Below are 114,847 nucleotides of genomic sequence, written 5' to 3' on the forward strand. Positions count from 1 at the left end.
GGCGAGCGTTGTCTGCTGGCTCAAGGCTAATTTCACGCGTATCTATATTCAAACTGTTCCTCTTTAATTGGTTAACTGACCCATTGCGATAGGACGTAATAAAACGGTCATTACCGAAATTATTCACGCCACAGAATAAAGGCGCAAGCGTTGCGGAAGATATTGGGGACGATGAGAGGAAATACAAGGCCTGCCGGAAAGGCAGGCCAGGAGGATTAAGGCTGGTAAATCCCCACGCCAGAATCGTTTTCTTTACGGGTACGAGAGATCACGGATTCCGGTGACTCGGCAATACGCAGGCCCATTTCGTCCTCGGTGCGTACCAGCTTCGCGCGCAGCGAGTTGGTCAGCACTTCGACAATCTCGACGTCCACGAATTTACCGATCATATCCGGGGTGCCCTCAAAGTTCACCACGCGGTTGTTTTCGGTACGACCGGAGAGTTCCATAATGCTCTTGCGGGAGGTGCCTTCCACCAGAATGCGCTGAACGGTGCCGAGCATACGGCGACTCCACGCGTTGGCCTGCTGGTTAATACGCTCCTGCAGAATATACAGACGCTGCTTTTTCTCTTCTTCCGGCACATCGTCAACCATATCGGCCGCAGGTGTTCCAGGACGCGCAGAGAAGATGAAGCTGTAGCTGACGTCAAAATTCACTTCACCGATGAGCTTCATGGTGCGCTCGAAGTCATCAGCGGTTTCGCCAGGGAAGCCGACGATAAAGTCGGAGCTGATCTGGATATCCGGACGGGCTTCACGCAGCTTGCGAATGGTGGACTTGTACTCCAGCACCGTATGCGGGCGGCCCATCAGGTTCAACACGCGGTCAGATCCACACTGAATCGGCAGGTGCAGGAAGCTCACCAGCTCTGGCGTATCGCGATACACGTCAATGATGTCGTCGGTAAACTCCATCGGATGGCTGGTGGTAAAGCGAATGCGGTCGATACCGTCAATCGCGGCCACCAGACGCAGCAGTTCGGCAAAGCTGCCGGTGGTGCCGTCGTAGTTTTCCCCGCGCCAGGCGTTCACGTTCTGGCCCAGCAGGTTCACTTCGCGAACGCCCTGTGCGGCAAGCTGCGCAATTTCAAACAGAATATCATCTGCCGGACGGCTGACTTCTTCACCACGGGTGTAAGGCACCACGCAGTAAGTGCAATATTTGTTGCAGCCTTCCATGATGGAGACGAAGGCGGTCGGGCCATCGGCGCGCGGCTCTGGCAGACGGTCAAACTTTTCGATTTCCGGGAAGCTGACGTCAACGACCGGGCTGCGGTTGCCGCGAACCTGATTGATCATCTCCGGCAGGCGGTGCAGGGTCTGAGGGCCAAAGACAATATCCACATACGGGGCTCTCTGGCGGATCAGCTTACCTTCCTGCGACGCGACGCAGCCACCCACCCCGATGATCAGGTCCGGATTTTTTCGCTTGAGAAGCTTCCAGCGGCCTAACACGTGAAAGACTTTTTCCTGCGCTTTTTCACGAATCGAACAGGTGTTCAGCAGCAGCACGTCCGCTTCTTTCGCATTTTCTGTCAGCTGGTATCCGTGGGTTGAATCCAGCAGATCGGCCATCTTGGATGAATCGTATTCGTTCATCTGACAGCCCCAGGTTTTTATATGGAGTTTTTTAGTCATCGACTTGCTCAGCTCAGGATTGCAAGCCGCGTATTGTAATGCTTTGGTGGGGTTGTGACCAGTATGAAGGTTATGTGTCTCAGGACCGCAAAAATCCGGTAAACTTAAGGGATTCTCCAATAAGGAAAATTGACCATGACACTCCTACACACCGAAGTTGCCGTTGTCGGCGGCGGTATGGTCGGCGGCGCGCTGGCGCTGGGGCTGGCGCAGCAGGGATTTGAGGTAACGGTAATTGAACAGGCTGCTCCGCCGGCCTTCGATCCCGCCAGCAAACCGGATGTGCGCATTTCCGCGATCAGCGCGGCGTCCGTCGATCTGCTGCGTGGGCTGGGCGTCTGGGAGGCGGTGCTGGCGATGCGCGCCCATCCTTACAGCCGTCTTGAAACCTGGGAGTGGGAAAATGCCCACGTCGCGTTTGATGCCGCTGAGCTGAAGCTGCCGCGCCTGGGTTATATGGTGGAAAACAACGTGCTCCAGCAGGCGCTCTGGCTGGCGCTGGAGGCGCATCCGAAGGTGACGCTGCGCGTTCCGGCGTCGATTAAGGCACTGCATCCTCACGAGAGCGGGTATTTGCTGACGCTCGACAGCGGCGATGAACTGGCCGTTAAGCTCGTCGTCGGAGCGGACGGCGCTAACTCGCAGGTCAGACAGATGGCGGGAATTGGCGTTCATGCCTGGCAGTATGAGCAGTCCTGCATGCTGATTACCGTCGAGTGCGAGAATGCGCCGGGAGAAAGCACGTGGCAGCACTTTACGCCGAATGGCCCGCATGCCTTTTTACCGCTGTTTGATAACTGGGCATCGCTGGTCTGGTACGACAAACCGGCACGCATTCGCCAGCTGCAGGGGCTTACAATGGAACAATTGCAGCGGGAAATCCGCCTGCATTTCCCGAGCCGTCTGGGCAACGTGACGCCGGTCGCTGCAGGTGCATTTCCGCTCACGCGCCGCCATGCTTTGCAGTATGCCCGTGAAGGGCTGGCGCTGGTGGGCGATGCGGCACACACCATTCATCCGCTGGCCGGGCAGGGCGTGAATCTGGGGTACCGTGATGTCGATGCGTTACTGGATGTGCTGGGCAGCGCCCGCGGGCACGCGGAAAACTGGGCCAGCCATCAGATTCTGAAGCGTTACCAGACGCGACGCATGGCGGATAACTTTATTATGCAGTCGGGGATGGATCTGTTTTATGCCGGGTTCAGCAATGACTTAGCCCCGGTGCGCATTCTGCGTAATATTGGATTGATGGCAGCGGAACGTGCCGGTGGTCTGAAGCGACAGGCGCTGAAATACGCGCTGGGACTCTAATCTTTTTCCCCTCTCCCAGTGGGAGAGGGGCAGGGTGAGGGCATCAGGCCGCACCATCCTGAACAACAAAAACAAAAAAGCCCGCAGAGCGGGCTTTTTTGTTACTTAAGTGGCTGGGGTGCAGGGATTCGAACCCCGGAATGCTGGTATCAGAAACCAGAGCCTTACCGCTTGGCGACACCCCAATTGCGTTAAACAAACTGCTTAACGACTTTTTAAATTGGCTGGGGTACGAGGATTCGAACCTCGGAATGCCGGAATCAGAATCCGGTGCCTTACCGCTTGGCGATACCCCAACAATTTGTCTTGATTACCGAAAAATCGACAATCTGAATTTGGTGGCTACGACGGGATTCGAACCTGTGACCCCATCATTATGAGTGATGTGCTCTAACCAACTGAGCTACGTAGCCAGTACTGCAATCTTCGATGGCTGGGGTACCTGGATTCGAACCAGGGAATGCCGGTATCAAAAACCGGTGCCTTACCGCTTGGCGATACCCCAATACCGCGGAGAACCGCAAAATCGAAGAAATATGGCTGGGGTACCTGGATTCGAACCAGGGAATGCCGGTATCAAAAACCGGTGCCTTACCGCTTGGCGATACCCCATCCGTGCAACGCTTACCCGGGAATGGTGCGGGAGGCGAGACTTGAACTCGCACACCTTGCGGCGCCAGAACCTAAATCTGGTGCGTCTACCAATTTCGCCACTCCCGCAAAAAAGATGGTGGCTACGACGGGATTCGAACCTGTGACCCCATCATTATGAGTGATGTGCTCTAACCAACTGAGCTACGTAGCCATCTTTTTTCGCGTTACCTTATCGGCGTTGCGGGGCGCATTATGCGTATAGACCCTTGCAGCGTCAACACCTTTTTCAACGAAAATAGCCGGAATGTGACTGTTTGGTTAGGTTGCGAACAGCGTGGCCGAATATTCGGCAATTATTGGTTATTAATCAGATTTAGACGGTGAAATGTGAGGCAAAAAAATCAGGCCCCTGAGGGGCCTGATTGCGATCTGAGTGATTATTTGTAGGCTGACTGGTGAACGCCTACCGCGCGTCCTGACGGATCGTTCATGGATTTGAAAGATTCATCCCATTCAATCGCTTTGGCAGAAGAGCAGGCGACGGACGGGCCACCCGGTACGCACTCCGCGGCACTCGGTACCGGGAACAGCTCTTCAAAAATTTCACGATACAGATAGGCTTCTTTCGAGCCCGGCGTGTTGTACGGGAAGCGGAAGCTCGCGGTTTCCAGCTGTTGGTCGGAAACCTGTTTCGCCGCGACCTCTTTCAGGGTGTCGATCCAGCTATAACCAACGCCATCAGAGAACTGCTCTTTCTGACGCCATGCCACGCTCGCCGGCAGGTAGGATTCAAAACACTCACGCAGGATATGTTTTTCCATTTTGCCGTTGCCGCACATCTTGTCCTGCGGGTTGATGCGCATCGCCACGTCGAGGAATTTCTTATCCAGGAACGGCACGCGCGCTTCCACGCCCCAGGCCGACATCGCTTTGTTGGCACGCGCACAGTCGAACATGTGCAGCGCCTGCAGCTTACGCACGGTCTCTTCGTGCAGCTCTTTGGCGTTCGGCGCTTTGTGGAAGTACAGGTAGCCGCCAAACACTTCGTCAGAACCTTCACCGGAGAGCACCATCTTGATGCCCATCGCTTTGATCTTGCGCGACATCAGGTACATCGGCGTTGAGGCGCGGATGGTGGTCACGTCATAGGTTTCAATGTGATAGATCACATCGCGGATCGCATCCAGACCTTCCTGCACGGTGAAGTGAATCTCATGGTGCACGGTGCCGAGGTGGTTCGCCACTTCCTGCGCGGCTTTCAGGTCAGGTGCGCCTTCCAGGCCAACGGCAAAAGAGTGCAGCTGTGGCCACCAGGCTTCTGAGCGCTCCTGATCTTCCACACGACGGGCCGCGAATTTCTTGGTGATCGCGGAGATCACGGAGGAGTCCAGACCGCCGGAGAGCAGCACGCCGTAGGGCACATCAGACATCAGGTGGCTTTTGACGGAATCTTCCAGGGCCTGACGCAGCTCGGCTTTGTCCGTGACGTTGTCTTTTACCGCATCATAGTCGAACCAGTCACGCTGGTAATAGGAACGGATCTCGCCGTCTTTGCTCCACAGATAGCTACCCGCCGGGAACTCTTTAATGGTGCGGCATACCGGCACCAGGGCTTTCATTTCAGAGGCGACGTAGAAGTTGCCGTGCTCATCGTGGCCCATATACAGCGGGATAATGCCGATATGGTCACGGCCAATCAGGTAAGCGTCTTTTTCGCTGTCGTACAGGGCGAAGGCGAACATGCCCTGCAGGTCGTCCAGGAACTCGGGCCCTTTCTCCTGATACAGCGCCAGGATCACTTCACAGTCAGAACCGGTCTGGAAAGCGTAGCGGTCGCCGTATTCGGCGCGCAGTGCCTGGTGGTTGTAGATTTCACCGTTGACAGCCAGCGCGTGCGTTTTTTTCTCGTTATACAGCGGCTGTGCACCGGCGTTGACGTCAACAATGGACAGACGTTCGTGAGCCAGAATCGCTTTATCACTGGCGTAAACGCCTGACCAGTCCGGACCGCGGTGGCGCATCAGGCGGGACAGTTCGAGTGCCTTTTTACGCAGTTCGCCCGCGTCAGTTTTAATATCCAGTACGCCAAAAATTGAACACATAACCTTCTCCGTTAACCCTGTTGCTTTGTAATGTTGCTTGCTTATGAAAATGCCGCAAAGGGGCAGGGCGCGCAAGCGTTTTACGGGTGAAAACGGAAATAGTGCAATGGTGATTGCGGAATAGTGAAAAAAGAGTACGCCATGAATTCTTTCATTGATTATTATGCAATAAAAAGTGCTTTTTATTAGATGGGGTTTTATTTGTGCAGGCCATAAATGAAAAACCACGCCCTGAGGCGTGGTTCGTTATCAGATGATGTCGATTTCATCGACGGAGGGGTAAATCCAGCTTGGCCGGAACGGCATCGAATCAATGTCATCAAGTTGAGAGACGCCGGAGAGGACCAGAATCGTCTCCAGACCCGCCTGGAATCCGGCCAGAATATCGGTGCGCAGGTTGTCGCCGACAATAACGGTTTCTTCAGAGTGGGCCTGCATCTTGTTGAGCGCGGCACGAATGATCCACGGGCTCGGTTTACCGACCACAAACGGCTGACGACCTGAGATTTTTTCGATACCGGCGCACAGCGCGCCGCAGGCCGGATAAAAACCACGGCCGTGCGTATCCGGGTTGGTCGCGATAAAGCGTGCGCCGCTGGCGACAAAGTATGCTGCCTTATGCATCATCTCCCAGTTAAAGGAGCGCGTTTCGCCGACAATCACAAAGTCCGGGTTCACGTCAGTGATGGTAAAGCCAGCTTTGTACAGCTCGTGTATCAGCGCACCTTCACCCACTACGTAGGCTTTTTTCCCTTCCTGACGCTTCAGAAAATCTGCCGTGGCCATTGCCGAGGTATAAAACACGCTGTCCGGAACGTCGACGCCCGCCGTGGCAAAGCGGTTAGCCAGATCCTGACCGGTTTGGGAAGGGTAGTTCGTGAGCAGAACCAGAGGCATTCCTTTGTCGATGATGCGGTGAAGAAACTCCGCAGCACCCGGCACGGCAACGTTGTCGTGCATCAGCACGCCGTCGATATCACAAATTACATTCTTAATGGTCATGGACAGTCCGACATCAAAAAAAGAAGGCGTTACTATAAGGTCCGATCAACTTTCCAGCAAATGCTGCAGCAGAATTCCGTTGAGCATGGCGCGTTTGACCAGCGCGAACGCGCCAATCGCCGAGCGATGATCAAGCTTTGAACGAACCACCGGGAGGTTCTGGCGGAATGCTTTCAGCGCCTGGGTGTTAATACAGCCTTCAATGGCGGGGAGCAGCACCTTTTCCGCTTCCACAATTTCACCGGCGATCACCACTTTCTGGGGGTTAAACAGGTTAATGGCGATGGCGATGGTTTTCCCCAGATGGCGGCCTACCTGCTCAATCACTTCACAGGCCAGCGCGTCGCCTTTATTGGCGGCTTTGCAGATGGTGCCTATCTTGCAATCGTCCAGCGTGACGCGGCTTTGATATCCCTGTTCAAGAAGATGGCGAACGCGCTGCTCGATGGCCGTGTTGGCGGCAATCGTTTCAAGGCAGCCGAAGTTGCCGCAGTGGCAGCGCTCCCCGAGGGGTTCAACCTGAATGTGGCCGATCTCGCCAACGTTACCGTTGCGACCAATAAAAATACGGCCGTTAGAGATAATACCGGCGCCCGTTCCGCGGTGAACGCGCACCAGAATAGAGTCTTCACAGTCCTGGCTCGCACCAAAGTAGTGCTCTGCCAGCGCCAGAGAGCGAATGTCGTGACCCACAAAGCAGGTCACCTTAAAACGCTTTTCCAGCGCGTCGACCAGCCCCCAGTTTTCAACCTGAATATGCGGCATATAGCGGATCACGCCGCTTTCCGGGTCGACCAGTCCGGGCAAAATCACGGAGATGGCAATGAGTTCACGGATCTTGCGCTGACAGCTTTCAATAAACTGCGCGATGGTATTCAGCAGCGCATGCTCCAGCGTCTCCTGGGTGCGCTCCGGAAGAGGGTAGTGCTCTTCCGCAATCGCTTTACTGCTCAGATCGTACAGCGTGAGCGTGGTGTCATGGCGGCCCAGACGGACGCCAATGGCCTGAAAATTGCGGGTTTCGGTAATAATGGAGATCGCGCGGCGGCCCCCGGTGGAGGCCTGCTGATCGACTTCTTTGATCAGACCGCGCTCAATGAGCTGGCGGGTAATTTTTGTCACGCTGGCGGGAGCAAGCTGGCTTTGTTCGGCTATCTGAATTCGCGAGATTGGTCCGTGCTGGTCAATCAGGCGGTATACCGCCGCACTGTTAAGTTGTTTAACGAGATCGACATTACCGATTTGAGCTTGTCCGCCAGGTGTCATACTTTTACTTACTCAGTGACGACCTCGTTACCATTAACGATGGTCTTAATAATTTTATAATCGTGTGTGAATGCCGTCAGGTTTGCAACCATACCTGGTGCAATTTCGCCGAGCTGTTTATCCACGCCCATTGCGCGCGCCGGATAAAGGGTGGCCATACGCAGGACTTCATCAAGCGCAATCCCGCAATGTTCAACCAGGTTACGCACCCCTTCAATCATGGTTAAAGAGGAACCGCTCAGCGTACCGTTTTCATCCACACACAGTCCATTGCGGTAGTATATTGTTTTACCGGCAAAAATGAACTGCTCAATATTTGCACCTGCCGGTGCGGTGGCATCCGTCACCAGACAAAGCTTGTCACCTTTCAGCCGCTTAGCGTTGCGGATGTTGGTGTAATCGACGTGTAAGCCGTCGGCAATAATGCCGCAGTAGACGTCTGGCTCATCCAGAATCGCCCCGACCAGACCCGGTTCACGGCCTGTGATATACGGCATGGCGTTGTAAAGGTGCGTTGCGAAGGTAATGCCCGCGCGGAAACCGGCTTTCGCTTCTTTCAGCGTCGCGTTTGAGTGGCCAGCTGAAACGATAATCCCGGCACCAGCCAGTTTGCTGATGACATCCGTACCCGTCATTTCAGGCGCCAGCGTCACTTTGGTGATCACATCGGCGTTCGCACACATGTAGTCAACCAGCTCCGCATCCGGTTTACGCACGAAATTCGGGTTATGCGTTCCTTTCTTGACCATATTGAGCCATGGCCCTTCAAGGTGCAGACCCAGCGCCTGGTTAGGGTGTTTGGCCAGGTATTCGCGCATCACGCGGATACCCTGCTTCATGAGGTCATCACTGCTGGTGATGAGCGTTGGCAGATAGCTGGTGCAGCCCGATTTCTCGTTGGCTTTCTGCATGATCTCCAGCGTTTCGACCGTCACCGCATCCGCGGTGTCATTGAATTGCACACCGCCGCAGCCGTTGAGCTGTACGTCGATGAAACCGGGGGAGATTACTGCTCCATTGAGTGAGCGCTGTTCAATCTCCGGCGGCAGTTCTGCCAGCGGACAAACACGTTCAATCAGGCCATCAGCGATAACAATCGCATGGTCATCCAGAATTTCATGGCCGGTATAAATCCGACCGTGGGTTAAAGCGTACATAACGACCCCCGGTTAAAAAAAGCGGCCGCCTCTTGATGAAGAGGCGGTTATTCAATTACAGACCTTTGATGTTCTCAGCTTCTAACTCGTTGAAGTATTTCAGCGTTTTTACCTTCAGCTCCATCGTGGACGGTTCGTCGCAGACGATGACGGATTTAGGATGCAGCTGCAGGCAGCTGATGGTCCACATATGGTTAACGTTGCCTTCAACGGCAGCCTGGAGCGCCTGCGCTTTCACGCCGCCCAGCACCAGAATCATCACTTCTTCGGCATCCAGCAGGGTGCCTACGCCTACGGTCAGGGCGTATTTTGGAACCTGGTTAACATCGCCGTCAAAGAAGCGGGAGTTTGCCACGCGCGTGTCATGGGTCAGCGTTTTAATACGGGTGCGGGAAGCCAGAGATGACGCCGGTTCGTTAAACGCGATATGACCATCATTACCTACACCACCCATGAACAGGTGGATCTTACCGTAAGAACGGATTTTTTCTTCATACTGACGGCATTCTGCGTCAATATCAGGCGCGTTTCCATTCAGCAGGTTAATATTTTCAGATGGAATATCAACGTGATCAAAGAAATTACGGTGCATAAAGCTATGGTAGCTTTCCGGGTGGTCTTTCGGTAAGCCAACGTATTCATCCATATTGAAGGTCACAACATGTTTGAAGCTAACCTGGCCTGCTTTATGCATCTCAACCAGCGCCTTATAGGCGGTCAGCGGCGTGCCGCCTGTCGGAAGTCCAAGAACGAAAGGACGATCGGCGGTCGGTTTAAAGGCGTTAATACGGTTAACGATATGGCGAGCGGCCCATTTACCGACTTGTTCAGCAGTTGCCAGGGGAATCAGTCTCATTGTTCACCTCAAGAGTTTAAGTAGAAGAGTGGGCGGATGGCTATCGGGACCTGATACTTAAGCGTAACCTGGAAACTTTCAGGCCGGATCAATCCGTCTTGATTTTTTGAATGATAAAATAAGTTTTCGCTATTAGCCAGTGTAAGGGAGGGTGAATAACGATATTTGGTGACAAAAATCACAAAAAGTACGCGTTTAATTTGCGATACGAATTAATTTTTCACACACTCACAATGCCAGTGAAGCATCAACTGTATCTATAGTTCGTGACACAATAAAAAACAGAGCTGAGAACATGCCTTAAACGGGGTCTCATAGGGGGAAGAAAGTGAGTATTCTAGGTTATTTACAAAAGGTTGGCCGCGCGCTTATGGTGCCGGTCGCCACGCTGCCTGCCGCAGCCATCCTGATGGGTGTCGGCTACTGGATCGACCCCAACGGCTGGGGTAATACCAGCGCGCTGGCGGCGTTCTTTATCAAGTCAGGTTCCGCCATTATCGACAACATGTCCGTGTTGTTCGCGATTGGTGTGGCTTACGGTATGTCCAAAGACAAAGACGGCGCCGCTGCGCTGACCGGTTTTGTCGGTTTCCTCGTGTTAACCACCCTCTGCTCGCCTGCAGCGGTGGCCATGATCCAAAAAATTCCGGCGGACCAGGTTCCGGCGGCGTTCGGTAAGATCAGCAACCAGTTTGTCGGTATCCTTGTGGGTATTATTTCCGCCGAACTGTATAACCGCTTCAGCAGCGTAGAGCTGCCAAAAGCGCTCTCCTTCTTTAGCGGTCGCCGCCTGGTTCCTATCCTGACCTCGTTTGTGATGATCGTTGTTGCGTTCATCATGATGTACGTCTGGCCGATGATCTTCGACGGTCTGGTGAACTTCGGTGAGCACATCCAGAAACTGGGTTCTGTCGGTGCGGGCGTGTATGCGTTCTTCAACCGTCTGCTGATCCCGGTCGGTCTGCACCACGCGCTGAACTCCGTATTCTGGTTCGACGTTGCCGGTATTAACGATATCCCTAACTTCCTGGGTGGCGCACAGTCCATCGAAGCAGGTAAAGCGGTTGTCGGTATCACCGGTCGTTACCAGGCGGGCTTCTTCCCGATCATGATGTTTGGTCTGCCGGGTGCTGCGCTGGCTATCTACCACTGCGCGCGTCCAGAGAACAAAGCGAAAGTGCTGGGTATCATGATGGCGGGGGCGTTCGCGGCCTTCTTCACCGGTATCACCGAGCCGCTGGAGTTCTCCTTCATGTTCGTGGCGCCGGTTCTGTATGTGATCCACGCCGTGCTGACCGGTATCTCCGTGTTCATCGCTGCCAGCATGCACTGGATTGCCGGTTTCGGCTTCAGCGCCGGTCTGGTGGATATGGTGCTGTCGTCCCGTAACCCGCTGGCGACCCACTGGTGGATGCTGATCCCGCAAGGTCTGGTGTTCTTCGCGATCTACTACATGGTGTTCCGTTTCACTATCACCAAATTCAACCTGATGACCCCGGGTCGTGAACTGGCCGTGGCCGGTAGCGAAGCGGATGGTCAGGATGTGAACGTGAGCGGTGCTCAGGATCAGGACGTTTCAGGCCTGGCGCGTCAGTACATCGCCGCTGTCGGCGGCTCTGACAACCTGACCGGTATCGACGCCTGTATCACTCGTCTGCGTCTGAACGTCAAAGACTCTTCCCTGGTGAACGAAGCGCTGGCCAAACGTCTGGGTGCTTCCGGTGTTATTCGCCTGAACAAAACCAGCGTGCAGATTATCGTTGGCTTCGTGGCTGAGAAAATTGCTAACGCCATGAAAACCACCGGTCCGGTAGCCGCAGCAGAAGCTTCTGCCGCACCTGCCGCTGCGCCAGCGGCCGCAAAACCGCAGGCGGTACCGAACGCCAAAACGGTAGCCGCGCTGGTTTCACCGGTAACCGGTGAAGTCGTTGCTATTGAGCAGGTGCCTGACGAAGCCTTCGCCAGCAAAGCGGTTGGTGACGGTGTGGCGGTGAAACCAACGGAAAAAACCGTTGTGTCTCCGGCGGCCGGTACCATCGTGAAAATCTTCAACACCAACCACGCGTTCTGCCTCGAAACCGAAAATGGCGCGGAGATCGTTGTCCATATGGGTATCGATACCGTTGCGCTGAACGGTCAGGGCTTTACTCGCCTGGTGGAAGAGGGCGCTGAAGTGGTGGCCGGGCAGCCGATTCTGGAAATGGATCTGGACTTCCTGAACGCCAACGCGCGCTCCATGATAAGCCCGGTCGTTTGCAGCAACATCGACGACTTCAGTGGCCTGGTCATTCAGGCGAAAGGTCAGGTTGTTGCGGGTCAAACACCGCTGTATGAGATTAAAGGCAAGTAATCGCTCCTGAGTAGAGTCATGCCTTAAGCGGCGGGGGATATCCTCCGCCGCTTTTTTTTGCAGCAAACGCCCCCATTATTTTCATCAGATACGTATTTTCCGTAACTAAGGGTTGTCACTACGTCCGGCTTATAAGATCATACGCCGTTATACGTTGTTTACGCTTTGAGGAATCCACGATGAGTGAGGCAGAAGCCCGCCCGAGTAACTTTATTCGTCAGATCATCGATGAAGATCTGGCCAGTGGTAAGCACACCACAGTTCATACCCGTTTCCCGCCGGAGCCGAACGGCTACCTGCATATCGGGCATGCGAAGTCCATCTGCCTGAACTTTGGCATTGCGCAAGACTACCAGGGACAGTGCAACCTGCGTTTCGATGACACCAACCCAGTAAAAGAAGACATCGAATACGTTGAGTCCATCAAGAATGACGTGCAATGGCTGGGCTTCAACTGGTCTGGCGATATCTGCTACTCCTCTGACTATTTCGATCAGCTGTACGCCTACGCGGTTGAACTGATCAACAAGGGTCTGGCGTACGTTGACGAACTGTCTGCTGATGAAATCCGTGAATATCGCGGTACGCTGACCGCGCCGGGCAAAAACAGCCCGTTCCGCGATCGCAGCGTGGAAGAGAACCTGGCGCTGTTTGAAAAAATGCGTGCCGGCGGCTTCGAAGAAGGCAAAGCGTGCCTGCGTGCCAAAATCGACATGGCGTCTCCGTTCATCGTGATGCGCGATCCGGTGCTGTACCGCATTAAGTTTGCGGAACACCACCAGACCGGCAACAAGTGGTGCATCTACCCGATGTACGACTTTACCCACTGCATCAGCGATGCGCTGGAAGGCATTACGCACTCCCTGTGTACGCTGGAGTTCCAGGACAACCGTCGTCTGTACGACTGGGTTCTGGATAACATCACCATTCCTGTGCATCCACGCCAGTACGAGTTCTCTCGTCTGAATCTGGAATACACCGTGATGTCCAAGCGTAAGCTGAACCTGCTGGTGACCGACAAGCACGTTGAGGGCTGGGATGACCCGCGTATGCCAACCATCTCTGGTCTGCGCCGTCGTGGTTACACTGCAGCCTCTATTCGTGAGTTCTGCAAACGCATCGGCGTGACCAAGCAGGACAACACCATCGAGATGGCCTCCCTGGAATCCTGCATTCGCGAAGATCTCAACGAAAACGCTCCGCGCGCGATGGCCGTTATCGACCCGGTGAAGCTGGTTATCGAAAACTATCCGCAGGGTGAAAGCGAGCTGGTCTCCATGCCTAACCATCCGAACAAACCGGAAATGGGTAGCCGTGACGTGCCGTTCAGCGGTGACATCTGGATTGACCGCGCTGACTTCCGCGAAGAAGCCAACAAGCAGTACAAGCGTCTGGTGCTGGGTAAAGAAGTGCGTCTGCGTAATGCCTACGTCATCAAAGCCGAACGCGTAGAGAAAGATGCGGAAGGGAATATCACCACCATCTTCTGTTCTTATGATGCTGAAACGCTGAGCAAAGATCCGGCGGATGGCCGCAAGGTGAAAGGCGTTATTCACTGGGTAAGCGCTTCCCACGCGCTGCCAGTAGAAATTCGTCTGTACGATCGTCTGTTCAGCGTGCCTAACCCAGGTGCAGCGGAAGACTTCCTGGCGACCATCAACCCGGAATCTCTGGTGATCAAGCAGGGTTATGCGGAGCCTTCTCTGAAAGCCGCCGAAGCGGGCAAAGCGTTCCAGTTCGAACGTGAAGGTTACTTCTGCCTGGACAGCCGTTACAGCACGGCGGAAAAACCGGTATTCAACCGTACCGTAGGCCTGCGTGATACCTGGACGAAGATCGGCGAATAATATTGCTGGTCTGGTCAATGAGAGACAAACGCCGCACTATGCGGCGTTTTTTTATTTAACGATCAGGGTATTAAGACAGGGCCTAAAAAGGCGTCATAAAAATATCAGGTCAATGAGGTGCTACTTATTTTTCAAAAAAAAGTTTGTATCATTGCGGAAATTAAAAAGGTGATAAAAAAGGAAAGACTTCTCAAGTCTAGCCACTGAAATACCTGATAATTCCCCGCCATTCCTCGCCTCCTCACAAATGTTACAAAGCGCTACCAATTATGTGCACTTCGTCATAGTCCTGACTTTTGTCCGCTAAAAAGCATTGATAATTCGCGTCGCGAAAAATAACCTAAAGACGGTAGTTAATTCGAGGGTATTTAAAGCTACCCCTGACCATTTGGTCTTTTTATTTACGCCGCTTCAGGCGTTTTAATTCGTCAAAGAGGAATAATCTATGCGTACGTTCAGTGGCAAACGTAGTGCGCTGGCGCTGGCTATTGCCGGTGTGACAGCAATGTCGGGTCTGGTGGTGACACCAGAGGCGAAAGCGGCGGGCTTCATCGATGATTCTACCCTCACGGGCGGTATTTATTACTGGCAGCGTGAACGTGACCGTAAAGACATCACCGAAGACAAATACAAAACCAACCTTTCGCACTCCACCTGGAACGCCAACCTGGACTTCCAGTCAGGCTATGCCGCCGATATGTTCGGTCTGGATATTGCTGCGTTTACCGCGATTGAAATGGCGGAAAACGGCGACAGCGCCCACCCGAACGAAATTGCCTTCTCCTCCAGCAACAAAGCCTATAAAGAAGACTGGTCCGGGGATAAGAGCGGTATTAGCCTTTACAAAGCCGCTGCAAAATTTAAATACGGTCCGGTTTGGGCGCGCGGTGGTTATATTCAGCCAACCGGTCAGACCCTGTTAGCACCGCACTGGAGCTTTATGCCGGGTACCTATCAGGGTGCAGAAGCCGGGGCGAACTTTGACTACGGTGATGCGGGTGCGTTGAGCTTCTCCTATATGTGGACCAACGAGTACAAAGCGCCGTGGCACATCGAAATGGACAAGTTCTACCAGAACGATAAAAAAACCAAAGTCGATTACCTGCACTCGCTGGGCGCGAAGTACGACTTCAAAAACGATCTGGTGCTGGAAGCGGCATTTGGTCAGGCACAGGGCTATGTCGATCAGTACTTTGCTAAGGCCAGCTATAAATTCGATGTCGCGGGTAGCCCGCTGAGCACCAGCTACCAGTTCTACGGTACGCGCGATAAAGTCAGCAACGGTGGCGTCAACGACATTTATGACGGCACCGCGTGGCTGCAGGCGTTAACCTTCGGCTACAAGGTCGGTCAGGTTGATTTGCGTCTGGAAGGCACATGGGTGAAGGCGGAAGGGCAGCAGGGCTATTTCCTGCAGCGTATGACCCCGACCTACGCCTCCTCCAACGGTCGTCTTGATATCTGGTGGGATAACCGCTCAGACTTCAACGCCGACGGCGAGAAAGCGGTCTTCTTCGGCGCAATGTATGACCTGAAAAACTGGAACCTGCCTGGCTGGGCGGTGGGCGCTTCTTACGCTTACGCCTGGGACGCAAAACCTGCCGATATGGCCACGCCGGACGCATACTACGATCCCAACTATCGCCTGAAAGAGTCTTCCTACAGCCTCGATGCTATCTATACCCTGCAGGATGGCCGTGCGAAAGGCACGATGTTCAAACTGCACTTCACCCAGTATGACAACCACTCCGATATCCCGAGCTATGCGGGCGGTTACGGCAACATCTTCCAGGATGAGCGTGACGTGAAATTCATGGTTATTGCCCCATTCACCATCTTCTGATGAACGCACCGGCGGGCTGAGTCCCGCCGGCATGGAGACTGCACATGATGAAAAAAATCGTAATCGTCGCGTTGCTGGCATCAGGACTGGTGGCGTGTGCTCAGACTCAGGCGCCGAAAGAGGACTCCCGTCTGAAGGAGGCGTATAGCGCCTGCATAAATACTGCGGACGGATCGCCGGAGAAAATTCAAGCCTGTCAGAGCGTGCTGAACGTGCTGAAGAAAGAGAAAGCGCATGAGCAGTTCGCGACGCAGGAAAACGTCCGCGTGATGGATTATCAGGCCTGCATCCAGGCGCGTAAAACCGGTAACGATCAGGAAGTGGCGAAGCGTTGCGACCAGATTTGGAAAGAAATACGAAGCAATAACAGTAACTAATTCGCTGTTATTATGCCCGGTGGCTGTGCGCCACCGGGCTTTTTTTAGGCAAAAAAAAGCCAACCTTGCGGCTGGCTCAGAGTATGAATACTGATTATTTCGCGTCGTGCGCGTGGTCGTCTTCGCGGCAGTCGCCTTCAGCGCAGTGACCGTAAAGGTACAGGCTGTGGTTCGTCAGGCGGATGCCATGACGCGCCGCGATTTCACGCTGGCGCGCTTCGATGGAATCATCGCTGAATTCAATGACCTTGCCACAATCGAGGCAGATCAGGTGATCGTGGTGCTGCTGCTGGGTCAGTTCGAAAACAGATTTACCGCCTTCGAAATTATGACGGGTAACAATGCCCGCGTCATCAAACTGGTTCAGCACGCGATAGACGGTAGCCAGCCCAATCTCTTCACCCATGTCGATAAGACGTTTATAAAGGTCTTCCGCACTGACATGGTGATTGTCTGGACCCTGAAGCACTTCAAGGATTTTTAACCGAGGAAGCGTAACTTTCAGGCCAGCCTTCTTTAATGCGGTATTGTTGTCAGTCATGCGGAATCTGTCCTGTTGCTAAACGATTCACTTCTGTAGGAAGTGACAGAAAATGCACCCGGGATAATGCGTCTCATTATAGAACTGCCATGGCTAAATGAAAACTGCAAGTCTCAGGCAAAATATGCTTATAAAAACGTGGTATCACCAACAAACTTGCTCAATGGAAAACCACGTTTTATCAGGGAGACATTGTACAGGTCTGGGCGAAAAAGTTAAAAGATTGTAGCGATTAATTTAATCGGTTTGACCTGGAGCATGGGCGCAACCGCAGTTGCGCCGCGATAAAATCAGGCGTTCAGAATATCATCCAGGTGCAGTTCCTCACGGATCTGCTTCACCCATTTCTCAACGCGCTCTGCGGTCAGTTCTGGCTGACGATCTTCGTCGATGGCCAGGCCTACGAAATGATCGTCATCGGCCAGGCCTTTAGACGCTTCGAAGTGGTAACCGGCGGTCGGCCAGTGGCCTACGATAACCGCGCCGTTCGGCTCAATGATATCGCGGATGGTGCCCAGTGCGTCACAGAAGTATTCGGCGTAGTCTTCCTGATCGCCACAGCCAAACAGGGCGACCAGCTTACCGTTGAAGTCCACTTCTTCCAGCGTCGGGAAGAAATCATCCCAGTCGCATTGGGCTTCACCGTAGTACCAGGTTGGGATACCCAGCAGCAGAATGTCATAGCCTTCCAGATCTTCTTTGCTGCTCTTGGCGATGTCATGCACATCAGCAACGTCTTTACCGAGCTGTTTTTGAATGTTTTTTGCGATATTTTCGGTATTGCCGGTATCACTGCCAAAGAAAATGCCGATGATTGCCATGAGTAAAATAACCTCTTGAAACTTAATAGTATGGTGGCGCAATTCGGCCACGGATAAGGGCAATAATAGCAGAACTGGCAACCCTGCGGAAACAGCTATCGCGCAGGACTGCACTCTGTGCTACATGAAAAGGGTGAGAAAGGGGATTTTCAGACTTATGCCTGGCTGCGTAACGTCTCAAGCTGGACGAGCAACATCTCTTCAATGAGCTCGCTGCGGCTGATATTTCGCGCGTCAGCCAGCTCGTTCAGCGCGTCAACGGCGTCGGCGTTAAGCTTCAGTTCGACACGCTTAAGCCCACGATTTTTATCGCGTTTAAGCTGGTTGCGTTTATTGATACGCAGCTGTTCATCGCGCGAAAGCGGATTCGTCTTGGGTCGTCCCGGGCGACGCTCATTCGCGAACAGATCTAGTGTCGTACGGTCCGTTTGTTCTTTGGCCATGATTCTGAGACTTCGGGGGAAACACGCCGCCCTGCTAATGCCCGGGCGATAAGCGCGCCATCATACATCACCAAAAACGGCACGCCAACGACTGGAAGCCCGCAGCCTTCCAGTCGCTTTCTTTTTAATCAATTTGCAGTATCAGCAAGATAGCGGCGAATGGCGCGCAGCACAGCATCCGGTTTTTCCGCATGCACCCAGTGCCCGGCACCGGCAATCACGTGGGCGCGAGCCTGGGGGAATTGGGCCAGCAGCGTGTCGCGGTACGCGTCGGTAACGTAAGGTGAGTTTCCGCCGCGAATAAAGAGAGTAGGGTATGGCCAGGCGGGGACGGTTTCCCAGCCCACGATGTTATTGTACTGCTCCCAGAGTACCGGCACGTTAAAACGCCATTGCCCGTCAACAAACGACTTCAGCAGGAACTGCACGACGCCTTCTTCATCAAGATGCTCACGCATGACGGCAGCCGCCTGCTGGCGCGTCGCGACACCCGCTTCTGTGACCGCATTGATGGCGGCAAAAATCTCGTCGTGACGGCGGACGTCATAATCCACGGGCGCGACGTCAATTACCACCAGGCCGCTAATACGGTCCGGGGCCAGTGCCGTCAGGGCCATCACCGCTTTGCCACCCATTGAATGCCCGATGAGGGTCACCTTTTGCAGATCGTTGGCATCCAGCGTATCCAGCAGATCCTGCGCCATCGCCGCGTAGGTCATCTCGTCGGAACGCCCGGAAAGACCATGATTGCGCATATCGACCTGTAAAATATCGTGGTCGGTAACCAGATCGCGCGCCAGCACGCCCAGGTTATCCAGACTGCCAAAAAGCCCGTGAACCAGTACGATGGGAGAATTATTGTTCGGCGATTGTGCAGTTTGCGCTCGGGTATTCAATTTCATGGCAAAGTTCTTTTTTTACGTATGTCAGGTTAGGGTATCATGTTGACCATTCTGCCGCCCGGCTGCAAGGTTCCAGTTTAATCTGACTTTTGCTGCCAACCTGGTTTGACGCTATCCGCTGTTGGGATTTGACCTTATAATCCCAATGACTTGTATTCAGATAAGATATCGCACTGGATTAAGATGAAAACAATCGAAGTTGATGACGAACTCTATCAGTATATTGCCAGCCAGACGCGGCATATCGGGGAGAGCGCGTCCGACATTTTACGGCGCATGCTTAAAATTTCCGCCGCTTCACAGCCTGCTACCCCAGTCACCAAAGATGTCGTGTCTCAGCCGAGCGTTGTTGCACAAGTAAAACCTGTCGTGACGCCGGCAAAAGATAAAGTGCGCGCGATGCGCGAGCTGCTGCTCTCCGATGAATACGCGGAGCAGAAAAAGGCGGTTAACCGCTTTATGCTGGTGCTGTCTACACTTTACTCACTGGATAACAAAGCGTTTGCTGAAGCGACCGAGTCGCTTCACGGCCGTACTCGCGTCTACTTCGCGGGCGACGAGCAGACGCTGCTGCAAAATGGCAATCAAACCAAACCCAAACATGTTCCTGGCACCCCGTACTGGGTGATCACCAATACCAATACGGGCCGCAAGTGCAGCATGATTGAACACATCATGCAGTCCATGCAGTTCCCGGCGGAATTGATTGAAAAGGTTTGCGGTACAATTTAACCCTTGCATCAGAAGGACCCGGTAATGGCAAATCACAGCCGTGCAGGCCAACCTGCACAACAAAGCGATTTGATTAACGTCGCTCAGCTGACCGCGCAGTATTACGTGCTGAAACCGGTCGTGGGCAACGCAGAACACGCAGTGAAGTTTGGTACATCTGGTCACCGCGGCAGCGCGGCGCGCCACAGCTTTAACGAACCGCACATTCTGGCCATTGCTCAGGCCATTGCGGAAGAGCGCGCTAAAAACGGCGTTACCGGTCCGTGCTACGTGGGGAAAGATACTCATGCCCTGTCTGAACCGGCGTTCATCTCTGTTGTGGAAGTGCTGGCGGCAAACGGCGTCGATGTGATTGTTCAGGAGAACAATGGCTTCACCCCAACGCCTGCGGTCTCTAATGCCATCCTGGTGCACAACAAAAAAGGTGGCGCGCTGGCGGACGGTATCGTTATCACGCCATCCCACAACCCGCCGGAAGACGGTGGTATCAAATACAACCCGCCTAACGGTGGCCCGGCCGACACTAACGTCACCAAAGTGGTGGAAGATCGTGCGAACGCGCTGCTGGCTGACGGTCTGAAAGGCGTGAAGCGCATTTCTCTGGATGCTGCCATGGCGTCCGGTCACGTGAAGGAGCAGGATCTGGTTCAGCCGTTCGTGGAAGGGCTGGCGGATATCGTCGATATGGCGGCCATCCAGAAAGCCGGCCTGAAGCTGGGCGTGGATCCGCTGGGCGGCTCCGGTATCGAATACTGGAAACGTATCGCCGAGCACTACAAGCTGGATCTGACCATCGTGAACGATCACGTCGATCAGACCTTCCGCTTTATGCACCTGGACAAAGACGGCGCGATCCGCATGGACTGCTCCTCCGAGTGCGCTATGGCGGGCCTGCTGGCGCTGCGTGATAAATTCGATCTGGCGTTTGCTAACGACCCGGATTATGACCGTCACGGTATCGTCACCCCTACCGGGCTGATGAACCCGAACCACTATCTGGCAGTTGCAATTAACTATCTGTTCCAGCACCGCCCGCAGTGGGGCAAAGAGGTGGCTGTCGGTAAAACGCTGGTTTCCTCCGCGATGATCGACCGCGTGGTCGAGGCGCTGGGCCGCAAGCTGGTGGAAGTGCCAGTGGGCTTCAAATGGTTCGTTGACGGTCTGCACGACGGCAGCTTCGGCTTCGGCGGTGAAGAGAGCGCGGGCGCATCTTTCCTGCGTTTCGACGGCACGCCATGGTCAACCGATAAAGACGGCATCATCATGTGCCTGCTGGCGGCGGAGATCACTGCGGTCACCGGTAAGAACCCGCAGGAACACTACAACGACCTGGCGGCACGCTTTGGTGCACCAAGCTATAACCGTATTCAGGCGAGCGCGACGTCAGCTCAGAAAGCGGCCCTGTCCAAACTCTCTCCGGAGATGGTCAGCGCAAGCACTCTGGCGGGCGATCCGATCACCGCGCGTCTGACGGCGGCACCGGGCAACGGCGCATCCATTGGTGGTCTGAAAGTGATGACCGAGAACGGCTGGTTCGCCGCGCGTCCGTCCGGTACGGAAGATGCGTACAAAATCTATTGCGAAAGCTTCCTCGGCGCTGAGCACCGTCAGCAGATTGAGAAAGAAGCGGTAGAGATTGTCAGCGAAGTGCTGAAAAACGCGTAAGTGATGTTCGGGGGCGGGCTGATGCCCTCACCCAGCCCTATCCCACAGGGAGAGGGAGAAAACACAAAAAACGGCAACCCCTGGGTTGCCGTTTTGCTTTTACTTAACTGTGCTTGTTCTTCAATTCAAACCGTGGTGACACCAGACCGTACAGCGTCCAGCCCATAAAGGTCACCATCGCTCCATAAAGCATCGCTTCCTGGCCGGATGAGTAGAGCGCATAGAAGCTGTAGATTGCCCCGATCAGCGCCACGATATTGGCCGCACGCGCTTTGCGTGGATCCACCTTCGCCACCTTCTGAATGATCACCAGCGCTGCCATCGACAGGATATACGGAATGATGTTCGTCACCACCGCCAGATTGACCAGCACGTTGAACTGGCTGTTCAGCGACGGGCTAATGGTCATCAGCGACAATCCGCTCTGGAAGATAACAATCGCCAGCATGCCCTGCACCGGCGCATCCGCTTTGGTCACGCGGGAGAAGATTTTTGGGAAGTAACCTTCATCAGCCGAGGATTTAAACACCTGTGCGATGGTGAACTGCCAGCCGAGGAGTGAACCGCAGCAGGACATCACCATCAGCCCCATGATCACTTTCCCGACCTCAGGCGTGAACATCTGCGCGAAGGCCAGCCCAAACGGCGCCGTAGAGTTTGCCAGATCCATGTTTGGCACAATACCCGCAATCACGTTAGTCGAGACGATATAGATCACCGCCGCGCCCAGCGTGCCGCCGAGGACCGCAATCGGCACGTTCTTTTCCGGATTCTCTACCACTTCCGCGTTCGCACAGGCGGATTCCAGACCCAGGAAGGCCCAGAGCGTCATGGCGATAGAAGAGCCTACCGCGGTAAAGAACGGCACATGGTGCGGGTTCCAGGAGTTGGCGTAGAGTGTCGGGCTGAACCAGAACCAGCCGATGATGCACAGGCCGACAACCGGGATAATCACGCCCCAGACGGTGATGCTGGAGAGCTGTCCGGTGATACGCGCGCCGCCAAAGTTAGCCACGGTACAGATCCACAGCACCCCGATGGTCGCCAGCCCAATTTGCACCGGGCTGAGCGTCGCGCCAAACAGCTCCGTACCGTAACCCACGGCGGAGATGGCGATCGCCACGTTGGCGATCAGCAGCGACACCCCGTAGGTATAGTTGGCCATAAAGTTGCCCGACTTGCCAAAGGCGTATTCGGCATAGCCGCCCATGCCGCCTGACTTACGGCTGAACATCCCGCACTTGGCAAACGCCCACGCCAGCGCCATGGAGCCGACTGCCGTCACCAGCCAGGAGATGATAGAGATGGTGCCCACCTCTGCCAGTTTGGTGGGCAGCATGATAATCCCGGAGCCCATCATGTTCACCATGGTGAGGATGGTCAGCTGCACCACGCCCATCTTGTTGGACTTACTCATAATTTCTCTCCTTTCAGCAGCGCGGGCTGAGCGGCGGGTTGTTTGATGACGTTACAGCGAACCTGTTTGCGACCCTCACACTCCTCGACGTACACACCCTGCAGCTCCGGCGCGAAGCCCGGCAGCAGGTTGATGCCTTCTTCCAGCGCGGCAAAGTAGCGCAGCACGGAACCGCCCCAGACTTCCCCTGGAACTACGCACAGTACCCCCGGTGGATAAGGAAGGGCGCCTTCGGCGGCGATGCGGCCTTCCGCGTCGCGCAGGGAGACCAGTTCAACTTCACCGCGCAGATAGGCGTAGTTCGCGTCCTGCGGGTTCATCATCACGCGTGGGAAGTGTGACTTGCGGAACATCTCTTTCTGCAACTGCTTCACGTTGTGGCGGGCGTACAGGTCATGCATTTCCTGGCAGATCTGGCGCAGGGTGTAATCCGCGTAACGTTCCGGATGCTGTTTGTAGAGAGATGGCAGGACGTCTTTCAGCGGAACATCGCTCTCGAGCAGTTTTTCGAAGCGCACCAGCTGCGCCACCAGCTGCTGCAGTTTTCCCATATCTTCCGCAGGCGTGAGCAGGAACAGGATCGAGTTGAGATCGCATTTTTCCGGCACGATGCCGTTTTCACGCAGGAAGTTGGCGAGGATAGTGGCGGGCACGCCGAAGTCGTCATACTCCCCGGTGCGGGCGTTAATACCCGGCGTGGTCAGCAGGAGCTTGCACGGGTCGATAAAATACTGATGCTCAGCGTAGCCTTCAAAAGCGTGCCAGTTTTCACCCGGTACGAAGTGGAAGAAGCGCAGATCGGTCGCAATTTCCGCCGTATCCCAGCTTTCCCACGGACGGCCATCCACCGTTTCCGGCACGAAGGGGCGCAGATACCGGCAGTTCTCCAGGATCAGCTTGCGCGCTTCGATACCGTTCACCACGCAATCCATCCACATGTTGCGGCCACTCTGGCCTTCGTGCATACGGGCGTTAATGTCCAGCGCAGCGAACAGCGGATAAAACGGGCTGGTGGAGGCGTGCATCATAAAGGCATTATTCAGGCGCTTGTGCGGGACATAGCGCTGTTGCCCTTTGATATGGCTGTCTTTCTTATGGATTTGTGAGGTCTGCGAGAAGCCGGCCTGCTGTTTATGCACGGACTGGGTGACCAGGATCCCCGGATCGTTTTCGTTCAGCTCCAGCAGCAGCGGAGAGCAGTCGGCCATCATCGGAATAAACTGCTCGTAACCCACCCAGGCCGAGTCAAACAGGATGTAATCACACAGGTGCCCAATCTTATCAACCACCTGACGGGCGTTATAGATGGTGCCATCGTAGGTACCCAGCTGGATCACCGCCAGACGGAACGGACGCGCATCGCGTGCACGGCCAGGCGCCACCTCTGCCACCAGCTCGCGCAGATAACTTTCTTCAAAACAGTGGGCGTCAATGCCGCCAATAAAGCCGTACGGGTTGCGCGCGGTTTCCAGATAGACCGGCGTTGCACCCGCCTGGAGGAGGGCACCGTGATGGTTAGATTTGTGGTTGTTACGGTCAAACAGCACCAGGTCACCCGGGGTGAGCAGGGCGTTAAGCACCACTTTGTTGGATGACGAGGTGCCATTCAGCACGAAGTAGGTCTTATCGGCATTAAAGACTTTTGCCGCATGCTGCTGGGCGATGCACGGTGCGCCTTCGTGGATCAGCAGATCGCCCATCGCCACGTCGGCGTTACACAGGTCGGAGCGGAAAAGCGTCTCACCAAAGAAGTCGACAAACTGATTACCGGCAGGATGGCGGCGGAAGAACTGGCCACCCTGATGCCCCGGGCAGTCAAACGCGCTGTTGCCCTGCTTCACATAGTCGACAAGGGCGCGGAAAAACGGCGGGCGCAGCTGGGTTTCATACTTCTGGGCTGCCGCTTCCAGCTGGCGTCCATAAAAGTCGTTGCTGGTGTCTGAATACTCAAATACGCCATGAATGCGCGATAAATAGTCTGCCGGGATGAACTCTTCTTTGTGCGTCGCGACAAATACAGGAATGCCAAAACCGGTGGCTTCTATTTCGTCCAGGATACCGCTGGCAATATCCGTGACCGCCAGAACAATGGCGGCAACATCAATATAATCAGAGGTGCGGACATCTACCAGTTCACGCTGGGTAGTAAAGCAATCCGGACATGCACGGCTGGCTGCGATTTTTAAACTTTTCATCTTTCTCTCTTTATTTTAGGTAATAAGCGTCCCTCGATTTCTTGCGAGAAAGAAATCGATAATTTTCCGGAAAAAAAGCAAAGGGTGGCCGCTGATTAAAATCAGTGAATTGCTTTTTTGATGATTGAAATTCAGTCCGCCCGGTGCGGATGAGTCTGAATTAAAATGAATGAGCGCACGAGTTCACAGGCAATGGCCTGTAAAATAAGGTGTTTCAGGATAACCTGTAAGCGAGTGCGCCAGAAGTCGAAGGACTACCGGGCATTAAAGAGATGAAAGTCAAAGCAGTTTCGGTGGGCAAACATCATGATATGTGTTGTCCGCCTTATATGGGGCATTAAGCGATTGTTGTTTTCCATGTTTCATTTTCCTTTCAGTAATTGAAAGCATGGTCATTTTATCCAGGGAAAGGCGATTAACCGTGAGGTAGATCACCGTTAACCGATCAAATCAGAAATAAATATTCGTTTTAGATGAATATCGCAGATCAAAATTCTGATTTGTTGATGATGCGTTAACAGGTTGTGTTGTCAATGTTTTAAATGAGCGAAAATAGCCCGTAAAAATAATTTGTGGGTTATTTGTGAAATATTGCCTGAGGGATTTCGTTTTTATTTAAAAATAAAATGAATAGTTATTCAAAGCATAAACCGATAACCGATACCGGTTTCAGTTAATAAATGGCGAGGGCGAGCGGGGTCAACTTCGAGTTTCTGACGAAGGTGTCCCATATATATGCGTAAATAATGACTATGTTCCACCGCGTTGGGCCCCCACACCTGACTTAACAGCTGGCGCTGGGTGAGTACCTTGCCGTGATTGTTGAGCAGTACGGCGAGCAGGCGAAATTCTATTGGCGTCAGATGGATTTCTTCTTCACCGCGCACAATACGCCGCGCGGCCAGGTCAACCCGGATATCCCCAAACGTGTAGGTTGGATCAGCAGGCGTGGTTGCGCTGTGGCGACGCAGCGCCACGCGAAGGCGAGCCTGAAGCTCGCCGATACCAAAAGGTTTAATTAGATAGTCATCCGCCCCGGCATCCAGCGCCGCGATTTTATCCGTCTCTTCCGTACGCGCGGAGAGCACGAGGATCGGCATCTGGCTCCACTGACGCACTTCCCGGATAAAATCGATGCCGTCGCCGTCCGGCAAGCCAAGATCGAGGATCACCAGGTCCGGCTTGCGGGTGGCGGCTTCAATTAAACCCCGTTGAAGCGTGCCCGCATCATGAACGCGCAGACCGTCCCCTTCCAGCGCAGCGCGCAGAAAACGGCTAATGGCGATCTCATCTTCAACAATCAGAACGTTGATCACAAATCCTCTGGTAATTCATTAAGTTCTGGCGGGGTTTCCAGAGGAAGTGTAACACAAAACCGCGCGCCGCCTTCGGGGCGATTTTCAGCGGAGATGGACCCGCCATGGACGTCAATGATCGCCTGGCAAATCGCCAGCCCCAGCCCCACGCCCGGAATGGCAGACTCCTTATTGCCGCGCGCGAATTTTTCGAAAATAGCCAACTCCTGCCCGGCTGGAATGCCGGGTCCGGTATCCCAGACGTCAAGGTGAAGCGTGCCGTCGTCCACCGTCGCATCTACGCCAATTTGCGCGCTGGCGCCCGCATATTTGCCGGCATTTTCCAGCAAGTTGATCAGCACCCGTTCAAACAGCGGACCATCAACGTGAATTAAGGTCAGGGGCTCGGGCATGTTCAGCGCAATATGCCGCCCGCCCAGGCCGGGTTCGAGCATTTTCAGGGCGCTGCCCACTACCTCTTCAAGCGTGAGCCACTCTTTTTTGAGGTTAAAACCGCCTGACTGGATACGCGCCATATCGAGCAGGTTATTCACCAGGCGCGTGGTATTCAGCACATGCTGGCGGATCTCGCTGGCCTGAAGCGCGTGTTTAGAGCCTTCGGCCGCCAGGTCCAGCGTCAGGATTTCTGACTGACCAAACAGGACGGTGAGCGGGGTTCGCAGATCGTGAGAGAGCGCCGCCAGCAGCGAGTTACGAATGCTTTCACGCTCGCTCGCCAGCCGGGCCTGCTCTTCGCTGGCGGTGAGGGCCAGCCGCTCCAGCGCGCTGGCAACCAGCAGCGTAAAGGTCTCCAGCAGCCGCTGCTGTTCGGGGATCATCAGCTGGCGCAGGTTTGAGGGCTCAACAATCACCAGCCCCTGATTTTTATCGGCGCTGCGCAGCGGCAGAATTTGGTAGGGCACGCCGGGCAGGGTGTCGGTCCCTGCGCCCGCAGGTAACCCTTTATCAAAGCTCCAGCGCGCGATGGCTTCGTCCCAGGGCGTCATGCCTGAGGCCGACGTCAGCGGGCGCAGCTTGCCGTGTTCGTCAGGGAGTAAAATCAGGTTGCTGGCATGAAACGTCGAGCGAATGAACTGCTCGCTGGTCTGCACGATATCCAGCGGCGTGCGGCCCACCGCCAGCGATTTCGACATCTCATAGAGATGGCGCGTGCGCTGCTCGCGATAGCGGGCGATACGCGCCTGGTAGCGCACGCCCGCCGTCAGATTCCCGATCACCAGCCCGACGGTGAGCATCACCGCGAAGGTGAGAATGTACTGCACGTCCGACACCGCGAGCGTGCCGCGCGGGGCAATAAAGAACAGATCGAAGCTGATGACGTTAATTACCGTCGCCAGTACCGACGGCCAGCGCCCGTAAAAGAGCGCCACCACCACTACGCCAAGCAGGTAGATCATCACCAGGTTGGCGGCATCAAATGCGATCAGCCACTGGCTGGCAATCACGGTAATCAGGGCGCAGAGCACGACGGCGACAAGACAGCCGCGCAGCTGAATGCGCCATTTATCGCTGAAGGCACGGCTGTCCGGCGCGCGGCTGGGTAACGGCGTGGGCTTATCATCCAGCGCCACGATCACCAGGTCCAGATCCGGTGCGCGGCGGGCCAGCTTGTCGGCAAATGATTCGCGGCTAAACCAGCGGCGATGCTGGCGACGGCCAATCACGATTTTCCCCAGATTGTGCTCACGGGCGTAGCGCAGGATGGCTTTATCTTCCTGAGGGTCGGAAAGGGTGGCGGTTTCGGCACCCAGCTCCTGCGCCAGGCGAAGCGAACTCAATATCGCGCGGCGCTGGTTCTCGGGCAGCGCGTGCAGCTGCGGCGTTTCGACATACACCGCATGCCAGACGCTGCCAAATTTGGCCGCCAGGCGCGCGGCGGTGCGGACAAGCTTTTCATTGCCGCTGCCGTGGCCTACGCACAGCAGGATGGCATCTCGCGTATGCCAGACGCGCTCCTGGCCCTGCAGGTCGCGCCAGGCGCGCATCTGATCGTCGACGCGATCGGCAGTACGACGCAGGGCCAGCTCGCGCAGGGCAATCAGGTTGCCTTTACGGAAGAAATGTTCGATGGCGCGCTCGGCCTGGCCGGCAATATAAACCTTGCCTTCGTGCAGGCGCTGGCGCAAATCGTCAGGGGGCAGGTCAACCAGCACCACTTCATCGGCGGAATCAAAGAAGGGGTCGGGCACCGTCTCGCGCACCTGAATGCCGGTCACGCCGCTGACCACGTCGTTCAGGCTTTCGAGATGCTGAACGTTAACCGTCGTGAAAACATCGATGCCGGCTTCGAGCAGCTCTTCTACATCCTGCCAGCGTTTTGGATGGCGTGAGCCTGGCGCATTGCTGTGCGCCAGTTCGTCCATCAGGATAAGGGCGGGACGGCGGGCGAGGGCGGCATCGAGATCGAATTCGGTGACTAGCCGACCGCGGTGGCTGATACGGCGGGGCGGCTGGGTGGCCAGCCCCTTCAGCAGCGATGCGGTCTCTTTGCGTCCGTGGGTTTCTACCACGCCTATCAATATATCGAGCCCCTGCGCCCGAAGCCGCTGGGCTTCCGTCAGCATGGCGAAGGTTTTCCCGACGCCTGCGCAGGCGCCAAAGAAAATTTTCAGTTTGCCGCGATGGGCTTCGGCCGTCTGTTCAAGCAGCCTGTCCGGATCCGGGCGCATGGGCTCGTCGGTCATTTAGTTTTTCCTTAGCGCGTCCAGCGCCAGATTCAGCTCAACAATATTCACCACGGGCATGCCGATAAAGCTGACCAGCGGCTTTTGCGTGTGCTCTGCAACCAGCTGGCTAACCTGTTCGACGGTCATCTGACGGGCCGCGGCGACGCGCGGGATTTGCCATGCCGCGGCTGCCGGCGTCAGGCTGTAGTCCAGCCCGCTGGCCGAGGCGGTAACCAGCTCTACGGGCACCTCACGGCTTGCCTGCGGATTTGCGGCGCGCAGGGCTGCCACGCGCTCAGCAACGGCTTTGTCCAGCTCGGGGTTGCTGCCCGCCAGGTTACTGCCGCCGGATGCCATCGGATTATACGGGCTTTCGGCAGTGGCGGAAGGGCGCCCCTGGAAGTAACGGGCATCGGTAAAGTTCTGACCAATCAGGCGTGAACCGCGGCTTTCACCGTTTTGCATAATCAGCGAGCCGTTGGCCCGATCCTTAAACCACCACTGGCCCAGCGCGGTGGTCACCAGCGGGTACAGCCCGCCGGTAATGAGAGACAGCAGAATAAACAGAAGTATAGCGGGGCGTAACATCGTCATTTGATTCACCTTTTAAACCAGGCCGAACAGCGTCAACAGCAGGTCGATAACCTTGATACCGATGAAGGGCACCACCAGCCCGCCCAGGCCGTAAATCCACAGGTTGCGGCGCAGCATGGCGGCGGCGGTGAGCGGCTTATAGCTCACGCCTTTCAGCGCCAGCGGGATCAGGAAGACAATAATCAGGGCGTTAAAGATCACTGCGCTCAGAATGGCCGATGCCGGAGAGTGCAGGTGCATCACGTTCAACGCGTTTAATTGCGGGTAGGTCGCAGCAAACGCCGCCGGAATGATGGCGAAATATTTCGCCACGTCGTTGGCGATACTGAACGTAGTCAGCGACCCGCGCGTCATCAGCATCTGCTTGCCGATGTGCACCACTTCAATCAGCTTGGTCGGGTTAGAGTCGAGGTCGACCATGTTGCCCGCCTCTTTTGCCGCCTGGGTACCGGAGTTCATCGCCACCGCCACGTCGGCCTGCGCCAGGGCAGGGGCATCGTTGGTACCGTCGCCCGTCATCGCCACCAGACGGCCTTCCGCCTGATACTGACGAATCAGCGCCAGTTTTGCTTCCGGTGTGGCTTCAGAAAGAAAATCATCCACGCCCGCTTCGGCGGCAATCGCCGCGGCGGTAAGACGGTTATCCCCGGTGATCATCACCGTTTTGATCCCCATTTTACGCAGCTGGGCAAAGCGCTCCTTGATGCCGCCTTTGACGATATCCTTCAGGGCAATCACCCCCAGCACGTGTGCCCCTTCGGCCACCACCAGCGGCGTTGCCCCCTGACGGGCCACGCTTTCGACCAGGCTGTCCACTTCCGGCGGGAAGTGGCCATTGTTGGCCTCAATGTGGCGACGGATGGCGTCAACAGAGCCTTTACGGATCATGCGATCCTGAATGTTAATGCCGCTCATGCGGGTTTGCGCCGTGAAGGGCACGAAAGTAGCGTGAAGGCTCTGAACGTCGCGCTGGCGCAGGTTAAAGCGCTGCTTGGCGAGGATCACGATACTGCGGCCTTCCGGGGTTTCATCTGCAAGCGAAGAGAGCTGCGCGGCATCCGCCAGCGTTTTTTCATCCACGCCCGGGGCGGGCAGGAAATCTGACGCCTGGCGGTTACCGAGGGTAATGGTCCCGGTTTTATCCAGCAGTAAGACGTCCACGTCACCGGCGGCTTCAACCGCACGCCCGCTGGTGGCGATGACGTTGGCACCGAGCATACGGCTCATGCCGGCTACGCCGATGGCTGACAGCAGGCCACCAATGGTGGTGGGGATCAGGCAGACCAGCAGCGCCACCAGCACCGTGATGGTGACCGCGGTGCCGCCATAGGCGGAGAACGGCCACAGGGTCGCGGTTGCCAGCAGGAAGACGATGGTCAGGGCCACCAGCAGGATGGTCAGGGCGATCTCGTTCGGTGTTTTACGGCGCTGGGCGCCTTCCACCATGGCGATCATCCGGTCGAGGAAGGTTTCCCCCGGGTTAACGCTACACTGGATCACCAGCCAGTCGGAGAGAATGCGCGTCCCGCCCGTCACGGAGGCGAAATCGCCGCCGGACTCACGGATAACCGGCGCGGACTCCCCGGTAATGGCGCTTTCATCCACCGAGGCGCCCCCTTCGATGACTTCACCGTCGCAAGGGATAATGTCACCGGCTTCCACCAGCACCACATCGCCTTTGCGCAGTTCATCCGCCGGAACGTGGTCCATCTGCGCGCCGTATTTCGGTTCACGCAGCTTGCGCGCGAAGGCGGTTTTCTTCACCCCTTTCAGGCTGTTGGCCTGGGCTTTACTCCGGCCTTCCGCCAGCGCTTCCGCAAAGTTGGCGAACAGCACGGTAAACCACAGCCACAGGCTGATGGCGCCGGTAAACGTTGCATTTCCCGGCATGTGGCCCGTTCCCATGGCAATCGCCAGGGCGGTGGTCAGCACGCTTCCCGCCCAGACAATAAACATCACCGGGTTGTGCCACTGCACGCGCGGACTCAGCTTTTTCACCGCATCCATGAGCGCCTGGCGAACTAATGACGGTTCGAACAGGGCCAGTTGTTTACGACTCATGACAATTTCTCCGCAAAATCAGCGTAAAGAGAGGTATTCCGCGACCGGGCCTAACGCGAGGGCGGGGATAAAGGTCAGGGCGCCGACCAGTAACACGGTACCCGTCAGCAGGCCGATAAACAGCGCGCCGTGGGTTGGTAATGTCCCGGTGGTGGTCGGCTGGATTTTTTTATTCACCAGCGATCCGGCAATCGCCATGACCGGCACAATGATCCCGAAGCGACCCACAAACATGCAGAACGCCAGCAGGCAGTTCCAGAACGGTGAGTTGGCGCTTAAGCCCGCAAAGGCGCTGCCGTTGTTGTTGGCGGCAGAGGAGACGGCATACAGCACTTCGCTAAAACCGTGAATGCCGGGGTTAAAGATGCCGCTGCGTCCGGCCTCGGTCATCAGCGCCAGCGCGGTGCCGAGCAGCACAAGCGCAGGGGTGACCAGAATCGCCAGCGCGGTTAATTTCATCTCGCGAACGTCGATTTTTTTACCGAGATATTCCGGAGTGCGGCCAATCATCAAACCGGCAATAAATACCGCCAGCAGCACGAACAGCAGCATGCCGTAAAGACCCGAGCCCACGCCGCCAAAGACGACTTCGCCAATCTGCATCAGCCACATCGGGATCATGCCACCCAGCGCCGTAAAGGAATCATGCATGGCGTTGACTGCCCCGCACGAGGCCGCCGTGGTGACTACCGCATACAGGCTGCTGGCAAGAATGCCAAAGCGGCTCTCTTTACCTTCCATATTGATATTGCTGTTGGCCCCAAGCTGCATGAAATGGCCGTTGCCGCTCCATTCAGCCCACATCACCAGCGCCACGCAGACCACAAAGATAAGTGACATCGTCCAGAGCAGGGTGCGGCCCTGACGTCGATCGTTAACCACGTCACCAAAGGCGAAGCAGAGCGCGGCGGGGATCAGGAAAATCGCCAGCATCTGCACAAAATTGGTTAGTGCGGTAGGGTTTTCAAACGGATGCGACGAGTTGGCGTTGAAGAAGCCACCCCCGTTCGTCCCGAGCATTTTGATGGCTTCCTGTGACGCTACTGGCCCCATCGGCAGGAGCTGTTTTGCACCTTCCAGCGAGGTATAGGGCGCGTAAGGCATCAGGTTTTGCAGGGTGCCCTGCTGGATGAAGAACAGCGCGATCAGCAGCGCAATTGGCAGCAGGATCCACAGCGTAATTCGGGTTAAATCCACCCACGCGTTACCCAGGGTATTGATTTTCTGACGCGCAAACGCACGCGTCAGCGCGAAGATCACGGCGATACCGCTGGCGGCCGAGAGGAAGTTTTGCACGGTTAACCCGACCATCTGGCTGAAATAGCTCAGCGTGGTTTCACCGGCGTAGGACTGCCAGTTGGTGTTAGTGACAAAGCTCACCGCCGTGTTCAGCGCAAGATGCCAGGACAGGCCCGGTAACTGTTGCGGATTCAGCGGCAGGATGCCCTGCAACATCAGCATGGCAAAAAGCGCAATGAGCCCAACGATATTCAGCAGCAGAATGGCGATCAGATACTGACGCCAGTTCATCTCCCGATCGTCTATTCCCAGCACGCGCCAGATCCCTTTTTCAACGCTTCCCGTGCCGGGCAAAGGAACGTTGTTGATCAATCGTGCCAGTCCCGATCCCAGTGGCCTTGCCAGAATGAACAGTACCACTAAGAAGCTGGCAATAAGCAGAAACGCCTGAGCAGCCATCAGAAGGCCTCCGCATTTATCAGGGCATAGACCAGATAACCCAATAACAGGAACACCAGCACGATGCCGGCAATAAGACCTGCACTCACAATCCACCTCCAGGTGACTTTCGTTGTTGTACTAACGGTAGGATTTCCGGCGCAAAGATTTCGCAAAAATGGGGAGGGCGGGTGTAAAAAAAGTATAAAAATGGCAAAGCCCACAATTTAACTATTGATAAGTAAACTGTTAACTTTTTTGTAACTTAATTACGGCGTGAATGTAAATATTCACTAAATGGGCAAAAATAAGTGGTCGGATGAGTAGTAAAATTACAAACAAAGCGATATTATTTTAGCCAGGTCACAGATTTTGAATTTTCCGGATGACGTTTCCGGCCAACTATAGGGGAGAAAATATGGATCTTTATAAAGAGTATCCGGCTCATATCGTGTTCTTGCGCCGCGCTTTCGCCGTAGTGGCTGGCGTGCTGGCTCTGCCGGTGATGCTGTTCTGGAAAGATCGTGCACGTTTTTACAGCTATCTGCACCGCGTCTGGGCGAAAACCAGCGAGAAGCCGGTGTGGATGGATCAGGCCGAGAAAGCGACCTGCGATTTCTACTGATACTAAGACTACACATAGCAATAAAAAAAACCGCCACATTACTGTTGGCGGTTTTTTTGTCCCTCGGGATTCGCGGTCCGTTGGGTGGTCTTGCAGCCCCTACCCGGGGTTTTTATCATACCTTCCTGTAAGCAGATGGCAATCCCTCGAAGCCTTTATAAATTCCTAATTTTATTCGAGTATCTTACCTTCGCAGCGGATGTTAATTATGATGCTGCGTCCCTTTCCGCCATCTCGCAAATGGGCATCGGTCCTGGGAAAGGTGTACTTACAGCCGTAAAGCAGCCCGCCTACCCGGGCTTGTGTCCACCGCCTTATCACCGGTGGTGAACGGTGGAGCGGTTAGCAGCAGGGACCGCATAATGAAACGCTATTTTTGCATCGCGTTCATTGTCGCCAGCGTACTCGTTGTAAAGAGCGATGAACCTAATGGGTTTGTCGCGTTAACCACGATAGCGCAGGACAAGTAGCGCTAAGGCCGCCTCGGGCGGCCTTTTTTATTTCATCCCGTCTACACTTCATGGCAAAGTAGTTCAATGCATGCTTTTTCCTTTTACGGCATGCCCTTACGGACATAATGGATAATTGCCTGGAGTTTTATGCCCACCCATCTGGTTTGGTTTCGCGCGGACCTGCGCGTACATGACAACATCGCCCTTGCGGCAGCCTGCCGCGCCAAAGACGCTAACGTACTGGCCCTGTTTATGGCCACGCCCGAGCAGTGGCGGCAGCACGATATGGCCCCCCGGCAGGCGGCTTTGCTCCGGGCGTATCTGAACGATCTGCAGCACTCGCTTGCCGGGAAAGGCATACCGCTTCTCTATAAAGAAGTGGGTGATTTTGCCGCACAGCTTCAGACGGTGCAGGAGACATGTAAGCAGCACAACGTCACGCATCTTTTTTACAACTATCAGTACGAATTCAACGAACAGCAGCGCGACCGCCAGCTGGAGAAGATGCTGGAAGGGGTGGTCTGTCAAGGGTTTGATGACAGCGTGATGCTGGCGCCGGGCAGCGTGGTGACCGGCAACCACGAGATGTATAAAGTTTTTACGCCGTTTAAAAATGCCTTTATCAAACGTCTGAAAGAGGCGCTGCCGGAGTGCGTTGCCGCGCCTGCCGTACGAGGCGAAGCCATAAAGGTTCTGCCTGAGCTGACGTTTGATTACCCTCAGCAGCCGTTTGATAAAACGCTGTTCCCCGCCGATGAGAAATCGGCCATCGCCCAACTGCGCCAGTTCTGCAAGCAGGACGCGGGATATTACGACGCGCGTCGGGATTTTCCCGCCATCGAGGGCACCAGCCGCCTGTCGGCCTGTCTGGCGCTGGGCGCGATCTCACCGCGCCAGTGTTTGCATCGCCTGCTGGCGGAGCAGCCGCAGGCGCTGGAGGGGGGCGCAGGGTCTGTCTGGCTGAATGAACTTATCTGGCGCGAGTTTTATCGTCATCTGATGACCTTTCATCCAGGTTTATGTAAGCATCGGCCCTTCATTGGCTGGACCGATAATGTAAAGTGGCAATCGAATGATAAGCAGCTTAAAGCCTGGCAAAGCGGGCAGACGGGTTACCCGATAGTCGATGCCGCCATGCGTCAGCTTAACGAGACGGGGTGGATGCATAACCGCCTGCGGATGATTACCGCCAGCTTTCTGGTGAAGGATCTGCTTATCGACTGGCGTATCGGAGAGCGCTATTTTATCTCTCAGCTGATCGATGGCGATCTCGCCGCGAATAACGGCGGCTGGCAGTGGGCAGCCTCTACCGGCACCGATGCCGCGCCCTATTTCCGGATTTTTAATCCGACCACGCAGGGGCAAAAATTTGATGCGGACGGCGAGTTTATCCGCCGCTGGGTTCCTGAACTTAACGCTATACCTGCTAAAGCGATCCACGAACCGTGGGCATGGGCGGATAAACAGCGTGTAAAGCTGGATTACCCTCGTCCGATTGTCGACCATAAACAGGCGCGTGTCGCCACGCTGGCGGCGTACGAAGCTGCCCGCAAAGCATAAGAGAGTGATGATGAAAAACAGCGAACTGGAAAGCCTGATTAACGAAAAACTGAACAGTACCTCTTTCAGCGATTACGGCCCGAACGGGCTCCAGGTTGAAGGTCGTGAGACGGTGCAAAAAATTATCACCGGCGTGACGGCAAGCCAGGCGCTGCTGGACGAGGCCGTTCGTCAGAACGCCGACGCGGTGATTGTTCATCACGGTTACTTCTGGAAAAACGAATCGCCGATTATTCGCGGGATGAAGCGCAATCGTCTGAAAACGCTGCTGGCTAATGACATCAACCTGTACGGCTATCATCTGCCGCTGGATGCGCACCCGGAGCTCGGCAACAACGTCCAGCTGGCGCAGCTACTGGGGATTACCGTGATGGGGGAAATTGAGCCGCTGGTGCCGTGGGGCGAGCTGGCGATGCCGGTTCCTGGACTGGAGCTGGCCTCGTGGATTGAAGCGCGCCTGGGCCGTCGTCCGCTGTGGAGCGGTGATACCGGTCCGGATACGGTGAAGCGTGTCGCATGGTGTACCGGTGGCGGTCAGGGCTTTATCGACAGCGCCGCGCGTTTCGGCGTCGATGCTTTTATCACCGGCGAAGTTTCCGAGCAGACCATTCATTCGGCGCGTGAACAGGGGCTGCATTTTTACGCGGCTGGCCATCATGCCACCGAGCGCGGCGGCATTCGCGCCCTCAGTGAGTGGCTGACGGAAAATACCGATCTGGATGTGACCTTTATTGATATCCCTAACCCAGCCTGACGAGAGGTAGTTAAGTGCAGCGAGCGCGTTGTTATCTTCTGGGTGAAACCGCCGTGGTTCTGGAGCTTGAACCACCGGTGACGCTTGCCACGCAAAAGCGTATCTGGCGGCTGACCCAGCGTCTGGCCGAACTACCGGAGGTGGTTGAAGCCATTCCGGGGATGAATAACATCACCGTGGTGCTGCGTAGCCCGCATACCCTGGCGCTGGATGCCATTGAGCGTTTGCAGCGCTGGTGGGAAGAGAGCGAGGCGCTGGAGCCGGAATCGCGCGCCATTGAGATCCCGGTCGTTTATGGCGGTACGGGTGGGCCGGATCTTGGCGTGGTGGCAGACCACTGCGGATTAACCGAAAAGCAGGTTGTTGAGCTGCACAGCTCGGTTGACTACGTGGTCTGGTTCCTGGGGTTTCAGCCCGGATTCCCGTATCTGGGCGGGTTATCTCCCCGGCTGCATACGCCACGCCGTGCCGAGCCGCGCGTGAGCGTGCCGGCGGGAACGGTGGCTATCGGCGGCGAGCAGACCGGCGTTTATCCCCTGACATCGCCCGGCGGCTGGCAGCTTATTGGGCATACCGCTACACCGTTATTTGAACCCGGGCTGGAGACGCCAATACTCCTGCGTCCCGGCGATACCCTTCGCTTTATCCCGCAGAAGGAGGGGGTATGTTAACGCTTATTCGCGCCGGGCTTTACACCTCCGTACAGGATGCCGGGCGCTTTGGTCTTCGCCAGTCGGGCGTGAGCTACTGCGGTGCGCTTGACCGTCCTTCGCTGGAGATTGCTAACCTGCTTGTGGGCAACCCAGGCAGCACGGCGGCGCTAGAAATTACGCTGGGTCAGTGTGTGATTGAGTTTGGTCAGGAGACCTGGTTTGCCTTAACCGGCGCAGGGTGTGATGCGACGCTGGATGGCAAAGCGGTGTGGACCGGCTGGCGGCTGCGGGCGAAAGCCGGGCAGCGCCTGACGCTCAAACGTCCGCTGCACGGCGTGCGTAGCTATCTCGCGGTGGCTGGCGGCATCGACGTGCCGGAGGTATTAGGTTCATCGAGTACCGATCAAAAAGCCGGGATCGGCGGTCACGAAGGACGTTTGTTGCGCGACGGCGATCGGCTGGCAATCAAAGCCTCCGCGCGCCATTTCTCGACCACGCAGGGCGTAAAACAGCTGCTGTGGGGAAACCAGATCCGCGCCTTACCGGGGCCGGAATATCATGAGTTCGACGAGGCTTCTAAAGAGTCCTTCTGGCGCGCGCCGTGGAAGATCAGCCCGCAGAGTAACCGCATGGGCTACCGCCTGCAGGGTCAGCCGCTGACCCGCACGACGGACCGGGAACTGCTCTCCCACGGTTTATTGCCGGGGGTTATTCAGGTGCCGGGGAACGGTCAGCCCATCGTGTTAATGAACGATGCGCAAACTACCGGCGGTTATCCGCGCATTGCCTGCATCATTGAAGCGGATCGCTACCATCTGGCGCAAATTCCCCTCGGTCAGCCGATTCACTTCGTGCAGTGTTCGCTGGAGGAGGCGCTAAAAGCGCGGCAGGATCAGCAGCGTTATCTCGAGCAGCTGGCGTGGAGGCTTGATGGTAAAGATTGATTTGAACGCCGATCTGGGGGAGGGAAGCAGCGCTGATGCGGAACTGATGACCCTGGTCACCTCGGTCAATATCGCCTGCGGCTTTCACGCGGGGGATGCCCAAACCATGCTGGAGAGCGTGCGTAATGCTATTAAAAACGGCGTCGCGATTGGGGCTCACCCCAGCTTTCCCGATCGGGAAAACTTTGGCCGCACGGCGATGGATCTTCCCCCTGAGACGGTCTACGCGCAGGTGCTCTACCAGATCGGCGCGCTGGAGGCGATGGTGCGCGCCCAGAACGGCGTGATGCGCCACGTGAAGCCGCACGGCATGCTTTACAACCAGGCGGCGAAAGATGCGGATCTGGCGGACGCCATTGCCCGCGCGGTGTGGGACTGCAGCCCGCAGCTGATCCTTGTGGGTCTGGCGGGAAGCGAGCTGATTCGCGCCGGACAGCGGCTGGGGCTGACCACGCGTCAGGAAGTGTTTGCCGATCGGGGATACCAGCCGGACGGCAGCCTGGTGCCGAGGACGCAGGCCGGGGCGCTGATTACCGATGAAGGCAAAGCGCTGGCGCAGACGCTGGAGATGGTGCGCGCCGGGCGGGTGACCGCCGTGGATGGAACAGCGGCAAACGTTCAGGCCGATACGGTATGTTTACACGGCGACGGCGAGCATGCGCTCCAGTTCGCGCGCCGCTTGCGGGCAGCGTTTTCTGAAGAGGGTATCCTCGTCAGCGCCGAATAATGACGATAAGGACACAAAAATGCCTGAAGGTCCGGAGATCCGCCGCGCGGCGGATAGCCTGGAGGCGGCGATAAAGGGCAAACCCCTGACGGATGTCTGGTTTGCTTTTCCTCAACTGAAACCGTTTGAATCACAGCTGGTGGGCCAGACGGTGACCCATATTGAAACGCGCGGCAAGGCCTTGCTCACGCACTTTTCACATAACCTGACGTTATATAGCCATAACCAGCTTTACGGCGTCTGGCGCGTGGTGGAGGCGGACGAGCTGCCGCAAACCACCCGCGTGCTGCGCGTCAGGCTGCAAACGGCGGATAAAGCGATCCTGCTCTATAGCGCGTCGGATATCGAAATGTTAACGCCGGAGCAGCTGCTGACGCACCCGTTCCTGCATCGGGTCGGGCCGGACGTGCTGGACATGCGCCTGACGGCAAGCGACGTGAAGGCCCGGCTGCTATCCCCTAAATTCCGCAACCGGCAGTTTTCCGGGTTATTGCTCGATCAGGCTTTCCTGGCTGGCTTAGGCAACTATTTGCGGGTCGAAATCTTATGGGAAGTCGGGCTGGCGCCGCAGCATAAAGCGTCTCAGCTGAGCGATGAACAGCTGGAGGCGTTATCCCACGCGCTGCTGGATATTCCGCGGCTGTCGTACAACACGCGCGGCGTGGTGGATGAGAACACGCATCACGGGGCGCTGTTCCGGTTCAAGGTGTTTCATCGGGCGGGGAAAAAGTGCGAGCGATGCGGCGGGATTATTGACAGGATTATGCTTTCTTCGAGACCCTTTTACTGGTGCCCGCACTGCCAGAAATAAAAGTAAAACGGTAACTCAGGGGTTACCGTTTTTAAGGTGTTCACCCTCTCCCTGTGGGAGAGGGCTGGGGTGAGGGCATCAGGCCGCACCCAACTTCTGTTAGCGCTTGATATCAGACTTAAAATCACGCTGCTCGTAGCCGGTATACAGCTGACGAGGACGGGCGATTTTCATGCCTTCGCTGTGCATTTCGTTCCAGTGCGCAATCCAGCCTACGGTACGGGCCATGGCGAAGATCACGGTGAACATGGAAGACGGAATGCCCATCGCTTTCAGAATAATGCCAGAGTAGAAATCGACGTTCGGGTAGAGTTTCTTCTCGATGAAGTACGGGTCGTTCAGCGCGATGTGTTCCAGCTCCATCGCCACTTCCAGCAGGTCATCTTTGGTACCCAGCTCTTTCAGCACTTCGTGGCAGGTCTCACGCATGACGGTAGCGCGCGGGTCGTAGTTTTTGTAAACACGGTGACCGAAGCCCATCAGGCGGAAGGAGTCATTCTTGTCTTTCGCACGACGCACGAACTCAGGAATGTGCTCAACGGTGCTGATCTCTTCCAGCATCTTCAGTGCCGCTTCGTTCGCGCCGCCGTGCGCCGGTCCCCACAGGGAGGCGATGCCCGCAGCGATACAGGCGAACGGGTTCGCGCCTGAAGAGCCCGCGGTACGGACGGTAGAGGTAGAGGCGTTCTGTTCGTGGTCAGCGTGCAGGATCAGAATACGGTCCATCGCGCGTTCCAGCACCGGGTTCACTTCGTACTCTTCGCACGGCGTGGAGAACATCATGCGCAGGAAGTTGCCCGCGTAGGAGAGGTCGTTGCGCGGATACACAAACGGCTGGCCGATGGAGTATTTGTAACACATCGCCGCCATGGTAGGCATTTTGGACAGCAGGCGGAACGCCGCGATATCGCGGTGACGCGGGTTATTCACGTCAAGGGAGTCGTGGTAGAACGCCGCCAGCGCACCGGTAATCCCGCACATCACCGCCATCGGGTGAGAGTCACGACGGAACGCATGGAACAGACGGGTAATCTGCTCATGGATCATGGTGTGACGGGTCACGGTGGTTTTGAATTCATCGTACTGCGCCTGCGTCGGTTTTTCGCCGTTCAGCAGGATGTAGCACACTTCCAGATAGTTGGATTCGGTGGCTAACTGATCGATGGGGAAGCCGCGATGGAGCAGGATACCTTCGTCACCGTCAATGTAGGTGATTTTGGATTCGCAAGATGCGGTAGAGGTAAATCCAGGGTCAAAGGTGAATACACCTTTAGAGCCCAGCGTACGGATATCAATAACATCCTGACCGAGCGTGCCTTTTAGCACATCCAGTTCAATAGCAGTGTCACCATTTAGGGTGAGCGTTGCCTTTGTATCAGCCATTTACGGTCTCCTTAGCGCCTTATGCTTAAGACTGCGCTTTACCGGATTTGCTTTCAGCTGTTAATCACCGTTACCAGATTGTTATTTGGCTTACCGCTCAGCTCACGAGGACAAACCAGGGTACAGAGCTATGGCGCCTTGCAGGTAAACGAATGAAATATCAGTGAAACAACAGCAAATCAGCGTTTTTGCAGTCCGAATTATTCAAACCTGTATATCACTAATAACTGTCCTGATAACTTCGGTCAATACCATCACACTGTTACATAACTATTTGTCAGGTGAAAGAGAGACCTCATAACTTTTGCGCATTATATGCCTTTTCTGATGACGTTTGTAACAATATTGTTTAACATTTGTCAAATCAGATGATTAAAAATTAAAAAGATGTTGTTATCGTGACCCTGATCACTGTTCCAGAGAAAACCCGACAAACTGTATGTAGGTTAATTGTAATGATTTTGTGAACGGCCTATACTGCCGCCAGGTCTCCGGAACACCCTGCAATCCCGAGCCACCCAGCGTTGTAACGTGTCGTTTAAGCATCTGGAAGCAGTGTTTTGCATGACGCGCAGTTATAGAAAAGGAACGCTGCTTGACCCGCATCGCAGTCCGGAGGAAGGAAACAATAAGAACAGCATGTGGGCGTTATTCATGATAAGAAATGTGAAAAAACAAAGACCTGTCAATCTGGATCTCAAAACGATCCGGTTCCCTGTAACAGCAATAGCGTCCATTCTGCACCGTGTTTCTGGTGTGATTACGTTTGTGGCGGTCGGTATTTTGCTGTGGTTACTGGGCACCAGCCTCTCTTCCCCTGAAGGATTCCTCCAGGCCTCCGCCATCATGAACAGCTTCTTCGTGAAATTTATCATGTGGGGCATTCTGACCGCGCTGGCGTACCACGTCGTCGTGGGTGTTCGCCATATGCTGATGGACTTTGGCTACCTGGAAGAGACTTTCGAAGCCGGGAAACGCTCCGCTAACATTTCATTTGTGATTACTGTCGTGCTTTCACTTCTCGCAGGAGTTCTCGTATGGTAAGCAACGCCTCCGCATTAGGACGCAACGGCGTACATGACTTCATTCTGGTCCGTGCTACCGCCATCGTTCTCACTCTTTACATCATCTATATGATCGGTTTCTTCGCGACCAGCGGCACGCTGACGTGGGAAATCTGGAGTGGGTTCTTCGGATCCGCCTTCACCAAAGTGTTCACCCTGCTGGCTCTGTTCTCCATCCTTATTCATGCCTGGATTGGCATGTGGCAGGTGTTGACCGATTACGTTAAACCGCTGGCGATTCGCCTCCCACTGCAGCTGGCCATTGTTGTTGCACTGGTGGTTTACGTTATTTATGGATTCGTTGTGGTGTGGGGTGTGTAATGAAACTGCCAGTCAGAGAATTTGATGCTGTTGTAATTGGTGCCGGTGGCGCAGGTATGCGTGCCGCACTGCAAATTTCCCAGAGCGGCCAGACCTGTGCGCTGCTCTCTAAAGTTTTCCCGACCCGTTCCCACACTGTGTCTGCGCAGGGCGGTATCACCGTTGCGCTGGGCAACTCCCATGAAGATAACTGGGAATGGCACATGTACGACACGGTAAAAGGTTCCGACTACATCGGCGACCAGGATGCCATCGAATATATGTGTAAAACCGGCCCGGAAGCGATTCTGGAGCTGGACCACATGGGTCTGCCGTTCTCCCGTCTGGAAAATGGCACCATCTATCAGCGTCCGTTTGGCGGCCAGTCGAAAAACTTCGGCGGCGAGCAGGCGGCACGTACCGCGGCGGCGGCTGACCGTACCGGTCACGCACTGCTGCACACCCTGTATCAGCAGAACCTGAAAAACCATACCACCATCTTCTCCGAGTGGTACGCGCTGGATCTGGTGAAAAACGCCGATGGCGCAATCGTCGGCTGTACCGCGCTGTGCATCGAAACCGGTGAAGTGGTTTACTTCAAAGCCCGCGCTACCGTGCTGGCTACCGGCGGCGCAGGCCGTATCTATCAGTCCACCACCAACGCCCACATCAACACCGGTGACGGTGTCGGTATGGCTATCCGCGCGGGCGTGCCGGTGCAGGATATGGAGATGTGGCAGTTCCACCCAACCGGTATCGCCGGTGCGGGCGTTCTGGTAACAGAAGGCTGCCGCGGTGAAGGTGGTTACCTGCTGAACAAGCACGGCGAGCGCTTCATGGAGCGTTATGCCCCGAATGCGAAAGACCTGGCGGGTCGTGACGTGGTGGCGCGTTCCATCATGATCGAAATCCGTGAAGGCCGCGGCTGTGACGGCCCATGGGGTCCACACGCGAAGCTGAAGCTCGACCACCTGGGTAAAGAAGTTCTGGAGTCCCGTCTGCCGGGCATCCTGGAGCTGTCCCGCACCTTCGCACACGTCGACCCGGTGAAAGAGCCGATTCCGGTTATCCCAACCTGCCACTACATGATGGGCGGTATTCCGACCAAAGTGACCGGTCAGGCGCTGACCGTAAACGAGCAGGGCGAAGACGTGGTTATTCCTGGCCTGTTCGCGGTAGGCGAAATTGCCTGCGTATCCGTACACGGTGCAAACCGTCTGGGCGGCAACTCCCTGCTGGATCTGGTGGTGTTTGGTCGTGCAGTCGGTCTGCATCTGCAGGAATCCATTGCCGAGCAGGGCGCGCTGCGTGACGCAACCGACGACGAAATTGATGCCTCTCTTGAGCGCCTCAACCGCTGGAACGGTAACCGTAACGGCGAAGATCCGGTGGAAATCCGTAAAGCGCTGCAGGAATGCATGCAGCACAACTTCTCGGTATTCCGCGAAGGCGACGCGATGGCCAAAGGTCTTGAGCAGCTGAAAGCGATCCGCGAGCGTCTGAAAAATGCCCGTCTGGACGACACCTCCAGCGAATTCAACACCCAGCGCGTTGAGTGCCTGGAGCTGGATAACCTGATGGAAACCGCGTTCGCGACGGCGATGTCGGCAAACTTCCGTACCGAAAGCCGTGGCGCGCATAGCCGCTTCGACTTCCCGGATCGTGATGACGAAAACTGGCTGTGCCATTCCCTGTATCTGCCAGAGTCGGAATCCATGACGCGTCGTAGCGTCAATATGGAACCGAAACTGCGTCCGGCGTTCCCGCCGAAGATTCGTACTTACTAATGCGGAGACAGGATAATGAAACTCGAATTCTCAGTTTATCGTTATAACCCGGATGTTGATGATGCTCCGCGTATGCAGGACTACACCCTGGAAGCGGAAGAAGGTCGCGACATGATGCTGCTGGATGCGTTAATCCAGCTGAAAGAAAAAGATCCTACGCTGTCGTTCCGCCGCTCCTGCCGTGAAGGGGTTTGTGGCTCTGACGGTGTGAACATGAACGGCAAAAATGGCCTGGCCTGCATCACGCCAATTTCAGCGCTGCAGCGTCCTGGTCAGAAAATTGTTATCCGTCCTCTGCCAGGCCTGCCGGTCGTGCGTGATTTGGTGGTAGACATGGGGCAATTCTATGCACAATATGAGAAGATTAAGCCTTACTTATTGAATAATGGGCAAAATCCACCCGCTCGCGAGCACTTACAGTCTCCTGAGCAGCGTGAAAAACTCGATGGGTTGTACGAGTGTATTCTCTGCGCATGCTGTTCAACGTCCTGCCCGTCGTTCTGGTGGAACCCGGACAAGTTTATCGGCCCGGCCGGTCTGCTGGCTGCCTATCGCTTCCTGATCGATAGCCGCGACACCGAAACCGACAGCCGTCTGGAAGGGCTGAGTGACGCTTTCAGCGTATTCCGCTGCCATAGCATCATGAACTGCGTCAGTGTGTGTCCGAAGGGGCTGAACCCGACGCGCGCCATCGGCCATATTAAGTCGATGCTGCTGCAGCGCAGTGCGTAAGTAGCGAGAGGGGAGCGCTGTTCCCCTCACCCTAACCCTCTCCCTAAGGGAGAGGGGACAGATTGCAGGAAATCTTTAAAAACTGCCGACGGCATTCCCCCTCTCCCTTAGGGAGAGGGTAGGGGTGAGGGTAAAGACCCTTAGACAGTTTCTAAAGGTTCCTTCGCGGGCCACAAAGAGCTCGCAGGTGAACCCCGGCACGTACACGTGGTGTGCGTGGTAGTTTCTACGGCGAAAGTAAGCATAAAAATGCTTAAGGGATCACGATGCAGAACGGCGCAATGAAAGCCTGGCTGGACTCTTCTTTCCTTTCTGGTGCGAACCAGAGCTGGATTGAACAGCTCTATGAAGACTTCTTAACCGATCCTGACTCAGTGGACGCAAACTGGCGTTCCATGTTCCAGCAGTTGCCTGGCACAGGGGTCAAACCGGATCAATTCCATTCCAAAACACGTGATTATTTCCGTCGTCTGGCGAAGGATGCCTCACGTTACTCTTCTGCGATTTCCGACCCTGACACTAATGCGAAGCAGGTTAAAGTCCTGCAGCTTATCAACGCTTATCGCTTCCGCGGTCACCAGCATGCGAATCTCGATCCGCTGGGACTGTGGCAGCAAGACCGTGTGGCCGATCTCGATCCGGCGTATCACGATCTGACCGAGGCCGATTTCCAGGAAAGCTTTAACGTAGGTTCCTTTGCCATCGGCAAAGACACGATGAAGCTGGGCGATCTGATTGACGCGCTCAAGCAAACCTACTGCGGCTCCATCGGCGCGGAATACATGCACATTACCTCTACCGAAGAGAAACGCTGGATCCAGCAGCGCATCGAATCCGTAGCGGGCCACGCGACCTTCTCGGCTGACGAGAAAAAACGCTTCCTGAACGAACTGACCGCAGCGGAAGGGCTTGAGCGCTATCTGGGCGCGAAATTCCCGGGCGCAAAACGCTTCTCGCTGGAAGGCGGCGACGCGCTGGTGCCGATGCTGAAAGAGCTGATTCGTCACGCAGGCAAGAGCGGCACCCGTGAAGTGGTACTGGGCATGGCGCACCGTGGTCGTCTGAACGTGCTGGTCAACGTGCTGGGTAAAAAACCGCAGGACCTGTTCGACGAATTCGCGGGCAAACATAAAGAACACCTTGGCACCGGCGACGTGAAGTACCACATGGGCTTCTCGTCGGATATCGAAACCGAAGGCGGTCTGGTTCACCTGGCGCTGGCGTTTAACCCGTCACACCTGGAAATCGTTAGCCCGGTGGTTATCGGTTCCGTGCGTGCGCGTCTGGATCGTCTGGACGAGCCGAGCAGCAATAAAGTTCTGCCAATTACCATCCACGGCGATGCGGCGGTAACAGGGCAGGGCGTGGTTCAGGAAACCCTGAACATGTCGAAAGCGCGTGGTTATGAAGTGGGCGGTACCGTTCGCATCGTGATCAACAACCAGGTGGGCTTCACCACCTCTAACCCGCTGGACGCGCGTTCTACCCCGTACTGCACCGACATCGGTAAGATGGTGCAGGCGCCAATCTTCCACGTTAACGCGGATGACCCGGAAGCCGTTGCTTTCGTTACCCGTCTGGCGCTGGACTTCCGTAATACCTTTAAACGCGATGTGTTCATTGACCTCTTCTGCTACCGCCGTCACGGCCACAACGAAGCGGACGAGCCAAGTGCAACCCAGCCGTTGATGTATCAGAAAATCAAAAAACACCCGACCCCGCGCAAAATCTATGCTGACAAGCTGGAGAGCGACAAAGTGACGACGCTGGAAGATGCGACCGAAATGGTCAACCTCTACCGCGACGCGCTGGATGCGGGTGAATGCGTGGTGAAAGAACTGCGCCCGATGAACATGCACTCCTTTACCTGGTCGCCGTACCTCAACCACGAGTGGGATGAGAGCTACCCGAACAAGGTTGAGATGAAGCGCCTGCAGGAGCTGGCTAAACGCATCAGCACCGTACCGGACGCTATCGAGATGCAGTCTCGCGTGGCGAAAATTTACGCTGACCGTCAGTCCATGGCGGCAGGCGAGAAGCTGTTCGACTGGGGCGGCGCTGAAACGCTGGCTTACGCAACGCTGGTTGACGAAGGCATTCCTGTTCGTCTGTCCGGTGAAGATGCGGGCCGTGGGACCTTCTTCCACCGTCACGCGGTTGTTCACAACCAGTCCAACGGTTCAACCTACACCCCGCTGCAGCACGTGCACAACGGTCAGGGCCAGTTCAAGGTCTGGGACTCCGTGCTGTCTGAAGAAGCGGTTCTGGCCTTCGAATACGGTTATGCCACCGCTGAACCACGCACCCTGACCATCTGGGAAGCGCAGTTCGGTGACTTCGCCAACGGTGCGCAGGTGGTTATCGACCAGTTCATCTCCTCCGGCGAGCAGAAGTGGGGCCGTATGTGTGGCCTGGTAATGCTGCTGCCGCACGGTTATGAAGGTCAGGGTCCGGAGCACTCCTCCGCGCGTCTGGAACGTTATCTGCAGCTCTGCGCCGAGCAGAATATGCAGGTCTGCGTGCCGTCCACCCCGGCTCAGGTCTACCACATGCTGCGTCGTCAGGCGCTGCGCGGTATGCGCCGTCCGCTGGTGGTGATGTCGCCGAAATCCCTGCTGCGTCACCCGCTGGCGGTGTCGAGCCTGGAAGAACTGGCGAACGGAACCTTCCTGCCAGCCATCGGTGAAATTGACGAGCTGGATCCGCAGGGCGTGAAGCGCGTGGTGATGTGTTCTGGTAAGGTTTATTACGACCTGCTGGAACAGCGCCGCAAGAACGATCAGAAAGATGTCGCCATCGTGCGTATCGAACAGCTTTATCCGTTCCCGCATCAGGCGATGCAGGAAGTGCTGAAACAATATGCTCACGTACATGATTTTGTCTGGTGCCAGGAAGAGCCGCTCAACCAGGGCGCATGGTACTGCAGCCAGCATCATTTCCGTGAAGTGATTCCATTTGGGTCAGCCCTGCGTTATGCAGGTCGCCCGGCCTCCGCCTCTCCGGCGGTAGGGTATATGTCCGTTCACCAGAAGCAGCAACAAGATCTGGTCAATGACGCGCTGAACGTCGATTAATAAAAGGATACAAAATGAGTAGCGTAGATATTCTTGTTCCCGACCTGCCTGAATCCGTAGCAGATGCGACCGTCGCTACCTGGCACAAAAAACCAGGCGATGCCGTTAAGCGCGATGAAGTGCTGGTAGAAATCGAAACTGACAAAGTGGTACTGGAAGTACCGGCTTCGGCGGATGGCGTTCTGGACGCGGTGCTGGAAGATGAAGGTACTACCGTAACCTCTCGTCAGATCCTGGGTCGCCTGCGTGAAGGCAACAGCGCGGGCAAAGAGTCCAGCGCGAAATCTGAAGAGAAAGCCTCTACGCCGGCTCAGCGCCAGCAGGCTTCTCTGGAAGAACAGTCTAACGACGCTCTCAGCCCGGCGATCCGTCGCCTGCTGGCTGAACACAGCCTTGACCCGGCAGCCATCAAAGGCACCGGTGTGGGCGGTCGTCTGACCCGCGAAGACATCGACAAACACCTGGCGAAAGCGCCAGCTCAGGCAGAAGCGAAAGCCCCTGCGGCAGCACCAGCAGCACAGCCTGCTCTGGGTGCCCGCAGCGAAAAACGCGTGCCAATGACTCGCCTGCGCAAGCGCGTGGCCGAGCGTCTGCTGGAAGCGAAAAACTCCACCGCGATGCTGACCACCTTCAACGAAGTGAACATGAAGCCAATCATGGACCTGCGCAAGCAGTACGGTGACGCGTTTGAAAAACGTCACGGTATCCGTCTGGGCTTTATGTCCTTCTACGTTAAGGCGGTAGTTGAAGCACTGAAACGCTACCCGGAAGTGAACGCGTCTATCGATGGCGATGACGTGGTTTACCACAACTATTTCGACGTCAGCATGGCGGTTTCTACTCCACGCGGCCTGGTCACCCCGGTTCTGCGTGATGTAGATACCCTGGGTATGGCTGACATCGAGAAAAACATTAAAGAGCTGGCTGTAAAAGGCCGCGACGGCAAGCTGACCGTAGACGATCTGACCGGCGGTAACTTCACCATTACCAACGGCGGCGTATTCGGCTCGCTGATGTCTACCCCGATCATTAACCCGCCGCAGAGCGCGATCCTGGGTATGCATGCCATTAAAGATCGCCCGATGGCGGTTGACGGTAAAGTTGAGATCCTGCCAATGATGTACCTGGCGCTCTCTTACGACCACCGCCTGATCGACGGCCGCGAGTCCGTGGGCTTCCTGGTCGCGATTAAAGAGCTGCTGGAAGATCCAACCCGTCTGCTGCTGGACGTCTAGTTTTGCAGTCTTGCCCGGCGGCGTATGGCTGCCGGGCCAATAAAAGCACGACCTAACGATTACCTGAAGGATGGATAGAACACATGAACTTACATGAATATCAGGCCAAACAGCTGTTTGCCCGGTATGGCTTACCGGCTCCGGTGGGTTATGCCTGTACTACCCCGCGTGAAGCAGAAGAAGCCGCATCTAAAATCGGTTCCGGCCCTTGGGTAGTTAAGTGTCAGGTTCACGCTGGTGGCCGTGGTAAAGCGGGCGGTGTGAAGGTTGTTAAGAGCAAAGAAGAGATTCGTGCGTTTGCTGAACATTGGCTCGGCAAGCGTCTGGTAACGTACCAGACAGATGCGAACGGCCAGCCGGTTAACCAGATCCTGGTTGAAGCGGCGACCGACATCGCGAAAGAACTGTACCTGGGCGCGGTTGTTGACCGTAGCTCCCGTCGCGTGGTGTTCATGGCGTCTACCGAAGGCGGCGTGGAAATCGAAAAAGTGGCGGAAGAAACCCCGCACCTGATCCACAAAGTGGCAATCGATCCGCTGGCGGGCCCAATGCCTTACCAGGGTCGCGAGCTGGCGTTCAAACTGGGCCTGGAAGGCAAGCTGGTTCAGCAGTTCACCAAGATCTTCATGGGTCTGGCGAACATCTTCCTGGAGCGCGATTTGGCGCTGATCGAGATCAACCCGCTGGTGATCACCACCCAGGGCGACCTGATCTGCCTCGACGGCAAGCTGGGCGCTGACGGCAACGCGCTGTTCCGCCAGTCCGATCTGCGCGAAATGCGCGACCAGTCTCAGGAAGATCCGCGTGAAGCGCAGGCTGCACAGTGGGAGCTGAACTACGTAGCGCTGGACGGCAACATCGGCTGCATGGTTAACGGCGCGGGCCTGGCAATGGGCACCATGGACATCGTTAAGCTGCACGGCGGTGAGCCAGCAAACTTCCTCGACGTAGGCGGTGGCGCAACCAAAGAGCGCGTAACCGAAGCGTTCAAAATCATCCTCTCTGACGACAACGTTAAAGCGGTTCTGGTGAACATCTTCGGCGGCATCGTTCGTTGCGACCTGATCGCCGACGGTATCATCGGTGCGGTAGAAGAAGTGGGCGTGAACGTTCCGGTGGTTGTGCGTCTGGAAGGTAACAACGCTGAACTCGGCGCGAAAAAACTGGCTGACAGCGGCCTGAATATTATTGCAGCGAAAAGTCTGACGGATGCAGCTCAGCAGGTTGTTGCCGCAGTGGAGGGGAAATAATGTCAGTTTTAATTAATAAAGATACCAAGGTTATCTGCCAGGGCTTCACCGGTAGCCAGGGGACTTTCCACTCCGAACAGGCGATTGCCTACGGCACGCAGATGGTTGGCGGCGTAACGCCAGGTAAAGGCGGCACCACGCACCTGGGCCTGCCGGTATTCAACACCGTGCGTGAAGCCGTCGAAGCGACGGGCGCAACCGCGACCGTGATCTACGTTCCGGCACCGTTCTGCAAAGACTCCATTCTGGAAGCGATTGACGCAGGCATCAAACTGATCATCACTATTACTGAAGGCATCCCGACGCTGGATATGCTGACCGTGAAGGTGAAGCTGGATGAAGCAGGCGTGCGCATGATCGGCCCGAACTGCCCTGGCGTTATCACCCCGGGCGAATGCAAAATCGGCATCATGCCGGGCCACATTCACAAGCCGGGTAAAGTGGGCATCGTGTCCCGTTCCGGTACGCTGACCTATGAAGCCGTTAAGCAGACTACCGATTACGGCTTCGGCCAGTCCACCTGCGTGGGCATCGGCGGTGACCCAATTCCGGGCTCTAACTTCATCGACATCCTGAAGCTGTTCCAGGAAGATCCACAGACCGAAGCGATCGTGATGATCGGTGAGATCGGTGGTAGCGCGGAAGAAGAAGCCGCTGCTTACATCAAAGAACACGTGACCAAGCCAGTTGTCGGTTACATCGCGGGTGTGACCGCGCCGAAAGGCAAACGTATGGGTCACGCAGGCGCGATCATCGCCGGTGGTAAGGGTACGGCTGATGAGAAATTCGCAGCGCTGGAAGCCGCAGGCGTGAAAACCGTTCGCAGCCTGGCGGATATCGGCGAAGCACTGAAATCCATCATTAAGTAAGTCCTCTCTGCTGCTCCCCGAAAGGGGGGCGTTGAAGTATAAAAATGTCCGTTTCGACATGGTTGGCCGCTGTAAAGCGGCCTTTTTTATTGCCTGCCGGGCGTCATGCAATAGTCACTAAATGGTGTTAATTAGAGAGGTGGATAAAAGTAAAATAATTGTTATTTATTTACCTTAAAGAGAGCGGATGGAAAAAAACGAAAAACGCACTAAAATTTATGTCCTGAATAAATTAGGCATTCGGGCTTCTGAGTTAATAAAAATCACTTCTGTTTATATTCATCAATCGACTTGATAACCTTAATTGTATTTTATATACATATCTTTAACATGGTTTTTACTATGTTCACTGCATCAAAACACATTTAACACAACGGATTGTTTTTGATTTAAATCAATGTTTAATCCTTGGAAAAACCCATCAAAAGGCGGTAAATTGTCCCCGATCAAAATGGCCGAAAAGTGGTAATTTTGCTATAAATTGATCGCCGTCGAAAAACGTAAATGTGATTCAATAAAAACCTGTTTATTGTAAGGGTTTTGCAGCGTATTATATTTGCGGGATCAATTTGAGTTTTTTATTAACGTATTTGTAACCTCACGTCATCGTTTTTATCCTCCTTCAGGGTAATAACGACGACAAGGATGCGAATAATTTGTATTGGGGCATGCGTGTGGATCTCTCTCTGACGGGGTCCACTCTCGGAGTCTTCATGCGATGAGCAAGGAGTCATGATGTTAGATATAGTCGAACTGTCGCGCTTACAGTTTGCCTTGACCGCGATGTACCACTTCCTGTTTGTGCCACTGACGCTCGGTATGGCGTTCCTGCTGGCCATTATGGAAACGGTATACGTTCTCTCCGGCAAACAGATTTATAAAGATATGACCAAGTTCTGGGGCAAGTTGTTTGGTATCAACTTTGCGCTGGGCGTGGCAACCGGTTTGACCATGGAGTTCCAGTTCGGGACTAACTGGTCTTACTATTCCCACTATGTAGGGGATATCTTCGGTGCGCCGCTGGCCATTGAAGGTCTGATGGCATTCTTCCTCGAATCCACCTTTGTAGGTCTGTTCTTCTTCGGCTGGGACCGTCTGGGTAAAGTCCAGCATATGGCGGTGACCTGGCTGGTGGCATTAGGTTCGAACCTGTCCGCGCTGTGGATTCTGGTGGCGAACGGCTGGATGCAGAACCCTATCGCGTCTGATTTCAACTTCGAAACCATGCGTATGGAGATGGTCAGCTTTGCCGAGCTGGTCCTGAACCCGGTTGCGCAGGTTAAATTCGTTCACACCGTCGCTTCTGGCTACGTGTGCGGCGCGATGTTTGTCCTGGGCATCAGCTCTTACTACATGCTGCGCGGTCGTGACTTCGCGTTTGCTAAGCGCTCCTTTGCTATCGCTGCAAGCTTCGGTATGGCTGCAATCCTCTCTGTTATCGTTCTGGGTGATGAATCCGGTTACGAAATGGGTGACGTGCAGAAAACCAAACTGGCCGCCATCGAAGCCGAATGGGAAACCCAACCGGCGCCTGCTGCCTTTACGCTGTTCGGTATTCCGGATCAGGACGCGCAGGAAAACCGCTTCGCCATTCAGATCCCTTATGCGCTGGGTATCATCGCCACCCGTTCTGTTGATAAGCAGGTGACCGGTCTGAAAGAGCTGATGGTTCAGCACGAAGAGCGTATCCGTAACGGTATGAAAGCCTACTCTCTGCTGGAACAGCTGCGTGCCGGTTCTACCGACCAGGCCGTTCGCGACCAGTTCAACAACGTGAAGAAAGATCTGGGTTACGGTTTGCTGCTGAAGCGTTATACCCCGAACGTTTCTGATGCGACAGAAGCGCAGATCCAGATGGCAACCAAAGACTCGATTCCACGCGTTGCGCCACTGTACTTCGCATTCCGTATCATGGTGGGTTGCGGCATCATTATGCTGCTGATCATTGCGGCGTCCTTCTGGTCCGTGATTCGCAACCGCATCGGCGAGAAAAAATGGCTGTTGCGCACCGCGCTGTACGGTATTCCACTGCCGTGGATCGCGATCGAATCCGGCTGGTTTGTTGCGGAGTACGGCCGTCAGCCATGGGCGATTGGTGAGGTACTGCCAACGGCGGTAGCGAACTCGTCCCTGACAGCGGGCGACCTGATCTTCTCCATGCTGCTGATTTGTGGTCTGTACACCCTGTTCCTGGTGGCTGAACTGTTCCTGATGTTCAAGTTCGCGCGCCTTGGCCCAAGCAGCCTGAAAACCGGTCGCTATCACTACGAGCAGTCCACTGCGACTACTCAGCCGGCACGCTAAGACAGGAGTCATCAAATGATCGATTATGAAGTATTGCGTTTTATCTGGTGGCTGCTGGTTGGCGTTCTGCTGATCGGTTTTGCCGTCACGGATGGTTTCGACATGGGGGTGGGGATGCTCACCCGTTTCCTCGGTCGTAATGACACCGAGCGTCGAATCATGATCAACTCCATCGCCCCTCACTGGGACGGTAACCAGGTGTGGCTGATCACCGCTGGCGGCGCGCTGTTCGCTGCCTGGCCGATGGTCTACGCGGCTGCGTTCTCCGGCTTCTACGTGGCGATGATTCTGGTGCTGGCCTCTTTATTCTTCCGTCCGGTCGGTTTCGACTACCGTTCCAAGATTGAAGACACCCGCTGGCGCAACATGTGGGACTGGGGCATCTTTATCGGTAGCTTCGTTCCACCGCTGGTGATCGGCGTGGCGTTCGGTAACCTGCTGCAGGGCGTACCGTTCCACCTGGACGAATACATGCGACTTTACTACACCGGTAACTTCTTCCAGCTGCTGAATCCGTTTGGCCTGCTGGCCGGCGTGGTGAGCGTGGCGATGATCATCACTCAGGGCGCAACCTATCTGCAGATGCGTACGGTTGGTGAACTGCACCTGCGTTCTCGCGCGACGGCTCAGGTCGCTGCGCTGGTCACGCTGGTCTGCTTCGCGCTGGCCGGTGTGTGGGTGGTGTACGGCATCGATGGCTACGTGGTGACGTCTGCAATCAACCATACTGCGCCGTCTAATCCGCTGACCAAAGAAGTGGCGCGTCAGGCTGGCGCATGGCTGGTGAACTTTAACAATACCCCTGCGCTGTGGGCTATCCCGGCTCTGGGCGTATTGCTGCCGCTGCTGACCGTGTTGACGTCTCGTCTGGAGAAAGGCGCGCTGGCGTTCGTGTTCTCTTCGCTGACCCTGGCGTGCATCATCCTGACGGCGGGTATTGCGATGTTCCCATTCGTCATGCCATCCAGCACCATGCTGAATGCTAGCCTGACCATGTGGGACGCAACGTCCAGCCAGCTGACGCTGAACCTGATGACGTATGTTGCTTGCGTGTTCGTACCGATTATCCTGCTCTACACCACCTGGTGTTACTGGAAAATGTTCGGTCGCATCACTAAAGAACATATCGAAAGCAACACCCACTCTATGTACTAAGTAAGGAGCTGAATATGTGGTATTTCGCATGGATTTTAGGGACGCTTCTTGCCTGTGCATTTGGTGTCATCACTGCCCTGGCGCTTGAGCACGTCGAAGCGACCAAAGCGGGTGAAGAAAAACACTGATGAATATTATCGCGACGCTTTACGCGGTAATGGACAAGCGCCCGTTACGGGCGCTTTCTTTAGTGATGGCATTACTGCTGGCAGGTTGTATCTTCTGGGACCCTTCGCGCTTTGCAGCGAAAACCAGCGAGCTTGAAATCTGGCACGGCTTTCTTATTATGTGGGCGGTGTGCGCAGGTGTGATCCACGGCGTCGGCTTTCGTCCGAAAGCCATTCACTGGCAGGGAATTTTTTGCCCGCTGATTGCCGATCTGGTGCTTCTCGCCGGTTTGATTTTCTTCTTCTTCTGAATAAGAAATGTCCGTTAACGTTATGGGCTTACCCGAGCCCATAAAAATTTACTCTCCGTTTACTTTCTCCCATTCCCAACCCTCTTTCCCGCGCGTATAGTAGCGAAGTTTAAAAGCATTAACTTTTGTTGCATTACCGGGATGTAAAGTGAATACAACGCTGTTTCGATGGCCGGTTCGTGTCTATTACGAAGATACCGATGCCGGTGGTGTGGTTTACCATGCCAGCTACGTTGCTTTTTATGAACGGGCACGCACAGAGATGCTGCGCCATCATCACTTTAGTCAACAGGTGCTGTTGGCTGAGCGAGTTGCCTTCGTGGTACGCAAGATGACGCTTGAGTATTTTGCGCCTGCCAGACTCGACGATATGCTCGAAGTCCAAACTGAAATTACATCAATGCGCGGGACCTCACTGGTTTTCACGCAGCGGATAGTCAACGCAGAGAATACCGTACTGAACTCAGCTGAAGTGCTGATTGTTTGTGTTGATCCAACCATAATGAAGCCTCGTGCGCTTCCTAAGTCTATTGTCGCGGAGTTTAAGCAGTGACTGACATGAATATCCTTGATTTGTTCCTGAAGGCAAGCCTTCTGGTTAAACTTATCATGTTGATTTTGATTGGTTTTTCAATCGCATCCTGGGCCATCATCATCCAGAGAACGCGTATCCTCAATGCCGCTGGCCGTGAAGCTGAAGCGTTTGAAGATAAGTTCTGGTCGGGTATTGAGCTTTCTCGTCTTTATCAGGAAAGCCAGGGACGCCGTGAAAACCTTACAGGCTCCGAGCAAATTTTTTATAGCGGTTTCAAAGAGTTTGCTCGTCTGCATCGTGCAAACAATCATGCGCCGGAAGCGGTTGTAGAAGGTGCCTCGCGTGCGATGCGTATCTCCATGAACCGTGAGCTGGAAAATCTCGAAACGCATATTCCATTCCTCGGCACTGTCGGTTCCATCAGCCCGTATATCGGCCTGTTTGGTACCGTGTGGGGGATCATGCACGCCTTTATCGCGCTGGGCGCGGTGAAGCAGGCGACGTTGCAGATGGTTGCACCGGGTATCGCTGAAGCACTGATTGCGACCGCTATCGGTCTGTTTGCGGCAATTCCTGCGGTTATGGCTTACAACCGTCTGAACCAGCGCGTGAACAAACTGGAACTGAACTACGACAACTTTATGGAAGAGTTCACTGCGATTCTGCACCGTCAGGCGTTTACCAGCACCGAGAGCAACAAGGGGTAAACCATGGCCAGATCGCGTGGACGAGGTCGTCGCGAGCTCAAGTCCGAAATCAATATCGTTCCACTGCTGGACGTCCTGCTGGTACTGCTGCTGATCTTCATGGCGACAGCGCCAATCATTACCCAGAGCGTGGAAGTGGATCTGCCGGATGCGACAGAATCACAGGCGGTGAGCACCAATGACGATCCTCCGGTTATCATTGAGGTTTCCGGCGTAGGGCAATACAGCGTCGTGGTTGAGAAAGATCGTATGGATCAGCTGCCGCCTGAGCAGGTTATTGCTGAAGCGCAGCGTCGTCTGGAGTCAAATCCGAAAACGGTCTTCTTAATCGGTGGCGCGAAAGACGTACCCTACGATGAAATTATTAAAGCGCTGAACTTGCTACATAGTGCGGGTGTTAAGTCAGTTGGCTTAATGACCCAACCTATTTGATCATCCGCGTAGTTTTTGGGAACCGATAGTGTCAAAGGCAACCGAACAGAACGACAAGCTTAAGCGAGCGATAATCGTCTCCGCAGTGCTGCACGTGATTCTCTTTGCAGCGCTGATCTGGAGTTCGTTCGACGAGCATATTGATGCATCAGCCGGTGGCGGTGGAGGGTCTTCCATTGACGCCGTGATGGTGGATCCCGGTGCGGTAGTACAGAACTATAATCGCGAACAGCAGCAGAAGGCGAGTGCCAAACGGGCTGAAGAGCAGCGTGAAAAACAGTCGCAACAGCAGGCGGAAGAACTGCGTGAAAAGCAGGCCGCAGAGCAGGAGCGTCTGAAGCAGCTTGAGAAAGAGCGTTTGCAGGCGCAGGAAGCTGCGAAAGAGCAGGCGGAACAGCAGAAGCAAGCCGAAGAGGCCGCGAAGAAAGCACAGGAACAGCAAAAGCAGGCGGAAGAGGCGGCAGCAAAAGCCGCAGCGGACGCGAAAGCACAGGCTGATGCCCAGGCAAAATTAGCGGCAGAAGCGGCGAAGAAAGCCGCTGCTGATGCTCAGAAGAAAGCTGAAGCGGAAGCCGCGAAGAAAGCCGCTGCCGATGCTCAGAAGAAAGCTGAAGCGGAAGCCGCGAAAAAAGCCGCTGCCGATGCTCAGAAGAAAGCTGAAGCGGAAGCCGCGAAAAAAGCCGCTCAGGAAGCAGAGAAGAAAGCTGCTGCCGAGGCCGCGAAGAAAGCGGCTGCTGCTGAGAAAGCGGCTGCAGAAAAAGCTGCCGCCGCTGAAAAAGCCGCTGCCGATAAAAAAGCTGCAGCTGAGAAGGCTGCCGCCGATAAGAAAGCTGCAGCTGAGAAGGCCGCTGCCGATAAGAAAGCTGCTGCTGATAAAGCGGCAGCCAAAAAGGCCGCTGCTGCTGAAAAAGCTGCTGCTGCCGCAGGGGTTGACGATCTGCTGGGCGATTTGAGCTCCGGTAAGAATGCACCGAAAACGGGCGGTGGGGCGAAAGGAAACAACGCAGCGCCGACGGGAAGTGGTAACACTAAGAGTAACGGTGCGACAGGGGCTGAAATCAACGGTTATGCCGCGCAGATTAAATCCGCTATTGAAAGCCGATTCTATGATGCGTCTTCCTATACCGGTAAAACGTGTACGTTGCGTATAAAACTGGCTCCGGACGGCATGCTGCTGGATATCAAGTCTGAAGGTGGCGACCCGGCTTTATGTACTGCGGCCCTGGCTGCAGCGCGTCAGGCGAAGATGCCTAAACCGCCGTCTCAGGCAGTTTACGAAGTCTTCAAAAATGCGCCGCTGGACTTCAAACCTTAAGTTACATTTTCCCCGTGCAAACGGGGAAAAATAGACCAGGTTTAGTCACAGGGTTCTGGTAGTTTTGTCTATTTGAGTTTGTTAACATTCTGCTAAATTATCGTGGGTAAGGTTACCCGGATAAGGGAGATATGATGAAGCAGGCATTACGTGTAGCATTTAGTTTTTTAATGCTGTGGGCAGCAGTACTGCACGCAGAAGTACGTATCGAGATCACCCAGGGGGTGGACTCGGCACGCCCAATCGGTGTTGTTCCGTTCCAGTGGGCCGGTCCTGGCGCTGCACCTGAAGATGCCGGTGGCATCGTGGCGGCTGACCTGCGTAACAGCGGTAAATTCAACCCGTTAGATCGTTCTCGTCTGCCGCAGCAGCCGGGCAGCGCGCAGGAAGTACAGCCTGCAGCATGGTCTGCACTGGGTATTGATGCCGTGGTTGTGGGTCAGGTTACGCCTAACCCGGACGGCTCTTACAACGTGGCCTGGCAGCTGGTGGATACCGGCGGTGCACCGGGTACCGTTCTGGCACAGAACTCTTACAAGGTTACGAAGCAGTACCTGCGCTACGCGGCACACGCTGCCAGCGATGCGGTATTTGAAAAACTGACCGGCATTAAAGGGGCGTTCCGTACCCGTATTGCTTATGTGGTGCAGACCAACGGTGGTCAGTTCCCGTATGAGCTGCGCGTATCTGACTACGACGGCTACAACCAGTTCCTGGTGAAACGTTCTTCTCAGCCGCTGATGTCTCCAGCCTGGTCTCCGGACGGTTCTAAACTGGCCTATGTAACCTTCGAAAGTGGCCGTTCAGCGCTGGTTATCCAGACGCTGGCAAACGGTGCTGTTCGTCAGGTGGCGTCTTTCCCACGTCACAACGGTGCGCCTTCCTTCTCTCCGGACGGGTCTAAACTGGCGTTTGCGCTGTCAAAAACCGGTAGCCTGAACCTGTACGTGATGGACATTGGCTCTGGCCAGATTCGTCAGGTGACCGACGGTCGCAGCAACAACACTGAACCTTCATGGTTCCCGGATAGTCAAAACCTGGCGTTTACTTCTGACCAGGCTGGCCGTCCACAAATCTATAAAGTCAACATCAACGGCGGTGCTCCGCAGCGTATTACCTGGGAAGGTTCGCAGAACCAGAACTCAGACGTGAGCAGCGACGGTAAATTTATGGTAATGGTGAGCTCCAACGGTGGGCAGCAGCACATTGCCAAACAGGATCTGGTAGCGGGTGGCGTTCAAGTTCTGTCGTCAACGTTCCTGGATGAAACGCCAAGTCTGGCACCTAACGGCACGATGGTAATCTACAGCTCTTCTCAGGGGATGGGATCTGTGCTGAATCTGGTTTCTACAGATGGGCGTTTCAAAGCGCGTATTCCGGCAACTGATGGACAGGTAAAATCACCTGCCTGGTCGCCGTATCTGTAAATAATAATTAATTGATTACTAAAGGAATCATAGAAATGCAACTGAACAAAGTGCTGAAGGGGCTGATGATCGCTCTGCCTGTAATGGCAATCGCAGCGTGTTCTTCTAACAAGAACGCCAGCAATGACCAGAGCGGCGAAGGCATGATGGGTGCCGGCACCGGTATGGACGCGAACGGCAATGGCAACATGTCTTCTGAAGAGCAAGCGCGTCTTCAGATGCAGCAGCTGCAGCAGAACAACATCGTTTACTTCGATCTGGATAAATACGACATCCGTTCTGACTTCGCTGCGATGCTGGATGCTCACGCTAACTTCCTGCGTAGCAACCCATCTTACAAAGTCACCGTAGAAGGTCACGCGGACGAACGTGGTACTCCAGAGTACAACATCTCCCTGGGTGAACGTCGTGCTAACGCTGTTAAAATGTACCTGCAGGGTAAAGGCGTTTCTGCTGACCAGATCTCCATCGTTTCTTACGGTAAAGAAAAACCTGCAGTACTGGGTCACGACGAAGCGGCTTACTCCAAAAACCGTCGTGCCGTACTGGTTTACTAAGAGAATTGCATGAGCAGTAACTTCAGACATCATCTGTTGAGTCTGTCGTTACTGGTTGGAATAGCGGCCCCCTGGGCCGCTTTTGCTCAGGCACCAATCAGTAGTGTCGGCTCAGGCTCGGTAGAAGACCGGGTCACTCAACTCGAGCGTATTTCTAACGCTCACAGCCAGCTTTTAACCCAACTCCAGCAACAACTTTCTGATAACCAAAACGATATTGACTCTCTCCGCGGCCAGATTCAGGAAAGCCAGTATCAGTTGAACCAGGTTGTGGAACGTCAGAAGCAGATTTTGCTGCAGATGGATAGTCTGAGCAGCGGTGGTGCAGCAGCACAAGCACAGCCAGCCGCGGGCGATCAGACCGGTGCGGCGACATCAGCTCCGGCTGCGGATGCTTCTGCTTCAACAGGTGCGCCTGTACAGAGCGGTGACGCGAATACGGACTACAACGCGGCCATTGCCCTGGTGCAGGATCAATCTCGTCAGGATGACGCGCTTGCTGCGTTTCAGAACTTTGTTAAGAAATACCCTGATTCCACTTATCAGCCAAATGCGAATTACTGGCTCGGTCAGCTGAATTACAACAAGGGTAAAAAGGACGATGCGGCGTTTTATTTTGCCTCAGTGGTGAAAAATTACCCGAAATCGCCAAAAGCGCCTGATGCGATGTATAAAGTGGGCGTCATCATGCAGGACAAAGGCGACACTGCGAAAGCCAAAGCGGTTTATCAGCAGGTGGTCTCTAAATTCCCGGGTACCGAAGGTGCTAAGCAGGCGCAAAAACGTCTGAATTCGATGGGATGATTATCGCATGACCAGAAATCGCGTTATTTCTGGTCGTGCAGCATGATTCGTAAGCAGTTAAGTGATCTTCATCGAAATTTTTGTTGCGCTGAATTCTTAAATCAGTAATATATGCCGCCGTTGCCACGGGATATCAAACAACGTGAAAACAGCGTAAAAGTGGGTCGTTAGCTCAGTTGGTAGAGCAGTTGACTTTTAATCAATTGGTCGCAGGTTCGAATCCTGCACGACCCACCACTAAGTCAGGTGGAAGTAGTAAAACGTGAAGGATAACGTTGCGTCAGCAACGGCCCGTAGGGCGAGGCGAAGCCGAGTCATCCTGCACGACCCACCACTTAACGCACACCAGCAGTACAGAGTGGGTGATTAGCTCAGTTGGTAGAGCATCTCCTTTACACGGAGGGGGTCGGCGGTTCGAGCCCGTCATCACCCACCACTCGGGTCGTTAGCTCAGTTGGTAGAGCAGTTGACTTTTAATCAATTGGTCGCAGGTTCGAATCCTGCACGACCCACCAATTTTAATGTCTTACTCAGATATTAAACGTGAAGGATAACGTTGCTTTAGCAACGGCCCGAAGGGCAAGGCGAAGCCGAGTCATCCTGCACGACCCACCACTCTCCGGTGGTACCGAGTAAAAATCTTCGAAGTCAGCACCCGAATGGGTCGTTAGCTCAGTTGGTAGAGCAGTTGACTTTTAATCAATTGGTCGCAGGTTCGAATCCTGCACGACCCACCACTTCGAAGAAAAAATCCCGCAAGGGGTCGTTAGCTCAGTTGGTAGAGCAGTTGACTTTTAATCAATTGGTCGCAGGTTCGAATCCTGCACGACCCACCAGTGTAGAAAGGCGCCCTAAAGGCGCCTTTTTGCTATCTGCCGTCTGTGCAGGTCGGGCAAGGCGAATCCGCCAGCCGACAAATGCTATCCGCACCTATTTCCGGTGACTTTTCCTCTCATATTCGCTATCTTGTTTAGTATACAAAACACAATTGCCATGCGTTTTGCTATGTCATGCAAAAGAAAGGCAATATTGTTAAGCCCGTAAAACGAGAAGCCATAATGAGTGTGATGTTTGATCCTGAAGCCGCAATCTATCCGTTTCCGCCAAAGCCTGTCCCGCTGAGCCAGGACGAAAAGCAATTCTACCGTGAGAAGATCAAACGTCTTCTCAAAGAACGAGATGCGGTGATGGTGGCCCATTACTACACCGACCCGGAAATTCAGCAGCTGGCGGAAGAGACCGGCGGCTGTATTTCCGACTCACTGGAGATGGCACGCTTCGGTGCAAAACATCCTGCTTCCACGCTGCTGGTTGCTGGCGTGCGTTTTATGGGCGAAACGGCAAAGATCCTGAGCCCTGAAAAAACCATTCTGATGCCGACGCTTAATGCGGAGTGTTCACTGGATCTCGGCTGTCCGATTGACGAATTCACGGCCTTCTGTGACGCCCACCCTGACCGCACCGTGGTGGTTTACGCCAACACCTCTGCGGCGGTAAAAGCGCGGGCAGACTGGGTTGTCACCTCCAGCATCGCCGTTGAGCTGATTGAACATCTGGATAGCCTTGGCGAGAAAATTATCTGGGCGCCTGACCGCCATCTTGGAAATTATGTCCAGAAGCAGACGGGGGCTGACGTTCTCTGCTGGCAGGGGGCCTGCATTGTGCACGACGAATTCAAAACCCAGGCGCTGGCGCGCATGAAGGCACTTTATCCTGACGCCGCGATTCTTGTTCACCCTGAATCACCGCAGTCTATTGTCGACATGGCGGACGCCGTGGGCTCAACCAGCCAGCTTATCAACGCGGCCAGAACGCTGCCTAACAGGCAGCTCATCGTGGCAACCGATCGCGGTATCTTCTACAAGATGCAGCAGGCCGTGCCGGAGAAAGAGCTCCTTGAAGCGCCAACGGCGGGTGAGGGCGCAACGTGCCGCAGCTGTGCGCATTGCCCGTGGATGGCGATGAACGGCCTGAAGGCCATTGCCGAAGGGCTCGAGACGGGCGGGGCAGCACATGAAATCCATGTGGATGCCGCCCTGCGTGAAGGTGCGTTAATTCCGCTTAACCGCATGCTGGATTTTGCGGCTACACTACGTACTTAATTCAAAACGCCCCGGGGAAAAGATGGATTTTTTTAGCACGCAGAACATTCTGGTTCATATACCGATTGGTGCAGGTGGCTATGACCTGTCATGGATTGAGGCCGTTGGCACGCTGGCGGGATTACTCTGTATCTGGCTGGCAAGCCTGGAGAAGATCAGCAACTACGCGTTCGGGCTGATTAACGTTACGCTGTTTGCGATTATCTTCTTCCAGATCCAGCTGTACGCCAGTCTGCTTTTGCAGCTGTTTTTCTTTGCGGCCAATATTTACGGCTGGTACGCGTGGTCGCGTCAGAACAGCCAGCAGGAGGCAGAGCTGCAGATCCGCTGGTTGCCCTTGCCGAAAGCCATCGCCTGGTTTGTCGCCTGTCTGGTCGCCATTGGTTTAATGACCGTCTATATCAACCCGGTGTTTGCGTTCCTGACCCGCGTTGCCGTTTCGGTCATGTCCGGTTTCGGCCTGAACGTGACGATGCCCGAGCTCCAGCCGGATGCTTTCCCGTTCTGGGATTCCTGCATGATGGTGCTGTCGATTGCGGCGATGATCCTGATGACCCGTAAATACGTTGAGAACTGGCTGCTGTGGGTGATCATCAACGTGATCAGCGTGGCGATCTTCGCCCTGCAGGGCGTCTATGCGATGTCGCTGGAATATCTGCTGCTGACCTTCATCGCGCTGAACGGCAGCCGGATGTGGATTAAGAGCGCGCGTGAGCGAGGTTCTCACGCGCTTTCCAGCTAGTGGTGATGCTGATGTGAATGTCCGGACTGCGCCTCGTTAAGGTGGCAGTCCGGCCCGTTACAGGGCTGATACTCCATCTGGATGGTGGCGTGGCCAATTTCGTAGTGATGTTCAAGAAAATGCTGGATGCGTTCAAGCAGCGCATCGTGGTCGTGAGGCGGGATCACCTGGATGTGCAGCGTCATGACCGGTTTTTCCCCTACCAGCCAGACGTGCACGTGATGAACATTGCGGACTTCCGGGACTGAACGGCGCAGGTTGCGCTTCAGCTCGTCAATATCCATCGATGCCGGTGCCCCTTCAAGCAGTTCATTCACGCTCTCCTTCAGCAGCCGCCAGGCGCTGCGCAAGACCAGACACGACACCAGCACGGACAGAATCGGATCGACAGGCGTCCAGCCGGTGTAGAGGATCACCAGCGCGGCGACAATCGCCCCGACTGAGCCGAGCAAATCACCCAGAACATGCAGAGCCGCAGCGCGTACGTTGAGGTTCTTTTCCCCGCTGCCGCGGTGCAAAATCCAGAAAGCCAGGATATTTGCCAGCAGCCCCGCCACGGCAATGACCATCATGGTTGCCCCGGCGATAGGCTGCGGGTGTCTGAAGCGCTGGACGGCCTCCCAGACGATAAGAACGGTAATGACCACCAGCGCAATGGCGTTAACAAACGCGGCGAGGGTTGTCAGCCTCAGCCAGCCGAAGGTATGGCGCGCATTGGGAGGACGACGCGCAAACTGCACCGCCAGCAGGGCGAAGAGCAGCGCTGCGGCATCGGTCAGCATATGTCCGGCATCAGCCAGTAGCGCCAGAGAGCCGGAAATGAGGCCGCCAATGACCTCGATAATCATAAACGTTGCGGTAACGCCAAAGGCCAGCATCAGTCGTTTAGCGTTGTCGTTGCCGGGAGAGGGTGAGTGGGAATGGGAGTGCGCCATGTCTGCTTTCCTGATGTGTTATTGTTTTTAGTGTAGCGTTTTTAATAGGTTACTCCAAAAAGAAAGGAGAGCCAGAGCTCTCCTTTTTCTTCCCGAACACCCCCGTTACTGGGTGGTGCCATCGGTTTTGGTATTCGCATCGTTCCCTACTTTGTCATTAGGGTCAGGGCATTTGCCGTCCTTGCACATTGAGTTCTTATGAACCTCGTCCGAACTCATATTGTCATGATTCATGGTGCCGGAACCGCTGCCGTTGGGATGCAGCATGGTGCCGCCGGTGTTGGTATTACCGGTATTGATCTGGCTGTTGTCGACATTATTCGGGGCGATATTCTGTTTCGCATCAGGTGCGGGCTGGCCTGCTGCTGCCGCGGCATTCGCATCACCGTTGCTGTCTGATGTGCCCGTTTCCGCGGCCAGGACGCTGCCGCTTGCCAGAGTAAGTGTGGCGGTCAGGAAGAGGGTTGCCAGTTTTGTCATTTTCATCATGGTGCTCCTGTTCTTGTCGTTACGCTGGATAACATTCTCCAACAGTGCATCTTTTTCTGAGGCGAAAGATTCCGCCTTACGGACTTACGTCAGTAGGGAATCGCGTTTAAGCGTGTAAAATTGGTTGTTACAGTTAAAAAGCTTAGGTTAGATCTCATATTTCGCTATTTTGTGGCGATTTTTAGGCGAATTCCAGGAATTATCTGCGTGAAGTGTAAAACCGTGTTTACACTTCCTGGTCGACAAGATAGATTGAAAGGATTGCTTTCATTACTAAAGATATGGCAGAGCTGGAAAGAAAATGAATTATCAGAACGACGATTTACGCATTAAAGAGATCAATGAGTTATTACCTCCTGTAGCGCTCCTTGAGAAATTCCCCGCCACTGAAAATGCCGCAAATACGGTTTCTCATGCTCGTAAAGCGATCCATAAGATCCTGAAAGGTAATGACGATCGTCTTCTGGTGGTGATTGGCCCGTGCTCCATTCACGATCCTGCAGCTGCGAAAGAGTACGCTGCCCGTCTGCTCACCCTCCGTGAAGAGCTGAAGGACGAGCTGGAAATCGTGATGCGCGTCTATTTTGAAAAACCGCGCACCACCGTGGGCTGGAAAGGGCTGATTAACGATCCGCATATGGATAACAGCTTCCAGATCAACGACGGTCTGCGCATTGCGCGCAAGCTGCTGCTGGAGATCAACGACAGCGGCCTGCCTGCGGCCGGTGAATTCCTGGACATGATTACGCCACAATACCTGGCAGACCTGATGAGCTGGGGCGCAATTGGTGCCCGCACAACCGAATCTCAGGTGCACCGCGAGCTGGCGTCCGGTCTCTCTTGCCCGGTAGGTTTCAAAAACGGCACTGACGGCACCATTAAGGTGGCTATCGACGCTATCAACGCAGCGGGCGCGCCGCACTGCTTCCTGTCCGTGACCAAATGGGGCCATTCCGCCATCGTTAACACCAGCGGTAACGGTGACTGCCATATCATTCTGCGCGGCGGCAAAGAGCCGAACTACAGCGCGAAACACGTGGCAGAAGTGAAGGTCGGGCTGGAAAAAGCCGGGCTGCCACCGCAGGTGATGATCGATTTCAGCCATGCCAACTCCAGCAAGCAGTTTAAAAAGCAGATGGAAGTGGGTGCAGACGTCTGCCAGCAGATTGCCGGCGGTGAGAAGGCGGTGATTGGGGTAATGATCGAAAGCCATCTGGTTGAAGGTAACCAGAACCTGGAAGGCAGCGAACCGCTGGTGTATGGCAAAAGCGTCACCGATGCCTGCATTGGCTGGGACGATACCGACACCATCCTGCGTCAGCTGGCGAATGCGGTAAAAGCGCGCCGCGGCTGAATTCTCAGGCACAAATAAAAAAGCGCGGAAGGCTCCGCGCTTTTTTTATGCCTTGCGAAAATTACTTCGCTTTACCCTGGTTCGCGACAGCCGCTGCTTTCGCCGCGATCTCTTCTGCGTTACCCAGATAGTAGTGTTTGATTGGCTTGAAGTTTTCGTCGAACTCATACACCAGCGGTACGCCGGTTGGGATGTTCAGTTCGAGGATTTCGTCTTCACCCATGTTGTCCAGATATTTCACCAGCGCGCGCAGGGAGTTACCGTGAGCCGCAATGATCACGCGCTCGCCGCTTTTCAGGCGTGGCAGAATGGTTTCGTTCCAGTAAGGCACAACGCGGTCGATGGTCAGCGCCAGGCTTTCAGTGGTTGGCAGCTCAGCGTCGGTCAGCTTCGCGTAACGCGGGTCGTGGCCCGGGTAGCGCTCGTCATCTTTGGTCAGCTCTGGTGGGGTGATTGCAAAGCCGCGACGCCACTGTTTAACCTGCTCGTCGCCATATTTCTCAGCGGTTTCCGCTTTGTTCAGGCCCTGCAGCGCACCGTAGTGACGTTCGTTCAGTTTCCAGGACTTCTCAACCGGCAGCCAGGCCTGATCCAGTTCGTCCAGCACGTTCCACAGGGTGTGGATGGCACGTTTCAGCACAGAGGTGTAAGCAAAATCAAAGCTGAAGCCTTCTTCCTTCAGCAGTTTACCCGCTGCTTTTGCTTCGCTTACGCCTTTCTCAGACAGATCAACGTCGTACCAACCGGTAAAGCGGTTTTCGTTGTTCCACTGGCTTTCGCCGTGACGCACCAGGACCAGCTTAGTTATAGCCATCTCTTACTCCTCAAGCATTTTTAGAATGATAACAATTCTCATTATATTGCCGTGGCCGTGCCACCAGCAACGCTTAACCCTAACCATAGCGAAAATAGTCTCTGAGTGTAAGATGCTTGTGAATCCAGGGTTATGATTTTGTCTGCGATCGGCGCTATTTTCAGCAAGGCGTGCAGAAAAAAGCCCTCCGGAGGGAGGGCTGGATATTAATGTGGAATAAAATGATATTCCGTCACGCTCACGTACTCTTTACCCGGGCGCAGCACGCAGTCCGGCTGCGGCCATTCCGGATGGTTCGGGCTGTCCGGCAGGAACTCGCTCTCCAGCGCCAGGCCTTGCCAGTCGCTGTACTCATCGTGTTCGCGCGCCGTCGTGCCGCCGAGGTAGTTGCCTGAATAGAACTGCAGGGCAGGGGCTGAGGTGTAAACCGTCATCTGCAGTTTCTCATCCGCAGACCAGACCTGCGCGGCAGGCTGTTTCACATCGCCTTTGGCCTGCAGCAGGAAAGCGTGGTCGTAGCCTTTCACCTTGCGCTGATCGTCATCACTCATGAAATCCTGGGCGATGGTCTTCGCGCTGCGGAAGTCAAAGCTGGTGCCGCTCACGTCTTTGAGGCCCTGATGCGGAATGCCCATCTCGTCAACCGGCAGATACGCATCCGCCAGGATCTGCAGCTTGTGGTTGCGAACGTCGCACTGGCTACCGTCCAGGTTGAAATACGCGTGATTGGTCAGGTTGACCGGACACGGCTTATCGACCGTCGCACGGTATTCGATGGCGATACGGTTGTCGTCGGTCAGCGTAAAGCGCGCGGACGCGACAAGGTTCCCCGGGAAGCCCTGATCGCCATCAGGCGAATCCAGCGAGAACAGCACTTCGCCATCGTTTTGACGAACAATCTTCCAGCGGCGTTTATCGAATCCGTCCGGACCACCGTGCAGCTGGTTCTCACCCTGGCTTGGAAGCAGGGTGTACTGCACGCCGTCGAGTTCAAAACGGCTCTTCGCGATGCGGTTAGCATAGCGCCCGACGGACGCGCCCAGATAGGCGGACTGATTGACGTACTGCTCAGGCGAGGCGCAGCCGAGCAGAGTCTCGCGCACGCTGCCGTCCGGCATCGGTACGCGGGCAGAAAGCAGGGTTGCCCCCCAGTCCATCACCGTAACGACCATCCCCGCGCTGTTGCGCAGGGTTAACAGGCGATACGGCAGACCATCCGGTGCAAGGGTAGGTGTTTCGTTTAGCACTGTCCGGCTCCTTGTGATGCTTTACAAACATAGAAGGTTTCTTTGATACCCGTTTTTGCTTCGTACTGCTTCGCCACGGCATCCTGTACGGCAGGGACCAGCTCTTCTGGCACCAGCGCAACGATGCAGCCGCCAAAACCGCCGCCCGTCATGCGCACGCCGCCTTTGTCGCCGATGGTGGCTTTAACGATGTCCACCAGGGTGTCGATCTGCGGAACGGTGATTTCAAAATCATCGCGCATGGAGGCGTGAGATTCCGCCATCAGCTCACCCATGCGTTTCAGGTCACCTTTCGCCAGCGCGGACGCGGCTTCAACGGTACGGGCATTTTCCGTCAGCACGTGACGAACGCGTTTGGCGACGACCGGATCCAGCTCGTGCGCCACTTTGTTAAATTCATTCAGCGTCACGTCGCGCAGGGCAGGCTGCTGGAAGAAGCGGGCGCCGGTTTCGCACTGCTGGCGGCGGGTGTTGTATTCGCTGCCCACCAGCGTGCGCTTAAAGTTGCTGTTGACGATCACTACAGCCGCGCCTTTCGGCAGGGGAACGGCTTTGGTTCCCAGCGAGCGGCAGTCAATTAACAGGGCATGCTCTTTTTTGCCCAGTGCGGAGATCAGCTGGTCCATAATGCCGCAGTTACAGCCCACGAACTGGTTTTCTGCTTCCTGACCGTTCAGGGCGATTTGCGCGCCGTCCAGCGGCAGATGATAAAGCTGCTGGAATACGGTGCCCACGGCGACTTCCAGAGACGCAGAGGAGCTTAAGCCCGCACCCTGCGGCACGTTGCCGCTGATAACTAAATCCGCACCGCCAAAGTTCTTGTTGCGCTTCTGAAGGTGTTTCACCACGCCGCGCACGTAGTTAGACCACTGCTGGCTGTCGTGCGTCACAATCGGGGCATCGAGGGAAAACTCGTCCGTCTCATTACCGTAATCCGCCGCAATCACGCGAACTTTACGGTCGTCGCGCTTCGCGCAGCTGATGACGGTCTGGTAATCGATAGCGCACGGCAGCACGAAACCGTCGTTATAGTCGGTGTGTTCACCGATCAGGTTAACTCGGCCTGGCGCCTGGATAACGTGGGTGGCAGGGTAGCCAAATTTCTCAGCAAACAGGGATTGTGTTTTATCTTTCAGACTCATTTTTTAGACTCCTGATTCGCGATAGTGGACGTCGCTAACGGCACGCAGACGTTCTGCCGCCTGTTCCGCCGTCAGGTCACGCTGGGTTTCCGCCAGCATTTCATAGCCCACCATAAATTTACGCACCGTCGCAGAGCGCAGCAGCGGCGGATAGAAATGGGCGTGCAGCTGCCAGTGTTGATTCTCTTCGCCGTTAAACGGGGCGCCGTGCCAGCCCATGGAGTACGGGAAAGAGCACTGGAAGAGGTTGTCGTAACGGCTGGTCAGCTTTTTCAGCGCCAGGGCAAGGTCGTCGCGCTGCGCGTCGCTAAGATCGGTGATGCGCTGCACGTGCGCTTTCGGCAGCAGCAGCGTTTCAAACGGCCAGGCGGCCCAGTAAGGGACGACGGCCAGCCAGTGTTCGGTTTCCACCACGGTGCGGCTGCCGTCGGCCAGCTCGCGCTGGGTGTAGTCCACCAGCATCGGCGAACCGTTTTCCGCGTAATACGCTTTCTGCAGACGGTCTTCACGCTCGGCTTCGTTAGGCAGGAAGCTGTTCGCCCAGATCTGGCCGTGCGGGTGCGGGTTTGAGCAGCCCATGGCCGCGCCTTTGTTTTCGAACACCTGCACCCACGGATAGCGCTGCCCCAGCTCTGCGGTTTGCGCCTGCCAGGTGCTGACGACCTCTTTCAGCGCGTCCACGCTCAGCTCGGGCAGCGTTTTGCTGTGATCCGGCGAGAAGCAGATCACGCGGCTGGTTCCGCGCGCGCTTTCGCAGCGCATCAGCGGATCGTGGCTTTCCGGCGCGTCCGGCGTGTCGGTCATCAGCGCGGCAAAATCGTTGGTGAACACGAAGGTGCCTTTGTAGTCCGGATTTTTATCCCCGGTGACGCGCGTGTTGCCCGGACAGAGGAAGCAGTCCGGGTCGTGCTGTGGCAGCGTCTGTTTTGCAGGCATCTCCTGCGCCCCCTGCCAGGGGCGCTTGGCGCGATGCGGAGAAACCAAAATCCATTGCCCGCTTAACGGGTTAAAACGACGATGCGGATGATCGACGGGATTAAATTGCGTCATGACGGATCCTTAGTCCGGATAGCCTTGCGGGTGGCGTGACTGCCAGTGCCAGGTATCCTGTGCCATTTCATCAAGCGTGCGCGTCACACGCCAGTTAAGCTCTTTGTCGGCTTTGGTGGCATCAGCCCAGTAAGCAGGCAGGTCGCCATCACGACGCGGAGCGAAGTGGTAGTTCACCGGCTTGCCGCAGGCTTTGCTGAAGGCGTTAACCACGTCCAGCACGCTGCTGCCGACCCCGGCGCCGAGGTTGTAAATATGCACGCCCGGTTTGTTGGCCAGCTGCTGCATGGCCGCAACGTGACCGTCGGCCAGATCCATCACGTGGATGTAGTCGCGCACGCCGGTACCGTCTTCGGTCGGATAGTCATTGCCAAAAATCGCCAGCGAGTCGCGGCGACCCACGGCAACCTGGGCGATATACGGCATCAGGTTGTTCGGGATGCCCTGCGGATCTTCACCCATGTCGCCGGACGGATGCGCGCCGACCGGGTTGAAGTAGCGCAGCAGCGCGATGCTCCACTCCGGCTGTGCTTTTTGCAGGTCGGTCAGGATCTGCTCCACCATCAGCTTGCTTTTGCCGTACGGGCTTTGCGGCGTACCGGTCGGGAAGCTTTCAACGTAAGGGATTTTGGGCTGATCGCCGTAGACGGTGGCGGAGGAGCTAAAGATGAAGTTTTTGACGTTCGCCGCGCGCATGGCGGAGATGAGACGCAGAGTGCCGTTGACGTTGTTGTCGTAATACTCGAGCGGCTTCGCAACGGATTCACCGACCGCTTTCAGACCCGCGAAGTGAATCACCGCTTCGATGGCGTGGTCGTGAAGGATCTCGGTCATCAGCGCTTCGTTGCGGATGTCACCTTCCACGAAAGTCGGTTGTTTACCGCCAAGGCGTTCAATCACCGGCAGCACGCTGCGCTTACTGTTGCACAGGTTGTCGAGGATGATGACGTCGTGACCGTTTTGCAGCAGTTGCACGCAGGTATGACTACCTATGTAACCGCTACCACCTGTTACCAGAACTCGCATATTTCGCTCCATTGGGCTTATGGTATGTAATAACCATAGCATAACAGAGACGCAAAAAGTGTGACATGGGATAAAATAGTGGAATCGTTTACACTCGTTTTCACACTCGCTTTTTCAATGACTGAGTGCATTCTAGATCAAAGAGATAGCCATGTATTGATGCAAGTTATCTGAAAAAGAGGAGGGCAGAGCCCTCCGGGTTTAATCGACGTTGCTGAGAAGATAGCGATAACCCTCACCGTCCGGGACAAACTCCAGGCGATGCGTGATGCAGGCGGGGGCATCTTCGGCATGATGTGAAACGAACAGCAGCTGCGTTTCACCTTCGCTAATCAGCACGTCCACAAAGCGGCGGATAAGCTGGCGATTCAGCGGATCGAGTCCCTGCAGCGGTTCGTCGAGGATCAGAAGCGTAGGGTGTTTCACCAGCGCGCGAACGATCAGGGCCAGACGCTGCTGCCCCCACGACAGACTATGAAACGGCGCGTCAGCGACCCGGTTGTCCATGCCCAGGATATCCAGCCACTGCTGGGCCAGCTTGTGCTGTTTGTCCGACACCGCCTGATAAATACCGATGGAATCAAAATACCCGGAAAGGATCGCGTTGCGTACCGTGGTACTGACCCGGTAATCCAGATGCAGGCTGCTGCTGACGTAGCCGATATGTTTTTTAATATCCCAGATGGTTTCGCCGCTGCCGCGACGCCGACCGAACAGCGTCAGATCGTTGCTATAGCCCTGCGGGTGATCGCCGGTTATCAGGCTCAGCAGCGTGGATTTTCCCGCGCCGTTAGGGCCGACAATCTGCCAGTGTTCGCCGGGATTGACCGTCCAGCTAAGACGGTTGAGGATCGTGCGATCGTCATAAGAGACTATCCCATCCCGCAGTACGATGCGCGGCTGGTGGGAATCGAGCGCATGGCGGGCCGAAGGGGCGTCAGGTTCCGGAAGCGTAATTCCGTCGAGTTGTTCACTGTGCGCGAGCTGGGCAATGAGCGCCTGCTTAAGCAGCGCTGTTTTTTCACCGGTCTCGGTCAGGTTACAGTCAGCCAGTACGCCTGCGTGCTGAATAAAGTCCGGAATTTCATCGAAGCGGTTAAGCACCAAAACCAGGGTATAGCCCTGCTGATTAAGCGACTCCAGCAGGGCCGCCAGCTGCGCACGGGACTGCACGTCAAGACCGTCAAACGGTTCGTCGAGGATAAGCAGCTCGGGCTCGCTCATCAGCGCCTGGCAAAGCAGCGTTTTTCGCGTCTCGCCGGTAGAAAGGTATTTGAAGCGCCGGTTCAGCAGGGCGGTGATGCCGAACCGTTCTGCCAGGCGCTGACAGCGGGCGGGATCTTTCACCTCATCCTGAATAATTTCCGCCGTCGTACGGCCGGTATCTTCTTCGCCAGGGCTGAGTAAATCAGTGTTATTGCGCTGCCACTCGTCGCTTACCAGCTTTTGCAATTGTTCAAATGACAGGCGCGTCAGGCGCGTAAAGTCGCCCTGGCATTCGCCCTTGAGGAGGGGGAGCTCGCCGGCCAGCGCGCGGGCCAGCGCGGATTTACCGCTGCCGTTAGTGCCGACAAACGCCCAGCTTTCACCCGCGCGTATCGTCAAATCAGCAATCGTCAGCGTTCGGGTATCGCTAAGACGAAACGTGCCTTGCGAAATATGCAATGATGACATGGTTTATCCCTGTTTTTGCAGCAACAGATATCAGGGATACGCACTGTCGGCGCGATTGTCAATGCGCTCAGCACAATGTGGCGATAATCACCCGGTCTGCGTTGAACCAGGCGGTAACGACAGAACCTTCTTCTAAACCGTCCGCTTCGCTAAGCGGTATCGTCGCGCAAAGCGGTTGCCCATCTGCCAGGGTCATCAGCACTTCGCACTGCGCTTCACCGTGTTCGATATGGCTGATGGTGCCCTGCAGCTGGTTATCTGCTCCCTTTGCGGCGTCGGGATCGCGCGTGATATTGACCCACGGCGCTTTCAGCAGCACCAGCACCTCTTTACCTTCATGAAGCTCCAGGCGCTCTGCGCTCTGCGCCGTTATTGCGGCTTTCAGACGGGTGGTGCCATCGGCAAGCAGGATCTCAATATGCTGCTGTACCTGGAGATTGTCGCGCGCCGTCACCGTTCCAAACCACTGGTTGCGGGCGCTGGTTTGTAACGAGAAGCGGGAAATGGCGGCCAGCAAGCTGTCCAGCGGAACGTTATCGTCGTCGCTCAACACATCGAACGCCTTTTGCTGGATCTGGGCCAGCAGATCGTAAAGCTGAATAAGGCGCTGGCCATAGCGCGTCACGATCGCACCGCCGCCGCCTTTGCCGCCCGTGGCTCTGTCCACCAGCGGGTGTTCGCTCAGGGTGTTCATTTCGTTGATGGCGTCCCAGGCACTTTTGTAGCTGATGCCCGCGTTTTTCGCCCCCTGGCTAATCGAGCCCGTTTGTTCTATTTGTTTAAGCAGGGCGATACGTCGCGGATCGGCGAAAAGCTTTTGCTGAAGTCGTAGAGTGAGAAGAATTTCGGCCTGCATAACAGTATCCTGGCAAAAAGAGTATTGTGACCCAAATGGTGCAGGGCGCAAAGGGTACCGCACAAAAGGGGATGTTTTTCTCACTTGAAAGGGTAGAATGAACCGTTCACAATATCTGGAGAAAACCATGTTAGAGTTGTTGAAAAGTCTGGTATTCGCCGTGATCATGGTACCAGTAGTGATGGCCATCATCCTCGGTGCCATCTACGGCCTGGGTGAAGTGTTCAACGTCTTTTCGAACATTGGTCACAAAGACCAGGCTAAAAAGCAGCATTGATTCCCCACAAAACGCCCGGCGAGTCCGGGCGTTTTGCTCTCAAGATTTTCCCGTTTACGCCGATATTATTTAACGCATCACACCGGTTTACCCCTTCAGCGGTACGATTAAACGCTGGGATCTCCCTGACGTTATCGTTATATTAAGATGTATATAACGCTACTCACAGGAGTTACAGATGGCACGTTCATGGGTACGCCTTTTCGCAGGGGCAACGCTGACGCTTTCACTTACCGGACACGCGCTGGCGGACGAGGGTAAAATCACCGTCTTTGCCGCGGCGTCGCTGAACAACGCGCTGCAGGACATCGCGGCGGCGTATAAAAAAGAGAAAAACGTCGAGGTGGTTTCCTCTTTTGCCTCTTCCTCGACGCTGGCGCGCCAGATAGAAGCGGGCGCACCGGCGGATCTGTTCATCTCGGCTGACCAGAAGTGGATGGATTACGCGGCGGAGAAGAAATCGATTGATGCCACAACCCGCGAAACGCTGCTGGGGAATAGCCTGGTTGTCGTGGCGCCAAAAGCCAGCGCGCAGGCGGACTTCACCATCAACAAAGAGACCCACTGGACGAGCCTGCTGAACGGTGGCCGTCTGGCCGTGGGCGACCCGGAGCACGTTCCGGCCGGGATTTATGCCAAAGAAGCGCTGCAAAAGCTGGGCGCATGGGAGACATTGTCACCGAAGCTGGCCCCGGCGGAAGACGTGCGCGGCGCGCTGGCGCTGGTTGAGCGCAACGAAGCCCCGCTGGGCATTGTGTATGGCTCTGATGCCGTTGCCAGTAAAGGTGTAAAAGTGGTCGCAACGTTCCCGGAAGACTCCCACAAGAAAGTGGAATATCCTGTTGCGATTGTTGATGGACATAAAAATGCGACCGTGACGGCCTTCCGCGATTACCTGAAGGGCCCGGAGGCGTCCGCGATCTTTAAACGTTATGGATTTACGACTCACTGATGATATTGACCGATCCTGAATGGCAGGCTGTTCTGCTGAGCCTAAAAGTCTCTTCCCTGGCGGTTGCGCTGAGCTTGCCCTTTGGGATCTTCTTTGCCTGGCTACTGGTTCGCTGTCAGTTTCCCGGCAAAACGCTGCTCGACAGCGTGCTGCATCTTCCGCTCGTTTTGCCGCCCGTGGTGGTCGGTTACCTGCTGCTGATTTCGATGGGGCGACGCGGTTTTATCGGCGAGAAGCTCTACGACTGGTTTGGGCTGACGTTTGCGTTTAGCTGGCGCGGTGCGGTACTGGCGGCGGCGGTGATGTCATTCCCGCTGATGGTGAGGGCGATCCGCCTCGCGCTGGAAGGCGTGGACATGAAGCTCGAACAGGCGGCCCGCACGCTGGGCGCAGGGCGCTGGCGCGTCTTTTTCACCATCACGCTCCCGCTTACGCTACCGGGCATTATTGTCGGGACGGTGCTGGCCTTCGCCCGCTCGCTGGGCGAGTTTGGCGCGACGATCACGTTTGTGTCGAACATCCCCGGCGAGACGCGAACCATCCCGTCGGCAATGTATACTCTGATTCAAACGCCGGGCGGTGAAGGCGCGGCGGCGCGGCTGTGTATTATTTCAATTGTGCTGGCGCTGGTATCGCTGATGGTGTCTGAATGGCTGGCGCGGCTCAGCCGCGAGCGGATGGGGAAATAAGCATGCTGGAACTCCATTTCACCCAGACGCTGGGAAACCATACCCTGACGCTTAACGAGACGCTGCCGGCAAGCGGAATCACCGCCATCTTTGGCGTGTCGGGAGCGGGAAAAACATCGCTGATTAATGCCATCAGCGGCCTGACCCGCCCGCAGTCTGGCCGTATTGTCCTGAATGACCGCTTCCTGAATGACGTGGAGAACAAAATTTACCTCTCGCCGGATAAGCGCCGCATCGGCTATGTTTTCCAGGACGCGCGCCTGTTCCCGCACTACAGCGTGCGCGGCAACCTGCGTTACGGCATGGCGAAAAGCATGGCCGGGCAGTTTGACAAGCTGGTGACGCTTTTAGGCATTGAGCCTCTGCTCGACAGGCTGCCATCCTCACTCTCCGGCGGAGAAAAACAGCGTGTGGCCATTGGCCGCGCGTTGCTGACCGCCCCCGAGCTGCTGCTGCTCGACGAGCCGCTGGCCTCGCTCGATATTCCGCGTAAACGCGAACTTCTGCCTTATCTGCAGCGCCTGACGCGCGAAATTAATATTCCGATGCTCTACGTCAGCCATTCGCTGGATGAGATCCTCCATCTGGCCGACAAGGTGCTGGTGCTGGAAGAGGGCAGCGTTAAGGCGTTTGGCAACCTGGAAGAGGTGTGGGGCAGCAGCGTAATGCACCCCTGGTTACCCCGGGAACAGCAGAGCAGCATTCTTAAAGTGAGCGTTCTGGAACATCATCCGCACTACGCGATGACCGCCCTGGCGCTGGGTGACCAGCATCTGTGGGTCAATAAGATCGACAAACCGCTACAGTCCGCGCTGCGAATTCGCATCCAGGCGTCGGACGTCTCGCTGGTGCTGCAGCCGCCGCTGCAAACCAGTATTCGAAATATTCTGCGCGCCAAAGTCGCGGAGTGTTTTGATGATAACGGGCAGGTGGAAGTGAAGCTTGAAGTCGGCAGCAGGACGCTCTGGGCGCGCATTAGCCCGTGGGCGAGGGATGAGTTAGGGATCAAACCCGGCCTGTGGCTTTACGCGCAAATTAAGAGCGTCTCGATCACCGCCTGATTACAGCAGGTGGGTATAAATGTACTGCGCGATGCTGTCGGTGGTGTTATCGCCAATCACCACGTTGGCACGGGCTTTTACCGCGTCGTCGGCATTGCCCATCGCCACGCCGGTACCGGCGGCTTCCAGCATGCTGATGTCGTTGTAGTTGTCGCCAAAGGCGATCACGTCCTGCATCGACCCGCCCTGTGATTCCACATACTGCGTCAGGCGCTTGCCTTTGCTGTTGCCTTTGCGGGCAATATCCACCTGGTCATGCCAGGACCATTCGCACTCCAGACCCAGCGTTTGTTCCACGTGTTTTGCGAAGGTATTCAGTTTGGTGGTGTCTTCATCCGTCAGGGCGAATTTCCAGATAGCCTCAACGTCCTGGGCGGCCTGACGCAGGGAGGAAACCTGGGTAAAGACCGGACGCTGCGCTTCAGGCAGGGACAACGCCCAGTTGCTGGTGCGCACCACATGACCAGTAGGGCGCTCGTACACCATCGCGTTATCCACGTACATCAGGCCGTGAACGGCATGCTCATCCAGCAGATCGATCAGCTGCAGCGCCTTGGGAACCGGCAGCGGGTCGGATTCTAAAACCTTTTTTGCCTGATAATCATACAAATAAGTGCCATTACAACAAATTGCAGGTGTATCTAACGCCAGTGCCTGATAAAAAGGGTGAATGGCAACGTGATGTCGACCCGTTACGATAAGGAGTTGATATCCCACTTCCTGCGCGCGTTTTAGCGCCTCAAGGGAGGAGGGGAGAAGGGTTTTTTGCGGCGTCAGTAAGGTACCGTCTAAATCCAGAGCAATCACACGCGAGGTCATCTGTTTTCCCGGGTTAATATTGAATTTACGTTTTGATGGGATGGTACACCGAGAGGCGAACGCTTCAAAACTCCTGTCGACAATTCAGCATTCACCGTCAAAAGTTAACTACTTTCATGCGCAGTGAGGAGTGAATATTCATGAAACAAACCGTTTATACCGCCAGTCCTGAAAGCCAGCAGATCCACGTCTGGCGTTTAAATACCGAAGGGACACTCACGCTGGTTCAGGTTGTTGATGTGCCAGGCCAGGTGCAACCGATGGTCATCAGCCCGGATAAACGTTTCTTGTACGTGGGTGTGCGCCCGGAGTTCCGCGTGCTGGCCTATCGCATTTCTCCGGACGATGGTGCGCTGACGTACACTGCCGAAGCCCCGTTGCCGGGCAGCCCAACCCATATCTCGACCGATCGTAAAGGCAACTTTGTCTTCAGCGGCTCTTATAACGCGGGCTGCGTCAGTGTAACGCGTCTGGAAGATGGCATTCCGGTCGAAACCGTGGATGTGGTGGAAGGGCTGGAAGGCTGCCACTCGGCGAATATCTCTCCGGATAACCGCACGCTGTGGGTCCCTGCGCTGAAGCAGGATCGTATCTGCCTGTTCACCCTGAGCGACGATGGTCATCTGGTGGCGCAGAATCCTGCCGAAGTGACTACCGTTGAAGGCGCGGGCCCGCGCCATATGGTCTTCCATCCGAACCAGCAGTACGCCTACGTGGTCAATGAGCTGAACAGCTCTGTGGACGTATGGGAGCTGAAAGATCCAAACGGTCAGATTGAGTGCGTGCAGACGCTGGACATGATGCCGTCTGATTTCTCCGACACCCGCTGGGCGGCGGATATCCACATTACGCCAAATGGCCGCCATCTGTACGCCTGCGACCGTACCTCCAGCCTGATTACCGTCTTTAGCGTCTCTGAAGACGGCAGCGTGCTGGCGATTGAAGGGTTCCAGCCAACGGAAACCCAGCCGCGCGGCTTTAATATCGATCACAGCGGTAAATACCTGATTGCGGCGGGGCAGAAATCCCACCACATCGCGCTGTATGAAATTAAAGGCGAGCAGGGGCTGCTGGAAGAGAAAGGGCGTTACGCCGTAGGCCAGGGGCCAATGTGGGTAGTGGTCAACGCTCACTAAGCGGCTAAAAACAAAAAACCTCGCGAATGCGAGGTTTTTTTATGCCCGGTAAACGCAGCGCCACCGGGCAAAACAGCTTACTGCTTCGGCTCAGCAACCACTTTGCTACCCAGACCGCGGTTGTTGTATTCCCACATGCGGTTGAAGTTAGCGTCGTTCAGGTTGCGCTGCACGTTCCCTTTATCATCCACCGCACCGGTATTGCCGGAGAATGGACGTTTGGAGATCGCGGCATCAGCCCACGGCTTCGCCATGTTGAAGCCTTCATTGATCACGCTGTCGCGGATCACGACCTGGCCGTTGGTCGCAGAGTCCACGTCCAGGGAGCGTCCCAGCTGCGCCACGCCGTCACCGGCAGCGTTAAAGCGGCTGTTCACGGCCAGGAAGCCGTAGAAGAGGTTAGACTGGGTTGCCGGAGCAAACACGTAACCTTCCTGCTGAGTGCGGGAGTTCACCACGCGGAAATCGGTATTATCAAACACCACCGCGCCGCGACCGGACACCAGATCCACGTCACCTTCAACGTAGCTGTTGGTCACCAGAGTACGGGTCAGGCGGTTATTCTGCAGGGTGTTCTGCACGCCGCTGTTGGTCACGAAGAAGGTGTTCTGACGGCCCAGAATGTTGACGTTGTTAATCTGCACCTTATCGCCATCGCTACGCAGCGCAACGGCCTGGTGGCTGCCGGCATCAACGCTGTCGCCCAGGGTATTCTGAATGGTCAGGTTCTGCAGCTGCAGACCGTTATTCTGAGACCAGAATACCGCCGAGCACATCACGCCAATGGTGGCGGAACGCTTGCTCTGGCAGTTATCAAACATATACCACGCAGGTTTGCCCGGCATATATTTACCGGCCGGATTCACCAGGTGACGCCAGGTGTTGCTGTCGATTTCGGAATCAATCGCCAGGCCAATTTTTACGTCGATCGCTTTTTCGCCCAGACCGTAAAGCGTAATGCTGCCAGGGGCCGCCGGAACATATACGGTGCCTTCATATTCACCCGGCAGGATCGCGATGTACTGGCGAGACGCGCTGTGTTTAGTGATGGCAGCATCAACCGCAGCCTGAATAGAGGTATGCGTTACGCCCTGCGCACCCGCCGGGCCAACCACGAAGTCAGGCTGTTTAGGCAGGTTGATAGAAGACGGTGTCCACGGCGCAGCGTTAGGATCCATCGCCGAGAAGTAGTGCGCACGATCGAAGTTCTTCGCTTCATCAGCGGACAAAATCGGGCGGGAGGCGGTACCGGGCGCAAGCTGCTCAGAAGGGCGCTGATCCGGTGGTGTTGAGCTGCATGCGGATAAGGTCACGCCAAAGGCGAGTGCTAACGCCAGACGGGAAATCCTGGAAATGTTCAAGGTAGAGCTCCTGGGTATGCAAGTCTTAAACGGGATAGACGAAATAGCCTGCTTTTTTATACTAAGTTGAGCGAAACGGGAAGATAAAAAGGGTAAAAGTTGCATTTTTAGCCCCGGAGCGGCAGGTAGGTGATCACAAATAAATAACATTTTCCGTCAAGGCGGTTGACAGTGGACGGTGGATGCAAATAAATGTCTATACAACCTAAGACAAGTGGAATGCCCCATGCAGCAGATTCATCCCGACGATGTAATATGGCGAAATGCGCGACTGGCTACGATGGCGCCGGACGTACCTGCGCCTTATGGACTGAAAGAGCAACACGCCCTGGTCGTGCGCGGCCACACTATTCTGGCCGCGATCCCTGAATCTGACATTCCTTCCGGACACCGACACTGTGTCGATCTTCAGGGGCGTCTGGTCACGCCTGGCCTGATTGACTGCCATACCCACCTGGTATTTGGCGGCGACCGCGCGGCGGAGTGGGAGCAGCGTCTGAACGGCGTCTCTTATCAAACCATCAGCGCCCAGGGGGGCGGGATTAACGCTACCGTGACGGCGACGCGCAGCAGCTCAGCCGAAACCTTGCTGAAACTGGCGCAGCAGCGGCTCCTGCGTCTTATGAATGAAGGCGTGACGACCGTTGAAATCAAATCGGGATACGGGCTCAACGCCGAGGCCGAAGAGAAGATGCTGCAGGTTGCCCGCCAGTTGGGCCTCAATAATCCGATCGATATCAGCCCAACGCTGCTGGCGGCCCATGCGGTTCCGCCGGAATACCGGCAGGATCCGGATGCCTACCTCACGCTGGTCTGTGAGCAGATACTGCCCACGCTGTGGCAAAAAGAGTTATATGAAGCAGTCGACGTGTTTTGTGAAAACGTCGGCTTTACCCCGTCGCAAACCGAGCGACTCTTCAAGGCCGCCGCCGAGCTGGGTATCCCGGTGAAAGGGCATGTCGAGCAGCTGTCGAATCAGGGCGGCGCGGCGCTGGTCAGCCAGTATAAGGGCCTTTCCGCCGATCATATTGAGTATCTCGACGACGCAGGCGTTCAGGCGATTGCGGAAAGCGGCACGGTTGCCGTCCTGTTGCCGGGTGCGTTCTATTTTCTGCAGGAGCGCCAGCGTCCGCCGGTTGAACAGCTCAGAAAACAGGGCGTGCCGATGGCCGTCGCCACCGACTATAACCCCGGCACCAGCCCGTTTGCGAGCCTGCACCTGGCGATGAACATGGCCTGCGTCCAGTTTGGTCTGACCCCGGAAGAAGCTTGGGCTGGCGTCACGCGCCATGCCGCGCAGGCGCTGGGCCGTGGCGCAACCCACGGGCAGTTGCGGGCAGGGTTTGTCGCCGATTTTATCGTCTGGGATGCACATCATCCGGTTGAGATGGTCTACGAGCCGGGACGCAATCCGCTGTATCAACGTATTTTCCGTGGGGAGGCAGTATGAGGTTATGGCGGCCCGTAGCCGAAACCGTCTGGCAGGGGCGCGATGACAGCGCCGAGGCCAGCAGTGCAAAGCGCATTTTCCAGACGATAAAGCAGCAGGGCCAGTTCACGCCGCTTTCATCTGGCATCGCGCTGATAGGCTTTGAATGTGATGAAGGGGTAAAACGCAATCAGGGCAGGCCCGGCGCCGTGCAGGCACCGGATGTGCTGCGAAAAGCGCTGGCAAATATGGCTTGCCATCAGGGGCATGACCGGCTGGCGGATATGGGCTCGGTGTACGTTGAAGGCGGTGAGCTGGAAGCGGCACAGCAGGCGTTAAGCGATGCCGTCACGGCCTGTCAGCAGTCCGGGATGCGGACGCTGGTGTTTGGCGGCGGGCACGAAACCGCGTGGGCGCACGGTCGCGGCGTGCTGGACGCCTTCCCGAACGAGCGGGTTGTCATTATCAACCTTGATGCCCATCTCGATCTGCGCAAGGCCGACCGGGCCACATCCGGCACCCCGTTTCGCCAGCTGGCGCGCTACTGCGATGAGCGCGGGCGGGAATTTCACTACGCCTGCCTTGGCGTGAGCCGGGCGGCGAACACGCTGGCGCTGTGGGACGAGGCCGAACGCCTGAACGTCACGCTGGTGGAAGATCTCCATTTCAGGCGCGATGCGCTATCCGCCCTGGAAAAGGTGCTGGCGCAGGCCGATCGTATCTATCTGACGATCGACCTGGACGTCCTCCCCGCCAGCGAAATGCCTGCCGTGTCCGCACCGGCTGCGTTAGGCATACCGGCGCTGGATCTTCTCCCGGTTATCGAACAAATCTGCCGTAGCGGTAAGCTACAGGCCGCCGATCTGGTAGAGTTTAACCCGCAGTACGATCGGGACGGGCAGGGCGCTAAGCTCGCCGCCCGCCTGGCCTGGCAAATTGCTCACTGGTGGGCATAACACTATTCAAGGAGTTACGATGTTTTCACGCTCACCTCTGCCGCAGTCGAGCCCTCCCGCGCCTTTCTATGAAAAGGTGAAGCAGGCAATTAGCGAAAAAATCGCTACCGGCGTCTGGCGCCCGCACGATCGCATTCCTTCGGAGGCCGAGCTGGTGGCGCAGTTTGGTTTTAGCCGGATGACCGTCAACCGGGCGCTGCGCGAGCTGACCGACGAAGGGCTTCTGGTGCGCCTGCAGGGCGTGGGGACGTTTGTGGCGGAACCGAAAGGACAGTCGGCCCTGTTTGAAATCCGCAGCATTGCGGACGAGATAGCCGCGCGTAATCATCAGCACCGCTGTGAGGTGCTGGTGCTCGAAGAGACTCAGGCCAGCGCCGAGCAGGCCGCAGAGCTTAACGTCAAGGAGGGAAGCCGCATTTTCCACTCCGTGATGGTGCATTTCGAAAACGACATTCCGGTGCAGATTGAAGATCGCTGCGTGAACGCTGAGCGGATACCGGACTATCTGAACCAGGATTACACCCAGACCACGCCGCATGCCTATCTCTCGCTCGTCGCACCGCTGACGGAAGGGGAGCACATTGTGGAGGCCGTGCGCGCCACGCCGCAGGAGTGCGAAAGGCTGCGCATTAAAGAGCACGATCCGTGCCTGCTGATCCGCCGTCGAACCTGGTCCTCGTCGCACATTGTGTCGCATGCCCGACTGCTTTTCCCGGGGAATCGCTACCGGCTGCAGGGCCACTTCATGTCATAAGTTTTATAAGCGTGATCGCTAACGCAATATAACAAAATTGTATCTTTTTTGTTAAATCTGACCTTGTGTGTGCTTGTCTATACAAGTATATCTAAATGCATCATCTGTCCCCTATGAGGAGCACACAATGTCGTCAGGTAAATACCGCCAGCAGGACGTCCGCGCCGCGCGCGGCACCACGCTTACCGCCAAAAGCTGGCTCACCGAAGCCCCGCTGCGCATGTTGATGAACAACCTCGACCCTGAGGTGGCGGAAAACCCCCACGAGCTGGTGGTCTACGGCGGCATAGGCCGCGCCGCGCGCAACTGGGAATGCTATGACGCAATTGTAAAATCCCTGACCGAACTCGAACACGACGAAACCCTGCTGGTACAGTCCGGCAAGCCGGTTGGCGTGTTCAAAACGCACAAAAACGCGCCGCGCGTGCTGATCGCTAACTCTAACCTCGTGCCGCACTGGGCCACGTGGGAACACTTCAACGAACTGGACGCGAAAGGGCTGGCGATGTATGGCCAGATGACCGCGGGGAGCTGGATCTACATCGGCAGCCAGGGGATCGTGCAGGGCACCTACGAAACCTTCGTGGAAGCCGGTCGCCAGCACTATAACGGCTCGCTCAAAGGCCGCTGGGTGCTGACCGCGGGTCTCGGCGGCATGGGCGGCGCGCAGCCGCTGGCCGCCACGCTTGCCGGCGCGTGCTCGCTCAACATTGAGTGCCAGCAGAGCCGCATTGATTTCCGTCTGCGCACCCGCTACGTCGATGAGCAGGCAACCGATCTGGACGATGCGCTGGCGCGCATCAAAAAATACACCTCCGAAGGCAAAGCGGTGTCGATTGCCCTGTGCGGCAACGCGGCGGACATTCTCCCGCAGCTCGTCGCCCGCGGCGTGCGTCCGGATCTGGTCACCGACCAGACCAGCGCCCATGACCCGCTGCACGGTTACCTGCCAAAAGGCTGGACGTGGGAAGAATATCAGCAAAAAGCGGAAACCGACCCGGAAGGCACGGTGCTTGCCGCGAAACGCGCCATGGCCGAGCACGTCTCCGCCATGCTGGCCTTCAGCCAGATGGGCATTCCGACCTTTGACTACGGCAACAACATCCGCCAGATGGCGAAAGAGATGGGCATGAATAACGCCTTTGACTTCCCGGGCTTCGTTCCTGCCTATATCCGCCCGCTTTTCTGCCGCGGCATCGGTCCGTTCCGCTGGGTTGCCCTGTCCGGCGACCCGGAGGACATCTACAAAACCGACGCCAAAGTGAAGGAGATCGTCGCCGATGACGAACACCTGCATCACTGGCTGGACATGGCCCGCGAGCGCATTAACTTCCAGGGCCTGCCGGCGCGTATCTGCTGGGTAGGGCTGGAGTGGCGTCAAAAACTCGGCCTCGCCTTCAACGAAATGGTGCGCAGCGGTGAAGTCTCCGCGCCGATCGTCATCGGCCGCGACCACCTGGACTCCGGCTCCGTCGCCAGCCCGAACCGCGAAACCGAAGCCATGCGCGACGGCTCGGATGCGGTCTCCGACTGGCCGCTGCTGAACGCTCTGCTGAATACCGCCAGCGGCGCGACCTGGGTGTCGCTGCACCACGGCGGCGGCGTGGGGATGGGCTTCTCCCAGCATTCCGGGATGGTCATCGTCTGCGACGGAACCGATGAAGCCGCCGCGCGTATCGCTCGCGTGCTGCACAACGACCCGGCCACCGGCGTGATGCGTCACGCGGATGCGGGTTACGAAATTGCCATTGACTGTGCCAAAGAGCAGGGCCTTAACCTGCCGATGATCCCTGCCACACAAGGAAAGCATTAATGAACGCATTAACACTTACTCCCGGCTCGCTGACGCTCAAGCAGCTGCGTAACGTCTGGCGCAAGCCGGTCACCCTTTCGCTGGATGCAAGTGCCCACGCCGCCATTAACGACAGCGTCGCCTGCGTCGAAGCCATCGTTGCCGAAGGGCGCACCGCCTACGGGATTAACACCGGATTTGGCCTGCTGGCGCAGACCCGCATCGCGACACACGATCTGGAAAACTTACAGCGTTCGCTGGTGCTGTCACATGCGGCGGGCGTGGGTCAGCCGCTGGATGATGAGATTGTCCGTCTGATGATGGTGCTCAAAATCAACAGCCTGGCCCGCGGCTTCTCCGGCATTCGCCTGAGCGTGATTCAGGCGCTGATGGCGCTGGTCAATGCGGAAGTCTATCCATGGATCCCGGCAAAAGGTTCCGTTGGCGCATCCGGCGATCTTGCGCCGCTGGCGCACATGTCGCTGCTGCTGCTCGGCGAAGGCAAAGCGCGCTGGCAGGGCGAGTGGCTTCCTGCGAAAGAGGCGCTGAAAAAAGCCGGGTTAAACCCGATCACCCTGGCGGCCAAAGAGGGGCTGGCGCTGCTGAACGGCACGCAGGCATCGACCGCTTTCGCGCTGCGCGGCCTGTTTGAAGCGGAAGATCTGTTTGCCTCGGCGGTGGTGTGCGGTGCGCTGACCACCGAAGCCGTGCTGGGCTCGCGTCGCCCGTTCGATGCCCGCATCCACGAGGTGCGCGGTCAGCGCGGGCAGATTGATGTCGCCGCGATGTACCGTCACGTGCTTACCGACACCAGCGAGATCGCGGATTCACACCACAACTGTGAAAAGGTGCAGGATCCGTATTCACTGCGCTGCCAGCCGCAGGTGATGGGCGCGTGCCTGACGCAGCTGCGCCAGGCGGCAGAAGTGCTGCTGGTGGAGGCCAACGCGGTGTCCGATAACCCGCTGGTGTTCGCCCAGGAAAACGAGGTGGTTTCCGGGGGCAACTTCCACGCCGAGCCGGTGGCAATGGCGGCGGATAATATCGCTCTGGCGATCGCCGAAGTCGGCGCGTTGTCCGAGCGCCGCATCGCGCTGATGATGGATAAACATATGTCCCAGCTGCCGCCGTTCCTGGTGCGTAACGGCGGGGTCAACTCGGGCTTTATGATTGCCCAGGTGACCGCGGCGGCGCTGGCGAGCGAGAACAAAGCCCTGTCTCACCCGCACAGCGTGGACAGCCTGCCAACGTCAGCGAACCAGGAAGATCACGTTTCGATGGCCCCGGCTGCCGGGCGTCGTCTCTGGGAAATGGCCTCCAACACCCGCGGCGTGCTGGCGGTGGAGTGGCTGGCGGCATGTCAGGGTGTCGATCTGCGTGAAGGGTTAAAATCCAGCCCGCTGCTGGAGCAGGCGCGTCATGCGCTGCGCGAGCACGTATCGCACTACGATGACGACCGCTTCTTTGCGCCGGATATTGATAAGGCGATGCAGCTTCTGGAAGAGGGAAGCCTTGTAGGACTGCTACCTTCAGTGCTGTGATTTTTTGCCCTGACCCTCTCCCATAGGGAGAGGGAATTGCCCGGTTTTCTCCCTCTCCCTGTGGGAGAGGGCCGGGGTGAGGGCATCAGCCCGCACTATTATGAATACATCGCCGTAATCGACGCGCTCCCCAGCGAATGGAAATGCACGTTAAACCCGACCATCGCGCCGCTCGCCCCTTCATCGACCTCAATCTTCTCCACATCCAGCGCGTGCACCGTGAAGATATAGCGGTGGGTTTTCCCTTTTGGCGGCGCCGCGCCGCCGTAGCCCGCTTTACCAAAATCGGTGCGCGTCTGAATGGCGCCTTCAGGCAGGGCAACCAGGTCTGAACCGGAACCCTGCGGCAGGACGCGCGTGTCGGCAGGCAGGTTCGCCACAATCCAGTGCCACCAGCCGGAGCCGGTCGGCGCATCCGGGTCGTAGCAGGTCACGACAAAGCTTTTTGTTCCGGCCGGAACCTCGTCCCACGCCAGGTGCGGGGAGATATTGTCTCCCTGATACCCCATGCCGTTGAATACGTGGCGTTCCGGCAGTTTTTCACCGTCGCGCAGATCTTTACTGATGATTTTCATACGGTTTACCCTCGTTGATCGCTCGTCCAGCAAGTGTAATGCATAGGGTTACATCGTGAAATGCGCGGGAATGTTAACGGCTGTTACAACCGCGTCGGTTAATTTACGCAGCTGCTCTGGCGTAATGCTGTACGGCGGCATCAGGTAGATAAGCTTGCCGAAAGGCCGCACCCAGACGCCCTGCTCAACGAAGAAGCGCTGCAGCGCCGCCATATTCACCGGATGGGTGGTTTCAATCACGCCGATGGCGCCCAGCACGCGCACGTCTGCCACGAAATTCGCACCCGAGGCGGCGCTCAGCTCCTCTTTCAGCTGCGCCTCAATCGCCGCAACCTGCGTCTGCCACTCGCCGCTCTCCAGAATGGCAAGGCTTTCGCTTGCGACGGCGCAGGCCAGCGGGTTGCCCATAAACGTCGGGCCGTGCATAAAGCAGCCCGCCTCGCCGTCGCTGATGGTGTCGGCCACCTGGCGGGTCGTGAGCGTGGCGGAGAGCGTCATGGTGCCGCCGGTCAGCGCTTTACCCAGACACAGAATATCCGGCGCAATGCCCGCATGCTCGCAGGCAAACAGCCTGCCGGTGCGGCCAAAGCCGGTGGCGATCTCATCGGCAATCAGCAGAATGCCCTCGCGGTCGCACATCCTGCGAATGCGCCTCAGCCATTCCGGGTGGTACATCCGCATTCCGCCTGCGCCCTGCACAATCGGCTCCAGGATCACGGCGGCGATTTCTTGGCGATGCGCCGCCATCAGCCGCGCGAAACCGACCATGTCCATCTCGTTCCTCTCGCCGTCGAAACGGCTCTGCGGGGCAGGGGCGAACAGGTTTTCCGGCAGATAGCCCTTCCACAGGCTGTGCATGGAGTTGTCCGGATCGCACACCGACATCGCCCCGAAGGTATCCCCGTGATAGCCGTTGCGAAAGGTGAGGAACCGCTGGCGCGTTTCGCCCTTCGCATGCCAGTACTGCAGCGCCATTTTCATCGCCACTTCCACCGCCACGGAGCCGGAATCGGCCAGGAACACGCACTCCAGCGATTCAGGCGTCATCGCCACCAGACGACGGCATAAATCCACCGCGGGCTGATGGGTGATTCCGCCAAACATCACGTGCGACATCTGGTCAATCTGGGCCTTCATCGCCGCATTCAGGCGCGGATGGTTGTACCCGTGAATGGCCGCCCACCACGAAGACATCCCGTCAACGAGCCGCTCGCCGCTGGCGAGGTGCAGCTCGCAGCCGTGGGCCGAGGCCACCGGATAGACGGGAAGAGGGCGGGTAGTGGAGGTGTAAGGGTGCCAGATATGCTGCTTGTCGAAGGCGAGATCGTCTTGGGTCATAATCGACTTGTAAACCATTTTGAAAAGTTTTAGGTTTACGAGTATAAACCGAACCGAAAATTAACAAAACCCTTTGGAGAAGCCCGATGGCTCACCACGCACGCTGGACGATGTCGCAAGTCACTGAATTATTCAATAAACCTTTCCTTGAGCTGATGTTCGAAGCCCAACAGGTGCATCGTCAGCACTTCGATCCGCGCCATGTACAGGTCAGCACGCTGCTGTCGATCAAAACCGGTGCCTGCCCGGAAGACTGCAAATATTGCCCGCAGAGCGCGCGCTACAAAACCGGTCTGGAATCCGAACGGCTGATGGAAGTCGAGCAGGTGCTCGACTCGGCGCGCAAGGCGAAAAACGCCGGTTCGACCCGCTTCTGCATGGGCGCGGCCTGGAAGAACCCGCACGATCGCGACATGCCGTATCTGGAGCAGATGGTGAAGGGCGTGAAGGAGATGGGCCTCGAAGCCTGTATGACGCTCGGCACGCTGAACGAGGAGCAGGCGCAGCGCCTCTCTGCGGCGGGGCTGGACTACTACAACCATAACCTCGACACCTCGCCGGAATTTTACGGCAACATCATCACCACGCGGACCTATCAGGAGCGTCTGGACACGCTGGACAAAGTGCGTGACGCGGGGATCAAGGTCTGCTCGGGCGGTATTGTCGGCTTAGGCGAAACGGTGAAAGACCGGGCGGGCCTGCTGCTGCAGCTGGCGAACCTGCCGACCCCGCCGGAAAGCGTGCCGATCAACATGCTGGTGAAGGTTAAGGGAACGCCGCTGGCGGATAACGACGACGTGGATGCGTTTGATTTTATTCGCACCATCGCGGTGGCGCGCATCATGATGCCGACCTCTTTCGTGCGCCTCTCTGCCGGTCGCGAGCAGATGAACGAGCAGACCCAGGCGATGTGCTTTATGGCCGGAGCCAACTCCATCTTCTACGGCTGCAAGCTGCTGACCACGCCGAACCCGGAAGAGGACAAAGACGTTCAGCTGTTCCGCAAGCTGGGGCTTAACCCGCATCAGACCGAAGTGCTGACGGGCGATAACGAGCAACAGCAGCAGCTGGAGCAGCAGATTTTCAACGCCGACACCGACCAGTTCTACAACGCGGCAGCCGTATGACCTGGCAGGCACGAATAAATACCGCGCTGGACGAACGCCGGGCGGCAGAGGCGTTTCGCGTTCGCAGGGTGGTGGAAAACGGCGCGGGCCGTTTTCTTACCCGCGAGGGGCGGCAGTTTTGTAATTTCTCCAGCAACGACTATCTCGGTCTGAGCCAGCATCCGGCCATCATCCGCGCCTGGCAGCAGGGTGCGGAGCGGTTTGGCGTGGGCAGCGGCGGCTCGGGACACGTCAGCGGATATACCACCGCGCATCAGGCGCTGGAAGAGGCGCTTGCCGACTGGCTCGGCTACCCGCGCGCGCTGCTGTTCATCTCCGGCTTTGCCGCCAACCAGGCGGTCATTACCGCCCTGATGGGAAAAGAGGACCGTATTGTCGCTGACCGCCTGAGCCACGCCTCGCTGCTGGAGGCGGCAAGTTTAAGCCCGGCGCAGCTGCGCCGCTTTGCCCATAACGATGCGGGGCAGCTCGCCGGGCTGCTGGATAAACCCTGCGACGGACAACAGCTGGCGGTTACGGAAGGGGTGTTCAGCATGGACGGCGACAGCGCGCCGCTTGCCGCGCTGCACGAGGCAGCAAAGCGGCAAAACGCCTGGCTGCTGGTCGACGATGCCCACGGCATTGGCGTAATGGGCGACGAAGGTCGCGGCAGCGCATACCAGCAAAACGTGAAGCCGGAGCTGCTGATCGTCACCTTCGGCAAAGGCTTTGGCGTCAGCGGCGCCGCCGTGCTGTGCAGTGAGTCCGTCGCCAACTATCTGCTGCAGTTTGCCCGACACCTGATCTACAGCACCAGCATGCCCCCGGCGCAGGCCGTGGCGCTGTCTGCGTCGCTGGCGGTGATCCGCAGCGCAGAAGGGGATGAACGTCGTCAGCGGCTGGCAGAGCATATCTCCCGCTTCCGCAAGGGGTTAGCGGCGCTGCCCTTCCACAGTCCCGATTCGCAAAGCTCCATCCAGCCGGTGATTGTCGGCGAAAACGGTCGCGCGCTGGCGCTGGCACAGGCGCTGCGCGAGCGCGGGATGTGGGTGACCGCTATCCGCCCGCCAACGGTCCCGCCGGGCACCGCGCGGCTGCGCTTAACCCTGACGGCGGCGCATGACGCTCGGGATATCCAGACGCTGCTGGAGGCGCTCCATGACGCCGGTGAATAAGCAGGCCGTCGCGGCGGCATTTGGTCGGGCCGCGCAGAGCTATTCGCGGCACGATGAGCTGCAGCGTCTGAGCGCGCAGGGGCTTCTGGCCGCGCTTGGCGACAACCGCTTTCCGCAGGTGCTGGACGCGGGCTGTGGTCCCGGCAGCAACAGCCGCTACTGGCGCGGGGCGGGAAGCCAGGTCACGGCTATCGACCTCTCGGCCCAGATGCTCGACGAGGCGCGACAGCGGCAGGCAGCGGACCATTATCTGCTGGCGGATATCGAGGCGATCCCGCTGGCGGATGCGCAGTTCGATCTGGTCTGGAGTCATCTGGCGGTCCAGTGGTGCAGCAGCCTGCCGCAGGCCTTGCGCGAGCTTTATCGCGTGGCGCGACCGGGCGGGAAGGTGGCCTTTACCACCCTGCTGGAAAGCTCGCTGCCGGAGCTGAATCAGGCGTGGAAAGCGGTGGATGAGCAGCCGCACGCTAACCGCTTTTTATCGCATGAGCAGGTGATGCAGGCGCTGGCAGGCTGGCGTTACCGCAGCACGGTGCAGACCATCACCCTCAATTTTGGCGATGCGTTCAGCGCTATGCGTTCGCTGAAGGGCATCGGCGCCACGCACCTGCACGCCGGACGGGAGAAAAAACCGCTGACCCGGGGCCAGCTGCAGCGTCTGGAGCTGGCCTGGCCGCAGCAGCGGGGACATTTCCCGCTCTCTTATCAACTTTTTCATGGGATTATCGAACGTGACTGAACGTTATTTTGTTACCGGCACGGATACGGAAGTGGGCAAAACGGTGGCCAGCTCGGCGCTGCTGCAGGCGGCACGACTGCTCGGAAAAAACACCGCCGGATATAAGCCCGTTGCTTCCGGCAGCGAGGTGACGGCGGAAGGATTACGCAACACCGACGCGCTGGCGCTCCAGCGTAACAGCACCCTTGAACTCGCCTATTCAGCGGTCAATCCGTACACCTTTGCCGAACCGACCTCGCCGCACATCATCAGCGCTGACGAAGGTCGTCCGATTGATTTCACCGTGCTGTCAGCCGGGTTACGGACGCTGGAAAGCCAGGCCGACTGGGTGCTGGTGGAAGGTGCAGGCGGCTGGTTTACGCCGCTTTCGGACACGCAGACGTTTGCTGACTGGGTGCAGGCCGAGCAGCTTCCCGTCATTCTGGTCGTCGGCGTCAGGCTGGGCTGCATCAATCACGCCATGTTGACCGCGCAGGCCGTACAGCAGGCCGGGATGAAGCTGGCGGGCTGGATAGCCAACGACGTGGTTGCGCCGGGGAAACGACACCAGGAGTATCTGGCGACGCTCAGGCGAGTACTTCCCGCCCCGTGCCTCGGGGAAATTCCCTGGCTTGCAGACGGCGTGGAAAATGCCGACACCGGGCGTTATCTCGATCTCAGCGTCTTGCTTCCCGCGACATCCAGTGCGCGATAAGCTCGTCATCCAGCTCGTTAACGTGGCCCTGCGCCACGTTACGCCCGCGATAGAGCATGCAGAAACGGTCCGCAACCCGGCGGATAAACGACAGCTGCTGCTCCGCTAATAGCACCGTCATACCTAACTCCCGGTTTAAGCGCACCAGCAGCTGCCCCAGCTTCTGGGCGAAGCTGTGTCCTGCGCCGTGCAGGGGCTCATCGAGGATCAGCAGGTGCGGACGGTTTACCAGCGCGTTAGCCAGCGCCAGCTGGTACTGGTCGTCCGGAGATAGCGTGTTGGCGCGGGCCTGCCGCAACCCGTAGAGCGCCGGAAACAGGTCGTAAACGTCACTTTTCGCCTCCGGGTTGGGTTTCCCCATCGCCCGCATGGCGATATGCAGATTCTCCTCAATCGTTAGCTGGGAAAAGATCCGCCTGTCCTGCGGGACATAGCCTATCACCGGTCCTGAACGCTGTTCTGGCGGCAGGTTAAGCAAGTCGCGCGGCGGCGCGCCCGCCTCGTGCCAGATGATGCTGCCGCTTTCAACGGGCACTCTCCCGGCGATGCAATTCATGAGGGTGGTTTTCCCCATCCCCGGCAGGCCAACAACGCCTGTACACATCCCTTGCGGAAAATCCAAATTCACGTTCCATAGCGTATGTTGGCTTCCGTAAAACTGATTCACAGCACGCAGACTCAACATCTTTTTCTCCTTAAAAATGTGTGTAGGTGAGGCTCGTGTTTGAATCTGCAAAACCCCTGCCAGAAACCGAAAAGTGTTCAAAAAAACGGCTTTTTTAGGAATGAATCACCGGAAAGCGGTTTATAAAAAACCGGATTGCACAGCGACGGTGCTGGAGGTGGTGAGTTGTGGTGCAGAACCCAAAATGATGAAAATGTGAGCAAGATCCCATCGACTGGTTATGAATGACGCAACTGTTAATCATCAAAAAATAGCTATAAAAATTTTTTACTGCCGTCTCGTGGGAAAAACCGGGAATTTGCCGAGCGCCAGTCTGCATGGGCTGGAAGCAGTTATCCACTATTCCTGTGGATAACCATGTGCATTAGAGTTAGAAAACACGCGATAAGCGAGAGAAGACGCGGCTTACGCCCAAATTGGCGCGAAACGCGGCTTTAGAAAATATCGTTTATTATTTAAGTGCTTAGATAAAAGCAATTCCCGTCATGAAAGTGTCACCCGTTGCCACAAAACTATCATTACCTGGCTTGACAAATGTTAAAAAAGAAAAAGTTCTGGGGATAACCTGACCTGACTGGTGTTTTATATTGTCACAGTCCAAATTTTGGCCGCTATCGCGCTAATCATTCAGGCGCTATGCTAAATATCCTGACATGATACTGGTTTTTCATCCAGTGTTTTTTACTGGCATTCCTGGCAACAACGAGTAAAATTACTCACCTGCCGCTTATAACGTCATCAGGTTGTCGCCCATGAGTAAACCGTTCAAATTGAATTCTGCTTTCCGTCCATCTGGCGATCAGCCTGAGGCGATCCGTCGTCTGGAAGAGGGGCTGGAAGACGGGCTGGCGCACCAGACGCTGCTGGGGGTAACCGGCTCGGGTAAAACGTTCACCATCGCCAACGTGATTGCGGATCTCCAGCGTCCAACGATGGTGCTGGCACCCAACAAAACCCTGGCCGCACAGCTTTACGGCGAGATGAAAGAGTTCTTCCCGGAAAACGCGGTGGAGTATTTCGTCTCCTACTACGATTACTACCAGCCTGAAGCCTACGTGCCGAGCTCTGACACCTTCATCGAGAAGGATGCCTCGGTGAACGAACACATCGAGCAGATGCGTCTGTCGGCCACGAAGGCGCTTCTGGAGCGTCGCGATGTGGTCGTCGTCGCGTCGGTTTCCGCGATCTACGGTCTGGGCGATCCGGATCTCTATCTCAAGATGATGCTGCACCTGACGCAGGGGATGATTATCGACCAGCGTGCCATCGTTCGCCGTCTGGCGGAGCTGCAGTACGCCCGTAACGATCAGGCGTTCCAGCGCGGCACCTTCCGCGTACGCGGAGAGGTGATCGACATCTTCCCGGCGGAATCGGACGATATGGCGCTGCGCGTCGAGCTGTTTGACGAAGAGGTTGAACGCCTGTCGCTCTTCGACCCGCTGACCGGACACGTTGAGTCAGTGATCCAGCGCTTCACCATCTACCCGAAAACGCACTACGTGACGCCGCGCGAGCGTATCGTGCAGGCGATGGAAGAGATCAAAGTGGAGCTGGCCGAGCGCCGTAAGGTGCTGCTGGCGAACAATAAGCTGCTGGAAGAGCAGCGCCTCAGCCAGCGCACCCAGTTCGACCTTGAGATGATGAACGAGCTCGGCTACTGCTCCGGCATTGAAAACTATTCGCGCTTCCTCTCCGGGCGCGGGCCGGGCGAGCCGCCGCCAACGCTGTTTGATTACCTGCCGGCAGACGGTTTGCTGGTGATCGACGAATCCCACGTCACGATCCCGCAGATCGGCGGGATGTACCGCGGTGACCGGGCGCGTAAAGAGACGCTGGTGGAGTACGGCTTCCGCCTGCCGTCGGCGCTGGATAACCGTCCGATGAAGTTTGAAGAGTTTGAGGCGCTCGCGCCGCAAACCATTTACGTCTCGGCCACGCCGGGCAACTACGAGCTGGAGAAATCCGGTGAAGACGTTGTCGATCAGGTTGTGCGTCCGACCGGGTTGCTCGACCCAATTATTGAAGTTCGTCCAGTGGCTACGCAGGTGGACGATCTGCTCTCGGAAATCCGCGCCCGTTCCGCCATCAACGAGCGCGTGCTGGTGACCACGCTCACCAAGCGTATGGCGGAAGACCTCACCGAGTATCTCGAAGAGCACGGCGAGAAGGTGCGCTATCTGCACTCGGATATCGACACCGTGGAGCGCATGGAGATTATCCGCGATCTGCGTCTGGGCGAGTTTGACGTGCTGGTGGGGATCAACCTGCTGCGAGAAGGTCTGGACATGCCGGAAGTCTCGCTGGTGGCGATTCTGGATGCGGACAAAGAGGGCTTCCTGCGTTCTGAACGCTCCCTGATCCAGACCATCGGCCGTGCGGCGCGTAACGTCAACGGTAAAGCGATTCTGTACGGTGACAAAATCACCCCGTCGATGGCGAAAGCGATTGGCGAAACGGAGCGCCGCCGCGAGAAACAGCAGCGCTACAACGAAGAGCACGGCATTACCCCGCAAGGGCTGAACAAGAAGGTGGTGGATATTCTGGCGCTGGGTCAGAACATTGTCAAAACCAAAGCGAAAGGCCGCGGCAAGGCGCGTTCAGTGGTGGAAGAGGATACCGTCGTGCTGACCCCGAAAGCGCTGCAGCAGAAAATCCACGAGCTGGAAGGGCAGATGATGCAGCACGCGCAGAACCTGGAGTTCGAAGAGGCGGCGCAGATCCGCGACCAGCTACATCAGCTGCGGGATCTTTTCATCGCGGCATCGTGAGTAAAGCGTTGTTTTCTCCCTCTCCCCGTGGGAGAGGGCAGGAGTGAGGGCAACAGGCCGCACAAAACGAACCTAGCCTAGCGCCTGAATTGCCTTCTCCAGCGCCTCGCGCAGCAGGTGACGGTCATGGCGATACTTGATATCGCTGGCCTCCAGCGGCTCCTGCACCACCAGACGATTGCCAATCCCTGACACATCCACTTTTGGGCCCACGACCACGCCGTCAATGATTTTCTTGCCGACGTAATGCTCCATTAATTCCAGTTTGTCAGCCAGCGACAGGCTCGCCGCCGCCGGGCTCAGCTCACGTCCCAGGTTACCGATGTAAACCATCGGGGCAGGGGTGCGGCGCAGCGCCTGCGCCAGCTCTTTCACCAGCAGAATGGGCATCAGGCTGGTATAAAAACTGCCCGGACCGATCAGGATAAGATCCGCTTCTCCGATGGCCTCCACCGCTTCTCGCGTGGCGGGCACGCTCGGATAGGTCATTAACTCCGTCGGCGGCAGGATGAGCTGGTCGATGTTTACCTCACCGTACACTTCATGCCCTTCGGCGTCGATGGCCATCAGGTCAACCGGTTGTTCAGACATGGGGATCAGGAATGCGTCCACTTTGAGCAGATTACGGATTAAGTTGATGGCTTCCAGAGGCCTTACGCTCAGGTGATCCAATGCCTTTAACATCAGATTTCCAAGGTTATGCCCGGAAAGTTCGCCATTACCGCCAAAACGGTACTCAAACATCGCCGACGCGACGCTTGGCTCGGTAATTAACTGGTTCAGGCAGTTGCGCATGTCTCCCCAGGCAATGCCGCCTTCGGCACGACGAATGCGCCCGGTTGAGCCGCCGTTGTCGGTGGTGGTCACTATCCCTGTCAGCCTTGAGCCGAGTGACGACAAAGAGGACATAACCCGGCCTAAGCCGTGTCCTCCGCCAAGAGCGACCACTCGGTCAAGATCCGCAAAAGTGCGATTGCGCATACGTATTCCTTATCACGTTCGATCGCGTAACAGTAACCTAACTACCCCTAAAAGACGATGCCTCACCCGATGCAAAATGACGTATATCAATGTGAAAATGCGGTTTTTAGGTATTCTGTAGCGAAAATGCAGGATCGATTCGCTATATAGATAATTATATAGCGTGAAGCGATAATGGCGTCGTCAGAATTTCCGCGCTACTATCGCCCTAACCACGTTTTCAAAATTGAAAACATACACTCTAGCCCTTGTGCCTGTGTCGAAAGATATGGCGCTCTGGCCGTGGCGAATTTGCCACCAGGGTACAGAAAGAAATGACTGTGCCTCCCGATCTGGAAAGGTGTACATGGCTTCACAACTTACTGATGCTTTCGCGCGTAAGTTTTATTACTTACGTCTGTCGATTACCGATGTGTGCAACTTCCGTTGCACCTACTGCCTGCCCGATGGCTACAAACCGGGCAGCGTCACCAATAACGGCTTTCTCTCCGTGGATGAAGTGCGCCGCGTCACGCGCGCCTTCTCAGAGCTCGGCACCGAAAAAGTGCGTCTGACCGGCGGCGAACCCTCTCTGCGCCGTGATTTTCCCGACATCATTGCCGCCGTGCGTGAAAACGAACGTATCCGCCAGATTGCGGTGACCACCAACGGTTACCGCATGGCGCGTGACGTGGCGAACTGGCGCGATGCCGGGCTGACGGCGATCAACGTCAGCGTCGATAGCCTGGACGCCCGCCAGTTCCACGCCATCACCGGCCAGGATAAATTCCAGCAGGTCATGCACGGCATCGACGCCGCGTTCACGGCGGGTTTCGAGAAGGTCAAAGTCAACACGGTGCTGATGCGCGATGTAAACCACCATCAGCTGGACACCTTCCTGGGGTGGATCAAAACCCGCCCCATTCAGCTGCGTTTTATCGAGCTGATGGAAACCGGCGAGGGCAGCGAGCTGTTCCGTCGCCATCACATCTCCGGCATGGTGCTGCGCGACGAGCTGCTGAAACGCGGCTGGATCCATCAAATCCGCCAGCGCAGCGACGGTCCGGCGCAGGTCTTCTGCCACCCGGATTACGAAGGTGAGATTGGGCTTATCATGCCCTATGAGAAAGACTTCTGCGCCAGCTGCAACCGCCTGCGCGTCTCCTCCGTTGGCAAGCTCCATCTTTGCCTGTTCGGCGACGGCGGCGTAGACCTACGCGATCTGCTGGAAGACGATGCGCAGCAGGCCGCGCTTGAAGCACGCATTTCTGACGCGCTGACGCATAAAAAACAGACCCACTTCCTGCATCAGGGCAATACCGGTATTACTCAGAACCTGTCCTACATCGGCGGGTAATCAGGCTTAAGAAGGAATCAGAAGATGAGTCAGGTAAGCGCAGAATTTATCCCGACACGCATTGCTATCCTTACCGTTTCCGACCGCCGTGGCGAAGAGGATGATACCTCCGGCCACTGGCTGCGCGAGGCGGCCCATGACGCGGGGCATCACATCGTCGATAAAGCGATCGTGAAGGAGAACCGCTACGCCATTCGCGCTCAGGTTTCGCAGTGGATTGCGAGTGATGAGGTGCAGGTGGTGCTGATCGCCGGCGGCACCGGCTTTACCGCAGGCGATCAGGCCCCTGAAGCGCTGATCCCGCTGTTCGACCGCGAGGTGGAAGGCTTCGGCGAAGTGTTCCGCATGCTCTCCTTTGAAGAGATTGGTACCTCCACGCTCCAGTCGCGCGCCGTTGCCGGGGTGGCTAATAAAACCCTGATTTTCGCTATCCCAGGCTCGACCAAAGCCTGCCGCACCGCGTGGGAAAACATCATCGCCCCGCAGCTGGACGCCCGTACCCGTCCGTGTAATTTCCATCCCCATTTAAAGAAATAAGCTATGTCACAACTGACCCACATTAACGCCGCCGGCGAAGCGCATATGGTGGACGTCTCCGCCAAAGCCGAAACGGTGCGCGAGGCGCGCGCGGAAGCGTTCGTCACCATGCTGCCGGAGACGCTGTCGATGATTATCGACGGCAGCCATCACAAGGGCGACGTCTTTGCCACCGCCCGCATCGCCGGTATTCAGGCCGCCAAACGGACCTGGGATCTCATTCCGCTGTGCCATCCGCTGATGCTGAGCAAGGTGGAAGTGAACCTGCAGGCGCAGCCGGAGCATAATCGCGTGCGCATTGAGTCACTCTGCCGCTTAACCGGCAAAACCGGCGTGGAGATGGAGGCGCTGACGGCGGCCTCAGTCGCCGCGCTGACCATCTACGACATGTGCAAAGCGGTGCAGAAAGATATGGTGATTGGCCCGGTTCGCCTGCTGGCAAAAAGCGGCGGCAAATCCGGTGATTTTAAGGTGGACAGCCATGATTAAGGTGCTCTTTTTTGCGCAGGTGCGCGAGCTGGTGAATACCGACAGCCTGACGCTGGATGCGTCCTTCGAAAACGTCGCTACCCTGCGCGCTCATCTGGCGGCACAAAGCGACCGCTGGGCGCTGGCGCTGGACGAAGGTAAGCTGCTGGCCGCCGTTAACCAGACGCTGGTGGAATTCACCCATCCGCTGAACGCAGGGGATGAAGTGGCCTTCTTCCCACCGGTGACAGGGGGTTAAGATGGCTGAAACCCGAATTTTGGTGAGCCCCGAGCGTTTTAACGTGGGGACAGAATACAGCTGGCTGGCGGAACGCGATGAAGACGGCGCCGTCGTCACCTTCACCGGCAAAGTGCGCAACCACAACCTCGGCGACAGCGTGAAGGCACTGACGCTGGAGCACTATCCGGGGATGACCGAGAAATCGCTGACGGAGATTGTCGACGAGGCGCGAGGCCGCTGGCCGCTTGGCCGCGTCACGGTTATTCACCGCATCGGCGAGATGTGGCCTGGCGAGGAGATTGTCTTCGTCGGGGTGACCAGCGCGCACCGCAGCAGCGCGTTTGCGGCAGGGGAGTTCATTATGGATTACCTCAAAACCAAAGCGCCGTTCTGGAAGCGCGAAGCCACGCCGGAAGGTGACCGCTGGGTAGAATCGCGCGACAGCGATAAACAAGCTGCCAGCCGTTGGTAGTCGGTTTACGTGGATGTGTTAATCTTAACGTGTGTGTCTACTTAAACTTAATCAGGAGTGAATCATGGACCGATTTCCGCGTTCCGATTCAATAGTACAGCAGACCCGTAGCGGCCTGCAGACGTATATGGCTCAGGTGTACGGCTGGATGACGGTTGGCCTGCTGCTTACCGCGTTTATCGCGTGGTATGCGGCGAATACGCCTGAACTGATGATGTTTATCTTCTCCAGCAAAATCACCTTCTTTGGGCTGATTATCGCGCAGCTGGCGCTGGTGTTTGTGCTTTCTGGTCTGGTGCAAAAGCTGAGTGCCGGAATGGCGACTACGCTGTTTATGCTCTATTCGGCGCTAACCGGGCTGACGCTTTCCAGTATCTTCATCGTTTACACCTACTCCTCCATCGCCAGCACGTTTGTGGTCACCGGCGGGATGTTCGGTGCGATGAGCCTGTACGGATACACCACGAAGCGCGATCTGAGCGGTTTTGGCAGCATGCTGTTTATGGGGCTGATTGGGATTGTGCTGGCGTCGCTGGTAAACCTGTGGCTGAAGAGCGACGCGCTGATGTGGGCCGTGACCTACATCGGGGTGGTGATCTTCGTTGGACTGACGGCGTATGACACCCAGAAGCTGAAAAACATCGGCGAGCAGATCGACGTACGCGACACTTCGAACCTGCGCAAATACGCGATTCTGGGCGCGCTGACGCTGTATCTGGACTTCATCAACCTGTTCCTGATGCTGCTGCGGATTTTCGGCAACCGTCGCTAAGGTTGTTTTGCCGGGTGGCGGTGCGGTCTGGTGCCCTCACCCTGACCCTCTCCCACGGGAGAGAGAGCAAACACTAAAAACGGCAACATCGTTGCCGTTTTGCTTTTATTTCGCTAACGCCTTCTCGTTCTTCGCTCTCAGCTTTTTCGCCCGACTCTCCAGCACCAGATAACACACCGTTGCCAGCGCCAGCGGCAGGAAGTAATACAGCATGCGGTACGCCAGCAGGGCGGCGATAATCGTTCCCTGAGAGACATGCTCCCCGGCCAGCAGGGCAATAAATACCGCCTCCAGTACGCCGATCCCCGCCGGAATATGCACAATCACGCCCGCAATACTGCTCACCAGCAGCACGCCCAGCACGAAGAAGTAATTGACGTCCTCACCAATCAGCAGCCAGATAATCGCCCCCATCGCCATCCAGTTGGCGCTGGAGACGGCCATCTGCAGCACCGCAAACTTCCATGATGGCAGCACCAGTTTTTGCCCTTTAATGGTCATATGACGGCGTCTGGCAAACGCGCAGGCCCACAGATAAACGGCGATAATCAGCAGCAGTACGATGCCCAGAATGCGCAGCGTGGCCTCATCGATATACCAGTGCGCGGGCAGCTGCACCACGCCGATGGTGAAGATCACCCCGCCGAGCAAAATATAGCCCAGCCAGTTGGTGGCGATGCTTAACGAGAAAATGCGCGTGATGGTCCCGCCCGGCAGGCCGAGCCGCGAGTAGAGGCGATAGCGCATGCCAATGCCGCCGACCCAGGTGCTCAGCGTCAGGTTGAAGGCGTAGCAGATAAACGACACCAGCATAACCTGACGTTTGGCCAGCTTATGGCCGCAGTAAGCGCGGCCCAGCAGGTCATAGCAGCCGTACATCAGGTAGCTGACAATAACCAGCCCCACAGCGCCCAGCAGCACCATCCGGTTATAGTTGCGGATGACTTTCCACACCTCTTCCCAGTCAACTTTCTGCGCGTAGACCACCAGCAGAACCGCGACCGCAATAAAAAACAGCCAGGTCAGGATCTTTTTTGCCAGCCGCCAGCGCGGATGCGATTTCGACATCAGGTTTTGCCTCCGTCTTCCGCTTCAATACGGTCCTGGGTTTCCATTTCGGGTTGTACCGGCGGGTCCACCTGCGCAAGCTTAGGCGTATGCGCCGGCAGCCAGCCGACCATGGCCGGGAAATGACGCAGAAAGTGGAACACCACCACGCTGATGCCCAGGTTCCACCAGGTGCGTTTGGGGACCATGGATTCGTCCACGCGCACGCAGTCGTTAACGATCAGCGCCTGCAGGTTATCCCGCAGGGTCTGGTTAAACTGGCGATCGTGAATGATCAGGTTAGCCTCGAGATTGAGCGATAAGCTCAGCGGATCGAGATTGCTGGAGCCCACGGTGGCCCAGTGATCGTCCATCAGCGCCACTTTGCCGTGCAGCGGTCGGCGGCGATATTCGTAGATCTGCACGCCGCCCTTCACCAGATAGTTATACAGCAGGCGTGCGCCCACTTTGACAATCGGCATATCCGGCTCGCCCTGCACAATCAGCTTCACGCGTACCCCGCGTCGGGCCGCATTGCGCATGGCGTGCAGCAGGCGATAGCCCGGGAAAAAGTAGGCGTTAGCAATAATCACTTCGCGCTTCGCGTTGGCGAGCATCTTGAGATAATGACGTTCAATGTCGTCCCGGTGCTCGCCGTTATCCCGCCAGACGAAAAGGGCCTGCGCTTCGCCGGGCTTCCGGTTCTCTTCCGGGCGATGGCGACGTCTCCACCAGCGGCGAACGGCCTCTTTCCCCGGCAGGTTCTCCAGTTCAAAGAGCAAAATGTCCTGCACCACCGGGCCTTCAATACGAATGGCGTAGTCCTGCTTCGCCTCCGGGCCGTAGTCGGACATATGCTCAGCGGAGTAGTTAATGCCGCCGACAAACGCCACCGTCTCATCCACCACCACAATTTTGCGGTGCATCCGGCGGAAAAGATTGGTCCGCATGCCGAACAGGCGAGGGCCGGGATCGTAGTAGCGGAACACCACGCCCGCAGCGGTCAACTCATTCACAAACGTATCGCTGAGATCCGGCGAGCCATAGCCATCAAGCAGCACTTCAATTTTGACGCCGCGCCGGGCTGCGCGCAGCAGCACGCCGTGCAGCTGTTTGCCGACGTCGTCTTCGAACCAGATAAAGGTTTCGAGGATCACCTTCTGCTGTGCATGGTCAATCGCTTTAAACACGGCCGGATAATACTCGTCCCCGTTGACCAGCAGCGTGATTCGGTTGCCTTCCTGCCAGGAACATTTCATAGGTGGATCTCCGCGCTGAGCGGGGCATGGTCGGAAAGATGTCGCCAGTTAAGGAGCGCCAGGGCGGTCGGGCTGCTGGCGTGGGCATTTTTCACGTAGATGCGGTCAAGCCGAAGCAGCGGGAAACGGACCGGGAAAGTGCGCGCAGGCCTGCCGTTGGCGCGAGTAAAAATCTCCTCCAGCCCGGCATCCACTTTCAACGGATGGTTTGCCCTCTGTCGCCAGTCGTTGAAATCGCCCGCTACCACCACAGGTTCACCTTCGGGAAGCGCGTTGGCCCATTCGGCCAGCATTTTCAGCTGCGCCTGACGATGGGCTTCGCGAAGGCCCAGGTGAACACAGCCGACATGGACAGGTCGCTCGAGGTCTGGCGGCGTAATGCGGCAGTAAAGCAGGCCGCGTTTTTCGCTTTCCCCAACGGAAACGTCGCGGTTTTCGTAATGTTCAATGGGGTAGCGGGACAGCACCGCGTTTCCGTGATGCCCTTCCGGATAGACCGCGTTGCGGCCGTAGGCGTAGTCACTCCACATGGTGTCGGCCAGAAATTCATAGTGCGGCGTGTCGGGCCAGTTCTCAAAGTGGAGCGGATGCACTTCGTGTGCGCCCATCACCTCCTGCAGGCAGACAATATCCGCGCTGACGGTGCGTACCGCGTCGCGCAGCTCCGGTAAAATGAAGCGGCGGTTAAATGCTGTGAAGCCCTTATGAATGTTTATCGTCAGCACCTTAAGCGAGAAATGCTGCATTTTTTGAGTCATAAGCTCCTTCCTGAGTGACTATCCCAATGAAAATAAAGTGTAGTCGTCGTCACAAAAAGATGCGGCGTTACGGAATTTTCCGTAAAGTGCGGTAGTCTGATTAAGCAGAGAAAAATCCTTCAGGAGAGAAGCCATGAAGTGGCAACAACGTGTTCGTGTCGCAACTGGCCTGAGTTGCTGGCAGATAATGTTGCATTTACTGGTCGTGGCCGTACTGGTGATGGGCTGGATGAGCGGTACGCTGGTGCGTGTTGGCCTGGGGCTATGCGTCCTTTATGGCGTCACCGTGCTGTCGATGCTGTTCTTACAGCGCCACCATGAAGCGCGCTGGCGTGAGGTGGGTGATGTGCTCGAAGAGCTCACCACCACCTGGTATTTTGGCGCGGCGATGATTGTGCTTTGGCTGCTGTCGCGCGTGCTGCAAAACAACCTGCTGCTGGCCCTGGCGGGTCTGGCTATCCTCGCAGGGCCTGCGGTGGTCTCGCTGCTGACCAAAGAGAAAAAGCTACGCAATGTTGCGTCTAAACATCGCGTACGCCACTGAGCCCGTCGTGGCCGCTATGACCAGTAGCGGCCACAAACTTCCCCAGACAATATCCAGACTCGCATCCTTCAGATAGATTTGCTTGGTGATGTCCGTAAAGTGCCGAATCGGGTTTACCCACGTCAGGTCCTGTAGCCACACCGGCATGTTCTCGACGGGTGAAACATACCCCGAGAGCAAAATCGCGGGCATCATAAAGACGAACACCCCTATAAACGCCTGCTGCTGCGTCGAGCAGAGCGCCGAGATCAGCAGTCCAAACCCCACCAGCGACAGCCCGTAAATGACCATCGTGAAGTAAAACAGCGCCAGCGAACCGGCGAACGGGATCTGGTAGGCCCAAATTCCCACCCCCAGCACGATGGTGGCCTGAAACGTCGCGACGATCAGCGCCGGGACCGCTTTGCCGACGAAAATTTGCCAGGTGGCGAGCGGGGAGACCAGCAGCTGGTCCAGCGTGCCCTGTTCGCGCTCGCGGGCGACGGAAAGGGAAGTCACGATCATCACCCCGATAGTGGTTATCATGGCGATCAGCGACGGCACCACGAACCACTTGTAGTCCAGGTTCGGGTTGTACCAGTTACGCACCACCAGCTCGCTGTTGTTGGGCTTCGGTTTGCCGTCCATCAGCTCCTGCTGGTAATCCTTCACCACCTGCTGCAGGTAGTTGGCCGCTATCTGGGCGCTGTTGGAGTTACGCCCGTCGAGGATCAGCTGCATCGGCGCGGTCTGGAAGGTATCCAGATTGCGGGAAAAATCCGCCGGGAACCGCACCAGCAGCAGCGCTTTTTGCGTGTCGATGGTGGGCTGGATCTCCTGCGGGCTTTTCAGCAGCAGGATGTGGGTAAAGGCTTTTGCACGGGCAAAACGCTGCGTCAGCTCGACGGAATGTTTGCCGTTATCTTCGTTGTAAATGGCAATGGTGGCGTTGGTCACCTCAAGGGTGGCGGCAAACGGGAACAGTAAAACCTGGATCAGCACCGGCAAGACCAGAATGGCGCGGGTTTGCGGCTCGCGCAGCAGGGATTGCAGCTCTTTGCGTATCAACGTCCATAATCGGTGAAACATGTTCGCTCCTTAATCCAGTCGCCGTTTGGTTTTCATCCACGTCAACCCAATAAACATCGCCGCTGACGCCATTAAAAACAGCGTGTTGACGATCAGCACCACCGGAATATTCCCCGCCAGGAACAGGCTTTGCAGCGTGCTCACAAAGTAGCGAGCCGGAATAACATAGGTCACGGCGCGGATCACCGCAGGCATACTGTCTATCTGGAAGATAAACCCGGACAGCATAATCGACGGTAAAAAGGCGGCGTTGAGGGCCACCTGCGCGGCGTTGAACTGGTTGCGGGTGATGGTGGAGATGAGCAGCCCCATGCCCAGCGTGCTGAGTAAAAACAGGCTGGTGATAAAAAACAGCACCACCAGCGAGCCGCGATACGGCACGCCGAGGATAAAGACCGAGACAAGCATACAGAGCAGCATCGCCAGCATGCCGAGGAAATAGTAGGGGATGAGCTTGCACAGCAGCAGCTCGACGCGCGTCACTTCGGTAGAGAGCAGCGCCTCCATGGTCCCGCGCTCCCACTCGCGGGCGATCACCAGCGAGGTCAGGATCGCGCCAATCACCGTCATGATAATCGTCACCGCGCCCGGAATAATAAAGTGCTGGCTGATGGCGGCGGGGTTAAACCAGTCGCGCGTCTGCACGTCGATCAGCGGTTTAAATTCTTCACCCCGGTCCTCCGCGCGCTGCATCTGCCACAGCTGCCAGATCCCCTCCGCGTAGCCCTGTACAAAGTTGGCGGTGTTTGGCTCGCTGCCGTCGGTAATCACCTGGATCGGCGCGTCGGTATTTGCCCGCGCCATGTTGGCGGCGAAATCCACCGGAATGACGATCAGGCCGCGAATTTTCCCGGCCTGCATTTTCTGGATCAACTCCTGCCTGTTATCGCTGATGGTGGCGTCAATGTAGGGCGATCCGGTCATGGCGTGAGTAAAGTCCAGGGCATCCTCACTCTGCTGCTCCAGCAATATCCCGACCCGCAGCTTGCTGGAGTCCAGGTTAATGCCGTAGCCAAAAATAAACAGCAGCAGCAGGGGGATGACTACCGCAATCAGCCAGCTGCTGGGGTCACGCACGATCTGCCGCGTCTCTTTAATGCACAGCGCGCGCACCCTGCGCCAGGAAATGGCATTACTGCGCATGGGCATTCTCCTTATCCCAGTCGTGGATGAGGGTGATAAACGCCTGCTCCATGGTCGGATCCGGAACCTCATCGTTGGCGGCCTGGTTTTTCAGGTCGTCCGGGGTACCGTGGGCAATCAGCTTGCCGCGATACACCAGCCCGATGCGGTCGCAGTACTCCGCCTCGTCCATGAAGTGGGTGGTCACCATCACGGTCACCCCTTTTTCCACCATGCTGTTGATGTGCAGCCAGAACTCGCGGCGGGTAATGGGATCAACGCCAGAAGTCGGTTCATCAAGAAACAGAATATCCGGCTCGTGCATCAGCGAGCAGGCCAGCGCCAGCCGCTGCTTAAAGCCGAGCGGCAGCTCGTCGGTGGCGTGGGAGGCGATGTTGGTTAAGGCGAAGGCATCGCTCATGCGGCGGATTTTCTCGTTCTGCGCCCGCCCGCGAAGGCCGTACACGCCGGAGAAAAAGCGCAGATTCTGCTCGACCGTCAGGTTGCCGTACAGGGAAAACTTCTGCGCCATATACCCGAGATGCTGGCGCGCCTTGCCGGAGCTGACCTTCAGGTCCATATCCAGCACCAGCGCCTTGCCGGACGTCGGCACCAGCAGGCCGCACATCATCTTAAAGGTGGTCGATTTTCCCGCGCCGTTCGGTCCGAGCAGGCCAAAAATTTCCCCCCGCTTCACCGCAAAGTTGACGTTGTCGGTGGCGGCGAAATCCCCGAACTTTTTGGTGAGGGATTTGGCTTCAATCACCGTTTCGCCCGGCGTGCCTTCCACCGTATGCAAAATGGCGGCAAGCGGCGACTCTGAGGTACCCGCGCCGCCCAGCAGGTCGATAAACGCGTCCTCAAAGCGCGGCGCGGTCTCTTCCATCTCGATCTCAGGCATGCCGGGCGCCTGGCGAATATCGTCGACGGTGGCCTCTTTTTTGAGGATCACACGTACCGAGCGGCCCTGGATCATCCCGTCGCTGACCTGCGGCAGCCTGAGCACCCGCTGCAGCAGCCTGCGGTTAGACTCCTGCGGGCTGTGCAGCAGGAAGCTGCGCCCGGCCATGCTCTGCGTCAGCGTCGTCGGCTCGCCCTGATAAAGCAGTTCGCCTTCGTTCATCAGCAGCACGTCCCGGCACTGTTCCGCTTCGTCGAGGTAGGAGGTGCTCCAGAGGATCAGCATCCCGTCGCCCGCCAGCTCGTGCACCATCTGCCACAGTTCACGGCGCGAAATCGGGTCTACGCCGACGCCGGGCTCATCCAGCAGCAGCACTTTCGGCTCGCCAACCAGCGTGCAGGCCAGCCCCAGCTTCTGCTTCATCCCGCCGGAGAGCTTGCCCGCCAGCCGGTCGGTGAACGGGCCGAGGGTGGTAAACTCCAGCAGGCGCGCGAAGGTTTTCTGCCGCGTTTCGCCGGTGACGCTGCGCAGGTCGGCGTACAGGTTCAGGTTTTCCATCACCGTCAGGTCTTCATACAGGCCAAACTTCTGCGGCATATAGCCGAGCATGGCGTGAAGGGCTCCGTCATCCTCGATCGGGTCAAGACCGAGCACGCTGGCGCTTCCTTCATCCGGCTTGAGCAACCCCGCCAGCATCCGCATCAGCGTGGTTTTACCGGCGCCGTCCGGACCGACCAGCCCGGTCACATAGCCTTTCTGGATAGTGCAGTTCAGCGGCGCGACGGCCGGTTTGTCCATTCCCGCGAAGCGTTTAACCAGATTGTTGAGCTGAATAACCGCGTCATTCATGTCGTTCCCCGTTGTTCACTTTTACGGTGACGGGCATGCCCTGACGCAGCGCGTCGTCCGCATCGGTCACGATGATGCGCAGGCGATACACGAGGTCGGTACGCAGATCAGGTGTTTCAACGGTTTTCGGCGTGAATTCGGCAGTAGGGGAGACAAAGCCCACTTTGCCGTGATACGGCTTGTCCGGGCGACCGTCGGTATAGAGCAGCAGCTCGCGGCCCGGCTGCATCTGGCCGAGGTTCGGCTCATCAACGTAGGCGCGTACCCAGACCGGACGGGTCAGGGAGAGCGTTAAGACTGTGCTGCCGGCGCTGAGCATGCTGCCCGGCTCCACGGCGCGGGTCATCAGCATGCCGTCAGACGGCGCGATTAAGGTGGTGTCGTGCAGATCCAGCTCTGCCTGAGCCAGCTGCGCCTGCGCCTGTTCAAGGCTGGCTTTCGCCTGGGCGATATCCTGCGGGCGGTTACCGGTGTGGTACTGGCTTAATTTATCCTGCGCGGACTTCAGCGTGGCCTGCGCCTGGTCGCGGGACGAGCGCGCATTTTCCAGATCGTTAGCGGAAATGGTGCGGCTTTTCCACAACCCCTGCTGGCGCGCGTAGAAGTTCTGCGCGTAGTCATAGGCGGCTTGCGCCTGCTTAACGGCTGCGGCGGCCTGGGCGATCTCTTCGTCGCGATAGCCAGCCAGCATCAGGTCATACTGCGCCTGGGCGACGGACACCCCCGCTTTGGCCTGCAGCAGCGCATTCTCATAGGGCGCTTTATCCAGCATCCCCAGCGTCTGCCCGCTTTTAATGGCATCGCCTTCGTCCACGCTCAGCGAGGCGAGACGTCCGCCCACGCGGAAGCTCATGTTCACCGTGCGAATATCCACGTTGCCGTACAGCGTCAGGCCTTTATCCTGATGGCTCTGATACCACAGCCATCCACCGACTCCGGCAGCAAGCAAAACAACAACCACCAGAATGATGGCGACAGGTTTTTTCATGACTTCAGGCTCCTTTGCGTTAAGCCTTGCAGGATTAGATCGACGTGACAGGCGATGACCTTACTAATCTGCGCGGCTTTATCCTCATCAAATTGTGTCCAGCCGGTGCGTAACAGGATGGTTTCCCTGCCCAGACGGAAGGCAAGGATTTCACCCAGCAGGGCGTGGGTATGCAAAACTGTCTCGGTATCACTGGCGTCCCGACCGGTATAGGCGGCGATCAGCCGGGTCAGGTGCGAGTGCATTGGCTCAATCACCCGATCGTGTACCCGCTGGTAGGCGACGGTCGGGGAGAGCTGCTCCCGGGAGATAAACTTGCTCAGGTTGAGCGTATCGTCGTGCGTCAGCAGGCGGATCATATCGTGGCAGGCATTGAGAATAAGCTGGCGAACGGCGGCGCGATCGGGCGACGGCTGGCCGAGCAGCGCGGTGGCTTCCTCAACGTGCGGGTGAAACTGCGTGCCGATAAAATCGGCGATCCACTCGGCGCAGGCGAGGTATAAATCCTCTTTTGAGCCAAAATAGTAGGTAATCGCCGCAATGTTCTGCCCGGCCAGCGCGGCAATATCGCGCGTGGTGGCATGCAGCCCGTACTCACCAAACTGCGCCAGCGCGGCGGCGATAAGCTGATTTTTGGCCTGTTCACCTTTGGTTGTTGTGGGGGTCGTATTCATGGCGGCATTAAGAATTAATCAATCGATTGATTAAGATTATGCCTGATTCACGCTAACGTCGAGGGAACGCTGAGGGATATTTTATGCGCCACGTCACAAAAGCTGCTACACTCCGCTCCTTCGCGACATTGTGGTTTTTGTCCTCCCCTATTCGTTATATCTCCCTGAAAACTACACCTGTGATGGTCGGGGCGGTTCGGAGTTTTTATGTCTTTTGATTCCCTTGGCCTGAACCCGGAAATTCTGCGCGCGATCGCAGAGCAGGGCTATGTTGAGCCAACCCCAATCCAGCAGCAGGCGATCCCCGCCGTTCTGCAGGGCCGTGACCTGATGGCGAGCGCCCAGACCGGTACCGGCAAAACTGCGGGCTTTACCCTGCCGCTGCTGGAACTGCTGGTAAAAAACCAGCCGCACGCCAAAGGCCGTCGTCCTGTCCGCGCCCTGATCCTGACCCCAACCCGCGAGCTGGCGGCGCAGATTGGTGAGAACGTGCGTGACTATAGCCGCTATCTCAACATTCGTTCGCTGGTGGTTTTCGGCGGGGTAAGCATCAACCCGCAGATGATGAAGCTGCGCAGCGGCGTCGACGTTCTGGTTGCGACTCCAGGTCGCCTGCTGGATCTGGAGCACCAGAATGCGGTGAAGCTGGACCAGGTTGAAATTCTGGTGCTGGACGAAGCCGACCGCATGCTCGACATGGGCTTTATCCACGATATTCGTCGCGTGCTGGCCAAGCTGCCTGCGCGTCGTCAGAACCTGCTCTTCTCCGCGACCTTCTCCGACGAGATCAAGGCGCTGGCGGAAAAGCTGCTGCATAACCCGCTGGAAGTGGAAGTGGCGCGCCGCAACACCGCCTCCGAGCAGGTGACGCAGCACGTTCACTTTGTGGATAAAAAGCGCAAGCGGGAACTGCTCTCCCAGATGATCGGCCAGGGCAACTGGCAGCAGGTGCTGGTCTTTACCCGCACCAAGCACGGCGCCAACCACCTGGCGGAACAGCTGAACAAAGACGGCATTCGCAGTGCGGCGATCCACGGCAACAAGAGCCAGGGCGCGCGTACCCGTGCGCTGGCTGAGTTCAAATCCGGCGACATCCGCGTGCTGGTGGCGACCGACATCGCCGCCCGTGGCCTTGACATTGAAGAGCTGCCGCACGTGGTGAACTACGAGCTGCCAAACGTGCCGGAAGATTACGTTCACCGTATCGGCCGTACCGGCCGCGCGGCGGCAACCGGTGAAGCGCTCTCTCTGGTCTGCGTGGACGAGCACAAGCTGCTGCGCGACATCGAGCGCCTCCTGAAGAAAGAGATCCCGCGCATCGAAACCCCGGGTTACGAAGTGGACCCGTCGATCAAAGCCGAGCCGATTCAGAACGGTCGTCAGGGCGGCGGTGGACGTGGTCAGGGCGGCGGCGGTCGCGGTCAGCAGCCGCGTCGTGCCGAAGGCGGCGCGCCGAAATCATCCGGCAAACCGCCGCGTCGTAACAACGACAGCAAACCGGCGGGTGAAAACCCGTGGCGCAGCGGCGAGGGGAAACCGGCAGGAGAAGGGCAGCGTCGACGCCGCCCGCGCAAGCCTGCTAACCCGCAGTAATCTGGAAGCCCGGTCGTAAAGCCGGGCTTTTCTTTTTGCGGCAGCGAAGAGAAAGTGCCACAATAGTGGCTGTTTATACAGTATTTCAGGTTTTCCAATGGCTTTAACCGCTGCGCTCAAGGCGCAAATTGGCGCATGGTATAAGGCGCTACAGCAGCAGATCCCCGACTTTATCCCCCGAGCGCCGCAGCGGCAGATGATTGCTGACGTGGCAAAAACGCTCGCCGGGGACGACGGGCGACATCTGGCGATTGAAGCCCCAACCGGCGTCGGGAAAACCTTGTCGTATCTTATTCCCGGCATCGCGATTGCGCGGGAAAAGGACAAAACGCTGGTGGTCAGCACCGCCAACGTGGCGCTGCAGGATCAGATCTTCAGCAAAGATTTACCCCTGCTGCGCAAAATCATCCCCGATCTGCGGTTTACGGCAGCCTTTGGGCGCGGGCGTTATGTATGCCCGCGCAACCTGGCGGCGCTGGCCAGCAGCGAGCCGAATCAGCAGGATCTGCTCGCGTTTCTGGATGACGAGCTAACGCCAAACAATAAGGCCGAGCAGGAGCAGTGTGCAAAACTCAAAGTCGAGCTCGACGGCTATAAGTGGGACGGCCTGCGGGATCACACCAGCCAGGCCATCAGCGACGACCTGTGGCGCAGGCTCAGCACCGACAAAGCCAGCTGCCTGAACCGCAACTGTCACTACTACCGCGAGTGCCCGTTCTTTGTCGCCCGGCGCGAGATTCAGGAGGCGGAGGTTGTGGTCGCAAACCACGCGCTGGTGATGGCGGCGCTGGAGAGCGAAGCGGTGCTGCCGGAGCCCAAAAACCTGCTGCTGGTGCTCGACGAAGGCCACCATCTGCCGGACGTGGCGCGGGATGCGCTGGAGATGAGCGCCGAAATCACCGCTCCGTGGTTCCGCCTGCAGCTGGATCTCTTCTGCAAGCTGGTAGCGACCTGCATGGAGCAGTTCCGCCCGAAAACCACGCCGCCGCTGGCGGTGCCGGAGCGGCTGAGCGACCACTGTGAAGAGGTCTATAGCCTCATTTCATCTCTGAACAACATCCTGAATCTTTATCTTCCAGCAACCCAGGAAGCCGAACACCGCTTTGCGATGGGTGAGCTACCGGAAGAGGTGATGGAGATCTGCCAGCAGCTGGCGAAACATCTGGAAAAGCTGCGCGGGCTGGCGGAGATGTTCTTAAACGATCTCAGCGAGAAAACCGGCTCGCATGACGTGGTGCGTCTGCACCGCGTTCTGCTGCAGATGAACCGCGCGCTGGGGATGTTCGAAGCGCAGAGCAAGCTCTGGCGGCTGGCCTCGATGGCGCAGGCGTCCGGCGCGCCGGTCACCAAATGGGCCACCCGCGACGTGCGGGACGGGCAGGTGCACCTCTTTTTCCACTGTGTGGGCATCCGCGTGGCAGATCAGCTGGAAAAGCTGATCTGGCGCAGCGTGCCGCACGTGGTTGTCACCTCTGCCACGCTGCGTTCCCTGAACAGCTTCTCAAGGCTGCAGGAGATGAGCGGGCTAAAAGAGAAAGCGGGCGACCGTTTCGTGGCGCTGGACTCACCGTTTAACCACTGCGAGCAGGGAAAGCTGGTCATTCCGCGCATGAAATTCGAGCCGCTCATCGACAACGAAGAGCAGCACATCGCGGAAATGGCGGCCTACTTCCGCGAGCAGGTCGAGAGTAAAAAGTACCCCGGTATGCTGGTGCTGTTTGCCAGCGGGCGGGCGATGCAGCGTTTCCTCGAACACGTCACCGATCTGCGTTTACTCCTGCTGGTGCAGGGGGATCAGCCGCGCTACCGGCTGGTGGAAACCCACCGTAAGCGCATTGATAACGGCGAGCGCAGCGTGCTGGTGGGGTTGCAGTCGTTTGCTGAAGGCCTGGATTTGAAAGGCGACTACCTGACGCAGGTGCATATCCATAAAATCGCCTTCCCGCCTATCGATAGCCCGGTGGTGATCACCGAGGGGGAGTGGCTGAAAAGCCTCAACCGCTATCCGTTTGAGGTACAGAGTTTGCCTGCGGCGTCGTTTAACCTGATTCAGCAGGTCGGGCGCTTGATTCGTAGCCACGGCTGCTGGGGCGAGGTGGTGATTTATGACAAACGTCTGCTCACCAAAAATTACGGCCAACGGCTCCTGAACGCGCTGCCGATCTTCCCGATCGAACAGCCGGAAGTGCCCGAGGTAAAAAAACCGCCGGTCAAACTGACCGCAGGGCGCAAGAAAAGCCTCCGTGCTAAGGGGCGCGGTCCTACTGGTAAATGAAGGTCACCTGCACCACGCTGCTGAACGTTCCTGCCGTGACCGGCAATGAGGTGGCGTAATAGCGGGCGGCCAGCGGGAAATCCGCCGTGTGATTGTCCTGGTTGATCAACACGCTGAAGCTGGCGTCCGGGGCAAGCGAGATCTGATCCTGCGGGTCGGCAAGCTCCAGCGCCAGTCCTTTCGCGGTTCCGGTGCTGGCGAATTTAGTCGGATGAATACTGTCTGGCTGACCGTGAAAGGTGGCCGTGGTCAGCACGGAAGTGGTTGGGCATTTCGACAGGGTTAAGTCGAATGAATGCCATTGTCCGGTATCGCCCACATCCTTAAAATCGCCGGCATTCGCTTTGCCCAGATTGACCGTCAGGTTCTGGCTGGCGCTGTCTACCTGGCAGGCGTTGGCGTAAATGTTTCCGCGAATATCGAGCTGAATCTCTT

The 114,847-nt window shown here is 56.6% G+C and carries 105 protein-coding genes, 12 tRNA genes and 1 riboswitch (2 of these 118 cut by a window edge); of the genes, 65 read left to right on the forward strand and 52 right to left on the reverse strand.

The window, feature by feature from the left end:
• Positions 1-52 carry the beginning of a PhoH family protein gene (locus NI40_RS05825; protein WP_008501053.1) on the reverse strand. It extends 995 nt beyond the left edge of the window, so the window shows 52 of its 1,047 coding nt (coding positions 1-52); the start codon lies at positions 50-52; its stop codon lies beyond the left edge, outside the window.
• Positions 53-215: 163 nt separating this feature from the next.
• A complete protein-coding gene (gene miaB / locus NI40_RS05830) occupies positions 216-1,640 on the reverse strand; it encodes a tRNA (N6-isopentenyl adenosine(37)-C2)-methylthiotransferase MiaB (RefSeq protein ID WP_033144935.1) in 1,425 nt (474 codons plus the stop codon).
• Positions 1,641-1,775: 135 nt separating this feature from the next.
• On the opposite strand from miaB, the gene ubiF reads away from it, so the two are divergent.
• Positions 1,776-2,951 (forward strand): 3-demethoxyubiquinol 3-hydroxylase, encoded by a 1,176-nt coding sequence (ubiF, locus tag NI40_RS05835; RefSeq protein WP_039261269.1) that lies wholly within the window; start codon positions 1,776-1,778, stop codon positions 2,949-2,951.
• Positions 2,952-3,061: 110 nt separating this feature from the next.
• On the opposite strand, the gene NI40_RS05840 is transcribed toward ubiF, so the two are convergent.
• The 12 genes from NI40_RS05840 to nagB all read right to left on the reverse strand — a co-directional run bounded on the left by NI40_RS05840 (position 3,062) and on the right by nagB (position 9,928).
• A tRNA-Gln gene (locus tag NI40_RS05840) sits at positions 3,062-3,136 on the reverse strand.
• Between the two features lie 36 nt (positions 3,137-3,172).
• Positions 3,173-3,247, reverse strand: a tRNA-Gln gene (locus tag NI40_RS05845).
• Positions 3,248-3,287: 40 nt separating this feature from the next.
• Positions 3,288-3,364: transfer RNA gene (locus NI40_RS05850), tRNA-Met, on the reverse strand.
• A gap of 17 nt (positions 3,365-3,381) precedes the next feature.
• A tRNA-Gln gene (locus NI40_RS05855) sits at positions 3,382-3,456 on the reverse strand.
• 32 nt (positions 3,457-3,488) lie between these two features.
• A tRNA-Gln gene (locus tag NI40_RS05860) sits at positions 3,489-3,563 on the reverse strand.
• A gap of 23 nt (positions 3,564-3,586) precedes the next feature.
• A tRNA-Leu gene (locus NI40_RS05865) sits at positions 3,587-3,671 on the reverse strand.
• Between the two features lie 8 nt (positions 3,672-3,679).
• A tRNA-Met gene (locus NI40_RS05870) sits at positions 3,680-3,756 on the reverse strand.
• Between the two features lie 226 nt (positions 3,757-3,982).
• Positions 3,983-5,647, reverse strand: a complete 1,665-nt coding sequence (asnB, locus tag NI40_RS05875; protein WP_023310762.1) for an asparagine synthase B — start codon at positions 5,645-5,647, stop codon at positions 3,983-3,985.
• A gap of 249 nt (positions 5,648-5,896) precedes the next feature.
• Positions 5,897-6,649, reverse strand: coding sequence for a ribonucleotide monophosphatase NagD (gene nagD / locus NI40_RS05880; RefSeq protein WP_023310763.1), 753 nt, complete (start codon positions 6,647-6,649; stop codon positions 5,897-5,899).
• A 45-nt stretch (positions 6,650-6,694) separates the two neighbouring features.
• A complete protein-coding gene (gene nagC, locus NI40_RS05885) occupies positions 6,695-7,915 on the reverse strand; it encodes a DNA-binding transcriptional regulator NagC (RefSeq protein WP_021242995.1) in 1,221 nt (406 codons plus the stop codon).
• An 8-nt stretch (positions 7,916-7,923) separates the two neighbouring features.
• Positions 7,924-9,072, reverse strand: coding sequence for an N-acetylglucosamine-6-phosphate deacetylase (gene nagA / locus NI40_RS05890; RefSeq protein WP_039261276.1), 1,149 nt, complete (start codon positions 9,070-9,072; stop codon positions 7,924-7,926).
• 55 nt (positions 9,073-9,127) lie between these two features.
• Positions 9,128-9,928 carry a glucosamine-6-phosphate deaminase gene (nagB, locus tag NI40_RS05895; protein ID WP_023310765.1) on the reverse strand — a complete coding sequence of 267 codons (801 nt, stop codon included), beginning with the start codon at positions 9,926-9,928 and terminating at the stop codon, positions 9,128-9,130.
• A gap of 328 nt (positions 9,929-10,256) precedes the next feature.
• Here nagB and nagE point away from each other — a divergent pair, with 328 nt between their 5' ends.
• The 4 genes from nagE to chiQ all read left to right on the forward strand — a co-directional run bounded on the left by nagE (position 10,257) and on the right by chiQ (position 16,345).
• On the forward strand, positions 10,257-12,278 hold the full coding sequence (gene nagE / locus NI40_RS05900) for an N-acetylglucosamine-specific PTS transporter subunit IIBC (protein WP_024907027.1): 2,022 nt from the start codon (positions 10,257-10,259) through the stop codon (positions 12,276-12,278).
• 179 nt (positions 12,279-12,457) lie between these two features.
• Positions 12,458-14,125, forward strand: a complete 1,668-nt coding sequence (gene glnS, locus NI40_RS05905) for a glutamine--tRNA ligase (protein ID WP_029740147.1) — start codon at positions 12,458-12,460, stop codon at positions 14,123-14,125.
• A gap of 445 nt (positions 14,126-14,570) precedes the next feature.
• Complete coding sequence (chiP, locus tag NI40_RS05910; protein ID WP_039261281.1) at positions 14,571-15,968, forward strand: chitoporin ChiP; 1,398 nt, start codon at positions 14,571-14,573, stop codon at positions 15,966-15,968.
• 47 nt (positions 15,969-16,015) lie between these two features.
• Positions 16,016-16,345: a ChiQ/YbfN family lipoprotein gene (chiQ, locus tag NI40_RS05915; RefSeq protein ID WP_039262113.1), complete on the forward strand. Its 330-nt coding sequence runs from the start codon at positions 16,016-16,018 to the stop codon at positions 16,343-16,345.
• 94 nt (positions 16,346-16,439) lie between these two features.
• Here chiQ and fur read toward each other — a convergent pair whose 3' ends face one another.
• The 4 genes from fur to ybfF form a co-directional block, all read right to left on the reverse strand.
• A complete protein-coding gene (gene fur / locus NI40_RS05920) occupies positions 16,440-16,886 on the reverse strand; it encodes a ferric iron uptake transcriptional regulator (protein WP_014169146.1) in 447 nt (148 codons plus the stop codon).
• Positions 16,887-17,176: 290 nt separating this feature from the next.
• On the reverse strand, positions 17,177-17,707 hold the full coding sequence (gene fldA / locus NI40_RS05925) for a flavodoxin FldA (protein ID WP_008501067.1): 531 nt from the start codon (positions 17,705-17,707) through the stop codon (positions 17,177-17,179).
• 155 nt (positions 17,708-17,862) lie between these two features.
• Complete coding sequence (gene ybfE / locus NI40_RS05930; RefSeq protein ID WP_028019455.1) at positions 17,863-18,150, reverse strand: LexA regulated protein; 288 nt, start codon at positions 18,148-18,150, stop codon at positions 17,863-17,865.
• A 128-nt stretch (positions 18,151-18,278) separates the two neighbouring features.
• Positions 18,279-19,052: an esterase gene (gene ybfF, locus NI40_RS05935; protein ID WP_039261286.1), complete on the reverse strand. Its 774-nt coding sequence runs from the start codon at positions 19,050-19,052 to the stop codon at positions 18,279-18,281.
• Between the two features lie 183 nt (positions 19,053-19,235).
• On the opposite strand from ybfF, the gene seqA reads away from it, so the two are divergent.
• Together seqA and pgm are read left to right on the forward strand one after the other, a co-directional pair.
• A complete protein-coding gene (seqA, locus tag NI40_RS05940) occupies positions 19,236-19,784 on the forward strand; it encodes a replication initiation negative regulator SeqA (protein WP_039261288.1) in 549 nt (182 codons plus the stop codon).
• 24 nt (positions 19,785-19,808) lie between these two features.
• Positions 19,809-21,449, forward strand: a complete 1,641-nt coding sequence (gene pgm / locus NI40_RS05945; RefSeq protein ID WP_039261290.1) for a phosphoglucomutase (alpha-D-glucose-1,6-bisphosphate-dependent) — start codon at positions 19,809-19,811, stop codon at positions 21,447-21,449.
• A gap of 103 nt (positions 21,450-21,552) precedes the next feature.
• Here pgm and potE read toward each other — a convergent pair whose 3' ends face one another.
• From potE to kdpF, 9 genes are all read right to left on the reverse strand, one after another.
• Entirely contained in the window at positions 21,553-22,866 is a 1,314-nt protein-coding gene (potE, locus tag NI40_RS05950) for a putrescine-ornithine antiporter (protein WP_014831099.1), read from the reverse strand.
• Entirely contained in the window at positions 22,863-25,061 is a 2,199-nt protein-coding gene (gene speF / locus NI40_RS05955) for an ornithine decarboxylase SpeF (RefSeq protein WP_039261294.1), read from the reverse strand. The genes potE and speF overlap by 4 nt, the downstream gene beginning before the upstream one ends.
• A gap of 254 nt (positions 25,062-25,315) precedes the next feature.
• Complete coding sequence (speFL, locus tag NI40_RS23580) at positions 25,316-25,420, reverse strand: leader peptide SpeFL (RefSeq protein WP_003858645.1); 105 nt, start codon at positions 25,418-25,420, stop codon at positions 25,316-25,318.
• Between the two features lie 279 nt (positions 25,421-25,699).
• On the reverse strand, positions 25,700-26,377 hold the full coding sequence (kdpE, locus tag NI40_RS05960; RefSeq protein WP_008501074.1) for a two-component system response regulator KdpE: 678 nt from the start codon (positions 26,375-26,377) through the stop codon (positions 25,700-25,702).
• On the reverse strand, positions 26,374-29,061 hold the full coding sequence (gene kdpD, locus NI40_RS05965) for a two-component system sensor histidine kinase KdpD (RefSeq protein ID WP_023310777.1): 2,688 nt from the start codon (positions 29,059-29,061) through the stop codon (positions 26,374-26,376). The genes kdpE and kdpD overlap by 4 nt, the downstream gene beginning before the upstream one ends.
• Positions 29,062-29,637, reverse strand: coding sequence for a potassium-transporting ATPase subunit KdpC (gene kdpC, locus NI40_RS05970; protein WP_039261298.1), 576 nt, complete (start codon positions 29,635-29,637; stop codon positions 29,062-29,064).
• 12 nt (positions 29,638-29,649) lie between these two features.
• Positions 29,650-31,698: a potassium-transporting ATPase subunit KdpB gene (gene kdpB / locus NI40_RS05975; RefSeq protein WP_039261299.1), complete on the reverse strand. Its 2,049-nt coding sequence runs from the start codon at positions 31,696-31,698 to the stop codon at positions 29,650-29,652.
• Positions 31,699-31,716: 18 nt separating this feature from the next.
• Positions 31,717-33,396: a potassium-transporting ATPase subunit KdpA gene (gene kdpA / locus NI40_RS05980; protein ID WP_039261302.1), complete on the reverse strand. Its 1,680-nt coding sequence runs from the start codon at positions 33,394-33,396 to the stop codon at positions 31,717-31,719.
• Positions 33,396-33,485 carry a K(+)-transporting ATPase subunit F gene (kdpF, locus tag NI40_RS22535; protein ID WP_014069365.1) on the reverse strand — a complete coding sequence of 30 codons (90 nt, stop codon included), beginning with the start codon at positions 33,483-33,485 and terminating at the stop codon, positions 33,396-33,398. The genes kdpA and kdpF overlap by 1 nt, the downstream gene beginning before the upstream one ends.
• A gap of 308 nt (positions 33,486-33,793) precedes the next feature.
• Here kdpF and NI40_RS05990 point away from each other — a divergent pair, with 308 nt between their 5' ends.
• The 7 genes from NI40_RS05990 (at position 33,794) to nei (ending at position 39,901) form a co-directional block, all read left to right on the forward strand.
• The gene (locus tag NI40_RS05990; protein ID WP_023310781.1) at positions 33,794-34,000 is read left to right on the forward strand and encodes a YbfA family protein; all 207 of its coding nucleotides are present in this window, start codon (positions 33,794-33,796) and stop codon (positions 33,998-34,000) included.
• Between the two features lie 599 nt (positions 34,001-34,599).
• Positions 34,600-36,012, forward strand: a complete 1,413-nt coding sequence (phrB, locus tag NI40_RS05995; RefSeq protein ID WP_039261303.1) for a deoxyribodipyrimidine photo-lyase — start codon at positions 34,600-34,602, stop codon at positions 36,010-36,012.
• A 10-nt stretch (positions 36,013-36,022) separates the two neighbouring features.
• Positions 36,023-36,766 carry a type 2 GTP cyclohydrolase I gene (locus tag NI40_RS06000; protein WP_023310783.1) on the forward strand — a complete coding sequence of 248 codons (744 nt, stop codon included), beginning with the start codon at positions 36,023-36,025 and terminating at the stop codon, positions 36,764-36,766.
• A gap of 14 nt (positions 36,767-36,780) precedes the next feature.
• Positions 36,781-37,437 (forward strand): 5-oxoprolinase subunit PxpB, encoded by a 657-nt coding sequence (gene pxpB, locus NI40_RS06005; RefSeq protein WP_039261304.1) that lies wholly within the window; start codon positions 36,781-36,783, stop codon positions 37,435-37,437.
• Positions 37,431-38,363 (forward strand): 5-oxoprolinase subunit PxpC, encoded by a 933-nt coding sequence (gene pxpC / locus NI40_RS06010; protein WP_033144949.1) that lies wholly within the window; start codon positions 37,431-37,433, stop codon positions 38,361-38,363. The genes pxpB and pxpC overlap by 7 nt, the downstream gene beginning before the upstream one ends.
• Positions 38,350-39,090, forward strand: coding sequence for a 5-oxoprolinase subunit PxpA (gene pxpA, locus NI40_RS06015; protein ID WP_039261305.1), 741 nt, complete (start codon positions 38,350-38,352; stop codon positions 39,088-39,090). The genes pxpC and pxpA overlap by 14 nt, the downstream gene beginning before the upstream one ends.
• 19 nt (positions 39,091-39,109) lie before the next feature.
• The gene (nei, locus tag NI40_RS06020; protein ID WP_039261307.1) at positions 39,110-39,901 is read left to right on the forward strand and encodes an endonuclease VIII; all 792 of its coding nucleotides are present in this window, start codon (positions 39,110-39,112) and stop codon (positions 39,899-39,901) included.
• Between the two features lie 99 nt (positions 39,902-40,000).
• Here nei and NI40_RS06025 read toward each other — a convergent pair whose 3' ends face one another.
• Complete coding sequence (locus NI40_RS06025; RefSeq protein ID WP_023334930.1) at positions 40,001-41,284, reverse strand: citrate synthase; 1,284 nt, start codon at positions 41,282-41,284, stop codon at positions 40,001-40,003.
• A 639-nt stretch (positions 41,285-41,923) separates the two neighbouring features.
• Between NI40_RS06025 and sdhC the strand changes: the two genes are divergently transcribed.
• The 26 genes from sdhC to pnuC all read left to right on the forward strand — a co-directional run bounded on the left by sdhC (position 41,924) and on the right by pnuC (position 64,093).
• On the forward strand, positions 41,924-42,328 hold the full coding sequence (gene sdhC / locus NI40_RS06030; RefSeq protein ID WP_020684965.1) for a succinate dehydrogenase cytochrome b556 subunit: 405 nt from the start codon (positions 41,924-41,926) through the stop codon (positions 42,326-42,328).
• Positions 42,322-42,669: a succinate dehydrogenase membrane anchor subunit gene (gene sdhD, locus NI40_RS06035; RefSeq protein ID WP_008501088.1), complete on the forward strand. Its 348-nt coding sequence runs from the start codon at positions 42,322-42,324 to the stop codon at positions 42,667-42,669. Before sdhC ends, sdhD begins: the two co-directional genes overlap by 7 nt.
• Positions 42,669-44,435 (forward strand): succinate dehydrogenase flavoprotein subunit, encoded by a 1,767-nt coding sequence (sdhA, locus tag NI40_RS06040; RefSeq protein ID WP_023310789.1) that lies wholly within the window; start codon positions 42,669-42,671, stop codon positions 44,433-44,435. The genes sdhD and sdhA overlap by 1 nt, the downstream gene beginning before the upstream one ends.
• Before the next feature lie 15 nt (positions 44,436-44,450).
• Positions 44,451-45,167, forward strand: a complete 717-nt coding sequence (gene sdhB / locus NI40_RS06045) for a succinate dehydrogenase iron-sulfur subunit SdhB (RefSeq protein WP_008501090.1) — start codon at positions 44,451-44,453, stop codon at positions 45,165-45,167.
• A 266-nt stretch (positions 45,168-45,433) separates the two neighbouring features.
• Entirely contained in the window at positions 45,434-48,241 is a 2,808-nt protein-coding gene (sucA, locus tag NI40_RS06050; RefSeq protein ID WP_033144953.1) for a 2-oxoglutarate dehydrogenase E1 component, read from the forward strand.
• 14 nt (positions 48,242-48,255) lie between these two features.
• The gene (gene odhB / locus NI40_RS06055) at positions 48,256-49,476 is read left to right on the forward strand and encodes a 2-oxoglutarate dehydrogenase complex dihydrolipoyllysine-residue succinyltransferase (RefSeq protein WP_008501093.1); all 1,221 of its coding nucleotides are present in this window, start codon (positions 48,256-48,258) and stop codon (positions 49,474-49,476) included.
• Positions 49,477-49,559: 83 nt separating this feature from the next.
• Positions 49,560-50,726: an ADP-forming succinate--CoA ligase subunit beta gene (sucC, locus tag NI40_RS06060; protein ID WP_023310791.1), complete on the forward strand. Its 1,167-nt coding sequence runs from the start codon at positions 49,560-49,562 to the stop codon at positions 50,724-50,726.
• Positions 50,726-51,595 carry a succinate--CoA ligase subunit alpha gene (sucD, locus tag NI40_RS06065; protein WP_008501094.1) on the forward strand — a complete coding sequence of 290 codons (870 nt, stop codon included), beginning with the start codon at positions 50,726-50,728 and terminating at the stop codon, positions 51,593-51,595. The genes sucC and sucD overlap by 1 nt, the downstream gene beginning before the upstream one ends.
• Positions 51,596-52,330: 735 nt before the next feature.
• A complete protein-coding gene (gene cydA / locus NI40_RS06070; protein WP_023310795.1) occupies positions 52,331-53,899 on the forward strand; it encodes a cytochrome ubiquinol oxidase subunit I in 1,569 nt (522 codons plus the stop codon).
• 15 nt (positions 53,900-53,914) lie between these two features.
• Complete coding sequence (gene cydB / locus NI40_RS06075; RefSeq protein WP_039261312.1) at positions 53,915-55,054, forward strand: cytochrome d ubiquinol oxidase subunit II; 1,140 nt, start codon at positions 53,915-53,917, stop codon at positions 55,052-55,054.
• A gap of 14 nt (positions 55,055-55,068) precedes the next feature.
• Positions 55,069-55,182, forward strand: coding sequence for a cytochrome bd-I oxidase subunit CydX (cydX, locus tag NI40_RS06080; protein WP_003858598.1), 114 nt, complete (start codon positions 55,069-55,071; stop codon positions 55,180-55,182).
• Entirely contained in the window at positions 55,182-55,472 is a 291-nt protein-coding gene (ybgE, locus tag NI40_RS06085) for a cyd operon protein YbgE (protein WP_014831116.1), read from the forward strand. The genes cydX and ybgE overlap by 1 nt, the downstream gene beginning before the upstream one ends.
• A 148-nt stretch (positions 55,473-55,620) precedes the next feature.
• Positions 55,621-56,025, forward strand: coding sequence for a tol-pal system-associated acyl-CoA thioesterase (ybgC, locus tag NI40_RS06090; RefSeq protein ID WP_003858593.1), 405 nt, complete (start codon positions 55,621-55,623; stop codon positions 56,023-56,025).
• Positions 56,022-56,714, forward strand: coding sequence for a Tol-Pal system protein TolQ (tolQ, locus tag NI40_RS06095; protein WP_008501101.1), 693 nt, complete (start codon positions 56,022-56,024; stop codon positions 56,712-56,714). The genes ybgC and tolQ overlap by 4 nt, the downstream gene beginning before the upstream one ends.
• Before the next feature lie 3 nt (positions 56,715-56,717).
• Positions 56,718-57,146: a colicin uptake protein TolR gene (tolR, locus tag NI40_RS06100; protein WP_003858589.1), complete on the forward strand. Its 429-nt coding sequence runs from the start codon at positions 56,718-56,720 to the stop codon at positions 57,144-57,146.
• 28 nt (positions 57,147-57,174) lie between these two features.
• Positions 57,175-58,461 carry a cell envelope integrity protein TolA gene (gene tolA / locus NI40_RS06105; protein ID WP_029740419.1) on the forward strand — a complete coding sequence of 429 codons (1,287 nt, stop codon included), beginning with the start codon at positions 57,175-57,177 and terminating at the stop codon, positions 58,459-58,461.
• Positions 58,462-58,595: 134 nt separating this feature from the next.
• Positions 58,596-59,888, forward strand: coding sequence for a Tol-Pal system beta propeller repeat protein TolB (tolB, locus tag NI40_RS06110; protein WP_008501103.1), 1,293 nt, complete (start codon positions 58,596-58,598; stop codon positions 59,886-59,888).
• A 35-nt stretch (positions 59,889-59,923) separates the two neighbouring features.
• Positions 59,924-60,445, forward strand: a complete 522-nt coding sequence (gene pal / locus NI40_RS06115; protein ID WP_003858578.1) for a peptidoglycan-associated lipoprotein Pal — start codon at positions 59,924-59,926, stop codon at positions 60,443-60,445.
• Between the two features lie 9 nt (positions 60,446-60,454).
• Entirely contained in the window at positions 60,455-61,249 is a 795-nt protein-coding gene (cpoB, locus tag NI40_RS06120) for a cell division protein CpoB (RefSeq protein WP_023310799.1), read from the forward strand.
• A gap of 161 nt (positions 61,250-61,410) precedes the next feature.
• Positions 61,411-61,486: transfer RNA gene (locus tag NI40_RS06125), tRNA-Lys, on the forward strand.
• A gap of 123 nt (positions 61,487-61,609) precedes the next feature.
• A tRNA-Val gene (locus tag NI40_RS06130) sits at positions 61,610-61,685 on the forward strand.
• 3 nt (positions 61,686-61,688) lie between these two features.
• Positions 61,689-61,764, forward strand: a tRNA-Lys gene (locus NI40_RS06135).
• Positions 61,765-61,910: 146 nt separating this feature from the next.
• A tRNA-Lys gene (locus tag NI40_RS06140) sits at positions 61,911-61,986 on the forward strand.
• 23 nt (positions 61,987-62,009) lie between these two features.
• A tRNA-Lys gene (locus tag NI40_RS06145) sits at positions 62,010-62,085 on the forward strand.
• A gap of 222 nt (positions 62,086-62,307) precedes the next feature.
• Entirely contained in the window at positions 62,308-63,351 is a 1,044-nt protein-coding gene (gene nadA / locus NI40_RS06150) for a quinolinate synthase NadA (RefSeq protein WP_039261329.1), read from the forward strand.
• Between the two features lie 22 nt (positions 63,352-63,373).
• Positions 63,374-64,093 carry a nicotinamide riboside transporter PnuC gene (gene pnuC / locus NI40_RS06155; RefSeq protein WP_039261332.1) on the forward strand — a complete coding sequence of 240 codons (720 nt, stop codon included), beginning with the start codon at positions 63,374-63,376 and terminating at the stop codon, positions 64,091-64,093.
• On the opposite strand, the gene zitB is transcribed toward pnuC, so the two are convergent.
• Both zitB and NI40_RS06165 read right to left on the reverse strand, forming a co-directional pair.
• Complete coding sequence (zitB, locus tag NI40_RS06160) at positions 64,090-65,028, reverse strand: CDF family zinc transporter ZitB (protein ID WP_039261334.1); 939 nt, start codon at positions 65,026-65,028, stop codon at positions 64,090-64,092. The two genes, pnuC and zitB, sit on opposite strands and share 4 nt — an antisense overlap.
• Before the next feature lie 105 nt (positions 65,029-65,133).
• Entirely contained in the window at positions 65,134-65,514 is a 381-nt protein-coding gene (locus NI40_RS06165) for a protein YbgS (RefSeq protein WP_032661161.1), read from the reverse strand.
• Positions 65,515-65,818: 304 nt separating this feature from the next.
• Between NI40_RS06165 and aroG the strand changes: the two genes are divergently transcribed.
• Complete coding sequence (gene aroG / locus NI40_RS06170) at positions 65,819-66,871, forward strand: 3-deoxy-7-phosphoheptulonate synthase AroG (RefSeq protein ID WP_024908788.1); 1,053 nt, start codon at positions 65,819-65,821, stop codon at positions 66,869-66,871.
• Between the two features lie 61 nt (positions 66,872-66,932).
• On the opposite strand, the gene gpmA is transcribed toward aroG, so the two are convergent.
• The 7 genes from gpmA to modE form a co-directional block, all read right to left on the reverse strand.
• Positions 66,933-67,685, reverse strand: coding sequence for a 2,3-diphosphoglycerate-dependent phosphoglycerate mutase (gene gpmA, locus NI40_RS06175; RefSeq protein WP_023310804.1), 753 nt, complete (start codon positions 67,683-67,685; stop codon positions 66,933-66,935).
• A gap of 206 nt (positions 67,686-67,891) precedes the next feature.
• Positions 67,892-68,932 (reverse strand): galactose-1-epimerase, encoded by a 1,041-nt coding sequence (galM, locus tag NI40_RS06180; protein WP_039261336.1) that lies wholly within the window; start codon positions 68,930-68,932, stop codon positions 67,892-67,894.
• A complete protein-coding gene (galK, locus tag NI40_RS06185) occupies positions 68,926-70,074 on the reverse strand; it encodes a galactokinase (RefSeq protein ID WP_029739550.1) in 1,149 nt (382 codons plus the stop codon). Before galK ends, galM begins: the two co-directional genes overlap by 7 nt.
• Positions 70,075-70,077: 3 nt before the next feature.
• Positions 70,078-71,124, reverse strand: coding sequence for a galactose-1-phosphate uridylyltransferase (gene galT / locus NI40_RS06190; protein WP_039261339.1), 1,047 nt, complete (start codon positions 71,122-71,124; stop codon positions 70,078-70,080).
• A gap of 9 nt (positions 71,125-71,133) precedes the next feature.
• The gene (gene galE, locus NI40_RS06195; protein WP_023334950.1) at positions 71,134-72,150 is read right to left on the reverse strand and encodes a UDP-glucose 4-epimerase GalE; all 1,017 of its coding nucleotides are present in this window, start codon (positions 72,148-72,150) and stop codon (positions 71,134-71,136) included.
• Positions 72,151-72,351: 201 nt separating this feature from the next.
• Entirely contained in the window at positions 72,352-73,824 is a 1,473-nt protein-coding gene (gene modF, locus NI40_RS06200) for a molybdate ABC transporter ATP-binding protein ModF (protein WP_039261341.1), read from the reverse strand.
• A gap of 67 nt (positions 73,825-73,891) precedes the next feature.
• On the reverse strand, positions 73,892-74,680 hold the full coding sequence (gene modE / locus NI40_RS06205) for a molybdenum-dependent transcriptional regulator (RefSeq protein ID WP_039261342.1): 789 nt from the start codon (positions 74,678-74,680) through the stop codon (positions 73,892-73,894).
• 127 nt (positions 74,681-74,807) lie between these two features.
• On the opposite strand from modE, the gene NI40_RS06210 reads away from it, so the two are divergent.
• The 4 genes from NI40_RS06210 (at position 74,808) to modC (ending at position 77,659) form a co-directional block, all read left to right on the forward strand.
• Positions 74,808-74,957 carry an AcrZ family multidrug efflux pump-associated protein gene (locus NI40_RS06210; protein ID WP_023310811.1) on the forward strand — a complete coding sequence of 50 codons (150 nt, stop codon included), beginning with the start codon at positions 74,808-74,810 and terminating at the stop codon, positions 74,955-74,957.
• Positions 74,958-75,135: 178 nt separating this feature from the next.
• The gene (gene modA / locus NI40_RS06215; RefSeq protein WP_039261344.1) at positions 75,136-75,909 is read left to right on the forward strand and encodes a molybdate ABC transporter substrate-binding protein; all 774 of its coding nucleotides are present in this window, start codon (positions 75,136-75,138) and stop codon (positions 75,907-75,909) included.
• On the forward strand, positions 75,909-76,598 hold the full coding sequence (gene modB, locus NI40_RS06220; RefSeq protein ID WP_033144966.1) for a molybdate ABC transporter permease subunit: 690 nt from the start codon (positions 75,909-75,911) through the stop codon (positions 76,596-76,598). The genes modA and modB overlap by 1 nt, the downstream gene beginning before the upstream one ends.
• A 2-nt stretch (positions 76,599-76,600) precedes the next feature.
• Positions 76,601-77,659 carry a molybdenum ABC transporter ATP-binding protein ModC gene (gene modC, locus NI40_RS06225; RefSeq protein ID WP_039261347.1) on the forward strand — a complete coding sequence of 353 codons (1,059 nt, stop codon included), beginning with the start codon at positions 76,601-76,603 and terminating at the stop codon, positions 77,657-77,659.
• Here the strand turns inward: modC and NI40_RS06230 are convergent, their stop codons facing one another.
• Positions 77,660-78,478, reverse strand: coding sequence for a pyridoxal phosphatase (locus NI40_RS06230; RefSeq protein ID WP_039261350.1), 819 nt, complete (start codon positions 78,476-78,478; stop codon positions 77,660-77,662).
• A 140-nt stretch (positions 78,479-78,618) separates the two neighbouring features.
• Here NI40_RS06230 and pgl point away from each other — a divergent pair, with 140 nt between their 5' ends.
• Complete coding sequence (pgl, locus tag NI40_RS06235; protein WP_023292974.1) at positions 78,619-79,614, forward strand: 6-phosphogluconolactonase; 996 nt, start codon at positions 78,619-78,621, stop codon at positions 79,612-79,614.
• Between the two features lie 77 nt (positions 79,615-79,691).
• Here pgl and NI40_RS06240 read toward each other — a convergent pair whose 3' ends face one another.
• Positions 79,692-80,975, reverse strand: a complete 1,284-nt coding sequence (locus NI40_RS06240) for a putative acyl-CoA thioester hydrolase (protein WP_039261353.1) — start codon at positions 80,973-80,975, stop codon at positions 79,692-79,694.
• A 226-nt stretch (positions 80,976-81,201) separates the two neighbouring features.
• Between NI40_RS06240 and hutI the strand changes: the two genes are divergently transcribed.
• From hutI to hutH, 5 genes are all read left to right on the forward strand, one after another.
• Positions 81,202-82,425, forward strand: a complete 1,224-nt coding sequence (gene hutI / locus NI40_RS06245; RefSeq protein ID WP_039261356.1) for an imidazolonepropionase — start codon at positions 81,202-81,204, stop codon at positions 82,423-82,425.
• Complete coding sequence (gene hutG, locus NI40_RS06250) at positions 82,422-83,360, forward strand: formimidoylglutamase (RefSeq protein ID WP_039261359.1); 939 nt, start codon at positions 82,422-82,424, stop codon at positions 83,358-83,360. Before hutI ends, hutG begins: the two co-directional genes overlap by 4 nt.
• A 19-nt stretch (positions 83,361-83,379) precedes the next feature.
• Complete coding sequence (locus NI40_RS06255; RefSeq protein ID WP_039261363.1) at positions 83,380-84,114, forward strand: histidine utilization repressor; 735 nt, start codon at positions 83,380-83,382, stop codon at positions 84,112-84,114.
• A gap of 127 nt (positions 84,115-84,241) precedes the next feature.
• On the forward strand, positions 84,242-85,927 hold the full coding sequence (gene hutU, locus NI40_RS06260) for a urocanate hydratase (RefSeq protein WP_039261365.1): 1,686 nt from the start codon (positions 84,242-84,244) through the stop codon (positions 85,925-85,927).
• A complete protein-coding gene (hutH, locus tag NI40_RS06265; RefSeq protein WP_039261368.1) occupies positions 85,927-87,447 on the forward strand; it encodes a histidine ammonia-lyase in 1,521 nt (506 codons plus the stop codon). Before hutU ends, hutH begins: the two co-directional genes overlap by 1 nt.
• A gap of 98 nt (positions 87,448-87,545) precedes the next feature.
• Here hutH and NI40_RS06270 read toward each other — a convergent pair whose 3' ends face one another.
• Together NI40_RS06270 and bioA are read right to left on the reverse strand one after the other, a co-directional pair.
• Positions 87,546-88,022 (reverse strand): kinase inhibitor, encoded by a 477-nt coding sequence (locus tag NI40_RS06270; protein WP_039261370.1) that lies wholly within the window; start codon positions 88,020-88,022, stop codon positions 87,546-87,548.
• A gap of 48 nt (positions 88,023-88,070) precedes the next feature.
• On the reverse strand, positions 88,071-89,360 hold the full coding sequence (bioA, locus tag NI40_RS06275; protein WP_039261371.1) for an adenosylmethionine--8-amino-7-oxononanoate transaminase: 1,290 nt from the start codon (positions 89,358-89,360) through the stop codon (positions 88,071-88,073).
• Positions 89,361-89,446: 86 nt separating this feature from the next.
• Between bioA and bioB the strand changes: the two genes are divergently transcribed.
• Genes bioB through bioD form a run of 4 tightly spaced genes read left to right on the forward strand, consistent with a single transcriptional unit; the run spans position 89,447 to position 93,074 of the window.
• Positions 89,447-90,487 (forward strand): biotin synthase BioB, encoded by a 1,041-nt coding sequence (gene bioB / locus NI40_RS06280; RefSeq protein WP_033144975.1) that lies wholly within the window; start codon positions 89,447-89,449, stop codon positions 90,485-90,487.
• A complete protein-coding gene (bioF, locus tag NI40_RS06285) occupies positions 90,484-91,641 on the forward strand; it encodes an 8-amino-7-oxononanoate synthase (RefSeq protein ID WP_039261373.1) in 1,158 nt (385 codons plus the stop codon). Before bioB ends, bioF begins: the two co-directional genes overlap by 4 nt.
• Entirely contained in the window at positions 91,625-92,380 is a 756-nt protein-coding gene (bioC, locus tag NI40_RS06290) for a malonyl-ACP O-methyltransferase BioC (RefSeq protein ID WP_039261375.1), read from the forward strand. The genes bioF and bioC overlap by 17 nt, the downstream gene beginning before the upstream one ends.
• Complete coding sequence (bioD, locus tag NI40_RS06295) at positions 92,373-93,074, forward strand: dethiobiotin synthase (RefSeq protein WP_039261378.1); 702 nt, start codon at positions 92,373-92,375, stop codon at positions 93,072-93,074. The genes bioC and bioD overlap by 8 nt, the downstream gene beginning before the upstream one ends.
• Here bioD and NI40_RS06300 read toward each other — a convergent pair.
• Positions 93,037-93,759: an ABC transporter ATP-binding protein gene (locus tag NI40_RS06300; RefSeq protein WP_039261380.1), complete on the reverse strand. Its 723-nt coding sequence runs from the start codon at positions 93,757-93,759 to the stop codon at positions 93,037-93,039. The genes bioD and NI40_RS06300 overlap by 38 nt on opposite strands.
• 752 nt (positions 93,760-94,511) lie before the next feature.
• On the opposite strand from NI40_RS06300, the gene uvrB reads away from it, so the two are divergent.
• Positions 94,512-96,527 carry an excinuclease ABC subunit UvrB gene (uvrB, locus tag NI40_RS06305; RefSeq protein ID WP_039261381.1) on the forward strand — a complete coding sequence of 672 codons (2,016 nt, stop codon included), beginning with the start codon at positions 94,512-94,514 and terminating at the stop codon, positions 96,525-96,527.
• Positions 96,528-96,599: 72 nt separating this feature from the next.
• Here uvrB and yvcK read toward each other — a convergent pair whose 3' ends face one another.
• Positions 96,600-97,508, reverse strand: coding sequence for a uridine diphosphate-N-acetylglucosamine-binding protein YvcK (gene yvcK, locus NI40_RS06310; RefSeq protein ID WP_039261383.1), 909 nt, complete (start codon positions 97,506-97,508; stop codon positions 96,600-96,602).
• Positions 97,509-97,733: 225 nt separating this feature from the next.
• A riboswitch (molybdenum cofactor riboswitch) is annotated at positions 97,734-97,867 on the forward strand.
• On the opposite strand from yvcK, the gene moaA reads away from it, so the two are divergent.
• The 6 genes from moaA to NI40_RS06340 all read left to right on the forward strand — a co-directional run bounded on the left by moaA (position 97,855) and on the right by NI40_RS06340 (position 101,334).
• On the forward strand, positions 97,855-98,844 hold the full coding sequence (gene moaA, locus NI40_RS06315; RefSeq protein ID WP_039261385.1) for a GTP 3',8-cyclase MoaA: 990 nt from the start codon (positions 97,855-97,857) through the stop codon (positions 98,842-98,844). (Overlaps the previous riboswitch by 13 nt.)
• Before the next feature lie 24 nt (positions 98,845-98,868).
• Positions 98,869-99,381: a molybdenum cofactor biosynthesis protein B gene (gene moaB, locus NI40_RS06320; protein ID WP_039261387.1), complete on the forward strand. Its 513-nt coding sequence runs from the start codon at positions 98,869-98,871 to the stop codon at positions 99,379-99,381.
• A gap of 3 nt (positions 99,382-99,384) precedes the next feature.
• Positions 99,385-99,870: a cyclic pyranopterin monophosphate synthase MoaC gene (gene moaC, locus NI40_RS06325; protein WP_039261389.1), complete on the forward strand. Its 486-nt coding sequence runs from the start codon at positions 99,385-99,387 to the stop codon at positions 99,868-99,870.
• Positions 99,863-100,108, forward strand: a complete 246-nt coding sequence (gene moaD / locus NI40_RS06330; RefSeq protein ID WP_033144980.1) for a molybdopterin synthase sulfur carrier subunit — start codon at positions 99,863-99,865, stop codon at positions 100,106-100,108. The genes moaC and moaD overlap by 8 nt, the downstream gene beginning before the upstream one ends.
• A 1-nt stretch (position 100,109) precedes the next feature.
• Positions 100,110-100,562, forward strand: a complete 453-nt coding sequence (gene moaE, locus NI40_RS06335; RefSeq protein WP_023310855.1) for a molybdopterin synthase catalytic subunit MoaE — start codon at positions 100,110-100,112, stop codon at positions 100,560-100,562.
• A 64-nt stretch (positions 100,563-100,626) separates the two neighbouring features.
• Positions 100,627-101,334 (forward strand): Bax inhibitor-1/YccA family protein, encoded by a 708-nt coding sequence (locus NI40_RS06340; protein WP_039261391.1) that lies wholly within the window; start codon positions 100,627-100,629, stop codon positions 101,332-101,334.
• A gap of 105 nt (positions 101,335-101,439) precedes the next feature.
• Here NI40_RS06340 and NI40_RS06345 read toward each other — a convergent pair whose 3' ends face one another.
• From NI40_RS06345 to NI40_RS06355, 3 genes are read right to left on the reverse strand one after another with little or no spacing between them, the layout of a single operon-like run.
• Complete coding sequence (locus tag NI40_RS06345) at positions 101,440-102,402, reverse strand: lysylphosphatidylglycerol synthase domain-containing protein (protein ID WP_039261392.1); 963 nt, start codon at positions 102,400-102,402, stop codon at positions 101,440-101,442.
• Positions 102,402-103,640: a cardiolipin synthase ClsB gene (gene clsB, locus NI40_RS06350; RefSeq protein ID WP_039261394.1), complete on the reverse strand. Its 1,239-nt coding sequence runs from the start codon at positions 103,638-103,640 to the stop codon at positions 102,402-102,404. The genes NI40_RS06345 and clsB overlap by 1 nt, the downstream gene beginning before the upstream one ends.
• The gene (locus NI40_RS06355; protein ID WP_023334979.1) at positions 103,637-104,398 is read right to left on the reverse strand and encodes an endonuclease/exonuclease/phosphatase family protein; all 762 of its coding nucleotides are present in this window, start codon (positions 104,396-104,398) and stop codon (positions 103,637-103,639) included. The genes clsB and NI40_RS06355 overlap by 4 nt, the downstream gene beginning before the upstream one ends.
• Positions 104,399-104,531: 133 nt before the next feature.
• On the opposite strand from NI40_RS06355, the gene NI40_RS06360 reads away from it, so the two are divergent.
• Entirely contained in the window at positions 104,532-104,942 is a 411-nt protein-coding gene (locus tag NI40_RS06360; RefSeq protein WP_014883088.1) for a YbhQ family protein, read from the forward strand.
• Here the strand turns inward: NI40_RS06360 and NI40_RS06365 are convergent.
• The 5 genes from NI40_RS06365 to cecR are packed head-to-tail and all read right to left on the reverse strand — an operon-like array spanning position 104,904 to position 110,544.
• A complete protein-coding gene (locus tag NI40_RS06365; RefSeq protein WP_039261395.1) occupies positions 104,904-106,010 on the reverse strand; it encodes an ABC transporter permease in 1,107 nt (368 codons plus the stop codon). The genes NI40_RS06360 and NI40_RS06365 overlap by 39 nt on opposite strands.
• A gap of 9 nt (positions 106,011-106,019) precedes the next feature.
• Complete coding sequence (locus NI40_RS06370; RefSeq protein WP_039261396.1) at positions 106,020-107,153, reverse strand: ABC transporter permease; 1,134 nt, start codon at positions 107,151-107,153, stop codon at positions 106,020-106,022.
• Positions 107,143-108,882: an ATP-binding cassette domain-containing protein gene (locus NI40_RS06375; protein ID WP_039261399.1), complete on the reverse strand. Its 1,740-nt coding sequence runs from the start codon at positions 108,880-108,882 to the stop codon at positions 107,143-107,145. The genes NI40_RS06370 and NI40_RS06375 overlap by 11 nt, the downstream gene beginning before the upstream one ends.
• Complete coding sequence (hlyD, locus tag NI40_RS06380; protein WP_039261400.1) at positions 108,875-109,870, reverse strand: secretion protein HlyD; 996 nt, start codon at positions 109,868-109,870, stop codon at positions 108,875-108,877. Before hlyD ends, NI40_RS06375 begins: the two co-directional genes overlap by 8 nt.
• Positions 109,867-110,544: a transcriptional regulator CecR gene (gene cecR, locus NI40_RS06385; protein WP_039261402.1), complete on the reverse strand. Its 678-nt coding sequence runs from the start codon at positions 110,542-110,544 to the stop codon at positions 109,867-109,869. Before cecR ends, hlyD begins: the two co-directional genes overlap by 4 nt.
• 207 nt (positions 110,545-110,751) lie before the next feature.
• On the opposite strand from cecR, the gene rhlE reads away from it, so the two are divergent.
• Entirely contained in the window at positions 110,752-112,137 is a 1,386-nt protein-coding gene (gene rhlE / locus NI40_RS06390; RefSeq protein WP_033144989.1) for an ATP-dependent RNA helicase RhlE, read from the forward strand.
• A gap of 97 nt (positions 112,138-112,234) precedes the next feature.
• Positions 112,235-114,412: an ATP-dependent DNA helicase DinG gene (dinG, locus tag NI40_RS06395; protein WP_039261404.1), complete on the forward strand. Its 2,178-nt coding sequence runs from the start codon at positions 112,235-112,237 to the stop codon at positions 114,410-114,412.
• Here dinG and NI40_RS06400 read toward each other — a convergent pair.
• Positions 114,399-114,847: the 3' portion of a fimbrial protein gene (locus NI40_RS06400; RefSeq protein ID WP_039261406.1), read on the reverse strand. It continues 55 nt past the right edge of the window; the window shows 449 of its 504 coding nt (coding positions 56-504); the start codon falls outside the window, past its right edge — the gene reads right to left on this strand; its stop codon occupies positions 114,399-114,401. The genes dinG and NI40_RS06400 overlap by 14 nt on opposite strands.

This window comes from Enterobacter sp. E20 (assembly GCF_000801755.2).
GTDB lineage: Bacteria > Pseudomonadota > Gammaproteobacteria > Enterobacterales > Enterobacteriaceae > Enterobacter > Enterobacter asburiae_B.

Bases quoted from the DNA above. Each gene is read 5' to 3' on its own strand.
- miaB (WP_033144935.1), bottom strand. From the start codon at position 1,640: ATGACTAAAAAACTCCATATAAAAACCTGGGGCTGTCAGATGAACGAA.
- ubiF (WP_039261269.1), top strand. From the start codon at position 1,776: ATGACACTCCTACACACCGAAGTTGCCGTTGTCGGCGGCGGTATGGTC.
- asnB (WP_023310762.1), bottom strand. From the start codon at position 5,647: ATGTGTTCAATTTTTGGCGTACTGGATATTAAAACTGACGCGGGCGAA.
- nagD (WP_023310763.1), bottom strand. From the start codon at position 6,649: ATGACCATTAAGAATGTAATTTGTGATATCGACGGCGTGCTGATGCAC.
- nagC (WP_021242995.1), bottom strand. From the start codon at position 7,915: ATGACACCTGGCGGACAAGCTCAAATCGGTAATGTCGATCTCGTTAAA.
- nagA (WP_039261276.1), bottom strand. From the start codon at position 9,072: ATGTACGCTTTAACCCACGGTCGGATTTATACCGGCCATGAAATTCTG.
- nagB (WP_023310765.1), bottom strand. From the start codon at position 9,928: ATGAGACTGATTCCCCTGGCAACTGCTGAACAAGTCGGTAAATGGGCC.
- glnS (WP_029740147.1), top strand. From the start codon at position 12,458: ATGAGTGAGGCAGAAGCCCGCCCGAGTAACTTTATTCGTCAGATCATC.
- chiP (WP_039261281.1), top strand. From the start codon at position 14,571: ATGCGTACGTTCAGTGGCAAACGTAGTGCGCTGGCGCTGGCTATTGCC.
- chiQ (WP_039262113.1), top strand. From the start codon at position 16,016: ATGAAAAAAATCGTAATCGTCGCGTTGCTGGCATCAGGACTGGTGGCG.
- fur (WP_014169146.1), bottom strand. From the start codon at position 16,886: ATGACTGACAACAATACCGCATTAAAGAAGGCTGGCCTGAAAGTTACG.
- fldA (WP_008501067.1), bottom strand. From the start codon at position 17,707: ATGGCAATCATCGGCATTTTCTTTGGCAGTGATACCGGCAATACCGAA.
- ybfE (WP_028019455.1), bottom strand. From the start codon at position 18,150: ATGGCCAAAGAACAAACGGACCGTACGACACTAGATCTGTTCGCGAAT.
- ybfF (WP_039261286.1), bottom strand. From the start codon at position 19,052: ATGAAATTGAATACCCGAGCGCAAACTGCACAATCGCCGAACAATAAT.
- seqA (WP_039261288.1), top strand. From the start codon at position 19,236: ATGAAAACAATCGAAGTTGATGACGAACTCTATCAGTATATTGCCAGC.
- pgm (WP_039261290.1), top strand. From the start codon at position 19,809: ATGGCAAATCACAGCCGTGCAGGCCAACCTGCACAACAAAGCGATTTG.
- potE (WP_014831099.1), bottom strand. From the start codon at position 22,866: ATGAGTAAGTCCAACAAGATGGGCGTGGTGCAGCTGACCATCCTCACC.
- speF (WP_039261294.1), bottom strand. From the start codon at position 25,061: ATGAAAAGTTTAAAAATCGCAGCCAGCCGTGCATGTCCGGATTGCTTT.
- speFL (WP_003858645.1), bottom strand. From the start codon at position 25,420: ATGGAAAACAACAATCGCTTAATGCCCCATATAAGGCGGACAACACAT.
- kdpD (WP_023310777.1), bottom strand. From the start codon at position 29,061: ATGACCGACGAGCCCATGCGCCCGGATCCGGACAGGCTGCTTGAACAG.
- kdpC (WP_039261298.1), bottom strand. From the start codon at position 29,637: ATGACGATGTTACGCCCCGCTATACTTCTGTTTATTCTGCTGTCTCTC.
- kdpB (WP_039261299.1), bottom strand. From the start codon at position 31,698: ATGAGTCGTAAACAACTGGCCCTGTTCGAACCGTCATTAGTTCGCCAG.
- kdpA (WP_039261302.1), bottom strand. From the start codon at position 33,396: ATGGCTGCTCAGGCGTTTCTGCTTATTGCCAGCTTCTTAGTGGTACTG.
- NI40_RS05990 (WP_023310781.1), top strand. From the start codon at position 33,794: ATGGATCTTTATAAAGAGTATCCGGCTCATATCGTGTTCTTGCGCCGC.
- phrB (WP_039261303.1), top strand. From the start codon at position 34,600: ATGCCCACCCATCTGGTTTGGTTTCGCGCGGACCTGCGCGTACATGAC.
- NI40_RS06000 (WP_023310783.1), top strand. From the start codon at position 36,023: ATGAAAAACAGCGAACTGGAAAGCCTGATTAACGAAAAACTGAACAGT.
- pxpC (WP_033144949.1), top strand. From the start codon at position 37,431: ATGTTAACGCTTATTCGCGCCGGGCTTTACACCTCCGTACAGGATGCC.
- pxpA (WP_039261305.1), top strand. From the start codon at position 38,350: ATGGTAAAGATTGATTTGAACGCCGATCTGGGGGAGGGAAGCAGCGCT.
- nei (WP_039261307.1), top strand. From the start codon at position 39,110: ATGCCTGAAGGTCCGGAGATCCGCCGCGCGGCGGATAGCCTGGAGGCG.
- NI40_RS06025 (WP_023334930.1), bottom strand. From the start codon at position 41,284: ATGGCTGATACAAAGGCAACGCTCACCCTAAATGGTGACACTGCTATT.
- sdhC (WP_020684965.1), top strand. From the start codon at position 41,924: ATGTGGGCGTTATTCATGATAAGAAATGTGAAAAAACAAAGACCTGTC.
- sdhD (WP_008501088.1), top strand. From the start codon at position 42,322: ATGGTAAGCAACGCCTCCGCATTAGGACGCAACGGCGTACATGACTTC.
- sdhA (WP_023310789.1), top strand. From the start codon at position 42,669: ATGAAACTGCCAGTCAGAGAATTTGATGCTGTTGTAATTGGTGCCGGT.
- sdhB (WP_008501090.1), top strand. From the start codon at position 44,451: ATGAAACTCGAATTCTCAGTTTATCGTTATAACCCGGATGTTGATGAT.
- sucA (WP_033144953.1), top strand. From the start codon at position 45,434: ATGCAGAACGGCGCAATGAAAGCCTGGCTGGACTCTTCTTTCCTTTCT.
- odhB (WP_008501093.1), top strand. From the start codon at position 48,256: ATGAGTAGCGTAGATATTCTTGTTCCCGACCTGCCTGAATCCGTAGCA.
- sucC (WP_023310791.1), top strand. From the start codon at position 49,560: ATGAACTTACATGAATATCAGGCCAAACAGCTGTTTGCCCGGTATGGC.
- sucD (WP_008501094.1), top strand. From the start codon at position 50,726: ATGTCAGTTTTAATTAATAAAGATACCAAGGTTATCTGCCAGGGCTTC.
- cydA (WP_023310795.1), top strand. From the start codon at position 52,331: ATGTTAGATATAGTCGAACTGTCGCGCTTACAGTTTGCCTTGACCGCG.
- cydB (WP_039261312.1), top strand. From the start codon at position 53,915: ATGATCGATTATGAAGTATTGCGTTTTATCTGGTGGCTGCTGGTTGGC.
- cydX (WP_003858598.1), top strand. From the start codon at position 55,069: ATGTGGTATTTCGCATGGATTTTAGGGACGCTTCTTGCCTGTGCATTT.
- ybgE (WP_014831116.1), top strand. From the start codon at position 55,182: ATGAATATTATCGCGACGCTTTACGCGGTAATGGACAAGCGCCCGTTA.
- tolR (WP_003858589.1), top strand. From the start codon at position 56,718: ATGGCCAGATCGCGTGGACGAGGTCGTCGCGAGCTCAAGTCCGAAATC.
- tolB (WP_008501103.1), top strand. From the start codon at position 58,596: ATGAAGCAGGCATTACGTGTAGCATTTAGTTTTTTAATGCTGTGGGCA.
- pal (WP_003858578.1), top strand. From the start codon at position 59,924: ATGCAACTGAACAAAGTGCTGAAGGGGCTGATGATCGCTCTGCCTGTA.
- cpoB (WP_023310799.1), top strand. From the start codon at position 60,455: ATGAGCAGTAACTTCAGACATCATCTGTTGAGTCTGTCGTTACTGGTT.
- nadA (WP_039261329.1), top strand. From the start codon at position 62,308: ATGAGTGTGATGTTTGATCCTGAAGCCGCAATCTATCCGTTTCCGCCA.
- pnuC (WP_039261332.1), top strand. From the start codon at position 63,374: ATGGATTTTTTTAGCACGCAGAACATTCTGGTTCATATACCGATTGGT.
- zitB (WP_039261334.1), bottom strand. From the start codon at position 65,028: ATGGCGCACTCCCATTCCCACTCACCCTCTCCCGGCAACGACAACGCT.
- NI40_RS06165 (WP_032661161.1), bottom strand. From the start codon at position 65,514: ATGAAAATGACAAAACTGGCAACCCTCTTCCTGACCGCCACACTTACT.
- aroG (WP_024908788.1), top strand. From the start codon at position 65,819: ATGAATTATCAGAACGACGATTTACGCATTAAAGAGATCAATGAGTTA.
- gpmA (WP_023310804.1), bottom strand. From the start codon at position 67,685: ATGGCTATAACTAAGCTGGTCCTGGTGCGTCACGGCGAAAGCCAGTGG.
- galK (WP_029739550.1), bottom strand. From the start codon at position 70,074: ATGAGTCTGAAAGATAAAACACAATCCCTGTTTGCTGAGAAATTTGGC.
- galT (WP_039261339.1), bottom strand. From the start codon at position 71,124: ATGACGCAATTTAATCCCGTCGATCATCCGCATCGTCGTTTTAACCCG.
- galE (WP_023334950.1), bottom strand. From the start codon at position 72,150: ATGCGAGTTCTGGTAACAGGTGGTAGCGGTTACATAGGTAGTCATACC.
- modF (WP_039261341.1), bottom strand. From the start codon at position 73,824: ATGTCATCATTGCATATTTCGCAAGGCACGTTTCGTCTTAGCGATACC.
- modE (WP_039261342.1), bottom strand. From the start codon at position 74,680: ATGCAGGCCGAAATTCTTCTCACTCTACGACTTCAGCAAAAGCTTTTC.
- NI40_RS06210 (WP_023310811.1), top strand. From the start codon at position 74,808: ATGTTAGAGTTGTTGAAAAGTCTGGTATTCGCCGTGATCATGGTACCA.
- modA (WP_039261344.1), top strand. From the start codon at position 75,136: ATGGCACGTTCATGGGTACGCCTTTTCGCAGGGGCAACGCTGACGCTT.
- modB (WP_033144966.1), top strand. From the start codon at position 75,909: ATGATATTGACCGATCCTGAATGGCAGGCTGTTCTGCTGAGCCTAAAA.
- modC (WP_039261347.1), top strand. From the start codon at position 76,601: ATGCTGGAACTCCATTTCACCCAGACGCTGGGAAACCATACCCTGACG.
- NI40_RS06230 (WP_039261350.1), bottom strand. From the start codon at position 78,478: ATGACCTCGCGTGTGATTGCTCTGGATTTAGACGGTACCTTACTGACG.
- pgl (WP_023292974.1), top strand. From the start codon at position 78,619: ATGAAACAAACCGTTTATACCGCCAGTCCTGAAAGCCAGCAGATCCAC.
- hutI (WP_039261356.1), top strand. From the start codon at position 81,202: ATGCAGCAGATTCATCCCGACGATGTAATATGGCGAAATGCGCGACTG.
- hutG (WP_039261359.1), top strand. From the start codon at position 82,422: ATGAGGTTATGGCGGCCCGTAGCCGAAACCGTCTGGCAGGGGCGCGAT.
- NI40_RS06255 (WP_039261363.1), top strand. From the start codon at position 83,380: ATGTTTTCACGCTCACCTCTGCCGCAGTCGAGCCCTCCCGCGCCTTTC.
- hutU (WP_039261365.1), top strand. From the start codon at position 84,242: ATGTCGTCAGGTAAATACCGCCAGCAGGACGTCCGCGCCGCGCGCGGC.
- hutH (WP_039261368.1), top strand. From the start codon at position 85,927: ATGAACGCATTAACACTTACTCCCGGCTCGCTGACGCTCAAGCAGCTG.
- NI40_RS06270 (WP_039261370.1), bottom strand. From the start codon at position 88,022: ATGAAAATCATCAGTAAAGATCTGCGCGACGGTGAAAAACTGCCGGAA.
- bioA (WP_039261371.1), bottom strand. From the start codon at position 89,360: ATGACCCAAGACGATCTCGCCTTCGACAAGCAGCATATCTGGCACCCT.
- bioB (WP_033144975.1), top strand. From the start codon at position 89,447: ATGGCTCACCACGCACGCTGGACGATGTCGCAAGTCACTGAATTATTC.
- bioF (WP_039261373.1), top strand. From the start codon at position 90,484: ATGACCTGGCAGGCACGAATAAATACCGCGCTGGACGAACGCCGGGCG.
- bioC (WP_039261375.1), top strand. From the start codon at position 91,625: ATGACGCCGGTGAATAAGCAGGCCGTCGCGGCGGCATTTGGTCGGGCC.
- NI40_RS06300 (WP_039261380.1), bottom strand. From the start codon at position 93,759: ATGTTGAGTCTGCGTGCTGTGAATCAGTTTTACGGAAGCCAACATACG.
- uvrB (WP_039261381.1), top strand. From the start codon at position 94,512: ATGAGTAAACCGTTCAAATTGAATTCTGCTTTCCGTCCATCTGGCGAT.
- yvcK (WP_039261383.1), bottom strand. From the start codon at position 97,508: ATGCGCAATCGCACTTTTGCGGATCTTGACCGAGTGGTCGCTCTTGGC.
- moaA (WP_039261385.1), top strand. From the start codon at position 97,855: ATGGCTTCACAACTTACTGATGCTTTCGCGCGTAAGTTTTATTACTTA.
- moaB (WP_039261387.1), top strand. From the start codon at position 98,869: ATGAGTCAGGTAAGCGCAGAATTTATCCCGACACGCATTGCTATCCTT.
- moaC (WP_039261389.1), top strand. From the start codon at position 99,385: ATGTCACAACTGACCCACATTAACGCCGCCGGCGAAGCGCATATGGTG.
- moaD (WP_033144980.1), top strand. From the start codon at position 99,863: ATGATTAAGGTGCTCTTTTTTGCGCAGGTGCGCGAGCTGGTGAATACC.
- moaE (WP_023310855.1), top strand. From the start codon at position 100,110: ATGGCTGAAACCCGAATTTTGGTGAGCCCCGAGCGTTTTAACGTGGGG.
- NI40_RS06340 (WP_039261391.1), top strand. From the start codon at position 100,627: ATGGACCGATTTCCGCGTTCCGATTCAATAGTACAGCAGACCCGTAGC.
- NI40_RS06345 (WP_039261392.1), bottom strand. From the start codon at position 102,402: ATGTCGAAATCGCATCCGCGCTGGCGGCTGGCAAAAAAGATCCTGACC.
- clsB (WP_039261394.1), bottom strand. From the start codon at position 103,640: ATGAAATGTTCCTGGCAGGAAGGCAACCGAATCACGCTGCTGGTCAAC.
- NI40_RS06355 (WP_023334979.1), bottom strand. From the start codon at position 104,398: ATGACTCAAAAAATGCAGCATTTCTCGCTTAAGGTGCTGACGATAAAC.
- NI40_RS06360 (WP_014883088.1), top strand. From the start codon at position 104,532: ATGAAGTGGCAACAACGTGTTCGTGTCGCAACTGGCCTGAGTTGCTGG.
- NI40_RS06365 (WP_039261395.1), bottom strand. From the start codon at position 106,010: ATGTTTCACCGATTATGGACGTTGATACGCAAAGAGCTGCAATCCCTG.
- NI40_RS06370 (WP_039261396.1), bottom strand. From the start codon at position 107,153: ATGCGCAGTAATGCCATTTCCTGGCGCAGGGTGCGCGCGCTGTGCATT.
- NI40_RS06375 (WP_039261399.1), bottom strand. From the start codon at position 108,882: ATGAATGACGCGGTTATTCAGCTCAACAATCTGGTTAAACGCTTCGCG.
- hlyD (WP_039261400.1), bottom strand. From the start codon at position 109,870: ATGAAAAAACCTGTCGCCATCATTCTGGTGGTTGTTGTTTTGCTTGCT.
- cecR (WP_039261402.1), bottom strand. From the start codon at position 110,544: ATGAATACGACCCCCACAACAACCAAAGGTGAACAGGCCAAAAATCAG.
- rhlE (WP_033144989.1), top strand. From the start codon at position 110,752: ATGTCTTTTGATTCCCTTGGCCTGAACCCGGAAATTCTGCGCGCGATC.
- dinG (WP_039261404.1), top strand. From the start codon at position 112,235: ATGGCTTTAACCGCTGCGCTCAAGGCGCAAATTGGCGCATGGTATAAG.